Annotated in this window: 109 protein-coding genes (2 of these 109 cut by a window edge); 56 read left to right on the top strand and 53 right to left on the bottom strand. The window is 74.0% G+C overall.

Going from position 1 to position 112,681, the window contains the following annotated elements; all coding sequences use genetic code 11:
• Positions 1–355: the 5' portion of a YybH family protein gene (locus tag ABD644_RS04545; protein WP_344687385.1), read on the bottom strand. The gene continues 23 nt to the left of window position 1, outside the view; the window shows 355 of its 378 coding nt (coding positions 1–355); the start codon lies at positions 353–355; its stop codon lies off the left edge, out of view.
• 133 nt (positions 356–488) lie between these two features.
• Entirely contained in the window at positions 489–1,235 is a 747-nt protein-coding gene (locus tag ABD644_RS04540) for an enoyl-CoA hydratase/isomerase family protein (protein ID WP_344687384.1), read from the bottom strand.
• A gap of 260 nt (positions 1,236–1,495) precedes the next feature.
• Between ABD644_RS04540 and ABD644_RS04535 the strand changes: the two genes are divergently transcribed.
• The 3 genes from ABD644_RS04535 (at position 1,496) to ABD644_RS04525 (ending at position 4,049) form a co-directional block, all read left to right on the top strand.
• On the top strand, positions 1,496–2,329 hold the full coding sequence (locus ABD644_RS04535) for a hypothetical protein (protein WP_344687383.1): 834 nt from the start codon (positions 1,496–1,498) through the stop codon (positions 2,327–2,329).
• Positions 2,330–2,392: 63 nt separating this feature from the next.
• Complete coding sequence (locus ABD644_RS04530; protein ID WP_344687382.1) at positions 2,393–3,592, top strand: SMP-30/gluconolactonase/LRE family protein; 1,200 nt, start codon at positions 2,393–2,395, stop codon at positions 3,590–3,592.
• A 52-nt stretch (positions 3,593–3,644) separates the two neighbouring features.
• A complete protein-coding gene (locus tag ABD644_RS04525; protein ID WP_344687381.1) occupies positions 3,645–4,049 on the top strand; it encodes a hypothetical protein in 405 nt (134 codons plus the stop codon).
• 13 nt (positions 4,050–4,062) lie between these two features.
• Here the strand turns inward: ABD644_RS04525 and ABD644_RS04520 are convergent, their stop codons facing one another.
• Positions 4,063–4,305: a hypothetical protein gene (locus ABD644_RS04520; RefSeq protein ID WP_344687379.1), complete on the bottom strand. Its 243-nt coding sequence runs from the start codon at positions 4,303–4,305 to the stop codon at positions 4,063–4,065.
• 90 nt (positions 4,306–4,395) lie between these two features.
• On the opposite strand from ABD644_RS04520, the gene ABD644_RS04515 reads away from it, so the two are divergent.
• Positions 4,396–5,112, top strand: a complete 717-nt coding sequence (locus tag ABD644_RS04515; RefSeq protein WP_344687377.1) for a DUF6308 family protein — start codon at positions 4,396–4,398, stop codon at positions 5,110–5,112.
• Positions 5,113–5,116: 4 nt separating this feature from the next.
• Here ABD644_RS04515 and ABD644_RS04510 read toward each other — a convergent pair whose 3' ends face one another.
• Positions 5,117–5,695 (bottom strand): TIGR03086 family metal-binding protein, encoded by a 579-nt coding sequence (locus tag ABD644_RS04510; RefSeq protein ID WP_344687376.1) that lies wholly within the window; start codon positions 5,693–5,695, stop codon positions 5,117–5,119.
• A 95-nt stretch (positions 5,696–5,790) separates the two neighbouring features.
• On the opposite strand from ABD644_RS04510, the gene ABD644_RS04505 reads away from it, so the two are divergent.
• Both ABD644_RS04505 and ABD644_RS04500 read left to right on the top strand, forming a co-directional pair.
• Entirely contained in the window at positions 5,791–6,036 is a 246-nt protein-coding gene (locus tag ABD644_RS04505; protein ID WP_344687374.1) for a ribbon-helix-helix domain-containing protein, read from the top strand.
• Complete coding sequence (locus tag ABD644_RS04500; protein ID WP_344687372.1) at positions 6,036–6,353, top strand: type II toxin-antitoxin system PemK/MazF family toxin; 318 nt, start codon at positions 6,036–6,038, stop codon at positions 6,351–6,353. The genes ABD644_RS04505 and ABD644_RS04500 overlap by 1 nt, the downstream gene beginning before the upstream one ends.
• A gap of 42 nt (positions 6,354–6,395) precedes the next feature.
• Here the strand turns inward: ABD644_RS04500 and ABD644_RS04495 are convergent, their stop codons facing one another.
• A complete protein-coding gene (locus tag ABD644_RS04495; protein ID WP_344687370.1) occupies positions 6,396–7,379 on the bottom strand; it encodes a helix-turn-helix transcriptional regulator in 984 nt (327 codons plus the stop codon).
• Between the two features lie 128 nt (positions 7,380–7,507).
• Between ABD644_RS04495 and ABD644_RS04490 the strand changes: the two genes are divergently transcribed.
• Positions 7,508–8,938, top strand: a complete 1,431-nt coding sequence (locus tag ABD644_RS04490; protein ID WP_344687369.1) for an amidase — start codon at positions 7,508–7,510, stop codon at positions 8,936–8,938.
• A 1-nt stretch (position 8,939) separates the two neighbouring features.
• Here the strand turns inward: ABD644_RS04490 and solA are convergent, their stop codons facing one another.
• On the bottom strand, positions 8,940–10,061 hold the full coding sequence (gene solA / locus ABD644_RS04485; protein WP_344687368.1) for an N-methyl-L-tryptophan oxidase: 1,122 nt from the start codon (positions 10,059–10,061) through the stop codon (positions 8,940–8,942).
• A gap of 205 nt (positions 10,062–10,266) precedes the next feature.
• On the opposite strand from solA, the gene ABD644_RS04480 reads away from it, so the two are divergent.
• Positions 10,267–10,686 carry a DUF1810 domain-containing protein gene (locus ABD644_RS04480; protein ID WP_344687367.1) on the top strand — a complete coding sequence of 140 codons (420 nt, stop codon included), beginning with the start codon at positions 10,267–10,269 and terminating at the stop codon, positions 10,684–10,686.
• Here the strand turns inward: ABD644_RS04480 and ABD644_RS04475 are convergent.
• Complete coding sequence (locus tag ABD644_RS04475; protein WP_344687366.1) at positions 10,683–12,074, bottom strand: DUF4407 domain-containing protein; 1,392 nt, start codon at positions 12,072–12,074, stop codon at positions 10,683–10,685. The genes ABD644_RS04480 and ABD644_RS04475 overlap by 4 nt on opposite strands.
• Positions 12,075–12,217: 143 nt before the next feature.
• Between ABD644_RS04475 and ABD644_RS04470 the strand changes: the two genes are divergently transcribed.
• Together ABD644_RS04470 and ABD644_RS04465 are read left to right on the top strand one after the other, a co-directional pair.
• On the top strand, positions 12,218–13,414 hold the full coding sequence (locus ABD644_RS04470; RefSeq protein ID WP_344687365.1) for a YncE family protein: 1,197 nt from the start codon (positions 12,218–12,220) through the stop codon (positions 13,412–13,414).
• 137 nt (positions 13,415–13,551) lie between these two features.
• Positions 13,552–14,316: a hemerythrin domain-containing protein gene (locus ABD644_RS04465; protein ID WP_344687364.1), complete on the top strand. Its 765-nt coding sequence runs from the start codon at positions 13,552–13,554 to the stop codon at positions 14,314–14,316.
• Between the two features lie 49 nt (positions 14,317–14,365).
• On the opposite strand, the gene ABD644_RS04460 is transcribed toward ABD644_RS04465, so the two are convergent.
• Entirely contained in the window at positions 14,366–15,040 is a 675-nt protein-coding gene (locus ABD644_RS04460; RefSeq protein ID WP_344687362.1) for an EcsC family protein, read from the bottom strand.
• A 126-nt stretch (positions 15,041–15,166) separates the two neighbouring features.
• Here ABD644_RS04460 and ABD644_RS04455 point away from each other — a divergent pair, with 126 nt between their 5' ends.
• Both ABD644_RS04455 and ABD644_RS04450 read left to right on the top strand, forming a co-directional pair.
• On the top strand, positions 15,167–15,388 hold the full coding sequence (locus tag ABD644_RS04455; protein ID WP_344687361.1) for a hypothetical protein: 222 nt from the start codon (positions 15,167–15,169) through the stop codon (positions 15,386–15,388).
• A complete protein-coding gene (locus ABD644_RS04450) occupies positions 15,385–15,768 on the top strand; it encodes a type II toxin-antitoxin system VapC family toxin (protein WP_344687360.1) in 384 nt (127 codons plus the stop codon). The genes ABD644_RS04455 and ABD644_RS04450 overlap by 4 nt, the downstream gene beginning before the upstream one ends.
• Before the next feature lie 5 nt (positions 15,769–15,773).
• Here the strand turns inward: ABD644_RS04450 and ABD644_RS04445 are convergent, their stop codons facing one another.
• Positions 15,774–19,079: a TM0106 family RecB-like putative nuclease gene (locus ABD644_RS04445; RefSeq protein WP_344687359.1), complete on the bottom strand. Its 3,306-nt coding sequence runs from the start codon at positions 19,077–19,079 to the stop codon at positions 15,774–15,776.
• A 229-nt stretch (positions 19,080–19,308) separates the two neighbouring features.
• On the opposite strand from ABD644_RS04445, the gene ABD644_RS04440 reads away from it, so the two are divergent.
• The 6 genes from ABD644_RS04440 to ABD644_RS04415 all read left to right on the top strand — a co-directional run bounded on the left by ABD644_RS04440 (position 19,309) and on the right by ABD644_RS04415 (position 23,979).
• A complete protein-coding gene (locus ABD644_RS04440; RefSeq protein ID WP_344687358.1) occupies positions 19,309–19,767 on the top strand; it encodes a hypothetical protein in 459 nt (152 codons plus the stop codon).
• A gap of 12 nt (positions 19,768–19,779) precedes the next feature.
• The gene (locus ABD644_RS04435; protein ID WP_344687357.1) at positions 19,780–20,559 is read left to right on the top strand and encodes a hypothetical protein; all 780 of its coding nucleotides are present in this window, start codon (positions 19,780–19,782) and stop codon (positions 20,557–20,559) included.
• Between the two features lie 7 nt (positions 20,560–20,566).
• Complete coding sequence (locus ABD644_RS04430; protein WP_344687356.1) at positions 20,567–21,682, top strand: hypothetical protein; 1,116 nt, start codon at positions 20,567–20,569, stop codon at positions 21,680–21,682.
• A gap of 30 nt (positions 21,683–21,712) precedes the next feature.
• Entirely contained in the window at positions 21,713–22,747 is a 1,035-nt protein-coding gene (locus ABD644_RS04425) for a glutathione S-transferase family protein (RefSeq protein WP_344687355.1), read from the top strand.
• Between the two features lie 95 nt (positions 22,748–22,842).
• Positions 22,843–23,262 (top strand): hypothetical protein, encoded by a 420-nt coding sequence (locus ABD644_RS04420; protein ID WP_344687353.1) that lies wholly within the window; start codon positions 22,843–22,845, stop codon positions 23,260–23,262.
• Between the two features lie 96 nt (positions 23,263–23,358).
• On the top strand, positions 23,359–23,979 hold the full coding sequence (locus tag ABD644_RS04415; RefSeq protein WP_344687352.1) for a hypothetical protein: 621 nt from the start codon (positions 23,359–23,361) through the stop codon (positions 23,977–23,979).
• Positions 23,980–24,024: 45 nt separating this feature from the next.
• On the opposite strand, the gene ABD644_RS04410 is transcribed toward ABD644_RS04415, so the two are convergent.
• Positions 24,025–24,765, bottom strand: a complete 741-nt coding sequence (locus ABD644_RS04410) for an alanyl-tRNA editing protein (protein WP_425547385.1) — start codon at positions 24,763–24,765, stop codon at positions 24,025–24,027.
• A gap of 170 nt (positions 24,766–24,935) precedes the next feature.
• Between ABD644_RS04410 and ABD644_RS04405 the strand changes: the two genes are divergently transcribed.
• From ABD644_RS04405 to ABD644_RS04395, 3 genes are all read left to right on the top strand, one after another.
• A complete protein-coding gene (locus ABD644_RS04405; RefSeq protein ID WP_344687350.1) occupies positions 24,936–25,556 on the top strand; it encodes a hypothetical protein in 621 nt (206 codons plus the stop codon).
• Positions 25,557–25,683: 127 nt separating this feature from the next.
• Positions 25,684–26,304 (top strand): hypothetical protein, encoded by a 621-nt coding sequence (locus ABD644_RS04400; protein WP_344687349.1) that lies wholly within the window; start codon positions 25,684–25,686, stop codon positions 26,302–26,304.
• Between the two features lie 162 nt (positions 26,305–26,466).
• The gene (locus ABD644_RS04395; RefSeq protein ID WP_344687348.1) at positions 26,467–27,666 is read left to right on the top strand and encodes a hypothetical protein; all 1,200 of its coding nucleotides are present in this window, start codon (positions 26,467–26,469) and stop codon (positions 27,664–27,666) included.
• A gap of 3 nt (positions 27,667–27,669) precedes the next feature.
• Here the strand turns inward: ABD644_RS04395 and ABD644_RS04390 are convergent, their stop codons facing one another.
• Positions 27,670–28,740 carry an acyl-CoA dehydrogenase family protein gene (locus ABD644_RS04390; protein ID WP_344687347.1) on the bottom strand — a complete coding sequence of 357 codons (1,071 nt, stop codon included), beginning with the start codon at positions 28,738–28,740 and terminating at the stop codon, positions 27,670–27,672.
• On the bottom strand, positions 28,737–29,903 hold the full coding sequence (locus tag ABD644_RS04385) for an acyl-CoA dehydrogenase family protein (RefSeq protein ID WP_344687346.1): 1,167 nt from the start codon (positions 29,901–29,903) through the stop codon (positions 28,737–28,739). The genes ABD644_RS04390 and ABD644_RS04385 overlap by 4 nt, the downstream gene beginning before the upstream one ends.
• 320 nt (positions 29,904–30,223) lie before the next feature.
• Between ABD644_RS04385 and ABD644_RS04380 the strand changes: the two genes are divergently transcribed.
• Positions 30,224–31,111 carry a TRADD-N-associated membrane domain-containing protein gene (locus tag ABD644_RS04380; RefSeq protein WP_344687345.1) on the top strand — a complete coding sequence of 296 codons (888 nt, stop codon included), beginning with the start codon at positions 30,224–30,226 and terminating at the stop codon, positions 31,109–31,111.
• A 3-nt stretch (positions 31,112–31,114) separates the two neighbouring features.
• On the opposite strand, the gene ABD644_RS04375 is transcribed toward ABD644_RS04380, so the two are convergent.
• The 3 genes from ABD644_RS04375 to ABD644_RS04365 form a co-directional block, all read right to left on the bottom strand.
• Positions 31,115–31,426: a hypothetical protein gene (locus ABD644_RS04375; protein WP_344687344.1), complete on the bottom strand. Its 312-nt coding sequence runs from the start codon at positions 31,424–31,426 to the stop codon at positions 31,115–31,117.
• Between the two features lie 85 nt (positions 31,427–31,511).
• Positions 31,512–33,791: a SpoIIE family protein phosphatase gene (locus ABD644_RS04370; RefSeq protein ID WP_344687343.1), complete on the bottom strand. Its 2,280-nt coding sequence runs from the start codon at positions 33,789–33,791 to the stop codon at positions 31,512–31,514.
• The gene (locus ABD644_RS04365; RefSeq protein ID WP_344687342.1) at positions 33,788–34,588 is read right to left on the bottom strand and encodes an alpha/beta fold hydrolase; all 801 of its coding nucleotides are present in this window, start codon (positions 34,586–34,588) and stop codon (positions 33,788–33,790) included. Before ABD644_RS04365 ends, ABD644_RS04370 begins: the two co-directional genes overlap by 4 nt.
• 219 nt (positions 34,589–34,807) lie before the next feature.
• On the opposite strand from ABD644_RS04365, the gene ABD644_RS04360 reads away from it, so the two are divergent.
• On the top strand, positions 34,808–35,566 hold the full coding sequence (locus ABD644_RS04360; protein WP_344687341.1) for a hemerythrin domain-containing protein: 759 nt from the start codon (positions 34,808–34,810) through the stop codon (positions 35,564–35,566).
• 176 nt (positions 35,567–35,742) lie between these two features.
• On the opposite strand, the gene ABD644_RS04355 is transcribed toward ABD644_RS04360, so the two are convergent.
• Entirely contained in the window at positions 35,743–36,030 is a 288-nt protein-coding gene (locus tag ABD644_RS04355; RefSeq protein WP_344687340.1) for a DUF6191 domain-containing protein, read from the bottom strand.
• Between the two features lie 110 nt (positions 36,031–36,140).
• On the opposite strand from ABD644_RS04355, the gene ABD644_RS04350 reads away from it, so the two are divergent.
• Entirely contained in the window at positions 36,141–38,456 is a 2,316-nt protein-coding gene (locus tag ABD644_RS04350) for a HelD family protein (protein ID WP_344687339.1), read from the top strand.
• 77 nt (positions 38,457–38,533) lie between these two features.
• On the opposite strand, the gene ABD644_RS04345 is transcribed toward ABD644_RS04350, so the two are convergent.
• Positions 38,534–39,184 (bottom strand): hypothetical protein, encoded by a 651-nt coding sequence (locus ABD644_RS04345; protein WP_344687338.1) that lies wholly within the window; start codon positions 39,182–39,184, stop codon positions 38,534–38,536.
• 104 nt (positions 39,185–39,288) lie between these two features.
• On the opposite strand from ABD644_RS04345, the gene ABD644_RS04340 reads away from it, so the two are divergent.
• From ABD644_RS04340 to ABD644_RS04330, 3 genes are all read left to right on the top strand, one after another.
• Entirely contained in the window at positions 39,289–40,119 is an 831-nt protein-coding gene (locus ABD644_RS04340; RefSeq protein ID WP_344687337.1) for a DUF1206 domain-containing protein, read from the top strand.
• Positions 40,120–40,213: 94 nt separating this feature from the next.
• Positions 40,214–41,086: a DUF1206 domain-containing protein gene (locus ABD644_RS04335; protein ID WP_344687336.1), complete on the top strand. Its 873-nt coding sequence runs from the start codon at positions 40,214–40,216 to the stop codon at positions 41,084–41,086.
• A complete protein-coding gene (locus tag ABD644_RS04330; RefSeq protein WP_344687335.1) occupies positions 41,083–42,408 on the top strand; it encodes a DUF2254 domain-containing protein in 1,326 nt (441 codons plus the stop codon). Before ABD644_RS04335 ends, ABD644_RS04330 begins: the two co-directional genes overlap by 4 nt.
• Here ABD644_RS04330 and fabG read toward each other — a convergent pair.
• The 9 genes from fabG to ABD644_RS04285 all read right to left on the bottom strand — a co-directional run bounded on the left by fabG (position 42,405) and on the right by ABD644_RS04285 (position 52,199).
• A complete protein-coding gene (gene fabG, locus ABD644_RS04325; RefSeq protein ID WP_344687334.1) occupies positions 42,405–43,154 on the bottom strand; it encodes a 3-oxoacyl-ACP reductase FabG in 750 nt (249 codons plus the stop codon). The two genes, ABD644_RS04330 and fabG, sit on opposite strands and share 4 nt — an antisense overlap.
• Positions 43,151–44,368 (bottom strand): acetyl-CoA C-acetyltransferase, encoded by a 1,218-nt coding sequence (locus ABD644_RS04320; RefSeq protein WP_344687333.1) that lies wholly within the window; start codon positions 44,366–44,368, stop codon positions 43,151–43,153. Before ABD644_RS04320 ends, fabG begins: the two co-directional genes overlap by 4 nt.
• A gap of 130 nt (positions 44,369–44,498) precedes the next feature.
• Positions 44,499–45,824 carry an ABC transporter substrate-binding protein gene (locus ABD644_RS04315; protein WP_344687331.1) on the bottom strand — a complete coding sequence of 442 codons (1,326 nt, stop codon included), beginning with the start codon at positions 45,822–45,824 and terminating at the stop codon, positions 44,499–44,501.
• 115 nt (positions 45,825–45,939) lie between these two features.
• Positions 45,940–47,115 (bottom strand): branched-chain amino acid ABC transporter permease, encoded by a 1,176-nt coding sequence (locus tag ABD644_RS04310; protein ID WP_344687330.1) that lies wholly within the window; start codon positions 47,113–47,115, stop codon positions 45,940–45,942.
• Positions 47,112–47,999: a branched-chain amino acid ABC transporter permease gene (locus ABD644_RS04305; RefSeq protein WP_344687329.1), complete on the bottom strand. Its 888-nt coding sequence runs from the start codon at positions 47,997–47,999 to the stop codon at positions 47,112–47,114. Before ABD644_RS04305 ends, ABD644_RS04310 begins: the two co-directional genes overlap by 4 nt.
• Positions 47,999–49,873, bottom strand: coding sequence for an AMP-dependent synthetase/ligase (locus ABD644_RS04300; protein ID WP_344687328.1), 1,875 nt, complete (start codon positions 49,871–49,873; stop codon positions 47,999–48,001). The genes ABD644_RS04305 and ABD644_RS04300 overlap by 1 nt, the downstream gene beginning before the upstream one ends.
• Positions 49,870–50,742: an ABC transporter ATP-binding protein gene (locus ABD644_RS04295; protein ID WP_344687327.1), complete on the bottom strand. Its 873-nt coding sequence runs from the start codon at positions 50,740–50,742 to the stop codon at positions 49,870–49,872. Before ABD644_RS04295 ends, ABD644_RS04300 begins: the two co-directional genes overlap by 4 nt.
• Complete coding sequence (locus ABD644_RS04290) at positions 50,739–51,524, bottom strand: ABC transporter ATP-binding protein (RefSeq protein ID WP_344687326.1); 786 nt, start codon at positions 51,522–51,524, stop codon at positions 50,739–50,741. The genes ABD644_RS04295 and ABD644_RS04290 overlap by 4 nt, the downstream gene beginning before the upstream one ends.
• Positions 51,525–51,818: 294 nt before the next feature.
• Positions 51,819–52,199 (bottom strand): STAS domain-containing protein, encoded by a 381-nt coding sequence (locus ABD644_RS04285; protein WP_344687325.1) that lies wholly within the window; start codon positions 52,197–52,199, stop codon positions 51,819–51,821.
• Positions 52,200–52,385: 186 nt separating this feature from the next.
• On the opposite strand from ABD644_RS04285, the gene ABD644_RS04280 reads away from it, so the two are divergent.
• Together ABD644_RS04280 and ABD644_RS04275 are read left to right on the top strand one after the other, a co-directional pair.
• A complete protein-coding gene (locus tag ABD644_RS04280) occupies positions 52,386–52,703 on the top strand; it encodes a hypothetical protein (RefSeq protein WP_344687324.1) in 318 nt (105 codons plus the stop codon).
• 210 nt (positions 52,704–52,913) lie between these two features.
• Entirely contained in the window at positions 52,914–53,273 is a 360-nt protein-coding gene (locus tag ABD644_RS04275; protein WP_344687323.1) for a hypothetical protein, read from the top strand.
• Between the two features lie 4 nt (positions 53,274–53,277).
• Here the strand turns inward: ABD644_RS04275 and ABD644_RS04270 are convergent, their stop codons facing one another.
• Positions 53,278–56,253, bottom strand: a complete 2,976-nt coding sequence (locus ABD644_RS04270; RefSeq protein ID WP_344687322.1) for a sacsin N-terminal ATP-binding-like domain-containing protein — start codon at positions 56,251–56,253, stop codon at positions 53,278–53,280.
• Positions 56,254–56,461: 208 nt separating this feature from the next.
• On the opposite strand from ABD644_RS04270, the gene ABD644_RS04265 reads away from it, so the two are divergent.
• The 4 genes from ABD644_RS04265 (at position 56,462) to ABD644_RS04250 (ending at position 60,525) form a co-directional block, all read left to right on the top strand.
• On the top strand, positions 56,462–56,821 hold the full coding sequence (locus ABD644_RS04265; protein ID WP_344687320.1) for an ATP-binding protein: 360 nt from the start codon (positions 56,462–56,464) through the stop codon (positions 56,819–56,821).
• 48 nt (positions 56,822–56,869) lie between these two features.
• A complete protein-coding gene (locus ABD644_RS04260) occupies positions 56,870–58,423 on the top strand; it encodes an aldehyde dehydrogenase family protein (RefSeq protein WP_344687319.1) in 1,554 nt (517 codons plus the stop codon).
• Entirely contained in the window at positions 58,420–60,036 is a 1,617-nt protein-coding gene (locus ABD644_RS04255; protein WP_344687318.1) for a GMC family oxidoreductase, read from the top strand. Before ABD644_RS04260 ends, ABD644_RS04255 begins: the two co-directional genes overlap by 4 nt.
• 144 nt (positions 60,037–60,180) lie before the next feature.
• Complete coding sequence (locus tag ABD644_RS04250; protein WP_344687317.1) at positions 60,181–60,525, top strand: nuclear transport factor 2 family protein; 345 nt, start codon at positions 60,181–60,183, stop codon at positions 60,523–60,525.
• 57 nt (positions 60,526–60,582) lie between these two features.
• Here the strand turns inward: ABD644_RS04250 and ABD644_RS04245 are convergent, their stop codons facing one another.
• From ABD644_RS04245 to ABD644_RS04230, 4 genes are all read right to left on the bottom strand, one after another.
• Positions 60,583–62,685: an alpha/beta fold hydrolase gene (locus ABD644_RS04245; RefSeq protein ID WP_344687316.1), complete on the bottom strand. Its 2,103-nt coding sequence runs from the start codon at positions 62,683–62,685 to the stop codon at positions 60,583–60,585.
• A gap of 13 nt (positions 62,686–62,698) precedes the next feature.
• On the bottom strand, positions 62,699–63,757 hold the full coding sequence (locus ABD644_RS04240; RefSeq protein ID WP_344687315.1) for a class I SAM-dependent methyltransferase: 1,059 nt from the start codon (positions 63,755–63,757) through the stop codon (positions 62,699–62,701).
• A gap of 71 nt (positions 63,758–63,828) precedes the next feature.
• Entirely contained in the window at positions 63,829–66,927 is a 3,099-nt protein-coding gene (locus ABD644_RS04235; protein WP_344687313.1) for an ATP-binding protein, read from the bottom strand.
• A 93-nt stretch (positions 66,928–67,020) separates the two neighbouring features.
• Positions 67,021–68,343 (bottom strand): MFS transporter, encoded by a 1,323-nt coding sequence (locus tag ABD644_RS04230; protein WP_344687311.1) that lies wholly within the window; start codon positions 68,341–68,343, stop codon positions 67,021–67,023.
• A gap of 314 nt (positions 68,344–68,657) precedes the next feature.
• On the opposite strand from ABD644_RS04230, the gene ABD644_RS04225 reads away from it, so the two are divergent.
• Positions 68,658–70,292, top strand: a complete 1,635-nt coding sequence (locus tag ABD644_RS04225) for a DEAD/DEAH box helicase (RefSeq protein WP_344687310.1) — start codon at positions 68,658–68,660, stop codon at positions 70,290–70,292.
• Between the two features lie 130 nt (positions 70,293–70,422).
• Here ABD644_RS04225 and ABD644_RS04220 read toward each other — a convergent pair whose 3' ends face one another.
• The gene (locus tag ABD644_RS04220) at positions 70,423–70,953 is read right to left on the bottom strand and encodes a helix-turn-helix domain-containing protein (RefSeq protein ID WP_344687309.1); all 531 of its coding nucleotides are present in this window, start codon (positions 70,951–70,953) and stop codon (positions 70,423–70,425) included.
• 47 nt (positions 70,954–71,000) lie between these two features.
• Between ABD644_RS04220 and ABD644_RS04215 the strand changes: the two genes are divergently transcribed.
• From ABD644_RS04215 to ABD644_RS04200, 4 genes are read left to right on the top strand one after another with little or no spacing between them, the layout of a single operon-like run.
• Complete coding sequence (locus ABD644_RS04215) at positions 71,001–71,348, top strand: hypothetical protein (RefSeq protein WP_344687308.1); 348 nt, start codon at positions 71,001–71,003, stop codon at positions 71,346–71,348.
• 1 nt (position 71,349) lies between these two features.
• Positions 71,350–72,264, top strand: a complete 915-nt coding sequence (locus ABD644_RS04210; protein ID WP_344687307.1) for an alpha/beta hydrolase family protein — start codon at positions 71,350–71,352, stop codon at positions 72,262–72,264.
• 32 nt (positions 72,265–72,296) lie between these two features.
• Complete coding sequence (locus tag ABD644_RS04205; protein ID WP_344687306.1) at positions 72,297–72,782, top strand: cupredoxin domain-containing protein; 486 nt, start codon at positions 72,297–72,299, stop codon at positions 72,780–72,782.
• Complete coding sequence (locus ABD644_RS04200) at positions 72,779–73,189, top strand: hypothetical protein (protein ID WP_344687304.1); 411 nt, start codon at positions 72,779–72,781, stop codon at positions 73,187–73,189. Before ABD644_RS04205 ends, ABD644_RS04200 begins: the two co-directional genes overlap by 4 nt.
• A gap of 40 nt (positions 73,190–73,229) precedes the next feature.
• Here the strand turns inward: ABD644_RS04200 and xylA are convergent, their stop codons facing one another.
• Together xylA and ABD644_RS04190 are read right to left on the bottom strand one after the other, a co-directional pair.
• On the bottom strand, positions 73,230–74,375 hold the full coding sequence (gene xylA / locus ABD644_RS04195) for a xylose isomerase (protein WP_344687303.1): 1,146 nt from the start codon (positions 74,373–74,375) through the stop codon (positions 73,230–73,232).
• Positions 74,372–75,664, bottom strand: coding sequence for an ROK family transcriptional regulator (locus ABD644_RS04190; protein WP_344687302.1), 1,293 nt, complete (start codon positions 75,662–75,664; stop codon positions 74,372–74,374). Before ABD644_RS04190 ends, xylA begins: the two co-directional genes overlap by 4 nt.
• Before the next feature lie 125 nt (positions 75,665–75,789).
• Between ABD644_RS04190 and ABD644_RS04185 the strand changes: the two genes are divergently transcribed.
• A complete protein-coding gene (locus ABD644_RS04185) occupies positions 75,790–77,208 on the top strand; it encodes a xylulokinase (RefSeq protein WP_344687301.1) in 1,419 nt (472 codons plus the stop codon).
• 222 nt (positions 77,209–77,430) lie between these two features.
• Complete coding sequence (locus tag ABD644_RS04180) at positions 77,431–78,855, top strand: NAD(P)/FAD-dependent oxidoreductase (RefSeq protein WP_344687299.1); 1,425 nt, start codon at positions 77,431–77,433, stop codon at positions 78,853–78,855.
• Between the two features lie 6 nt (positions 78,856–78,861).
• Here the strand turns inward: ABD644_RS04180 and ABD644_RS04175 are convergent, their stop codons facing one another.
• Entirely contained in the window at positions 78,862–80,028 is a 1,167-nt protein-coding gene (locus ABD644_RS04175) for a carboxylate-amine ligase (RefSeq protein ID WP_344687298.1), read from the bottom strand.
• A 376-nt stretch (positions 80,029–80,404) separates the two neighbouring features.
• On the opposite strand from ABD644_RS04175, the gene ABD644_RS04170 reads away from it, so the two are divergent.
• Together ABD644_RS04170 and ABD644_RS04165 are read left to right on the top strand one after the other, a co-directional pair.
• Positions 80,405–81,334: a GGDEF domain-containing protein gene (locus ABD644_RS04170; protein ID WP_344687297.1), complete on the top strand. Its 930-nt coding sequence runs from the start codon at positions 80,405–80,407 to the stop codon at positions 81,332–81,334.
• A gap of 74 nt (positions 81,335–81,408) precedes the next feature.
• Positions 81,409–81,891, top strand: a complete 483-nt coding sequence (locus ABD644_RS04165) for a nitroreductase/quinone reductase family protein (RefSeq protein ID WP_344687295.1) — start codon at positions 81,409–81,411, stop codon at positions 81,889–81,891.
• On the opposite strand, the gene ABD644_RS04160 is transcribed toward ABD644_RS04165, so the two are convergent.
• A complete protein-coding gene (locus ABD644_RS04160) occupies positions 81,869–82,828 on the bottom strand; it encodes a helix-turn-helix transcriptional regulator (protein WP_344687294.1) in 960 nt (319 codons plus the stop codon). The genes ABD644_RS04165 and ABD644_RS04160 overlap by 23 nt on opposite strands.
• A gap of 94 nt (positions 82,829–82,922) precedes the next feature.
• Here ABD644_RS04160 and ABD644_RS04155 point away from each other — a divergent pair, with 94 nt between their 5' ends.
• Positions 82,923–83,441 (top strand): DinB family protein, encoded by a 519-nt coding sequence (locus ABD644_RS04155; RefSeq protein WP_344687293.1) that lies wholly within the window; start codon positions 82,923–82,925, stop codon positions 83,439–83,441.
• Positions 83,442–83,475: 34 nt separating this feature from the next.
• Here ABD644_RS04155 and ABD644_RS04150 read toward each other — a convergent pair whose 3' ends face one another.
• Entirely contained in the window at positions 83,476–83,751 is a 276-nt protein-coding gene (locus ABD644_RS04150; RefSeq protein WP_344687292.1) for a hypothetical protein, read from the bottom strand.
• A gap of 1,207 nt (positions 83,752–84,958) precedes the next feature.
• On the opposite strand from ABD644_RS04150, the gene ABD644_RS04145 reads away from it, so the two are divergent.
• Both ABD644_RS04145 and ABD644_RS04140 read left to right on the top strand, forming a co-directional pair.
• Positions 84,959–85,648 carry a hypothetical protein gene (locus ABD644_RS04145; protein WP_344687291.1) on the top strand — a complete coding sequence of 230 codons (690 nt, stop codon included), beginning with the start codon at positions 84,959–84,961 and terminating at the stop codon, positions 85,646–85,648.
• 319 nt (positions 85,649–85,967) lie between these two features.
• On the top strand, positions 85,968–86,999 hold the full coding sequence (locus ABD644_RS04140) for a leucine-rich repeat domain-containing protein (protein ID WP_344687290.1): 1,032 nt from the start codon (positions 85,968–85,970) through the stop codon (positions 86,997–86,999).
• 169 nt (positions 87,000–87,168) lie between these two features.
• Here the strand turns inward: ABD644_RS04140 and ABD644_RS04135 are convergent, their stop codons facing one another.
• Entirely contained in the window at positions 87,169–89,112 is a 1,944-nt protein-coding gene (locus ABD644_RS04135; protein ID WP_344687289.1) for an alpha-amylase family protein, read from the bottom strand.
• A 153-nt stretch (positions 89,113–89,265) separates the two neighbouring features.
• On the opposite strand from ABD644_RS04135, the gene ABD644_RS04130 reads away from it, so the two are divergent.
• The 3 genes from ABD644_RS04130 to add all read left to right on the top strand — a co-directional run bounded on the left by ABD644_RS04130 (position 89,266) and on the right by add (position 91,825).
• Positions 89,266–90,213 (top strand): S1C family serine protease, encoded by a 948-nt coding sequence (locus ABD644_RS04130; protein WP_344687288.1) that lies wholly within the window; start codon positions 89,266–89,268, stop codon positions 90,211–90,213.
• A 108-nt stretch (positions 90,214–90,321) separates the two neighbouring features.
• A complete protein-coding gene (locus ABD644_RS04125; protein WP_344687287.1) occupies positions 90,322–90,735 on the top strand; it encodes a hypothetical protein in 414 nt (137 codons plus the stop codon).
• A 112-nt stretch (positions 90,736–90,847) separates the two neighbouring features.
• Positions 90,848–91,825 carry an adenosine deaminase gene (gene add, locus ABD644_RS04120; protein ID WP_344687286.1) on the top strand — a complete coding sequence of 326 codons (978 nt, stop codon included), beginning with the start codon at positions 90,848–90,850 and terminating at the stop codon, positions 91,823–91,825.
• Between the two features lies 1 nt (position 91,826).
• Here the strand turns inward: add and ABD644_RS04115 are convergent, their stop codons facing one another.
• The 7 genes from ABD644_RS04115 to ABD644_RS04085 form a co-directional block, all read right to left on the bottom strand.
• Complete coding sequence (locus ABD644_RS04115) at positions 91,827–92,009, bottom strand: hypothetical protein (RefSeq protein WP_344687285.1); 183 nt, start codon at positions 92,007–92,009, stop codon at positions 91,827–91,829.
• Positions 92,010–92,119: 110 nt separating this feature from the next.
• The gene (locus ABD644_RS04110) at positions 92,120–93,319 is read right to left on the bottom strand and encodes a vWA domain-containing protein (protein WP_344687284.1); all 1,200 of its coding nucleotides are present in this window, start codon (positions 93,317–93,319) and stop codon (positions 92,120–92,122) included.
• A complete protein-coding gene (locus ABD644_RS04105; protein WP_344687283.1) occupies positions 93,312–94,235 on the bottom strand; it encodes an AAA family ATPase in 924 nt (307 codons plus the stop codon). The genes ABD644_RS04110 and ABD644_RS04105 overlap by 8 nt, the downstream gene beginning before the upstream one ends.
• A gap of 69 nt (positions 94,236–94,304) precedes the next feature.
• Positions 94,305–95,201 carry an XdhC family protein gene (locus ABD644_RS04100; RefSeq protein ID WP_344687282.1) on the bottom strand — a complete coding sequence of 299 codons (897 nt, stop codon included), beginning with the start codon at positions 95,199–95,201 and terminating at the stop codon, positions 94,305–94,307.
• 89 nt (positions 95,202–95,290) lie between these two features.
• A complete protein-coding gene (locus tag ABD644_RS04095) occupies positions 95,291–97,684 on the bottom strand; it encodes an aerobic carbon-monoxide dehydrogenase large subunit (protein WP_344687280.1) in 2,394 nt (797 codons plus the stop codon).
• Positions 97,681–98,178 carry a (2Fe-2S)-binding protein gene (locus ABD644_RS04090; RefSeq protein WP_344687278.1) on the bottom strand — a complete coding sequence of 166 codons (498 nt, stop codon included), beginning with the start codon at positions 98,176–98,178 and terminating at the stop codon, positions 97,681–97,683. Before ABD644_RS04090 ends, ABD644_RS04095 begins: the two co-directional genes overlap by 4 nt.
• A 2-nt stretch (positions 98,179–98,180) precedes the next feature.
• Positions 98,181–99,068, bottom strand: coding sequence for an FAD binding domain-containing protein (locus ABD644_RS04085; protein ID WP_344687277.1), 888 nt, complete (start codon positions 99,066–99,068; stop codon positions 98,181–98,183).
• Between the two features lie 113 nt (positions 99,069–99,181).
• Here ABD644_RS04085 and ABD644_RS04080 point away from each other — a divergent pair, with 113 nt between their 5' ends.
• Entirely contained in the window at positions 99,182–100,135 is a 954-nt protein-coding gene (locus ABD644_RS04080; protein WP_344687276.1) for a LysR family transcriptional regulator, read from the top strand.
• A 7-nt stretch (positions 100,136–100,142) separates the two neighbouring features.
• On the opposite strand, the gene ABD644_RS04075 is transcribed toward ABD644_RS04080, so the two are convergent.
• The 3 genes from ABD644_RS04075 to ABD644_RS04065 form a co-directional block, all read right to left on the bottom strand.
• Complete coding sequence (locus tag ABD644_RS04075) at positions 100,143–100,484, bottom strand: hypothetical protein (protein WP_344687275.1); 342 nt, start codon at positions 100,482–100,484, stop codon at positions 100,143–100,145.
• A 75-nt stretch (positions 100,485–100,559) separates the two neighbouring features.
• Positions 100,560–101,513 (bottom strand): hypothetical protein, encoded by a 954-nt coding sequence (locus tag ABD644_RS04070; protein ID WP_344687273.1) that lies wholly within the window; start codon positions 101,511–101,513, stop codon positions 100,560–100,562.
• A 101-nt stretch (positions 101,514–101,614) separates the two neighbouring features.
• Entirely contained in the window at positions 101,615–102,091 is a 477-nt protein-coding gene (locus ABD644_RS04065) for an ArsI/CadI family heavy metal resistance metalloenzyme (RefSeq protein WP_344687272.1), read from the bottom strand.
• 175 nt (positions 102,092–102,266) lie between these two features.
• Between ABD644_RS04065 and ABD644_RS04060 the strand changes: the two genes are divergently transcribed.
• From ABD644_RS04060 to ABD644_RS04040, 5 genes are read left to right on the top strand one after another with little or no spacing between them, the layout of a single operon-like run.
• A complete protein-coding gene (locus tag ABD644_RS04060) occupies positions 102,267–102,563 on the top strand; it encodes an ArsR/SmtB family transcription factor (protein ID WP_344687271.1) in 297 nt (98 codons plus the stop codon).
• Positions 102,554–103,306: an aquaporin gene (locus ABD644_RS04055; RefSeq protein ID WP_344687270.1), complete on the top strand. Its 753-nt coding sequence runs from the start codon at positions 102,554–102,556 to the stop codon at positions 103,304–103,306. Before ABD644_RS04060 ends, ABD644_RS04055 begins: the two co-directional genes overlap by 10 nt.
• Complete coding sequence (locus ABD644_RS04050) at positions 103,303–103,959, top strand: arsenate reductase/protein-tyrosine-phosphatase family protein (RefSeq protein ID WP_344687269.1); 657 nt, start codon at positions 103,303–103,305, stop codon at positions 103,957–103,959. Before ABD644_RS04055 ends, ABD644_RS04050 begins: the two co-directional genes overlap by 4 nt.
• Before the next feature lie 17 nt (positions 103,960–103,976).
• Entirely contained in the window at positions 103,977–104,381 is a 405-nt protein-coding gene (locus ABD644_RS04045; protein ID WP_344687268.1) for an arsenate reductase ArsC, read from the top strand.
• A 55-nt stretch (positions 104,382–104,436) separates the two neighbouring features.
• Positions 104,437–104,676 carry a hypothetical protein gene (locus tag ABD644_RS04040; protein ID WP_344687267.1) on the top strand — a complete coding sequence of 80 codons (240 nt, stop codon included), beginning with the start codon at positions 104,437–104,439 and terminating at the stop codon, positions 104,674–104,676.
• Between the two features lie 64 nt (positions 104,677–104,740).
• Here the strand turns inward: ABD644_RS04040 and ABD644_RS04035 are convergent, their stop codons facing one another.
• Positions 104,741–106,387, bottom strand: a complete 1,647-nt coding sequence (locus tag ABD644_RS04035) for a hypothetical protein (RefSeq protein WP_344687266.1) — start codon at positions 106,385–106,387, stop codon at positions 104,741–104,743.
• Between the two features lie 303 nt (positions 106,388–106,690).
• On the opposite strand from ABD644_RS04035, the gene ABD644_RS04030 reads away from it, so the two are divergent.
• A complete protein-coding gene (locus tag ABD644_RS04030; RefSeq protein ID WP_344687265.1) occupies positions 106,691–108,001 on the top strand; it encodes an MFS transporter in 1,311 nt (436 codons plus the stop codon).
• Here ABD644_RS04030 and ABD644_RS04025 read toward each other — a convergent pair.
• Positions 107,988–109,688, bottom strand: coding sequence for a PucR family transcriptional regulator (locus ABD644_RS04025; protein ID WP_344687264.1), 1,701 nt, complete (start codon positions 109,686–109,688; stop codon positions 107,988–107,990). The two genes, ABD644_RS04030 and ABD644_RS04025, sit on opposite strands and share 14 nt — an antisense overlap.
• A gap of 165 nt (positions 109,689–109,853) precedes the next feature.
• Here ABD644_RS04025 and ABD644_RS04020 point away from each other — a divergent pair, with 165 nt between their 5' ends.
• Positions 109,854–110,306, top strand: coding sequence for a GlcG/HbpS family heme-binding protein (locus tag ABD644_RS04020; protein ID WP_344687263.1), 453 nt, complete (start codon positions 109,854–109,856; stop codon positions 110,304–110,306).
• Between the two features lie 72 nt (positions 110,307–110,378).
• Here the strand turns inward: ABD644_RS04020 and ABD644_RS04015 are convergent, their stop codons facing one another.
• The 3 genes in view from ABD644_RS04015 to ABD644_RS04005 are tightly spaced (each overlapping or abutting the next) and all read right to left on the bottom strand, a layout consistent with a single transcriptional unit that may run on beyond the window.
• Positions 110,379–110,816, bottom strand: a complete 438-nt coding sequence (locus ABD644_RS04015; protein ID WP_344687262.1) for a RidA family protein — start codon at positions 110,814–110,816, stop codon at positions 110,379–110,381.
• Positions 110,809–112,434, bottom strand: a complete 1,626-nt coding sequence (locus tag ABD644_RS04010) for a gamma-glutamyltransferase family protein (protein ID WP_344687261.1) — start codon at positions 112,432–112,434, stop codon at positions 110,809–110,811. The genes ABD644_RS04015 and ABD644_RS04010 overlap by 8 nt, the downstream gene beginning before the upstream one ends.
• Positions 112,431–112,681, bottom strand: partial view of a Rieske (2Fe-2S) protein gene (locus ABD644_RS04005; protein WP_344687260.1) — the 3' portion only. The gene runs 166 nt beyond the window's last position; only the last 251 of its 417 coding nucleotides appear in the window; the start codon falls outside the window, past its right edge; its stop codon occupies positions 112,431–112,433. The genes ABD644_RS04010 and ABD644_RS04005 overlap by 4 nt, the downstream gene beginning before the upstream one ends.

Genomic DNA, 112,681 nt, shown 5'->3' with positions numbered 1-112,681 from the left:
CGGAGTTCCAGATGTCGAGCGCGAACCTCCAGCTGCCGTCGCCCATCCGACGGTGGACCACGACGTAGGAGCCGTCGTCCACCACGTCGGAGCCGACGTGGATCTCGAAGTGCCCCTCCTCGACCGCGAGATCGTCGCGCTCTTCGAGCGCGGTCGTCTTGAGCACGGCACCGGTGACGCCGGAATCCATCACGCCCTGCCAGAACGCCTGGATTCCCGGCCCCGTCTGTACCGGGGCACCGGGTGGCATGACGCGCGCGTCGGGTGCGTAGACCGACGCGACCATCGCGGCGTCGCCGGTCTCGAGGCCCTTCATGAAGGTGGCGTTCAGGGCGTCGATCTCGCTGCGGCTCACGGCTACCTCCTCGAAAATCGAAGCAGCCAGGCTCGCGCCGCCCGTCCCGGCGAGTCAACGCCGAGGGGTACGACGACGCGCCGACAGCGCGGCAGTCAGACGCTCCGCACGCCCTCGCTCACGGGAGCGACGATCACCCCGCCGAGCGGCGCATCGACCACATCTGCGCGGGGCGTTCGGACTGCATGGCGACGTCCCAGCCGACGGCGCCGTTGACGACCTCCTTGCGGAAGTTGCCGACCGCGATCCGAGCCAGCTCAGGGTCCGCAGCGACCCGAGCAGCCAGCTCCAGCGCCCGGTCCTCGACCGCCGCGTCGTCCACCGACTCCCAGGCCAGCCCGAGCTCGACGGCCTTGTCGCCGTTGATCTCCTCGCCGAACAGCGCCATCGCCGCCGCGGCCTCGCGGCCGATCAGCCGCGACAAGATCACGAAGTGCCCGCCGCCCGGGTGCATCCCGCGCCTGAGGAACCCGCACAGCAGCCGGGCGTCCCGAGCCACGATCCGCAGGTCGGCCGCCAGCAGCATGTTCATGCCGGCCCCCACCGCCGAACCGCGCACCGCCGCGACCGTGGGCACGCGCACCTGACCCAGCCGGTAGAAGGAGTCGTAGATCTGCCCCATGCCCTCGAAGGCGTCGGGCGCGGCGGGGTCGCGACCGGCCGAGGTCAGCGTCGCGATGTCCCCGCCGGCGCAGAACGACTTTCCGACCGCGCGGATGACCAGCGCCCCGACGTCGGCCCGCGCGTCCACCTCGTCGAACGTCGCGATGAGCTCGGTGGCCATCCCCGGCGTCAGCGCGTTGCGCCGGTCCGGCGCGTTCAGCGTCACCACCGCGACGCCGCCGTCGACCTCGAGCAGCACCTCACCGGAACCGGCCACGAGCCCACCTTCCTGCCGAGCGGCCGGCTCCGATGCCGGCCGCGGAGAACCTGACAGGCATCAGACCACGAGCAGCCACCCGCCGCGCAGAGCAGCTACCGAGCCTCGGCTCCCACTCACCGTGGGAGACTGGGACCCGACGAGCGACGCGATCGGGGAACAGCCCGACGTCGTCCCGGCCCCGTAGGGCGTCGACGTCACCGCAGCCAGCCCGCGCACCCCGCCGTCCGAGCGCCGTGCACCAACCGAACGGAAGCTCCATGGCACTGATCGCCTGCCCGAAGTGCAACAGCGAGAACATCGACGGCATCCCGCAGCCCGACAGCCGCCTGCTCATCCACTGCAGCGACTGCGGCCACGAGTGGCTGCGCGGCGAGGCCCGCCGCGACCCGGGCCGGCCCGCCGTCCAGACCATCGACTCGCTGCACGCCGCCTTCCCGACGGCGGCCGACGTGCGGCCCGACGTCCGCGAGCGCGTGGCCCTGCTCGAGTCCGAGTTCCTGCTGAACCGCCCGGAGCCCGACCCCGAGGTCGCCGAGTACCGCGCCCGCTACCAGGAGCTGTTCAGCCGCGAGGGCCTGCCGAGCGCGCCGCCCGAGGCGCTCGAGGAGTTCGCCAACACGGCCACCATCGCCGCCCCCGGCCACATGTCCGGCTTCAACCGTGCGTGGAAGACCCAGGGCCCGGAGAGGGCCGCCGAGCAGGTGCGCGAGAGCATCGAGTTCCTGCTCTACGGCCCCGACAGCCTGCGCCTCGAGGACCGCTTCACCCAGCTCGTCGACGGCAAGAAGGACCTCGGCTTCCCGGCGTTCAAGGAGTCGCTGCTCACCAAGGTGCTCTGCGTCGTCGAGCCCGACCGGTTCCTGCCGATCCTCAAGTACTCGGCCGCGACCGACGGCAAGAAGGAGATCGCCAAGCTGGTCTTCGACCTCGACCTGCCCCCGGCCACCAAGGTCTCCTGGACGATCGGGCGCCTCGCCGTCTGGAGCAACGACCTGCTGCGCTCCCTGGTCGGCAACGACATCCCCGACCTCCAGCAGGCCGGCCAGTTCCTCACCTGGGCCAAGAACCAGCCGGCGATGTCCCGCACCTGACCGTCCGGCGTGGCGCGCGGATCCCTTGTTCCGCGTGTCCGCGCCCCAGCAGACTGCCCCGCCGTGCCGTCTTCCCGCCGCCTCGCCGCCGTCCTGCTCGCCCTCGCCCTCGCCGGCTGCACCGCCGAGGCTCGGCCCACGGACGACGTCGTCCCCACCGGCACTCCCGGCGACGGCGGGGCGCTGGACGCGGTCGCCGACCACGAGCAGCTGCCCCCGCTCGAGTCGGGCCACTCCGTCCGCGGCGTCGTCCTCGACCCCGACGGCGACCCGGTCGTGCTCGCCAACCAGATCGCGGGCGACGCGCCGCTCCACCTGCTCCGGCGGGACGACGACGGCGGCTGGACCGACACGCCCCTGACCGACCAGGACTCCCTCGGCTTCTCCGCCGAACTCGGGGTGACCGACGACGGCACCGCCGTCGTCACCGGGTACGCCGACCGCCGCTTCTCGATCACCCGGGTGACTCCCGACGGGCAGGTGAGCACCGTCCCGGTCGACGCCGACCTCGACCCCGACCGCATCGGCACGCTCAACGCCACGGTCGCGCCGGCCGGGGACGTCGTCTACATCGGCTACACCGACCCGCCGGCCGGCGCGAGCGGGCTGCTGGCGGTCGACGCGGCCACCGGGGCGGTGCGCGCGCAGACGTCGGTCCTGGCCGAGACCGCCGGCCCGCCGTACCCGGCGCGGCTCGCGGTCACCCCGGACGGCACAGGCCTGCTGGTCGCGTTCAACCACGACCTCGACGACATCACCGGGTCCGACACCACCAGCCTCACCCGGTACGACGCCGCCCTGCAGCCGCTCGGCGAGGTGTCGCTGGTCGAGACCGATTCCGCGGCCGCCACCTGGGCGCTCGACCTCACCGCCGACGGCACCGCGCTGATCGCCGTGCGGATCGGGGATGACGACGATGCGGCGGGCGGTTCCGACAGCGGGATGCGCCTGCTCTCCCTCGCCCCTGGCGCGAGCACGGTCACCGAGGTGGCGTCCTTCCCCGAGCGGTACCTGCTCGACGACCTCGCCGTCGACCCCGCCGGCGAGTGGCTCTACCTGGCCGGGCTGCAGCACACGCCACTGCCCGACGACGACCGGACGATCACCGTGGTCGACCTGCGCACCGGCGCCGTCGCCGACCCGCTCCTGCTCTGCCCGGGCTACCAGCTCGGTGACCTGCTCGTCGACGTCGACGACGCACGCGCCGTCGCGGCCACCCGCTGCGAGGGTGACGGCGCCGCCTCGCTGTGGACCCTCGGCTGACGGCGCAGTCCGTTGTCGCCCGAAACGGTGCCGCCACCCCTACGGTGACCCCGTGCGCGAGCCGCTGAACGCCGACGAGACGCCCGACGCCCGCTGCCACCGCCACCAGGCCCTGCTCGAGGCCGGGGACGTCGACGGCGCGCGCGCCCTCGCAGACGAGCTCCGCCGGGAACGGCCTGCCGACGGTGACGTGTACGTGTTCATCGGGGAGAACTACGAGCTCGCGGGCGACCTGCGCGAGGCGCACCGCTGGATGACCATGGGCCTGATGCGCATGGAGAGCCAGATCGCGGCGCGCGGCGACGGGGCGGCGACCTCCGCGAGCATCCTGGTCCAGTCGCGGTACCGGGTGCGCCGGGCGCTGGAGCTCCCGCTGGACGACGGCGACGAGCTCGTCGAGATCGCCCGTTCCGGAGAACGAACCGGAGAACGAACCGGCGGGTCAACCGGCGACTGAGACCGGCGCGCCCTCAGCGGCTGAGCGGCGGAACCCAGCCGGCGGCCAGGCGGGCGTAGACCGCCTGCAGCGCGGCCAGCGGCGAGAGGTGCTCGTCGTGCTGGAGCCGCTGCACCTCGGCGAGCACCGCGTCCCACCGGCCCGACGGCGCTGCTTCACGCAGCTTCGCCCGCGCGTCGGCCAGCTCGGCCGTCACGCCGAGGGGCTGCACCGGGCGCCGCGGCGCCGGGATGCTGCCGACCGGCTCGACGTCCATGGCGCGCACGCTAGCGAGTGGAGCGACTCCACCGACAGATGTAGGGCGCACCTGTCCACTCGAACGGGGCGGCGGAGGATGCTGGGGCAGATGAGTCGAGGACGCGCCGCCGACCTGGTCCTCCCGAGCGCCGGCCCCGACCCGATCCCCCTCGACACGGCCGTCGCCGCCGTCCTCGGGTACGCCCGGGCCCGGCGCCCGCTGCGCTTCCGCTCGATCAGCTTCCCCGACGGCTCGTGGGCCCAGGTGCCGGCGTTCGGCCACGAGCGGTTCGACGCCCACCCGGCCACCGACCTCCCGCTCGGCGAGGTCGACATCCTCACCGCCGAGGGCCTGCACGGCCGGCTGCGCCCGCCGGAGTGGCACGCGCTGCGCGACACCCTGCAGGAGGTCCGCCCCGTGGCCGACGCCCTCCTCGACCGGGCCGCCGGCCGCGCGTTCCACGACCTCCCCGACGAGGAGTTCTCCGTCCTCGCCGAGCCCGGCACCGTCGGTGCCCTCCTGCGCGAGCTGCAGGAGCACGCCGAGCCGCACTACGTCCTCGCCGCCCTGCACCACCGGCACCGCGACCTCGTCCCGCTGCTCAGCGACACCACCTGGCGGCAGCTCGGCCCGCACCGGCAAGAAGGCGACAGCGGCGTGGAGGCGGTCATCCATCGCGAGCTCCGCGCCAACGCCGACGCCTTCGACCAGCTGGAGAAGGCGACCGCCGAGCTCTCCCTCACCCGACTGCGGCTGCACGACGTCCTGGTCTGGCTCACCGGCAGCCTCCGGCTCGCCCACGCCGTCGCCGCCGGCCGCACCTGACGGGTCAGGCGGGCGCCCACCCGGGGTCGCGGCCGGTGCGGCCGAGCAGCCGGTCGAACAGCGGCGCCTCGTCCGGCACGTGCACGACGGGTCCGAACAGGCCCGGGTTCGCGTCGGCCGGCTCGTCGCTGCGGTCGCCCACGAAGTCGAAGCACGCCGCCACCGCGGCGGCGTCCGGCCGGTACTCCTGCCCGGTGGCGACGGCGAGGTCCCAGCCGTGGATCAGCACCTCGTCGAGCGCGACCAGCCCCATCGCCAACGCCGGCAGCTGCACTCCCCCGGCCTCGGTCATGCCCTCCCAGGCGCCTGGGTTCCGCCACGCCGCGACGAGCTCGTCGAGTTGGGCCGGGAGCCGCGAGCGCCAGTCCTCGACCAGATCCGATGCCACTGCCGACGGCCCGCCCGGCGGCGGTGCCTTCTCCGCGGCCATCCGGAACGCCGTGGTCAGCCCGACCAGGTGATCGAGCATGCCGGCCACCGACGTCTCGGTACACGGCGTCGGGTCGCCTAGCTGGTCGGCGCGGACGCCCGCGACGATGCGTGCGGGCTCGGCGGCGGTAGGAGCGAGATCGACGGTCTGCATGCCAGGTAGGACGTCGCGACGGGCATGAAGTCATCGCGGTGAGCGCCCCACAGCTAGTGGTATCGAATTGAATCCCATTCTGGTACCGTCGCGACGTGAGCACTCAGATCGCCGTGCGGCTTCCCGAGGATCTCGTTGAGTACATCGACCGCCTGGTGGACGAAGGCCGCGCTTCGTCTCGGGCTGCCGTCGTCAGCCGCGCACTGCACCGTGAACTGCGTCGCGACATCGCGGCGCGCGACGCCGCGATCCTCGCGGCGGCGGCCGCTGCGCCCGACGAGGACGATCTGGACGCGCTCGCGCGCCACGCAGCGAGCGTCCCGATGGACGATCTCGACTGATGCGGCCGATCCATCTGGCCGTGCTGGACAAGACCCGCCCGGTTCTGGTGCTGACCCGAGAACTTGTGCGTCCTCACCTCGCCCGCGTCACCGTCGCCCCCATCACCAGCACCGTGCGCGGACTCTCCACAGAGGTCCCGGTCGGTCGCGGCAACGGGATCGACCGCCCCAGCGTCGTGAGCTGCGACAACGTGGTCACCATCCCCACGGCGGCGCTCGGTCGGCAGATCGGCCGGCTGCTGCCCGACCAGGAGCCGGCCCTCACCGCCGCGCTGCACGCCGCATTCGACCTCGAGGATCTACCGGCGCCACGCTGACGAGTGCGACCGCGCACCGCATCAGCTGGAAGGGCTGCGATGTCAGACGATCGGTGCCTGCATGCGCACCAGTCCGGCCGTCACCGCGAACGCCACCGCCCCGGCCCGGTTGCCGGCGTCGAGCTTGGTCAGCAGATGCTCCACGTGGGTGGCCACCGTCCGCTCCCCGACCCCGAGCGACCGCGCCACCATCCGGTTGGTCGCGCCGGTGGCCAGCAGGGCCAGCACCTCGAGCTCCCGCAGCGACAGTCCCGCCAGGGCCGCGGCCGGCCGGTGCTCCACGACCACCCACCGCCCCGCCGGCCGCGCCTCCACGGCCAGCAGCTCCCCGCCCTGCACCACGAGCAGGTGCCGGCCCAGCCGCGACGGCCAGCGCGCCGGAGCCAGCAGATCGGCCAGCGGACCCGACACCAGCGACGGCCGGGCCGACGGCGTCAGCGCGAGCGCGCGGCCGTCCGACGGCGACCACGCGAACGCGCCCGCATCCGGGGACGCGACCGGCACCGGCATCCCGTCGAGCGGGTCCACCAGCGACGTCAGGTCGGCGCTGAGCAGCCGCAGCACCGCCGTCGACTCGTCGTCCACACCGCCCGACGACGTCGACGCGTGCACCGACCCCACGTACCGCCCGCCGGCGGTGAGGCACAGGCTCACCCCGTCGGTGAACCGCGCGGGCAGGATCACCTGCTCGAACATCGGCCCGCGCCGCTCGGCCGGGTCGATGTCGCGCACCCGCAGCGGCCGCCCGCCGAGGCGCACCACCGGGAACCGCGGGTCCTCGTGGAAGAGCGCCTCCATCACGCCGAGCGCCTCGTCGCGGTAGCCGGCGCTGGCCACGGTCTCGTGCCGGCCGCGCACCGGGTCCCAGCGCTCGACGGCGGCCGCGCACGGGGAGACGACGGAGAACAGCGCGGTGAGGACGGCGTCGGCGCGGTCGGCCGGCCCCTCGCCGCGGGCCACGGCGTCGGCGGCGTCGCGCACCGCGAGCGCGGCGGCGAGGCGACCCGCACCCAGGCCAGACCCCATGGGCCACCCTCGCACGGTCCCGGCCCGCGCCGGAAGGCCGCAGAGCTCCGTAGTTCGACCGATGCGCGGCCCCGCCGCACGGGCCCAGGATCGCCGCCAGGCACACCGACACGCGAAGGAGCGAGCCCGTGGACGTCCGCGAGTACATCGAGCACGACGCCACCGGGCTGGCCGAGCTGGTCCGCGCCGGCAAGGTCAGCGCCGAGGAGGTCCAGCAGGCCGCCCGCACCGCGATCGAGTCGGTCAACGGCGAGCTCAACGCCCTCGTCGGCGACCTCTTCGACAAGGCTCTCGACGCCAGCGAGACCGGCCCCTTCGCCGGCGTCCCGTTCGCGATCAAGGACCTCGTCTTGCACGCCGAGGGCATCCCCCAGCGCGACGGCTGCCGGCTGCTCGGCCCCGGCATCCCCTTCCCCTACGACACCGCGCTGATGCGCCGGTTCCGGGAGGCCGGCCTGGCCGCCATGGGCGTCACCGCCACCCCCGAGTTCGGCTTCAACGCCGCCACCGAGTCGGTCGCCAACGGGCCCACCCGCAACCCCTGGGACACCACCCGCTCCCCCGGCGGCTCCAGCGGCGGCTCGGCCGCGCTGGTCGCCGCCCGGGCCCTGCCGGTCGCGCACGCCAACGACGGCGGCGGCTCGATCCGCATCCCGGCCGCCGCCTCGGGCCTGGTCGGGCTCAAGCCGTCGCGCGGCCGAGTCAGCGTGGCCCCCGACTTCGCCGACCCGCTCATGGGCCTGGGCATCGAGTTCGCCGTCACCCGTACCGTCCGCGACGCGGCCGGGCTGCTCGACGCCGTCCACGGCTCCGAGCCCGGCGACAAGTACCTGCTCCCCGGCCCGGCCACCAGCTACCTCGACGCCGCCCGCCCGCCGTCGGGGAAGCTGCGCATCGCCGTCACCACCACCGCGCCCAACGGCGTGCCGGTCGACCCGGCCTGCGTGGCCGCGGTGCGGGCCACCGCCGCGGCCCTCGAGGCCGCCGGGCACACCGTCGAGGAGGCCGCCCCGGAGTTCGACGTCGAGGCCTTCGATCACGCCAACCTCACCGCCTGGTGCAGCTTCCTCGCCGACGGCGCGTACGGGGCTGCGGCCGCGCTGGGCGTGGAGCTGTCCACCGACGTCCTCGAGCACACCACGCTGGCCTGCGCCGAGTACGGCAAGACCCTCACCGCGCTCGACATGTACGCCGCCGAGCGGGTCTTCAACGCCACCACCCGCGCCGTCGCCGCGTTCTTCACCGGCTACGACCTGCTGCTGACCCCGACCATGGCCGCGCCCAACACGGCCATCGGCCACCTGGACGCGAACGACCCGAGCCTCGACGCCCGCGGCTGGTACGACCGGATCTTCGCGTTCGCGCCGTTCACCGCGCTGTCCAACGTCACCGGCGCGCCCGCGATCAGCGTGCCGGGCACGCCGTCGGCGGAGGGCTGGCCGGTCGGCGTCCAGCTCGTCGGCCGGTACGCCGCCGAGGAGACGCTGCTGTCGGTCGCCGCCTACCTCGAGGAGGCGACGCCCTGGGCCGACCGCCGCCCGGGGGTCCTCGCGCGCTGACTCACCTCAGCGCCGGACGGCGGGGATCGAACAGGCCGATCGGGTGCTTCGTCGTCCCCTCCACCGCCAGGTCGGCCAGGATCTCGCCCACCACCGGCGCGAACTTGAAGCCGTGCCCGGAGAACCCGCAGGCCACGGTCACGGCGGTGTGCTCCGGGTGGGGCGCGATGACGAAGTGGTGGTCGGGCGTCACCGTGTACATGCACGGCACGGCGCGCAGGAAGCGGCCCGGCAGCGTGGGCAGCAGCCGGCCGGCGTGGGCGGCCATGTCCTCGACCTCGGCGGCCGACACCGACCGGTCCAGCGCGTCCGGGTCGGCCACCGCCCCGCGGCGGAAGAACGCCGTCTTCACCCCGCCGTCGGGGCCGTCCATCGCCGGGAAGCCGTAGACCTGCGCGCCGTCGCCGTCCTCCCGGATGAAGATCGGGTGCCGCTCGTACGGCCCGACGCCCCCGACCGGCTGGAACCAGTACTGCACCTGCCGCTCGACGGTGAGCGGCAGCCCGAGCTCGGCCAGCAGCCGCGGCGCCCAGGCGCCGGGGCAGAGCACCAGGTGCCCGGCCTCGTAGGTGCCGAGCGCCGTGGTGACGACGACGCCGCTCCCCGACGCCGTCCACGAGAGAGCGGGCTCCTCGAACCGGAGCTCGGCGCCGGCACGGGCGGCCCGCTCCAGGTGCGCGGCCACCGCACGCTCCGGCCGCACGAAACCAGCGGCCTCCTCGAACACGCCCACCTCGTCGTCGTCGGGTGCCAGCGTCGGGAACCGGCGCCGGATCTCGGCCGCGTCGAACACCTCGTGCGGCAGCGACCACTGCTGCGACGCCCGCAGGCTGCCGGCCACGGTCGGGGTGTCGGGCCGGCCCAGGTAGAGCCCGCCGGTGCGGACGATCTGGTCGGCGCCGAGCTCGTCCCACAGCTCGTAGGCGCGCAGCAGCAGCGGCACGTAGGCCGGGTCCTCGAAGTACGACTGCCGGATGATCCGCGAGCCGCCGTGGCTCGAGCCGCGGTCGTGCGCCGGGCCGAACCGCTCCAGCCCGAGCACCCGCTGCCCGCGCGCGGCCAGGTGCGCCGCGGCGGCGCTGCCCATGCCGCCGAGGCCGACCACCACGACGTCGTATGTCATGGCCGCATCAGACCACGGGTGTGGGGCGCGGCCGGTGCCGCCCGCGGGAGGTCGCGGCGCTCGCGGCGCGCCAGGGGTGGTTCGCGGAACCTAGTGCTCTGCCCACCATGCTGGGCAGAGCACAAGCGTCCGGGAGGGACACCTCCCGAGCCCACCGGCCGGTCGTCGGGTTGTCCCGGTCAGGGGCAGCGACGAGCCTGCGGGGGTGAGCGATCCCTTCGACCTGCGGCGCTTCGTCGACGCGCAGGCGCACACCTACGACCAGGCGCTGGCCGAGATCCGGGCCGGCGCCAAGCGCACCCACTGGATGTGGTTCGTCTTCCCGCAGATCGCGGGGCTCGGGCGCAGCGGGATGGCCCAGCGGTACGCACTCAGCAGCCTCGACGAGGCCCGCGCGTACGTGGCGCACCCGGCGCTCGGGCCTCGGCTGGTCGAGTGCGCGCGGGCACTCACCGCCCTCGACACCGAGGACGCCGCGGAGGTGTTCGGTCCGGTCGACGCGATGAAGCTGCACTCGTCGATGACCCTGTTCGCCCGGGCCGCGCCGGAGCAGTCGGTGTTCCGCGAGGTGCTCGACCACTACTTCGGCGGCGCCGAGGACGAGGCGACGACGAGCCGTCTCTAGACCGGCATCCGGTTGTTAGGGCGGCGCCGCACCGAGCGCACCGTCCGTCCCGCGGCGCTGCGGGCCAGCCGCAGCGGGCCGGTGTCCCACAGCTGGCGGCCGGTGTCGGCGGTGTTGGTCGCCGGTGCTTCGGCCGGCTGGGGTTGCATCGACGCCCGCACCTTCGCGGCCAGCCGCGCCTCCCGCCGGGCCGCGACGACTTCCTTCTGCCGGTCGACCCGCTCGGTCTCGGCCAGCACCAACAGCTCGGCCTCCGCGCGCTCGACCGCCCGGCGGGCCTCCAGCTTCAGCGCCTCGACGTCGATGTCGGTGCCGTCGCGCAGCGCGGCGAGCCGGTCGTAGGCGCTCGGCGGGCTGAAATTGAGCAGCAGCTTCATGAGCACCGGCAGGATCTCCACGCACATGAACAGCAGCGACAGCATCACCTGCGCCGCCCAGAGCGTGGCGTTGGTGTCGGAGAGCCGGTCGAGCGCCTCCAGCCGCAGCAGGATGCCGCCGCTGCCGGTGTTGGTCGCGTCGAAGGCCGTCTGCAGCCGGGTCTGCGCCGCGGTCAGCCGGGTGAGCTCGGCCTGGTCGGTCTCGAGGTCGGCCGAGGCCTGCTGCGCGCTGCGCGACTCGGCGGCCGACGCCGCCGCGAGCGCCGCGTCGAGCTCGGACCGCGTGGTCGCGACGACGGCGGCCTGCGCGTCGGCCGCCGCCCGGGCCTGCTGGTACGCCGTCCCCGTCCCTGCTTCGCCGGTGCCGCAGGTGCCGTCGAGCTCGCACTGCGCCCGGGCCTCGAGGTCGCGCGAGGTCTGCACCGCGGTGTCGTGGGCGGCCTGCGCCGCGGCCACCTCGCCGTGCACGACGGCGAGCCCCGGGTCGGACCGGCCGCCGGTGGCCACGATCTCCTGCTGCGCGGCCACCTGCTCGCGCAACTCGGGGAGGCCGGCGAAGCGCGAGTCGGCGTCGAGGCTCTGCTGGTAGGCGTCGGACTTCTCCGCCTGCAGCGCGACGACCTGGGTGTCGATCTCCCGGTGGAACACCTGCAGCGTCAGCGGCGTCGCGATGACCACGCCGAGCACCAGCGCCAGCCCCACCCGGGGGACGGCGAGCACGAGGTTGCGCTTGAGCGAGGCGTCGTGCGCCATGCCGACGAGCAGCATCCGGTCGAGGTTGACGACGACGGCGCCCCAGCCCAGGCCGACGAGCAGGGCGAAGGGCCACCAGACGCCGAGCGCCATGTGGACGGCGAACGTCATCGACAGGACGGCGAGGGCCCCGGTGCTCAGCAGCACCCCGCCCAGCGCGACGAACTTGGACCGCGCCCCGGGAGCCACGGCGAGGATGTCGGTGCGGGCTCCGGCCAGACCTGCCAGGCCGTCGCCGATCCGTCGTCGTCGCGCCATCGGTCCGCACCCTCCCGGGCGACGCGGTCGTCGGTCAGCCGTCACCCACCGGGAGTTATCGGCGGACCGAGGCCCGACGCGGACCGTGGCGCGCGACACGGGAACGCCTTGTCCGGCCGGCCGCGCCGTCGGGAGACTGCCCCGTGCTTCCGAGTCCGAGGCTCGCCGCGCTCGTCCTGGCCGCCGGGCTGGTCGCTGCGTGCACGGCCGAGGAGGGCCCCAGGGCGACCCCCTCCCCGACGACGAGCGCCGGCCCCTCCCCCGGCGACGGCGGCCCGCTCGACGCCGTCGCCGGGGAGGAGCCGCTGGACGAGGAGGGCGCGTACGGCCAGATCAGCGAGATGACGCTCGACGCGGACGGCGAGCCGATCGTGCTCTACGCGTCGCTGGAGGACGAGCCGCTGCTGGTCTCCCGGCGCACAGGCGACACCTGGACCACCCGGCGGCTGACCGACCCGCCCGTCCAGGAATTCGACGCGAGCGCCGACGCGGCCGACGACGGCACGCTCGTGGTCTCCGGCTTCGTCGACGGCCGCTTCTCCTTCACCCGGATCGCTCCCGACGGCACGGTCACCACCGTTCCGCTGGCCGCCGACCTGGGAGCGGGCGACATCGGCTTCGCGGTTCCCGACCTGGCCCCGGACGGCGGCACGATGTACCTCGGCGTGATCGACCGGGAGACGCAGTCGGGGGTGCTGGCCGTCGACCCCGCCACCGGTGTGGTCCGCGCCGAGTACCGGTTCCCCACGGAAGCCGCCGGGCTCGTCGCGCCCACCGTCGTCCGGGTCGCCGGTGACCGGGTCCTCGTCACCGTCGACCGCGGCGTCGACACCAGCGAAGCCTCGTCGCCCGCTGCCCGGACACCGTGGCTCGCCCGGTTCGACCTCGCGCTGCAGCCGCTGGGCGAGGTGCAGCTGTCCGAGAGCCGCGCGCACTCGGGGTACCGGGAGCTCGACGTCGACGCCGGGGGCACGGCCTACATCGCGCTGGCCGCTGGCCTCGACACCCCGGACGAGATGATCCGGGTGGTCGCCGTCGCACCGGACGCGACCGCCGCGACGACGGTGGCGAGCTTCCCCGGAGAGCGCCTCGTCAACGCGATGGCCGTGGACGACGGCGGCACCTGGGCCTATCTCGCCGGACTGGACAACGGCCCCGACCCCCTCCAGATCACGATCACGCCGATCGACCTCGTGGGCGGGGAGGTCTCCGAGCCGGTGCTGATCTGCGAGGGCTCGTCGGCGGAGGGCATGGGCATCACCCCCGACGGCCGCTCGCTGCTCCTCACCGCCTCGTGCCGGGACCGCGACGTGCACCCGACCCTGATCACGCTCCGCTGACCCCGCCCGGCGACCGCCCGCGCCGGTCGCCCATGGACGGAGAGCGGCAGCCAGGCCGCGACCGGGACACCGATTCCCGACCGAATTGGGACATCGATCCCTGTCGACCGGGACACCCCCGCTGAGAACGTCTCCCCATGACCGCAGTCCTGCCCCGCCCGGACCCGGCGACCAGCATCCCGTCGCCGCGCGCGCCGATGGCACCGAGCGTCCCGGCCGAGCCCAGCACGCCGCACACCTCCGCCGTCGCCTACCAGCGGGTGCTGCACCGGGCGGTGCGCCGCGAGTTCCGGCTGCTCGCCGAGCTGGCGGCCTGGGCCACTCCGGACGACGCCGTCCGTGCCGGCGAGCTCACCCGGCACGCCGACCTGATTGCCCGGGTGCTGCTCCAGCACCACGCCACCGAGCGCACCCTGCTCTGGCCGGCGCTGTTCCGGCACCTCCCGGCGGACGAGCAGGACGCCGCCCGCGAGGAGGTCGCCGAGGGGACCAGCCGCACCGTGCTGCTCGACCACACGCTGCGCGACCTGTCGACGCACGCGCGCCAGTGGGCGGTCGCCGGCACCCCGCCGGCACGTGACGCATTCGTGCGGGCCCTGCGCCGGGTGTCCGTCGCGGTCGACGCCTCCACAGGCGCCGAGGAGTGCGCGCTGCTGCCGCTGCTCGGCCGGTACCTGCCCGAGGGCGAGTGGACCGCCGTGACCCGCGGAGCCCGCTGCCCGCTGAGCGGCCGCGAGCAGATGCTCGTGCTGGGCCTGGCGCTGGAGGATGCCTCGGCAGCAGAGCGCGGACGGCTCATGGCCGGCCTCTCCCCCGCCGCCCGCACGGCCTGGCGGCTGGTCGGTCGGCGAGCCTTCCGCGCCGCCGTCGTCCGGCTGCGGGGCGCCCCGCCGGCTGGGTGACGCGCGCGTCGACCGGCCCGCGAAGCTCCTGGTCGCGGGGTCGGACGCCTCAGGCCTTGGGGAAGTTCCGCTTGGAGTACTTGCCCGCAGACCGCATGGCTGCGGCGTTGATCCCGGCTCCGACACCGCCACCGACCAGCGGGACCATCTTGCCCAGGTTCACCACGCCCTTCGTGCCGAACTTGGTGAACAGGCGGAAGCCGACCTTCTTGTTGATCTCGATCAGCACCCGGCCGGGCACCCGCTGGAGGGCGGCGAGCGCCGCCTTCGAGCCCAGTTGGACGCCTGCTTCGGCGGCGACAGCCGCACCGCCCGCGCCGAGGAGTGTCAGCAGGACGACGCTGCGCACCTCGTCGGATTCGATGTCGTAGCCACGCAGGTGGGCCACCGCCGCGACGCAGCGCGCCGACAACGTGTACAGGACTGCGGCGTCGGTCGGGATCGTCACCGGCAGGGCGAACACCCCACCCAGCCCTGTCGCGAACCCGGTCGCCGCGACCAGCCGCGTGTGCGTGGCGATGAGGCGATCGATCGCGACCTCGACATCGGCGTGCTGGAGGCGGTGCTGCTCGGCGATGTTCCGAGCGCTCTCCAACGGCCCCACACCATCGATGCCCGCCTCGACGATCTTGTCGACGAACTTCGCGACGGTGCGCTTCTCGTCCTCGCCCAGGGATGCCTGCGCGCCGTCCTCCAGGACCGTTTCGATCTCCGCCGTGCCCATACGTCCGTCTCCCCGTTCGCCGATGACGTGCGAACAGATACTCGGCAGTCCGGTCGGCCGGAGTGACGGAACGGCAGCTCGCCGTCAGGCATGCAGATCGCCAGCATTCTGCTAGCATTGTGCGACATGCGGACCTTGTACCTCAGGAACGTCCCGGACGAGGTCGTCGAGCGTCTCGAACGCCTGGCTGCCCGGGAGGCCACGTCGGTGAGTGCCCTGGCCGTCCGTGAACTGGCCCAGGTCTCCCGGCGCGCCGACAACCCCGCGCTGCTCGAGGGCCTGCCCGACCTGGAGGTCGACCCGTTCTGGATCGTCCGAGAACTGGACGTCGAACGCTCTTCTCGGTGATCGTCCTGGACGCCTCGGCGGCTCTGTCGGCGCTGCTGAACGCAGGTCCGGCCCGGTCGTTCGTGGCCGCGGAACAGGTGCACGCCCCGCACCTCATCGACACCGAGATCGCCAGCGGTCTGCGTCGCCAGGTTCGCGCAAAGGTGCTCACCGCCGATCAGGCCTGGGCAGCCCTCGACACCTGGCGACGGCTGGGCCTCACCAGACACCCGGTCCCCGGGCTGCTGAGCCGGATCTGGGAGCTACGGGACAACGTCTCCGCCTACGACGCCTCCTACGTCGCGCTCGCGGAGGTCCTCGGGTGCAGCCTGCTGACTGCTGATGCAAGGCTCGGTCGGGTCGCAGGCGTTCGCTGCCCCGTCACCGTCATCCCCCGGTAGCCGGATCAGACGGCGGTGGCCGACTCGACCAGGCGGCACAGCGCGTTCACACGACGCAGCTGGTCGGGCGTGCGCACCGGGGCGTCGAGCAGCAGCGGGCTGAGGACGACGACGGCCAGCGCCTGCGCCCGGGACACCGCCACGTTCAGCCGGTTGAGGTCGTAGAGGAACGAGACGCCGCGGGGCGCGTCGGCCGCGCTGGTGCTGGTCATCGAGTAGAGGACGACCGGCGCCTCCTGGCCCTGGAACTTGTCGACGGTGCCGACCCGGGCACCCGCTGGCAGCGCCGCCCGGATCAGCGCGACCTGGGCGTTGTACGGCGCGACGACCAGGACGTCGTCCGGTCCGACCGGGCGTTCCCGGCCCTCGTGGTCCCGCCAGGTCGCGCCCTGGACCGAGTGCCACAGCCCGGCGACCACGGCGGCCTCCTGCGGGCTCTTGTCGGCGGCCGTCTGCTGGTGCTCGACCAGATGGACCCGGAGGCCGCTCCCGGACAGCGCCCCGTCGCCCAGCACCGCCACCCGCTCGCGACCCTCCGCTGCCTCGAGCCGCCCCTCGTAGGCCAGGTCCGACACGAACGAGGTCAACGCCGGGTGCATCCGGTACGACCGGTCGAGGAACACACCCCGGTCGGGCGGGATCGTGGCCGCACCGTCGAGCAGGTGCTCCAGCGCCGACCGGCCCGACTCGCCCGGATGCACGGCCTGGCTGGGCTGGGCGAGCTGCTGCGGGTCGCCGAGCAGCACCATCGACCGCGCGCCGCGCGCGACGGCGACCGCGTTGGCCAGCGAGAACTGGCCGGCCTCGTCGACGACCAGCACGTCGACGGCCTCGGCGAGGTCCGGCCGCGTCCAGAACCACGCCGTGCCGCCGACCAGCGACACGTCACCACCCAGCAGCGCACCGGCCACGACGGCGTTGTCGCTCGACCACGCGACGTCGTCGGACCCGCAGTGCTGGCTCTCGTCGCACTTCTGCATCGCCGGGCGACCGACCGCCCTCAGCAGGTTGCCGATCACGGCGTGCGAAGTGGCGGTGACCCCGACCTTCTTGCCGGCGTCGAGCAGCGCCCGGATCAACTGCGCCGCCGCCGTCGTCTTCCCGCTCCCCGGCGGGCCCTGCACCGCGAGCACCTCGCCGTCGAGCGCCAGCCCGAGCCGCACCACGGCATCGGCCGGCGTCTCGCGTTCCAGCAGGGCCGTTCCCGCGGGGACGCGGCCGAGCACCAGCGCCGACCCGAGGCAGTCGCGGCCGGCCAGCACGTCTTCGCCCGTCGCCTGGATCGCCGCGCGCAGGGTCTTGGTGTTCAGCGGCCCGACCGGCCCGAAGCCGCGCGGGCGAGGCGGCTCGGTCGCGGTCGTCTTCAGCACGAGCCGCCCGGCCGTGACGTCGGGCCCGGCGTCGAGCCCGGCGTCGAACTCGAACACCTCGCCGACCTTCTTCCCGGTGTCCACGTCGAGGGCGTCGTCGCCGGTGGAGAACTTCGTGTCCTGCACGGGGAACGAGTACTCGTAGAGGTGGCTGCGCTTCTCCGGCCGCAGGTACCGCGGCTCGGACAGCCCGCCCAGCGCGGTGCCGTCGCGCTCGAGCTCCTCCGCGTCGAGGTCCTTCAGGCGGAAGACCTCCCACCAGGCCGGCTTGTCCTCGCGGCGGTGCCAGCCCACCAGGTCGCCCAGCAGCTGGTGGCCGGCGCCGTGCAGCCGTTCGGTCAGGGCCAGCTCAGCGGCCTCGACGTCGCCGGGCGCCCCGGAGGGCCGCTCCTCCGACAACTGCGGTCGCGGCTGGGGCCCGTGCACCGCTTCCAGCTCGGCCCGCTGCTGCTCCAGCCACCGGTGCAGGTCGCGCGTGGAGTCGACGTCGTCCTTGTTGTAGGACTCGATCGCGTCGAGCTTCGCCTGGTCGCCGTCGGCCAGCCACTCCTCGTACACGAGCACGCTGCCCATCGCGCTGGCGACCTCGCCGGCGTGCGAGCGGCCGTAGAACGCTTCGACCTTCTTGATCGAGTACGACTCCTTGCTGATCCGCATCGACTGCCGGACGACGGGATAGAGATCGACGAACCGCTCCTCGCGCAGCAGCTCGTCGAGCTGGGCCTCGCGCACGCCGTAGGTGGCGGTGAGCCGCTTGAGAGCGGTCACCTCGTAGGGCGCGTAGTGGTAGACGTGCATGTGCGGGTCGGCCTGCGCGGCCGCGATCAGCCGGTCGACCAGATCGGTGACCAGCTGCATCTCGGCCGGGCGGTCGTGCGCCCAGAGTGCCGTGAACGTGCCCGCGGTGTCGCCGACGCCGGCGAGGTACTCGATGCCCGCGCCGTCGTCGAACCAGGGATCGCCCTCGAAGTCGAGGTACAGATCGCCCGGGCTCGGCGGGGGCAGCCGGAGCAGGCCCAGGCCCTCGACCGGTGCGAGCAGCGTGCGCGACGGCGCCCCGGTGACCCGCTCGCGGAGCTGCTCGGCGGCCTGCTGCTGCAGCCGGGTGCGGGCGTCGACGCCGATGCGCGAGGCCGCGAGCTGCTGCGGCGACGCAGCCGCCAGCGCGGCCAGCGTGGTGATGCCGACCGCGTGCAGCGCGTCGCGGTGGTCGCCGCGCATGAACGCGACCAGGCCGAGGTCGTCGGCCTGCCGGAGCTCGGTGGTGCACTTCTCGGCCCAGCGGCACTGCTCGCAGTAGCCGATCGGCGCGGGGGCGGTGGACGGCGGCGCGGCGACGAACACCTCCAGCCGCGCCCGGGCGCGGCGGGCGTAGGCGGCGACGTCGACCAGCCGCCACGGCCGCGACTCGCCGTCGCCGGTGACGACGTGGATCCGCTCCGGCGCCACCCCCTGCAGCACCGCGAGCCGCTCGGCGTACGTGGCCATCTGCAGCAGGGCGGCGACCTTGACCTTGCGGGCGAGCTTGGTGTCGGCGATCTCGTAGGACCAGGCGCCGAGCGCCGAGGGCCGGTCGACCTTCAGCAGGAAGTCGGCCTGCCCGCCCCAGGCGCCGTCGAAGAACGTGCCCTGGTAGACGACGTCGACGCCGCGGCGCATCGCCGCCACCGTCTCGGCCTCGGCGCGACGGCGGCCGGCCGCGTCGAAGACGGTCTCGATCGTCTCGACGGTCTTCCCGGAGGCCTCCAGCGCCGCGAGGTACTTCTCCTCGTGCGCGATGCCGCGGTCGAAGATCAGCTGGAGCTCCGCCGATGTCTCGGTGACGGGCCCCGCCCATTCCCCCAGCGCTGCGCCGCGGTCGAGGAACGACAGGTGCCGGCACTCCTGGTGCTGGGTCAGGTCGGTCGGGCTCAGCACCAGCTGCCCGTCGAGTCGCTGCATCGCCCCGTGCCTCCGATTCCCCTCGCCGGCAAGCCTGCCGCACGAGCTCGACGCCAGGGATAGCGGACCGGTCTGACAGGAACCGGCCCGCACGCACCCGATCGGGTGACCACCGAGCGGGGAACGGTCGAAACGAGACGTCCCGGACCCTGTTCGCGCCCTGCCCGCAGGGACATACTCCGCCGCCAACGGCCCGCGTCGTCGGGCCCCGACCTGGACGGGGACTGTGATGGGCGAGAAGGGCAATCTCACCGGCGGCTTCACCGGCGGTGCGGAGCAGGGCAAGCTGCCCGGCGTCCCCCGCTTCGGGCAGACCGGCGCCCCCGAGGGTGACTGGGCCAAGGGCTCCGGCGGCGACTGGCCCAAGGGGCCGGGCGGTCAGCCGGTCGAGGCGAGCTGGGACAAGGGGTCGGGCGAGGGCTGGGCGAAGGGCCCCGACGGCTCGACGAACGTCGGACCCTCGGTGCCGCCACCGCCGCCGCAGGGCGGGTACGCGCCTCCCCCGCCGCCCCCGGGCGGGTACGGCGCGCCGCCGCCGATGCCGCCGCCGCAGGGTCCTCCCCCGGGCGTCCCGCCGATCGGCGGCTTCGTGGCCGGCGGCCGGGACCGCGACGACGACCAGCAGGGACCGCCGCCACCGCCGCCCGGCGGGTACCCGCCGCCGCAGCCCCCGGCACCCGGGCGCTGAGGACCGACGGCGGTGTCGAAGCCCGGATGGGACCCGCCCGACGCGGGGAAGCCCCAGCTCTACGACAAGGCGCCGCCGGCCTGGACCGGCGTGCCCGTCGAACGCGACCCGGTCAGCGGCCGGCTGCTGTCGGGCGACCCGCTCGGCCGCGGCGACAAGGGACGCAGCGCCCGCACGCCCGGGAAGACGGCGCTGATCACGGGAGGCGCCGTGGCCGTGGTCGCGGCGGTCGTGGTCGCCGTCGTGCTCTTCACCGGCGGCAACGACCCGGACCCCGAGCCCGCCGCGGCCGCGGTGACGTCGGAGCAGACCACCACCTCGGCGGCGCCGACGACCACGACTCCCCCGGTCGAGACCGGCCCGCGGGACATCCCCATCACGATGACCCTGACGGCCGTCACGCCCCCTCCAGGGTTCGGACCGGACCCGGCCTTCGGCACGGTCGGCGACGTGCTGGAGCGCACCTGGACGCTCACCGGCCCGTGCGACGGGTCGGGCGGCTGCACCGTCGTGCACTGCCGGGCTCCCGGCGACTGCACCCCGGCGCTGCAGGCCGAGTCGCAGGGTGGCGGCAGCTACGTCAGCCGGACGACCAACCCGGTGCAGTGGCAGGCACCGGAGTGCACCGGCGGCACGATCGACACGACGATCACCTTCGTCGTCTCCGGGGTCGGGGAGGCGCTGACGCTCAGCGGCACGTGGGTGGAGACCGCCCCCCAGGTCCTCTACACCGGTTCGGACGGCCGGGACTGCGGCGTCTACCTCACCGAGCTGTCGTTCAGCTCCTCGTGAGCGGCTGGTGACCCGGACGGTCCCGACGACCGACGCCCTCGCCGAGCTGTGGTCGCTGCTGGAGCGTGACGACCGGCCGGTCTGCGGCGTCGAGCACGAGTACGAGGTGCGCGACGCCGCGGGCGCCGTCGTCGACTTCCGCACGGTCGCCGACACGCTCGACCTGGGACGGCGACTCGACCCCGGCGACCGGCACGCCCACCGGGGGCCGTGGGGCGGGGTCATCACCGCCGACGGCCGCGAGGCGGAAGTGGTCAGCCCGCCGGTCCCGGTCGGCCCGGACGCAGCGGCCGCCGTGCACGCCTACGCCGCCGCGGGCCGGGCGCACCTCGCCGGGCGCCTGCCCGCCGGGTGGTCGCTGACCGGGTACTCGACGCACATCAGCACCGCCGTGGACGACGACGTCGTCCGGCGGGCGGCGGTGCTCGTCGTCCGGCACCTGTCCCCCGCGCTCATGCTGCTGTTCGACCGGCGCACCTCCCCCGGCCTGCTGGTCCGCCCACGCCCGGGTCGCCTCGAGGTGTGCGGGGAGTTCGCCCAGGGCCGCGCGCTGCGGCACGCCGTCGCCGTCGTCGTCGCGGCCGGCCAGCTGTGCTCGGAGGCCGCGCGGACCCGCCGTCCCGATCTGCCACCCCGGCTGCGACTGCGCACCGAGCGGGCGAAGGAACGCTTCGGCAGCTACGTCGACCGGGCCGCCTTCGGGGGCGACCTCTACGCCGCCGGCCGGACGGCCCTCCTGCGGCGTCGCGGCGGCACCGTGCGAGCCGGGGAGCTCCTGGCGGAGGTCGTGGACGCACTCGACGACCGACTGCGGGCGCTGCTCACCACCGGCGACCTGGCCGCGCTGCACGCCGTCGTCGCCGGCGACGAGCCGCTGCCCTGCGAGCAGGAGGCGCTCGCACCCGACGACGGGCCGCTGCTCGCCGTCGCCCCGCTGGACCTGCGCGACCGCCGGGCGGGCGAGGTCGCCGTGGAGGTGGTCAACGCGACCTGGTGGACCTACGTGCTGCGGCTGGAGGGCGCGCGGGTGCGGTGGCTCACGGTCCCGCGCACCTGGATGGGCAGCTTCCTCGACCGGCTGGACGACGGCTCGCTCGACGACGTCCTGACCCGGCTGGTGTGAGTTCCGGACGGCGGGGGCACCTCAGCACGGGTGAGTGACACCAGGAGCGGGTCGGGATACGTCGAGGGCGAGTTCGAGCGGGACACCGACTACATCGAGGACCGGATCACCGCCGACGGGTCGAGCCCGTGGCCGGTGGAGCCCGGCCGGTACCGGCTGATCGCCGCGCGCGCCTGCCCGTGGGCGAACCGGTCGATCATCGTGCGCCGGCTGCTGGGGCTGGAGTCGGCGATCTCGATGGGCCTGGCCGGCCCGACCCACGACGAGCGCAGCTGGACCTTCGACCTCGACCCCGACGGCCGCGACCCGGTGCTCGGCTACGAGCGGCTGCAGGAGGCGTTCCTCGCCCGCGACCCCGAGTACTCGCGCGGCATCACCGTGCCGGCGATGGTCGACGTGCCGAGCGGTCAGGTCGTCACCAACGACTTCCCGCAGATCACCCTCGACTTCTCCACCCAGTGGACCGCCCACCACCGCGCCGGCGCGCCCGACCTGTACCCCGAGCCGCTGCGCGACGAGATGGACGAGGTGATGCAGCGGATCTACACCGAGATCAACAACGGGGTGTACCGCTGCGGCTTCTCCAACGACCAGAAGGCCTACGACAAGGCCTACGACCGGCTGTTCACCGCGCTGGACTGGGTGTCGGACCGGCTCGCCGACCGGCGCTATCTGATGGGCGACACGATCACCGAGGCCGACGTGCGACTGTTCACGACCCTCGCCCGCTTCGACGCCGTCTACCACGGCCACTTCAAGTGCAACCGGCAGAAGCTCACCGAGCTGCCGGTGCTGTGGGCCTACGCGCGCGACCTGTTCCAGACCCCGGGCTTCGGCGACACGATCGACTTCCCGCAGATCAAGGAGCACTACTACGTGGTGCACGCCGACATCAACCCGACGCAGATCATCCCGCAGGGCCCCGACACGTCGGTCTGGCTGACGCCGCACGGGCGCGAGGAGCTCGGCGGCTCGCCCTTCGGCGACGGCACGCCGCCCGGCCCGGTCGCGGCCGACGAGGAGGTCCCCGACGACCACGGTCCCGGCGGCATCGGGCACCGGTAGCACAGTTCGGGTCCCTGGAGCGGTGGCCCCTGTGGACGGTGAAATCCCTTGTGGACGACGGGTTCTCGGGGGTGTGCGGCTGCCACGGTGGCCGCATGACGACGCCACCGCTCGCCGATGTCCCGATCCGCTCCGCCGCCGACCTGACCGCGCGCTGGGAGAGGCTGCTCGCCCCGCCCGTCTTCGGGGCCCGCAGCCTCTGGCTGTGCTGGCTCGACGACGGGCTGATGGTGCCCCTCGTCGTGCCGGTCGACGAGATCCCGGCCCGGCCCGGCCGCACGATGCTGGCCAACCTGCCGTCGCTGTGCCAGACGGTCGTGGAGGAGCACGTCTTCGGCGGAGCCCACGTGGCCATGGCCCTGTGCCGGCCGGGGCTGCCGACGGTCACCCGCGACGACGAGGCGTGGGCGGCGGGGCTCCGCGAGGCGTTCGCCGATGAGGACTGCACCTGGAGTCTGCACCTGGCCGCGGGTGGTTCCGTGGTGCCGATGGTCGAGGAGCACTGGTCGCGCTGAGCCGGCACCCAGGGGCGTTCCGCATCGACCTCGGGGCGAGCACGATCGACCCGGCGGCGCCGCAGCGGTGCCGCGGGCGGCGAGAGGGGACGTGGCATGTACGCACGCTCGACCACCGTGCTGGGGGATCCGTCGAGGATCGAGGCGGGGATCGGTTACGCCCGGGACGAGGTGATGCCGGCGATGCAGCAGATGGACGGGTTCGTCGGCCTCTCGATGCTGGCCGACCGCGCCTCGGGGCGGTGCATCGTCACCGCCGCCTGGCGCGACCTGGAGTCGATGGTGACCAGCCGCGAGACGGCCCGCCCCCTGCGCGACCGCGCCCGCGAGGTCTTCGGCGGCAGCATCGAGGTGCACGAGTGGGAGATCGACGTGCTGCACCGCGTGCGGCCCACCGACCCGGGTTCCTGGTGCCGCGTGGTGTGGACCGCGGCCGACCCGGCCCGGATGGCCCCGCTGCTCGACCTCTTCCGCACCGTCGTCGTCCCCGGCGTGGAGCAGCAGGAGGGCTTCTGCAGTCTGAGCCTGCTGCGCGACCCGCGAGCCGGCAGCAGCGTGACCGCGACGACCTACGACAGCCGCGCGTCGCTGGACGCGTCCCGGGAGGCGTCGCTGGTCCTCAGCGCCGGGATCGGCGGGCAGATCCCGTTCGAGGTCACCGACACCGCCGAGTTCGAGGTGGTCATGGCGCACCTCCGCGTCCCCGAGACCGTCTGACGGCAGCCGAGCTTCCGGCCCGGTCCGGACCAGCCACGCCGCCGGTCAGACGATGCGGATGCGCAGCCTGCGGAAGCCGCGACCCTTGCTCTCCATCTTGGTGACCTCGACCCGGCCGACCATCGAGGTCGACGCGACGTGCGTGCCGCCGTCGGCCTGCGTGTCGAGGCCGACGATGTCGACGATGCGCACCACCTCGATGTCGGGCGGCAGCAGGTTGGTGGCGGTGCGGATGATGTCGGGGATCGCGAACGCCTCCTCCCGCGGCAGCGTCTTCACCTCGATCGGCCGGTTCGCGGCGATCTCGGCGTTGACGGCCTCGGCGACCCGCTCCTTGAAGTCCGGCGGCACCTCTGCCAGGTCGAAGTCCATGCGGGCCGACAGCGGCTCCATGTTGCCGCCGGTCACCAGGGCACCGAAGTCCCGGAACACCACGCCCGTCAGCACGTGCAGCCCGGAGTGGGTGCGCATCAGCTGGGTGCGCCGCTCGTCGTCGAGCGCGCCGCGCACCGCCGTCCCGACCGGCGGCACCGGGTCGCCCTCGACCGGGATCAGGTACAGCTCGTCGCCCTTGCGGGTGCCGGCGATCCGGGTGCGCACGCCGCCCCACAGCAGCACGCCCTCGTCCGGCGGCTGCCCCCCGCCCCCGGGGTAGAAGGCCGAGCGGTCCAGCACGATGCCCTGCTCCGGGTCGGCGGCGAGCACCGTCGCGTCCCACTCGCGGACGGTCGCGTCCTCGAGGTCGATGCGGTGGGTGTGCCCGTGTCGGTCGCTCTGGCTGGTCACGCCCTGCATGCTGCCCCGTCGCGCACCTCGGGAGCGACCGGCCATGCGCCGCGGGAGGAACTGACCCGGCTGATCCGCCACGGACCCGTTGCCTTCCGCGGGCCGGGCGAGGACGGTGGGTTCCGCGGCGGGGCCGCAGGGGCGTCGCCGGCGTCGGAGGGAGCGGTGGCATGTACGCCCGATCCACCACGGTCCATGGCAGTCCGGAGCACCTGGACGACGGGATCGCCTACGCCCGCGACGACGTCATGCCGGCAGTGCGGCACATGACCGGCTGCATCGGCCTGTCGATGCTCTGCAACCGCGAATCCGGTCAGTCCATCGTGACGACGGCGTGGGCCGACGAGGCCGCCATGCACGACTCGGAGAGCGGTGTCTGGGATCTGCGCCGGCGGATGGCCGAGGTGCTCGGCGGCCGCCCCGAGGTGCAGGAGTGGGAGATCGCCCTGATGCACCGCATGCACGAGGCGCACCACGGCGCCTGCACGCGGGTCATCTGGGGCAGCGAGGCGCCGGAGCGGCTAGACGACCACCTCGACGCCGTCCGGATGACCCTGCTGGCGAAGATGGAGGACCTGCCCGGCTTCTGCAGCGTCAGCGTGATGATCGACCGCGAGAGCGGCCGGAGCGCCACCTCGGTCACCTACGACAGCCGGCAGGACATGGTCGCCGCGACCGAGGCCGCGACGGCCCTGCGCACCGATTTCGCCCGGTCGATCGGCATGGAGATCACCGCCATGACCGAGTTCGACCTGGCGCTCAGCCACCTGCGCGTGCCCGAGATGGTCTGACCGCACCCCGCCACGGACCCCGCCCTCCGCGTTGCCTTCTCCCCGGAGGGCGAGGACCGTGAGCCGCGCGGCGATGCCGCAGGGGCGTCGCCGGCTCACTCCGGAACTCCTCGAGAGGAGTGGTGGCATGTACGCCCGATCCACCACCGTGCACGCCGACCCGCGGTCGGTCGACGACGGGATCGCCTACGTCCGCGACGAGGTCATGCCCGCCGTGCACAAGATGACCGGCTGCATCGGGCTGTCGATGCTCTGCGACCGCGACGACGGCCGCTGCATCGTCACCACGGCCTGGGTCGACGAGCAGTCCATGCAGCTGAGCACCGAGGGCGTGCGCCCCATGCGCGACCGCGCCGCAGAGGTCTTCGGTAGCCCGCCCGACGTGCAGGAGTGGGAGATCGCCGCCCTGCACCGGCGGTACGAGACCCGCGAGGGCACCTGGGCGCGCGTCATCTGGAGCCGGTCGGACCCGGACCTGGCCGACCGCACCATCGACGCCTACCGGATGAGCCTGATCCCCGAACTCGAGCAGATGCCCGGCTTCTGCAGCGTGAGCCTGCTGGTCAGCCGGAGCGAGGGCCGGGCCGTCTCCGCCACCACGTACGAGAGCCGCGCGGCCATCGAGCAGACCCGCGAGCTGTCGGTGGCCATGCGCGACGACTTCGCCACGTCGATGGGCGTCGCGATCACCGAGGTCGCCGAGATGGAACTGGTCCTGGCCCACCTGGGCGTCCCCGAGACCGTCTGACCAGGAGGGCGCGGCACCCGGGAAACCGCCCCTTCCCCGGGTGCCGCGCCACTCCGAGCCCGCGGAGCCGGCCGGGCGTGCTGCGCACCGATTGATTGGGGACGCCCCGCCCGGGGCATCCCGGACCGTGGACGGGGGGACGACCAGCACAGGACGGACGACGTGACCAAGGCCGACCCGAATCCGACGACCCCGAAGCGCGGCCGGCACGCCCGCTCCGACGAGGACGACGAGCCGGTCGTCGAGAGCCCGGCCGAGGAGACCCGGGAACCTCAGACCGAGGAGGCCGAGAAGCCCGACGAACCTCGAGCCGAGGAAGCCGAGGCCGAGAAGCCGGACGGCGACGAGAAGCCGGCCGACACGACCGCCGAGCCGGAACCCGAGCCGGCCCGCGCGACGGGCGCCTCCCGGTACGAGGTGCCCGAGGACGACGCCCCGCCCCGGCGGGTCCCCCACGCGATCGGCCGCCACCCGGCCGCCACCCCGCTGCTCACGGCCGCCGGCCTGGTGACCGGGGTCGGCCTGGCCCCGCTGCTGCTCGACCGGCTGCGGTTCGGGGTCGCCCTCGACGCCGCCGCGAACGCGCGCAGCGCCGCGGCGCCCTGGCCCGCCGACGCGGCCCCGTGGTTCGCACCGTCGTGGGTCGCGATGCTGGCGTTCGCGGTGGCCGCGGTCGTCCTGCTGCTGGCGCTGGTCGGTCTCCGGGTGCCCGACGTCGTCGTCCTCGGGCTCGGCGGCGTGCTGACGCTGACCACGGCCCGCGCGGCCTGGGCGACCGTCGACGTCGTCGACGCCGGCCTGTGGGAGCTCGTGCCGCTGTGCATCCTCTGCGTCCTCGCGTTCGGCCTGTCCGCGACGGCGACCGCCCGATGGCGGTCGGCGCCCGGGTCCGACGGCACCGGTGGCGAGGGCGTCGGCGGGGTCGCCGCGGCCGCGCTGGCCGCGTGGCTGGTCGTCGTCCTCGTGCTGCTCGCGGGCGCCGCGATCGCGGCCAGTGCCCGCACCCACGCCTTCGGGGACGCCGACTCGCCGCCGCAGGGCCTGGCCGGGCTGCTCAGCGTCCGCGCGTCCGACGGACCGGCGATCGACGGCTACCGCGGCACCTGGATGGCGCAGCTGGCGACCGCCCAGGTGGCCGACGACGTCGCCGCTTCCGCGTTCGCCGTCGTCCACCACGACCGCTCGGCAGGGCTGCCGACCCTGCTCGTCCGCGGCGACGACACCGGCGCCCCCGACCTGGACGACACGTGGTGGGTCACGGTGGCCGCCCAGTCGTTCGGATCGAAGGCCGAGGTGGAGAACTGGTGCGCGGAGAACGGCCGGGTGCCGCCCGACTGCGTGCCGCGGCTGATCACCGACTGACGCTCACACCACCCGGGTCAGCGCGGGCCAGAGCCCGTCCGGGCCGTCGGCCAGCAGCCCGGCCGCGAGCACCCGCGACCACGCGAGCTCGCTGCCGGCCTCGTCCCGCCACGCCCACAGCCGCCGGGTGAGGTGGTGCAGCCGGTGCTCCTGGGTGAACCCGATCGCGCCGTGCACCTGGTGCGCCAGCCGGGCGACCACCTCCACCGCGGCACCGGCCCGCACCTTCGCCGCCGCCGCCGCGAGGACGGCGTCGCCGCCCCGGTCCAGAGCCTGGACGGCGGCGTCGGTCAGCGCCGTCACGGCGGTCACCTCGCCGGCCATCTCGGCGAGCTCCATCTGGATCGCCTGGAACTTCCCGAGCGGCCGGCCGAACTGCTCCCGCTCCCCCGCGTACTGCACCGTCCAGGCGAGCACCTGCTCCAGCGCCGCGGCCAGCTGCACCGCCCGCGCCAGGGCGAACCGGGCCCGCAGCGCCAAGGCCTGAGCGTCGTGCAGCACGGTGGCCCCCACCGCGGGGACGGCGTCGAGCACCAGCGACCCGCGCGGCTCCCCGGCCAGGTTGACCGCGTCGGTCGCGGGCAGGTCGGAGGCGTCGACCAGCGCGAGCAGCCCGCCGTCCAGACCCGCGGGAGGCGCGGCCAGCAGGACGACGGAGGACCCGACGCCGGCCCAGGCCACGTCGGTGGCCGTGCCGGTCAGCAGGAACCGGCCCGGCCCGTCGCCGTCGTCGACGGCCTCGGTGGTGACGGCGTCGGCGACCGCGAAGGTCAGCGGCTGCTCCACCGGCGGCAGGTGGATGTCGGCGGCGAGCAGCGCCGGTGCGGCGACGAGCAGGTGCTCGGCCAGCGGCACCGCCCCCGCGCCGGCGGCCACCGTGCGCACGACCGCGACGGCGTCGGCCAGCTCGCCGCCGGAGCCACCGGCCTCCTCGGGCAGCCCGACCCCGGTCAGCCCCGCCTCGGCGAGGGCGGCCCACAGCCCGGCGTCCCAGCGTCGCTCGGCGGTCAGCGCGAACGGCTCGAACCCGCGCAGGATGTCGCGGACGGTCTCGACCACCAGGTCCTGACTCAACGGAGCCCCAATCCGCGCGCCACGATCCCCCGCAGGATCTCGTTGGTGCCGCCGCGCAGCGTGTAGCCCGGCGCGTGCAGCTGCGCCTCGGCCAGCGCCCGCCCCAGCGGATCGGGCGAGTCCAGCGACGGCGTCACGTCCACGACCTTCCGGATCTCCTCGATGACGTCGCCCTCGAACGTCGTCCCCACGTCCTTGACCAGCGCGGCCGGGATGTCGGGCAGCTCTCCCCGGTCCAGCGCCGCCGCGATCCGCAGCGACAGCTGCCGCAGCGCGAGCAGCCGGGCCGAGAGCCGGCCGAGGGTCGCCAGCGCCGCCGGGTCGCCCGGGTCGGCAACTCGACGAGCGAACTCGGCGACAAGTGGATAGGTCGACAGGAACCGCTCGGGGCCCGACCTCTCGAAGGCCAACTCCGCGGTCACCTGGTGCCAGCCGTTGCCCTCCTCGCCGAGCAGCATGTCGCCGGGGACGACGACCTCGTCGAACACCACCTCGTTGAAGTGGTGACCGCCGTCGAGGATGCGGATCGGGTTGATCGTGATGCCCGGCAGCGACAGGTCGACCAGCAGCTGCGAGAGCCCCTGGTGCCGCCCGCGCGGGCCGTCGCCGGGGGGCGAGGTGCGCACCAGGACGATGCCGTAGTGCGAGGCGTGCGCGTTCGACGTCCAGACCTTCGCCCCGTTCACCACCCAGTCGCCGTCGCCGTTGCGCGTCGCCTTCGTGCGGATCGAGGCCAGGTCGGAGCCGGAGTCGGGCTCGCTCATCCCGATCACGAAGTAGCACTCCCCCGCGGCGATGCGAGGCAGGATCTCCCGGCGCTGCGCCTCGGTGCCGTACCGCAGCAGATTCGGGCCGGACTGGCGGTCGGCGATCCAGTGCGCGGCGACCGGCGCGCCCGCGGCCAGCAGTTCCTCGGTGACGGCGTAGCGCTCCATCGCCGAGCGCTCGTGCCCGCCGTACTCCTTCGGCCAGGTCATGCCCAGCCAGCCGCGCTCACCGAGCTTCTTCGAGAACGACGGGTCGACCCCCGACAGCCACGTGTCGACGTGCGTGGTGAAGGTGCCGGCCTCGAGCTCGGCGGCGAGGAACGCGCGCACCTCCCCCCGCACCTGCTCGGCGGCCTCCGACCGCGGCGCGGGCGCCAGCGTCAACGAGTTGCTCATCCGACGTCCCAGGGATCGTTGTGCATTCCTCGGGTTCTACAGGGAGTTGATCGGAAACGCCCAGCGGCCCCGATCGGTCGCGAGGCGAAAAGGGTTGTCAGCAGCGGAGTCGACCGAGACGATGAATTCCCGTTTCGTCCGGTGAGGGGCACGTCGTGACGGACACGAAGCAGCATCCAGGACGAGGCGAGACCCGCTCGGCAGGGCAGTCCGGCGGCGAGCCAGAGGAGACGCCGGGGTCTCGCGTGTCCACCGGCCGATCTCGCGGGGCGAGATTCTGGGCCCTCTTCCGGGATCCCTCGGACATCACTTACGAGGAGATGACTCCTGAGAAGCAGTCCGAGCCTCGCATCGACCTCTGGGTGAACAGTCCCGAACGCGAGTGGTACATCCAGCGTCTCGGACTGGCGCACAGGTTGCTGTACTTCGTCGGCTTCATCGGGCTCCTGGCCTGGGTACTCGCGAGCCCGACCGTCCGCACCCCGGACAGCCTCTGGTGGGCAGCGATACTGGGTGCGGTTGCGGTAGTCACCACGTGTTTCTGCGCGATCCCGTACTTGGCCGGGCGCGGTGCGTATCGCGACCGCCGGCGGCAGACAGCGGCGTTCCGTGCAGACGAGGCGCTGTTCCGCCTGGAGCCCGGCAGGAGGAATCCCGCGAGCCCGGATCCGCACAAGACCAGTCCCAATTCAGCCGAGGACCTGCCCTTGGCCGCGCTGTTCACGCTCAACCGCCGCCAGCTCGATGCCTACCAGGAGCTCACCCAACGTCAACAGCGCAGCGCGTTCCGGCTGACCCAGGTAACCAGCATCGTGGGCCTGCTCGTACTCATCACCGGTGTCGTGCTTGCGTTCCTCGACGTGCCGGCGGTGAACAAGTACGTCGCAGGCGGCCTCGCTGGGCTCGGCGCTCTGCTCAGCGCGTTTCTGAGCAACACCTTCTACCAGGCCCACCGTGCCGCCGACCGTCAGCTCAACTGGTACTACCGGGAGCCGCACTCCTTGGGAAAGCTACTCATCGCCGAACGGATCTCCGCGGCGATGGGATGTGATGAGGCAACCCGGTCCTCGCACGCCACCGCGATGATCACCGAGCTCCTGAGGTGGACGCTGCCCGACGACGCCGCGGATGCACGATCCGACGGGGCCGCCCCGCCGACCACCCCCGGCGGCGCATCGCCGACTGCTCCCGGCGGCGCCCCCGGGTGAGGCTCAGCGTTCGTCGTCCGGGGTGCCGCGGGTCAGCTGACGGAGCTCGCTGACGACGTCGTTGACCACCTCGCTGGCCACCGTCCCGAGGGAGGTGAGCGCGCCGGACACCAGCCGGCGCACGCTGCTCACGTCCAGGCCCAGGCCGGTGCCGCCCGCGAGATCGGCGACCCGCAGGTCGCCGGCGGCGGGGCCTTGCTCGGCCAGCTCGGGTGACCAGCGCATCGCGTCCCCCGACATCGACCAGTCGCCGATCGCGCCGTCGATGGACTGCGCGACGGGGTTCACCGAGTCGGGCTTCACCGGAGAGTTCATGCCGCCTCCTGCGACGCCGGGTCCCGCACCCCGGGGCCCGCTCCCCATGGTGCCCCCGCAGGCGCCGGTGTGGGAGGGGTCTGCGCTACGGAAGGCGGGTCAGCGCCAGCAGCGCGATGTCGTCGGCGCGGTGCCGGCCGGTCAGCTCGGCGAGCAGCCGGTCGCAGAGCTCGTCGGGGTCCGACGTCCCGCTCGCCGAGGCCGCCGCCAGGAGTGCCACCAGTCCCTCGTCGAGGTCGGCCGACCGGCTCTCCACCAGGCCGTCGGTGAACAGCACCAGCGTCGACCCGGGCGGCACCACCCCGGCCCACTCCAGCGCCGGGGCGGGCGCCGGCGGGGCGCCGAGCATCCGGCTCGGCTGCACCGGCAGCAGCTCCGCATGCCCGTCGGTGAGCAGCAGCGGCGGCAGGTGCCCGGCCGAGGCGACCCGCAGCTGGCCGGTCGCCGGGTCCAGTGACGCGAACAGCGCCGTCGCCATCCGCTGCAGCCCCAGCAGCGACCACGACGCCTGCAGCCGGTCGATCAGCGCGCTCGGCGAGGGCCGGTCCACCAGCAGCGCCCGGTAGACCGACGTCAGCTGACCCATCGTCGCCGCGGCCGTGAGGTCGTGGCCGACGACGTCACCCACGGCCAGGGCCACGTGCCCGTTGGGCAGGACGACGACGTCGTAGAAGTCCCCGCCGACCTCCACGCCCTGCGTCGCGGCCAGGTAGCGCACCGCCGTCGACAGGCCGGCCACCGCCGGCGGGGCCGGCGGCAGCAGGTTGGCCTGCAGGGTGTGCGACGTCCGCACGTCCAGCTCGTAGCGCTGCGCCTTGGCGACGACGAGCGACACCTGCAGCCCCAGCTGCTCGGCCATCTCGACGTCGGCAGCGGTGAACGGGCGCCGTCGCCGGTCCACCCCCAGCGTGACGACGCCCAGCCGCCGGCCCTCGGCCAGCAGCGGCACCGCGACCAGGCTCGACAGCTCCAGCCGGCGCGCGATCGACAGGTGCTCCTCGTCGACGGTGATCGCCCGGAGGAAGTCGTCGTCGATCGAGCGCACCCACCGGGTGCGCCCCTCCCGCATGGCCTCGACGCTGGGGTGCGGCACGTCCCGCTGCGGCAGGTGCCGGGCGCGCAGCGCCTCGGCCAGGTGCTGCCGGTCCGGGTCGCCGTGGCGCACGGCCGGCCGGGTCGTCCCGTGCTCCTCGGCGAGGTCGATCACGCACACGTCGGCCAGCCGCTGCACCGCCAGCGACGCCAGCCGCTCCGCGGTCTCCGGCACGTCCGCGGCCCCGGCGAGCAGCCGCGCCGCCTCGAGCAGGAACGCCGCCCGCTCGGCCTGCCGCGCGGTCTCCTCGTGCAGCCGGGCGCGCTCCAGGGCCTGGCCGGCCTGCCGGCCCAGGGTCCACAGCAGCTCGACCACCGCCGGGTCCTCCGTCGGCACCACCTCGGGCGCGTCGAGGCTGATTAGCTCGCCCTCCTGCCGGCCGCCCAGGCCCAGCAGGAGCAGACCGAGCCGGCGGCTGTCGGCGGTCACCGGCACGAACGTCAGCGCCGAGAGGCCCGCCGCGTCCATCGCCGCGGCCACCGCCGGGCGCACCGACCGCAGCCGACCGTCCAGCGGGACGGTGCGCACGCCCTCGGCCAGTTCGAGCACGAGCCGGGCCCCCGCGGCCTCCTGCAGCGCCCGCACCAGCGCGGCGGGCACCCCGTCGCTGCGGATGAGCCGCAGCTCCGGCAGCGCCTGCGGGTCGAGCGTCGCGGGGTCGTCCAGCACCGCCAGGGCGGCACTGCGGGCCTGCATCGCCGCCCGTCCCCGCGCGACGATCACCGAGGCGACCTCCTCCACCGACGTCGCCGCGGCCAGGTCGGAGACCACCTGCTGCACCGTCCGGGACCGCGCCTCGGATTCCTGGGCCACCCGCTGCGCGGCGAGCAGTTCGCGCTCGTAGCGGCGCCGGGCGGTCGCCTCGAACAGGGTCGCGCGGACCAGCACCGGCGCCCCGGCGTCGTCGCGCACCTCGACGGCGTTGAGCAGGCACGGCAGGGCCGAGCCGTCGCGGCGCAGGACGTCGAGCGCGATCTCCCGCACCGCCCCCTGCATGCGCAGCAGCGGGGCGAGATGCGTCTCGTGGTAGACCCGGCCGCCGACGGTCAGCAGGTCCTGGAAGCGGGTGCCGATCACCTCGTCGGCGCCGCGCCCGGTCCAGGCGCAGAAGGTCCGGTTCACCTTCACGATCGCGCCGTCGGGCAGCGTCGAGAGGTAGCCCATCGGCGCGTTCTCGTACAGGTCGGCCGGGTCCTCCTCGAGCAGCCGCCCGAGTTCGGCCCGCGGCTCCTGACCGGGGCCGCCCGCCCCCTCGCCCGTCGTGTCGCTCACCCCGAGAGGAAGGCCCTGATCGCGGCGGTCGTCTCCTCCGGCGCGCTCAGGTGCGGCACGTGCCCGGTGGCGGCCAGCCGGGTGAGCACGCTGCCGGGGATCTGCCGGTGCACGTACTCCCCGACCACGTCGGGCGCGATGACGTCCTGGCTGCACTGCAGAACCAGGGTGGGGACGGCGACGCCCGGCAGATCGGCCCGGTTGTCGGAGAGGAACGTGACCCGCGCGAACTGGCGGGCGATGTCGGGATCGGTCCGGCAGAAGCTGTTGGTCAGCTCCTCGGTCAGCTCCGGCCGGTCGGGGTTGCCCATGATCACCGGCGCCATCTGCGCCGACCAGCCCAGGTGGTTGCTGTCGAGCGCGTCGAGCAGGCCGGCGATGTCGTCGCGGCCGAACCCGCCGACGTAGTCGCCGTCGTCGACGTAGCGGGGGTTCGGGCCGATCATCACCAGCGCCCCGAACAGCTCGGGGGCCTGCTGCAGCGCGAGCACGCCGATCATCGCGCTCACCGAGTGCCCGACGAACACGACGTCGGTGAGGCCGAGCTCGCGGCAGATCTCCACGACGTCGGCCGCATACCCCCGCAGGGCCCCGTACTTCGCCGGGTCGTAGGCGGCCAGGTCGGAGCTGCCGGAGCCGACGTGGTCGAACAGGACGACGCGATGGTCGACGGCGAAGTCCGGCGCCACGAACCGCCACATCGCCTGGTCGCAGCCGAACCCGTGCGCGAACAGCACGGGGCGCCCGGAGGGGACTCCCCCGACGGTCACGCAGTTGCGCTCGGCGACGCTGCCCACTCGACGACCCTAGGTGAAAAGCGATGACGTGGCCCCGGTCGTTCCCCGGGGCGGGAACACGGCAGCCGAGGGCGGCGACGTCGGGAGGATTTCCGGTGCGAACCGGCTGTATCCGCAAACCCCTGTCGCGTCTCCTCCTGTTGCCCCTACCCTCCCCGCAGCGCCGCGGCCAGCACCGCCGTACCCGCCCGGCCAGAGACCCCGAACGAGGTGTGCCCCATGACCGCTGCAGCGGTCCGGAACACGAGCGCCCGGATCCCGACGCCGCGCGCCGCCGGTGACGACTGCCCGGCGCCGCAGGCGGCGTCGATCCCGCCCGCCGTGGCCTACCAGCGCGTGCTGCACCAGCTGGTCCGCCGCGAGCTGCGGCTGGTCGCGGACCTCGCGACCTGGGCGCCGGCCGACGACGCCGAGCGCATCGCCGCGCTGACCGCGCACTCGGGTCTGATCACCCACGTGCTCCTGCACCACCACGCGACCGAGCGCGAGGCGATCTGGCCGGCACTGCTGCGCAACCTCCCGCCGGACCGTCAGGCCGAGGCGCGCGCCGCCGTCGACGCCTGGACCGCCGGCTGCGCCCGCACCGACCACAGGCTCCGCGACGTCTCCACCGCCGCCCGCCAGTGGGCCGTCGCCCTCACACCGTCGGCCCGGGACGCCTTCGCGATGGCCTGCCTCGACGTCGCCGACGTCGTCGACGCCCGGACCGCCGACGAGGAGCGGACCTTCCTCCCGCTGCTCGGCGCCCACCTCGGCGCGGACGACTGGGCGGCGATCGCCCGCTCGTCGCGCTGCACCCTCCCGGCCCGCGACCAGCTGATGGTCCTCGGCCTGGCCCTGGAGGACGCCTGCGCGGGCGACCGGGCCCGCGTGCTCGAGGGTCTGCCCCGCTCGGCCCGCTGGGCCTGGCGGTTCGGCGGCGAGCGGCACTACCGGGCCACCGTCGTCCGGCTGCGCGGGGAGCCGCCGGCCCGGTGACCCGGCCGGTTCAGTAGCGGGACGTGCCGCACTCCGCGCAGCGCTTGCGGGCCGCCCGGGTCTCCCGGTGGCACGGTCCGGCTCCGGACTTGCGCGGTTTCGCGCGCTGTTGCGGCGGTGCAACGGCGCAAGAGCGGGGGAAACCGCGCAAGAGCAGCACCCCCGGGGCGCAGGTCTCAGAGGTAAGCGACGCCGCTGTCGAGATCGATGCGGCGGTAGGGCGGGGCGCCGTCCTCGGCGTCGTCCCGGCGGACCTCGCGGGAGCGCTGCACCTCGAGGTCGACGGCCCTCCCCGGGGCGAGCGCGGCCGAGAACACGTCGAGCCCGCCGGCCGAGAGGGCGTGCCGCTCCCGCCGGTGCAGCGGGCTGCGGCGGCCGACCCGGGACCACAGCTGCTCCAGCGCGGCGAGGACGACGAGGAGCACGGCGAGGCCTGGCAGCGTCAGCGCCAGGACCAGCCCCATGCCGACGACGGTAGTCCCGCCGGGGCCCGCGCGGCGGGCGACCGTCCTGCGCGGGGACGCGTGCACAATGGACGGCTCGCCTTGGCAGGGATCTGGGAAAGTGGTTGGCATTGTCGACGGTTCGGTCCACCGACTCGCACGACGCCGCGATCGCGGCGGAACAGCAGTACGTCACGGCACTCCATCAGCGGCTCGACACGCTGCGCGCCCGCACCGTCCACCGGCTCGACGAGGCGCTGTCCACGGTGCCGCACAACCCCCAGGCCATCGGTGAGCGCGAGGCCCAGGTCGAGCTGTACACCCAGCGACTGGTCGCCCTCGACGCCGCGGAGAGCGGGCTCTGCTTCGGCCGGCTCGACCGCCGCGACGCCGACGTCCCCCGGTACGTCGGGCGCATCGGACTGTCCACCGAGGAGGGCCGCGAGGAGCCGCTGCTCATCGACTGGCGGGCGCCGGCCGCGCAGCCGTTCTACACCGCGACCGCGCTGCACGACCTCGGGATCCGCCGGCGCCGGCACATCCGCACGCGGGGCCGCACCGTCGTGGGCATCGCCGACGAAACCCTCGACCTCACCGACGCCGCCGACGTCACCGAGCGCTCCGGACTGGTCGGCGAGTCGGTGCTGCTGGCCGCGCTCAACGCCAGCCGCACCGGGCGGATGACCGACATCGTCCGCACCATCCAGGCCGAGCAGGACCGGATCATCCGCGCCGACCACCGCGGCGTCCTCGTCGTGCAGGGCGGGCCGGGCACCGGCAAGACGGCGGTCGCCCTGCACCGGGCCGCGTACCTGCTCTACACGCACCGGGAGCGGCTGGCCCGCAGCGGGCTGCTGATCGTCGGCCCCTCCCCCACGTTCCTGCGCTACATCGCCGACGTGCTGCCCTCCCTCGGCGAGACCGGGGTCGTGCTCGCCGACCTGGGCGGGCTGCGCCCGGGCCTGCGGGCCGCGGCGCCCGAGCGCGCGGAGGTCGCCGAGCTCAAGGGCCGGCTGGCCATGGTCGACGTGGTGGCCGCCGCGCTGAAGGGCCGGCAGGCGGTGCTCGACGGCCCGGCGCAGATCACCCTCGACGGCACGCCGCTGCGGTTTACCAAGGCCGACGCCGCGCGGGCCCGCTCGCGCGCCCGCCACACCTCCCGACTGCACAACGAGGCGCGGCCGGCGTTCGGCGCCGCGGTGATCGGGATCCTGGCCCAGAAGTACGCCGACACGCTCGGCGCGGACGTCCTCGGCGGGGCCGGTCTGCTCGACCGGCAGGACGTCGCCGCGCTGCGTCAGGAGGTCGCGGCCGAGCCCGCGGTGCACGCCCTGATCGACCGGCTGTGGCCGCGGCTGACCGCCGAGCGGCTGGTCGGCGAGCTGTTCGCCTCCCCCGCACGGATCGCGGCGGCCACCCCCGGGTGGACCGACGCCGAGCGGCGCCTGCTGCACCGGCCGGCGTCCGCCCCGTGGACGCCCGCAGACGTGCCCCTGCTGGAGGAGGCCGACGAGCTGCTCGGCGTCGACGACTCCGCGCAGCGCGCGACCGCACGGCGGGACCGACAGCGGCGGCTGCGGCACGCGCAGGAGACCCTCGACCTGCTGCACGGCTCCCGGTCGGTCGACAACGAGACCGAGGACGAGTCCGAGGAGCTCTCGGCCGGCGACCTGCTCGACGCCGAGGGCCTGGCCGGGCGCCACGACGAGGTCGACACGCGGACGACGGCGGAGCGCGCGTCGGCGGACCGGTCGTGGACCTACGGGCACGTCATCGTCGACGAGGCGCAGGAGCTCTCCCCGATGGCGTGGCGGCTCCTGCTGCGGCGGTGCCCGACGCGCTCGATGACCGTGGTCGGCGACGTCGCCCAGACCGGGTCGGCGGCCGGGGCCTCGAGCTGGGCCGACGCCCTCGACCCCCAGCTCGGCAGCGGCTGGCGGATCGAGGAGCTGACCGTCAACTACCGCACCCCGGCGGAGATCATGGCCGTCGCCGACCAGGTGCGGTCCGGGAACGGCGCGACGACCACGGCCGTGCGGTCGACCGGCGTGCACCCGTGGGCCCTGGGGGTCGCCGAGGCGGACCTGGCCGACGCGGTCGCCGAGGCCGCGGCCGCGTTCGACAAGGAGGACGGGACGCTCGGGATCGTGGTGCCGCGCGAGCGCCTCGACGCCGTCACGAGCGCCGTCCGCGACCGGCTGCCGGCCGTGGCGACGGGGGTGGCGACCGACGCCGACCTCCCCGACGGCCCCGTCGTCCTGGCCCCGGAGGCGGTCAAGGGCCTGGAGTTCGACTCCGTCCTCGTCGTCGACCCGGCCGGGATCGTGGGCGAGGGCGCGCGCGGGGCCAACGACCTCTACGTGGCGCTGACCCGCGCCACCCAGCGGCTCGGGGTCGTGCACGCCGGCGCGCTCCCGCCGGCGCTGGCCGGCCTCGCACCGCGCTGAACCCTGACTGGTGGGCCTTGCTCAGAGGCGGCCGTGGCGCCGGCCCGCGACGCCGGGCTCGGCCCCTCCCCGACGGGCTAGACCCCGCAGCCCCCGCCGGAGCAGGCGCAACCGGCGCAGCCGAGGGGCCGGCCCTCCTCCGCATCCGGCCGAGCGCCGACGGCGCGCAGGTTCGCCGCACCGACCAGCACCGGCACCGCAAGCACGGCCACCGCGACCGCCGAGACCACGGTGGCGACGGCGGATGCGCGGTCCCAGCCCTGCGCCAGGCCGGTGGCCACGAGCAGCCCGGCGACCAGCACCGACCAGACCAGCAGTGCCTGCCCGCCGCGGCGGGCCAGCCCACCGCGGGCGAGCAGCCCGGCGGCGGCGCCGAGCAGCAGCAGCGGGACGGCGACCAGGAGCACCCGCGCGGCCAGATCCGCCGACGCGACGGCGACCGCCAGACCGGCCAGCCCGGCCAGCGCCGAGACCACGCCCAGCCCGCGGGCGCGGCCGGACAGCTCGGCGGAGAGCTCGCCCGCGCGGCCCAGCAGCACCCCGCCGCGGACGGCGAGGAAGGCCCCCAGCGCGCCGAGCAGCAGCCGCGCACCGGCGGCGTCCCAGAGCAGTGAGGTGACGGCGACGGCGAGCATCCCGAGGCCGAGCGCGAGCCACTGCGGCCACGCGCGCCGGGCGACCGCCGGGGTCGCGTCTGCCGTCAGGATCCCGGTCGCACTCGTTGCCACGGGAGCCAGTGTCCCTCACGCGCGCCCGACGTTCCGCACGCGCCGTTCCTGGGCACATGCGAGTCTGAAGCGCTCGCCGCCCCGCGGCCCGTCGAAGGAGCTCCATGACCGTGACCGACACAGCCCGGCAGGCCGGGAACAGCGACACCCTGGAGCACCTCGCACGGGTCGGCCTGATCGCCTACGGGGTCGTGCACCTGCTGGTCGCCTGGCTGGCCGTCCAGCTGGCCTGGTTCGGCGGTGGCGGGGAGTCCGCCGACCAGTCCGGCGCGATGTCGACCCTCGCGGAGTCGCCGATCGGCAAGCCGCTGCTCTGGGTCGTCGCGCTCGGGCTGATCGCGCTGGCCGCGTGGCAGGCCGCCGAGGTGATCCGCTGGAAGTCCGGCTGGTCGGCCTCGGGCAAGCAGCGCACGAAGGCCCTGCGCAAGTCCGGCAACGCCCTGGTCAAGGCGGTCATCTACGGGGCGCTCGCGGTGCTGGCCATCCGGTTCGCGACGGGGAGCGGACAGTCCAGCTCCAGCTCGCAGCAGGAGACGACCGCGGGCGTCTTCGGCTGGCCGTTCGGCCAGTGGCTGGTGGGTGCCGCCGGGCTGGTGCTCATCGGTGTCGGCGCGTGGCACGTGCGCAAGGGCCTCAACCAGCACTTCATGAAGCAGATCGACACCTCGAAGGCATCGTCGTCCGCCGTCCGGCTGGTCACCCGGCTCGGGCAGGTCGGCTTCCCCGGCAAGGGCATCGCCCTCGCCGGCGTCGGTGCGCTGCTCATCTGGGCGGCGGTCACCTTCGACCCGTCGAAGGCGCGGGGTCTCGACGGCGCGCTGCGCACGATCCTCGACCTGCCGTTCGGGCAGATCCTGCTCACCCTGGTCGCGCTGGGGATCGCGGCGTTCGGCGCGTTCTGCCTCGTCCGGGCCCGGTACCCCGAGCGCACCTGACCGCCGCGGTGGCACGGCAGGGAAGAGGGTTCCTGGATGCTCGTGATCTGCCCACCAGGGTGGGCAGAGCACGAGCATCCGCAGGACACCTCCGGTGACCGCCTCGGGACGGCGAGTCCTGCTCGACCGGGTGCACGGCGCGGTCGACCGGGCGCGGGAGGTCACCGACCATCCGGTGCTGACGCACGTCGCGCGCGTCGGGCTGATCGCCTACGGCGCCATGCACCTGCTCATCGGGTACCTGGCGCTGCGCATGGCCTGGGGCATCGGCGACGACGACGCCGACCAGACCGGGGCGCTGCAGACCGTCGCCGACGGCCCCGCCGGCCGCGCCCTGCTCTGGACGATCGGTCTGGGCATGCTCGCATTGGCCCTCTGGCAGGCCGGCGAGGTGCTGCTGTGGTGGCGCGGCCTGCTCGACCGGGACCACCGCGCGCGCACCGCCCTCGTCATCGCCAAGTGCCTGGCCAAGGCGGTGGTCTACGCCGTCCTCGGCGTCACCGCGCTGCTGTTCGCCGTCGGCCTGGAGTACGAGGCCGACGACCGGCTGCAGGACCTCACCGACGAGACGCTCGAGATCCCCGGCGGGTCGGTCATGGTCGCGGTCGTCGCGGTCGGGGTCGTCGCCGTCGGGCTCTACACGCTCGTCCGCGGGATCACCGGCGGCTTCATGCGCGACATCGACCTGCCCGCGGCCCCCGACCGGTGGGAGCCGCTGATCGAGCACGTCGGCCGCGTCGGCTACGTGGCGAAGGGAGTCGCGTTCGGCCTGGTCGGCGTCCTGCTGTGGCGCGCGGCGCTGTCCGAGGACGTCACCTCGGCCACCGGCCTGGACGGCGCCATGACCGCGATCGCCGGGGTGAGCGCGGGCCCGTGGCTGCTCACCGCGGTCGCGGCGGGATTCCTCGCCTTCGGCGGGTACGCCCTGGCGCGGGCCCGCTATCCCGACCGCGACCCGTCGTCGTGAGTCGACTCCGAGCGGCGATCACCGGCGCCCTGTGGCCACTGCCCGCCCTCGCCGTGCTGGTCGCGATCGGCCTGGGCATCGGCCTGCCCGAGGTGGACGCGCTGCTGCAGGCCGGCGTCGAGGAACCGCTGGCCTTCGTGTTCTCCGGGGGGCCGTCGGCCGCGCGGACCATCCTCTCGGCCATCGCGTCGTCGCTCATCTCGGTCACCACGCTGCTGTTCTCGCTGACGATCGTCACCCTGCAGCTGGCCAGCAGCCAGTATTCCCCGCGACTGCTGCAGACATTCGTGCGCGACCGGGTGGTGCAGAGCTGCCTGGCCATCCTGCTCGGCACCTTCCTCTACGCGCTCACGGTGCTCCGCAGCGTGCGCTCGGCCGACGAGTCGGGCTCGGGCGCCTTCGTCCCGCGTCTGTCGGTGACACTCGCCTTCCTGCTGACCCTCGTCTCGGTCGGCGCGCTCGTCGCCTTCCTGAGCCACCAGACCAGGCAGCTCCGGGTGGAGACCATGCTGCGCGACGTCCACGTCGAGGCCGGTGCCACGCTCCGCCGCCTGGCCCGCGTGGCCGACGACGCGGCTCCGACGGCCGCCTGGCCGGCCATGCCCGAGGGCGCCCGCCCGGTGCCCGCCCGGGGCAGCGGGTTCCTCGTCGCGCTGGCCGAGGCCCAGCTCGTCGAGGCGGTGGCCGCGGCCGGCGCCGTCGTCCGGCTCGTCCCCCGGCCCGGGGACCCGGTCATCACCGGGACGCCGCTGGCCTGGGCGTGGCCCGACGGTGCCGGGACAGCCCTGGACGAGGAGGCCCTCGGTGCGGCCCTGCAGGCCCACGCGACGCTCAACTACGAGCGGGAGGACCACGGCGACCCCAGCTACGGCCTGCGCAAGCTGGTCGACATCACGACGCGGGCCCTCTCCCCCGGGATCAACGACCCGACGACCGCGGTGCACGCCCTCTCGCACGTCTCGGACCTGCTCGGCGTCGCCGCGCAGCAGACCACGTGGGACCGGCGGCTGGTCGACGCCGAGGGACAGGTCCGGCTGCTCGTCCCGTCGTGGGACTTCCCGGCCCTGCTCGACCTGGCGCTGACCCAGCCCCGCCACTACGGCGGCGAGGACCCGACGGTGGTCGACCGGCTGTTCGCGCTGCTCGCCGAGGTGGGCTGGCGGGTCACCAGGCCGGACCAACGGGCGGCGCTCCGGGAGCAGCGGGACCTGCTCGTGGCGCAGTGCGTGGACCGCCCGCCCACGGGCTGGGACGCCGACGAGGTGCGGCGCCGGGGCTCCGCCGTCGATGACGCCCTGGCCCGGCGGCGGCCGACGTCCTAGTTGCGGGGGCCGCCGGCCACGTAGATGACCTGCCCGGACACGAACCCGGCGCCCTCGCTCACCAGGAACGAGACCGTGTGCGCGATGTCCTCGGGCTGGCCGGCGCGGGCGACCGGGATCGCCGCGGCCCGCGCGGCCACGTAGGGCTCCCACTCCTGCCCGATCCGCTCGGCGGTCGCCTTGGTCATGTCGGTGACGATGAACCCGGGCGCGATCGCGTTGGCGGTGACCCCGAACTTGCCCAGCTCGATGGCCAGGGTCTTGGTGAAACCCTGCAGGCCCGCCTTGGCGGTCGCGTAGTTCGCCTGCCCGCGGTTGCCCAGCGCGGAGGTCGACGACAGGTTGACGATCCGCCCCCACGTCGCCTCGGTCATGTGCTTCTGCACCGCACGGGTCATCAGGAACGACCCGCGCAGGTGCACGTGCATGACCACGTCCCAGTCGGCGTCGCTCATCTTGAACAGCATGTTGTCGCGGGTCACGCCCGCGTTGTTGACCAGCACCACCGGGGGGCCGAGCTCCGTGGCGATCCGGTCGACGGCGGCCTGCACCTGCTCGGCGTCGCCGACGTCGGCGCCCACGGCCAGGGCCCGCCCGCCCGCGGCCTCGATCGACTCGACCGTCCCGCGGGCGTCGTCCTCCGTCAGGTCGATCACCGCCACGGCGAAGCCGTCGGCGGCCAGCCGCAGCGCGGTGGCCGCACCGATCCCGCGGGCCGCTCCGGTGACGATCGCGACGCGGCTCACGAGGCCACCCGCTCGAACAGCGCGGCCAGGCCCTGACCCCCGCCGATGCACATCGTCTCCAGCCCGTAGCGGGCCTCGCGGCGGTCCATCTCGCGCAGCAGCGTGGCCAGGATCCGCCCGCCGGTCGCGCCGACCGGGTGCCCGAGCGAGATGCCCGAGCCGTTGACGTTGGTGCGCTCGAAGTCGGCGTCGGTGAAGCCCCACTCGCGGGTCACCGCCAGCACCTGGCTGGCGAACGCCTCGTTGAGCTCGATCAGGTCGACGACGGAGAGCTTCACGCCGGCGCGGTCCAGGGCCTTCGCCGTCGCCGGCACCGGGCCGATGCCCATCGTCTTCGGCGGCACCCCGGCGACGGCCCAGGAGACCAGCCGGGCCAGCGGCCGCAGGCCGAGCTCGGCGGCCTTCTCCGGCGTGGTGACGATCGCGATCGCCGCGCCGTCGTTCTGCCCGCTGGCGTTGCCCGCGGTGACCGTGGCCGCCGCGTCGTCCCGGCCCATGATCGGCCGCAGCTTGGCCAACGTCTCGACGTTCGCGTCGGGGCGGATGTGCTCGTCGCGGTCGACGACGGTGTCACCCTTCCGGCCCGGCACCGTGACCGGCACGATCTCGTCGGCGAACCGACCCGCCTCGGCCGCGGCGGCGGCGCGCTGGTGGCTGCGGACGGCGTACTCGTCCTGCTCCTCGCGCGAGATCTCGTACTCCGCCCGCAGGTTCTCCGCGGTCTCGATCATGCCGCCGGGCACCGGGTGGTTCTTCCCGCCGGCGGTCACCCGGCCGCGGGCCAGGCCGTCCTGCAGGAGGACTCCCGGCCCGGCCTTCACACCCCAGCGCATCGCCGTCGAGTAGAACGGCGCGTTGCTCATCGACTCCGCCCCGCCGGCCAGCAGCAGGTCGGCCGCCCCGGTCTGCACCTGCATCGCCGCGTACAGCACGGCCTGCAGGCCCGAGCCGCAGCGGCGGTCGAGCTGGATGCCCGAGGCGGTGACCGGCAGCCCGGCGTCCAGGGCGGCCACCCGGCCGATGGCCGGGGCGTCCATCGTCGGGTAGCAGTGCCCGAGCACGACGTCCTCGACCGCCTCGGGCGGGAGGCCGGTGCGCTCCATCAGCGCGCGGATGACCGTGGACGCGAGGTCCTGGGCGGGGACGTCGCGGAGCGATCCGCCGAATCCCCCGACCGGTGTGCGCATCGGTTCACAGATGACGGCGTCTCGCACGGGTCCTCCTCGGTCGCTCCCGACAGCGCCCCGAGTCTGCCCCCTTCCCCCCGAATGACCATCGGCGGGTGGCTGCCCGGCACGCCGACCGGGACAACCACCCGCCGATGATCAACGGGGTTCGGCTGGATCAGCCGAGGTCGACCTCCTCGTAGCACGGACCGGTGAAGTCGTACTCCTCGGCCGTCGGACCGGTGTAGGCCTCAGCGACCGTCGCCAGGCCGGTGCTCGCGGCCGGGTCGATGTTGCTGATGAACGTCGCCCGCGAGGCCGCGTCGTTCGCACCACCGGCGTAGTTGCCGGAGCCCTCAGGCAGGACGCCCTCGAAGTCGACCGACTCCAGGCCCTCGGCCGCCTCGCGGAGGCCGGCGCGGGTCAGGTCGCCGTTCTCGGCCGCCGCCTCGAGCGCGGCCTTGAGCGGGTAGGACCAGACCCAGCCGGACGTGTAGAACTCGTTCGGCGTCACGTCGGGGAGCGCCTCACGCATGGCGGCGTGCCCGTCGGTCTCGGAGTCCCAGGAGCCCCACGGACCGAGGTGCTGGAACAGCGCCTGGAACGCCGGCGCGGCCGGCGACTGCAGGATCGCCGGGTTCCACGTCGGCGAGGAACCCATGAACCGGCCCTGGAACCCACCGGCGGCGGCCTGGCCGACGATGGTGGCGGTGTCAGTCGGACCGGCCGAGATGATCACCAGGTCGGGGGACTGCTCGCGGATCGCGGCCACCGCGGCGGCCTGGTTGTCCGGGCCGGCCGTGGTCTCGACGTTGGTGAAGGTGATGCCGTTGGCGTCGGCCGCCACCTTCGCACCGGCGGCGGCGTCGGCGCCGAAGTCACCGGCGTAGTGGATCGCCATGACCGACTCCACACCGTCGTTCTCGACCGCGTAGTCGACGCCGTTCATGGCCTCGGCGCAGTAGGTCGCGCCGCTCTCCACGATGACGTCCTGGAACAGGTACAGCGAGGTCCAGCCGGCCGGCGCCGCGACGATGTCCTCGGCGTCGAGGTCGTCGACGATCGCCGCGGTGGGCGGCGAGCCCAGCGTCTGCGCCAGGGCCAGGATGTCGGGCTTGATCTCCTGGTAGACCTGGTTGGTGACCTGCGGGTTGTACTGGTTGTCGCGGACGTACTCGGTGACGTTGATGTCGTAGCCGCCGATGCCGCCGTCCTCGTTGACCCGCTGCCAGAAGGCCTCCTGGCCGTCGATGATCAGCGGGCCGGCCGCCGCGAACGGCCCGACGGTCAGGTCGGAGAGCGTGCCCAGGTAGATGCAGCCGTTGTCCTCGTTGACCGCATCGGGGCACGGCTCGCTGGTGACGCCGACGTCGGTGGCGATGTCGCCGCCGTCACCGCCGCCGCCGTCCCCGCCGCCGCTGTCGCCGCCGCGACAACCGGCCGCCAGCACGGCGAGGCCGGCCAGTGAGGCTGCTGCGAGCCTCCGGCGCGGAGTGTTCCTCATGGGGTGCTCCCTTCTCGCCGGCACCGGCGCCGGTCGGAGGTTGCCCCGGCGGCGTGGCTGCCGACGGGGAGTCTGTGGTGGGGTGCCTGCGGGCCGGGACGGCGGCCCAGCGGGCTCAGTAGCTGAATGGCCAGGCCTTCCAGTAGTTCCGCAACCGGATCCACACGCCGAAGAGACCGCGGGGTTCGAAGATCAGGAACACGATGATCAGCGCGCCGTAGAGGAGCGTCTCGACCTGGAAGACGTTGGGGGTCTCGGTCGCCGAGCTGGACAGGAACGGCAGGTAGGCCGGCAGTTCGCGGGTCAGCCGCGGCAGCAGTGCGATGAAGAAGGCGCCCATGATCGAGCCCGAGATCGTGGACACCCCGCCGATGAGCACCATCGCGATGAACTGCACCGACAGCAGCAGCCCGAACGACGACGGGTCGATGTAACCGAGGATGGAGTACAGCAGTGCCCCGGCGCAGCCTGCGTAGAAGCTCGACACCACGAACGCCCGCCGCTTGACCCGCCGGACGTCGACGCCGGTGATCTCCGCGGCGATGTCCCGGTCCCGCACGGCGGCGAAGCTGCGGCCCATCGCCGATCGGGCGATGTTGCGCCCGATCACCGCGAAGATGACCAGCATGGCGAGCATCAGCCAGTACATCTGCTGGTCGCCGGAGAACGCCTCGGTCCGGCGGGACAGGTCGGCGCCGAACAGCACCGGGTCGGGGCCCTGGCGGCCCACGCCGAAGCCGCCGGTGAGCGAGTCCCACTCCCGGAACAGGTGCTCGCCGATGAAGACCAGGCCGAGGGTGACGATCGCCAGGTAGAGGCCGCGCAACCGGCTGGCCAGCGGCGAGACGATCAGCCCGAGCACGGCCGCGACGATGCCCGCCGCGAGCAACCAGACGGGCAGGAACGTGATGCCGAGGCCCCACACGTCCTCGTCGGTGGGGTCGCCCGAGACGACGGAGGCGGTGTAGGCGCCGACGCCGATGAAGAACGCGTGCCCGAGGGACACCTGACCGGCGTAGCCGGTGACCAGGTTGAGGCCGATGGCGCCGATCGCGAGCACGCAGCCGGTGGCCAGCAGCCGCAGCATGTCGTCCTGGAACAGGAACGGCGCCAGCGCGGCGAGCACCAGCAGGGCGCCGATGCTCACCTTCTTCGCGCGGGTGTTCAGCAGCGACATGTCCTGCGCGTACGTCGTGTACATCGCCGGGCGCCCGCGCGGCCGCCCGCCCCGGCTGCGGACCGGCTTCGGGGCCTCCGACCCGGTTCCGACGCGTGGCTCGGTCGTCGTCATACCCGTTCCACTTCCCTCGTGCCGAAGAGTCCGTAGGGCTTGACCAGCAGCACGATCAGCAGCAGCACGTAGGGCGAGACCAGCGCGAAGTTGTTGCCGAGCCAGGGCGCGAAGTCGTCCTGGTAGGACGCGACGAACGACTCGACGACGCCGACGGCGAGCCCGCCGACCACGGCGCCCTCGATGGAGTCCAGGCCGCCGATGATGATCGCCGGGAGCGCCTTGAGGGCGATGATCCAGGTGGCCTGGTCGACACCGCTGCCGGTGCCGACGAACGCGCCGGCGACCGCCGCGAGCCCGCCGGCCATCGCCCAGGACAGCGCCATGACGCCACCGACGGAGACGCCCTGCACCAGCGAGGTCTCCTGGTCCAGCGACGCCGCCCGCATGGCCAGCCCCCAGCGGCTGTAGCGGAAGAAGGCGAACAGCGCGGCGACGACGGCGATCAGGACGACGATCATCGCGATGTAGCGCTGCTGCACGGTGATCCCGAGCACGTCGACCGTCGACAGCCCCCACGGGTCGCCGACCTGGCGCACGTCGCGGCCGATGAAAATGTTCGTGATCACGCGGATCACGACGTCCAGGCCGAGGGTGATGATGGCCACGACGAAGACCGGTCGGCCGATCATCGGCCGGATCGTCGTCCGCTCGACGACCAGGCCGACACCGGCCATGGCGACGGCGGCCATCGGGACGGCCAGGTAGAAGCCCACCGGGCCGACCAAGTAGGTCACCAGCGTCGCCCCGGCCAGCATCAGCGCCGGCTGCGCGAAGCTGATGACCTTCGACGACTTGTAGATGATCACGAAGCTCACGGCGAGCATCGCGTACAGCGACCCGAAGCCCAGGCCGCGCACGAGCGTGCCGAGGATCTCCTGCATCAGCCGCGGCCCCCGCCCCGGTACATCGACTCGACCAGCCCGGAGAACCGCTCGATCATGGCCGAGCGGCGCACCTTCTGGGTGGCCGTGAGCTCGCCGTCCTCGTGGTCGAGCAGTTTGGGCAACAGCCGGAAGGCCTTGACCTGCTCGACGGTGGCCAGCCGGCTGTTGACGTCGTCGACGACTTTCTGCACCAGGGCCACGACCTCCTTCTTCTCGGTCAGGTCGCGGTAGGTGGTGAAGGCGATCCGTTGCTGCTGCGCCCAGTCCGAGACGGTGTCGGGCTCGATGCCGATCAGCGCGGTCGGGTAGGGACGACGGTCGCCGATCAGCACCGCCTCCTTGATGTACGGGCTGACCTTGAGGGCGTTCTCGATCTCCGACGGCGCGATGTTCTTGCCGCCCGCGGTGATCATGATGTCCTTCATGCGGTCGGTGATCCGCAGGAAGCCGTCGTCGTCGATGACGCCGACGTCGCCGGTGTGCAGCCAGCCGTCGGAGTCGATCGTCTCGGCGGTCGCGTCGGGACGGTTCCAGTAACCGAGGAACGTCGCCCGTCCCCGCGTGAGCACCTCGCCGGTCGCCTCGTCGATGCGCAGCTCCACGGTCGGGTGGGCCACGCCGACCGTCCCCAGCTTCCACCGGCCGGGCTTGTTCGCCGTCGCCGAGGCGGTGTTCTCGGTCATGCCGTACAGCTCGTAGATCGGGACCCCGAGACCGAGGAAGAACGTGAGCACGTCGACGGCCACCGGAGCGGCGCCGCAGCCCGCCCAGCGCACCCGGCGCAGGCCCAGCCGCTCGCGCAGCGCGCGGACCACCAGCACCCAGGCCACGGCGTACTTCATCCGCGAGCCGGCGGTGTGCTTCCCGCCGGTCTTCGCGAGGGTCTCCCCCACGTCGTGCGCCAGCTTGAGCCCGAGACGGCCGACGGCGCCCTTGACCGCGCTCGCCGCGGCCTGCTTCACCTGCACGGTGGCCAGCAGCTTCTCCCAGATGCGCGGAACCGCGAAGAAGAACGTCGGCTGGATCTCGCGCAGGTTCGCCGGCACGGTCTCGATCGACTCGGCGAAGTTGATCTGGATGCCGGTGGCCGCGTTGTTCCAGGTGGTGAAGATGCGCTCGGCCACGTGGCTGAGCGGCAGGTAGGACAGCGCGAGGTCCTTGGGGCCGGCGGGCGGCTCGACCAGGCCGGGGCCGGTCAGTGCCTCGATCGTGGCCTCGACGTTGGCCACGCTGAGCATCGCGCCCTTGGGCAGCCCGGTCGTCCCCGAGGTGTAGATGAGGGTCATCAGGTCCTCGGGTCGGGTGCGCGACATGGCCTCCTCGACCGCACCCGGGTGGGCGGCCCGGTGCTCGCGACCGCGGGTCAGGAAGTCCTCCCAGAACAGCAGCCGGCCGTCGTCGTACCGCCCGCGGACGCCGCGCGGCTCGACGTACACGATCGTCTGGAGGTCCGGCGTCGACGACGTGACCTCCAGCGCCTTGTCGACCTGCTCCTGGTCCTCGCTGAGCAGCACCTTGGCCGCGGAGTCCGACAGCAGGTGCACCACCTCGGCGGCCGGGTTGGTCGGGTAGATGCCGACGGTGACCGCGCCGATGGCGACCGCGCCGAGGTCGACGGTCAGCCACTCCTTGCGGTTCTCCGACTGGATGGCCACCCGGTCGCCCCGGGTCACGCCGAGCGCGAGCAGGGCGTGCGCGACGTCCTGGATCTCGTCCCAGTACTCCGCCCAGCTGGTCTCCTGCCACAGCCCGAAGTCCTTGCTCCGCAGCGCGACGTCGGTCGGCGTCGCGGCGGCGCGGTCCCGGATGCGGGTGACCACCGTGGTGGTGGCCGTGGGGAGCGCCTCGGCCCGGGTCTGCGTGGCGGTCACGATTCCCCTCCTGTGGTGGACGCGGCGGTGCTGCCGGCGGCGTCGCCGTTCGCGGTGTTCTTCGACCGGCGCCCGCCCGTGGCGTGGTCCTCGCCGAGATAGGCCTTGATGACGTCGGGGTTGCGCTGCACCTCGGCCGGGACGCCGGTGGTGATCGGGACGCCGAAGTCGACGACCATGATCCGGTCGGCGAGGTCCATGACCAGGCCCATGTCGTGCTCGACCATGATCATCGGGATCTTCAGCTCGTCGCGGATGTCGAGGATGAACCGGGCCATGTCCTCGGTCTCCTCGAGGTTCATGCCGGCCACCGGCTCGTCGAGCAGCAGCAGCCGCGGCCCCATGGCCAGCGCGCGCCCGAGCTCGACCCGCTTCTGGACGCCGTAGGGCAGCAGACCCACCGGGAAGTTGCGGTACTGGGCCAGCTCCAGGAAGTCGACGATGTCCTCGACCGCGGCCCGGTCGGCCAGCTCGCTGCTGCGGGCGGGACCCAGCCAGAACGCGGAGGCGAACATGCCGTACCGCACCCGGTGTGCCCGGCCGAGCATCAGGTTGTCGATCACCGTGAGGTTCTCGAACAGCTCGATGTTCTGGAACGTGCGCGCCATCCCCCGGGCGGCGATCGTGTGCGGCCGCCGGCCGAGGACGTCTTCGCCCAGGAACTGGACCCGGCCCTCCTGGGGCCGGTACACCCCGGAGAGCACGTTGAAGATCGACGTCTTGCCGGCGCCGTTCGGGCCGATGATCGCGAAGAGCTCCTGCGGCCCGACGGTGAAGGTCGCGCCGTTGATCGCGGTCACGCCCTTGAACCGCAGGGTCACGTTCTCGACCTCGACGACGGGGCTCTCCCCGGCCGTCCCCCCGGTCATGACAACCACCTCTTCCGACGCCGGTAGTGCTTCACGTCCCGGAAGGACTTTGCGCTGCCCTCCGCACCGAGGCCCAGGTAGAACTCCTTGATGTCGTCGTCGTCGAGCAGGGCGGCCGCAGGCTTGTCCATGACCACCCGGCCGGTCTCCAGCACGTAGCCGTGGTCGGAGATCGACAGCGCCATCGAGGCGTTCTGCTCGACCAGCAGCACCGTGGTGCCCTGCTCGTTGATGGCGGTGATCAGGTCGCGGATCGAGCCGACCAGCTGCGGCGCCAGGCCCAGGCTCGGCTCGTCGAGGAGCAGGTAGCGCGGGTTGCTCATGAGCGCCCGGCCCATGGCCAGCATCTGCTGCTCGCCGCCGGAGAGGTACCCGGCGGTCTGCGTGCGCCGCTCCAGGAGCCGGGGGAAGAGCTCGAACACCCGCTCGAGGTTCTTCGCGCGGTCGTTGGGCTTGGTGTGCGCCCCGACCCGCAGGTTCTCCTCGACGGTGAACTCCGCGAAGACCCGCCGACCCTCGAGCACCTGGCTGATGCCGCGCGCGACGATCTGCTGCGGGTCGAGGTGGTCGATGCGGTCGCCGTCGAGCGTGATCCGCCCCCGCGTGACCTTGCCGTGGTGGATGTCGAGGAGGCCCGACAGCGCCCGCAGCAGCGTGGTCTTGCCGGCGCCGTTGGCGCCGAGCAGACCCACGATCTGACCGTCGGGAACCTCGAGACTCACCCCGCGGAGCACCAGGATGACGTCCTCGTAGACGACTTCCAGGTTGCTTACCGAGAGCACCGATCACCTCCGTCGCCGAACCCGTTGCATCGGCCAACTACTGTGACCGCAGTCACATGATCGGCATGAGCGGCGACACTAAGTGCCTCGCGCGGGGACCGGAAGGAAGGCGGGAGCGTTCGCTCCCGATTCGTTACCTGGTCGTTATCGACAGTCGGCCGACATATCTGCATGAAGCTTGGAGCACAAGTCGCGGCCTGGCCTTGGCCGGGCCAGCCGGGTTCGCGCGCGGTCGGCGCGAGGGGCGCCGACGGCGCCGCGAGGGCGCTCAGCCGGTGTGATCGAGCGGTGTGGTCAGGCGGCGCTGTCGGCACCCGGGGCGCCGGCGCCGACCTTCTCCACCTGCAGCAGGTTCCACAGGCCGGTGATCTGGAGCGGGCGGATGACCGCGCGGGAGGCGGCGAGGACACGCAGGCGGACGTCCTGGCCGCTGGCGCGACGGTAGGCGGCGGCGAGCACGCACAGGCCCGCCGAGTCGAGGAAGGTGACGGCCGCCAGGTCGATGGTGATCTCCTGCGCGCCGCCGTCGAGCAGCGCGTCGAGACGCTCCCGGAGAGCCGGGGCGGAGGTGGAGTCGACCTCTCCGGCGGCCGTGACGGTCACGCCGGCGCCGAGGTCGGCGACGTCGATGGAGATCAGATCTGAGGCGGGTCTGTCGATCGGGGATGCGGTCACGGGTTGTGCCTCTCAGGCTTGAACCGGACCAGTGGAGGAACGGCGGCGCAGGTTCTACGTCAGGACCGGCACTGGGAAAACACGGCTGACTGTTGAACCGCTGCCACTGACCGTAGGTACCCGATCCCAGGACCGCAAGGGGGCCCACCCCCCACGCCGCCGTCCCCGGCGCGGATACTCGACGGTGTGAGCGCGCCCCCCGGACGACGTCGCCGCTCGGCCGCGCCGGTCGTCGCGACGCTGATCTGGCTGGCCGGATCGGCCGCCGCGTTCGTCCTCCTCGACCCGGTGCTGGCCGCCTTCCTGGCCATCGTCGGCGTCACCGGCGTCGTGGTCGTCGCCGTCCTCTCCGACTGGGTGCGCGCCTCGACGTTCGAGGAGCGGGAGATGGCGCGGGCCCGCCGGCGCCAGGCCAAGTGGGACGCCGGGGAGCAGGCCCGGGCCCGCGACCGCGCCCGCTGGGAGGCGCACCAGGCGCGCAAGGCCGCCGAGGGCGACCGGTAAATCGTTCGACGCCTCCGGTCGGCGTCCCTACCGTCTCCGGCATGCGGTACTCCCAGCGCACTCGCTGAGCCTCTCCCCGAGCTGCCGCGGAGCGGCCCCGCCCTCCGCCGACGCACCCGTTTCCCGGGGCGCCGCAGCGCCCCTCCCCTCCCCGGCCATGGCTCCGCGCTGCCCGCGGGAGGTCTCCCCCGTCATGCCCGGAGGTACCCCATGTCACGACCCCTGCCCGATGCCGCGTCGGCCGCCCGAGCCGAGCTCTCCGAGACCGCGGCCACGTCGTTCGACCGGCTGGCCGGCGCGCTGCTCGCCTCGCCGTCGGCACCGCTCGGCCCCCTCCTGCGCGCCCAGCTGCCCGGCACCGCCGGGGTGCGCTGGCTCCGCACGGAGAACCTGCCGCCGACGACGAAGCCGACCGCGCTGCGCGCCGCGCAGTGGCTCTCGCTGTTCCAGTGCTGGCTCTCCCACCAGCGCACGCCCGGGCCGCAGGCCCCCGGCCCCCGGAGATCGGGACGGCCCGCCACCCACGGCCACGCCCCCGGCGCGATGGCCGTGCCCCGCTGGGGCCAGTGAGGGCCTACTCCCCGACCGCGTCCTCGGCCGCCAGGTCCTGGGCGCGGTCGGGGAGGGCGAACGCCTCCGCCAGTGCCTGGCGCTGCGACCAGACGCCCTCGCGCCAGGCCAGCGCCCGCCCGAGCGCGGCCGGCGTGCCGTCGACGTGGTCGACCGCCTCCCCCGGCCACCAGGCGACGGGCCGCCCGTCGGCGGTCAGCGGGTCGTGCACGGCCACCTCGCCGCTCAGCCCGTCGCGACCGAGCCGGGCAGCGGCCAGGGCGGCGCCGGGTAGCTGCGACCACGCGACGGTCCGGACCGGTCGGCTGGTCACCGACGCCCGCACCAGCTCGCCGGCCAGCGGCAGGTCGAGCAGGTCGGCGACCGGGCCCGGCGCGCCCCCCGCGGGCACGACCGGCAGATCGACCAGCGGCAGCAGGTAGGGGGCGTCGAGGACGACGGCGTCGCGGGCGATCCGCTCCGGGGTCACCCGGACCCGCTCCGGCGGGTCGACGTCGACCCCGTCCAGCGCCGTGGCCAGGCGCGCGTACACGGTGCGCAGCACGTCGGGGCGCACCGTGCGGCGCAGGTCGCCGAGCCGGCCCAGCAGGTCGAGGGCGCCGTCGACGTCGGCGAGGACGTCGTCGACGGTCGCGGGCGGGCGCAGCAGCGCCAGCAGGTCCGGGGCCGCCTCCGCCGGCTCGTACAGCCCCTCCAGTTCCGCGCCGGCCGGGTCGCGCAGCCGGTCGGGCCGCTCGCCGCCGAGCACCGGGTGCGTCGAGAGCCACCAGCGCAGGTAGCCCGGCACCGGGACGCCGTCGAGCACGACGTCGGCCCACGCGTCGGTCCCGGCCCCGGCGAGCAGCCGCAGCGCAGCGGGCCAGTCCGTGACCAGCTCCAGGTCGCGCACGGCGGTCAGCGGCGGCCACTCCGGGGGCGGCGCGTCGGGCGGCAGCCGGTCGAGCACCGCGTCGGCCCACGCGGCGGCGCCGTCGACGTCGAGCTCGTCGGGGTCGGTCCCGCGGACGAGGGAGAAGGTGTCGAGCGCGCCGACCGCCCGCAGCGCGTCGGGGTCGCTCACCGAAGCGAACCCGGGGTCCAGCGTGCCGAGGGCGCCCTCGGCGAGCGCGGCGGCCAGCGGCGAGCCGGGCAGCACCAGCTCCCCCGCGGGCGCCCAGCCCCCCTCGGCGTCGGGCAGCGCCAGCTCGGCGAGCCACGGGAGCTCGCCGACCGCGGGTCGCGCCGCGGCGACGAGGGCGAGCACGGCCTCGGCCAGTGCCTGCGGATCGGCGTCGTCGAACCGGTCCTCGACGGCGTCCATCGACGCGTCGACGACGGCGCGGACGGTCGGGTCGCCCAGGACGGCCGCGGCCGTCGCCGGCTGCGCCCCGAGCCGCTCCAGCACCCGGCGCGCGGCGGGTGCCGCCACCGCCTCCGGATCGGCCAGCCGCAACCCGAGCGGGGCCAGCCGGTCGACCGGCAGCCCCGGGTCGGGCAGCAGCACGCCGGCCGGGCCGTGCGCGACCCGCCCGTCGGCCAGCGGGACGGGCAGGGCGGCGATCTCCTCGCGGTCGGCACCGTCGAGCGCCGCGTACAGGGCAGCCCACCAGGACGCCGGACGGTCGACCCCGCGCACGGCCTCGACGACCTCGGCCAGACCCACCCGGCGCACGCCCAGCGCGGCCAGCGCGGGGCCGTCGGAGCGGCGGGACCACGCCGCCGGCAGCAGGCCGGGGACGACACCGGTCAGCGCGGCCACCCGCTCGTCGGTGGCGTCGTCGAGGACGGCGGCCCGCGCGGGCGAGGTGCGCTCCTCCTCGCCCGCGACCGGCAGCCAGTCGGTGGACCGGAGGACGTCGAGCACGGCCGAGCAGAGCCGGGCGTCGAGCTCCGCCCCGGCCAGGCCGACCCGCGGGACGAGTGCCAGGAGCACCGGATCGGCCGGCAGCGCGGCGACGAGGTCGGCGAACGCGACGGCGGCCTCGGCCACCAGGGCGTCGGTCGCCGGGCCCGGCGCCACGTGCCGGCGGTCGGGGCCGAGCGGGAACGGGGCCAGCAGCCGGACCGGCAACGACAGGGGCTCGTCGCTCGGGGTCGGCGCGTGCACCACCTGGCGCCCGGGCAGCGGGCGGGGCCGGCCGTCGGCGTCCAGCGGGAGGGCCCAGGCCAGCGTCCAGGCGCGCCGCTCGCGCTCCTCCACCGGCCGGTCGGCGAGCAGGTCGGGGGCGAGCTCCCCCGAGCGCCGGACGACCTGCCAGGTGGTGGTGTCCGCCCCGTCGACGAGGCGCACGCGCGCGCCGTCGTCGTCCGTGTGCAAGCGCCGGGGCTCGCCGCCGGCCCGGATCTCGACCTCGGTCAGGCCGGGCAGGGCGAGCAGCAGGTCGGCCCCGAACGCGGCGAGCGCGGCGGCCACCGCGTCGCGCGTGCCGGGGCGCAGCGGGAGGACGACCTCGGTGTCGAAACCCTCCGGCGGCACGCCGTCGGCCGGCCACGGCAGCCGCAGCACCGGGACGACGCCGCCACGGCGGGCCACCTCCTCGGTGAGCACCGGCAGCGCGGCGACCTCGGCGCGCGTGGCGTCGGCGCTGAACCGGACGCCGCCGGTGCGGGAGAGGACCGTCGGCTCGTCGCTCACCGCGAGGACGGCGGCGAAGCCCACGCCGAAGCGCCCGACGGTGCCCGGCTCGTCCCGCTTCGCCGACGCGCGCAGCGAGGCCAGGCCCTGCACCCCGGCGGCGTCCAGCGGGGCGCCGGTGTTGGCCGCCCGGAGCGTGTCGGCGCCGAGGTCCAGCCGGAGGCGGCCCGGGACGCCGGCCCGGCGGGCGGCGTCGGCGGCGTTCTGGGCCAGCTCCACGACCAGCCGGTCGCGGTACCCGCCGCGGACCAGGTCCTCCTCCGCGTTGGCGTCCTCGCGGAAGCGGGCCGGCGAAGCGGCCCACCCGGTCAGGACGGCCGCGCGGAGCGCCGATGTACCGAAGGGATCGGGGTCGCCGTCGGTCACGGCGGGGACCCTAACCGCCCCTTCGGGGAACTCGATCGGGTCGATGCGGTTCGCTCCGGCCGGAACGGGCACCAAGAGGAGGACGACGCGGGCATCGCGTCGCGCAGAGGTCCAGCAGCGGGCCGGAACGGTGGTGGCGGTGGCGGCGTGGCAGCCGGCCCGCGTGCCCCGCGGGTTCTCGGAACTCTGGTGCGAAGAACTGAGTTCCGTGGCAGGGCTCGCCGGGCTGCGCCGACGGCTGCGGTCGGCGACGACCGGCAGCCCCACCGTCGCGCGCCCCGAGCAGGAGCACTGGGCCGAGCGGCTGGTCCTGGTGGCCGACGAGCTCACCTCGAACGCCCTGCGACACGGGGGCGCGCCGGTGTCCACCGCGCTCAGCCGCGTCGGGAACCAGTGGATGGTCTCGGTCAGCGACTACTCCCCCGACGTCCCTCCCGCTCCTGCCCAGGGGCGCGACCCGGGGCTCGGGGGCCTCGGGCTGTACCTGATCGCCGACCTCGCCGTCCGGCACGGCTGGTTCGCCCACCGCGGCATGAAGACGGTCTGGGCCGTGGTCGCGGCAGAGTGACCCGGCTCATAGCTACGCGCCGGTAACAACGCAGGTAACCTCCGCTCCATGTCGCTCGCCGAGCAGTTGGACACGGTCACCGACGAGGCCGCGGGCACCGTCGACCGGCACGCCACGACGCAGACCTTCGAGTCCACCGACCCCGCGACCGGTGCGGTCGTCGGGGTCTTCCCGGTGCACGACGCCGCCGCGGTCGGGGAGACCGTCGAGCGCGCGCGGACCGCGTCCCGGGCCTGGTCGGACCTGGGCTACGACGGGCGCCGGCAGCGCCTGTCGGCCTACCGCGGTTACCTCGCCCGGCGCATGCACGAGCTCGCCGACCTGGTGCACCGCGAGAACGGCAAGCCGCACGCCGACGCGATCCTCGAGATCACCCTCGCCATCGACCACCTGGCCTGGGCGGGCGCCCACGCGCGCCGGACGCTGGGCCCGCGCAAGGTCAGCGCCGGGCTGCTCGCGGCCAACCACGCCGCCTACCTCGAGTACCAGCCGCTGGGCGTCATCGGCGTGATCGGCCCGTGGAACTACCCGGTGTTCACGCCGATGGGCTCGATCGCCTACGCCCTGGCCGCCGGCAACACCGTCGTCGTCAAGCCCTCGGAGTTCACCCCCGCGATCGGCGCGTGGCTGGCCGCGGCCTGGCGCGCCGCCGTCCCCGACGCCCCCGACGCCCTCCAGGTGGTCACCGGGTTCGGCGACACGGGAGCGGCCCTGTGCCGCGCCGGCGTGGACAAGGTCGCCTTCACCGGCTCGGCCCCCACCGGCAAGAAGGTCATGGCCGCCTGCGCGGAGAACCTGGTGCCGGTGCTCATGGAGCTCGGCGGCAAGGACGCGATGATCGTCGACGACGACGCCGACGTGGCGGCCGCGGCCGACGCCGCCGTCTGGGGTGCGATGAGCAACGCCGGCCAGACCTGCATCGGGATCGAGCGGGTCTACGCCACCAGCGCCGTCTACGACCGGTTCGTCGCCGAGGTGACCGCCCAGGTGCGCGCGCTGCGCCCGGGGTCCGACGACGAGGCGACCTACGGCCCGATGACGATGCCGTCGCAGATCGACGTCGTCCGGCGGCACGTCTCCGAGGCGACCGCGGCCGGCGCCCGGGCCGTCACCGGCGGCACCGACGACGACGCCTTCCCGGCCGAGGGCTACGTGCGGCCGACCGTGCTGCTCGACGTGCCCGACGACGCCGCGGCGATCCGCGAGGAGACGTTCGGCCCGACGCTGACCATCACCGAGGTGCGCGACGCCGAGGAGGCCCTCGAGCGCACCAACGCGACCAGCTACGGGCTGGCCGGCGCGGTGTACACGAAGTCGAAGGCGCGCGGCCTGGACCTGGCCCGCCGGATGCGCAGCGGCATGACGTCGGTGAACTCGGTGCTGACCTTCGCCTCGGTGCCGGCGCTGCCCTTCGGCGGGGTCGGCGACAGCGGTTTCGGCCGCATCCACGGGGAGGACGGGCTGAAGGAGTTCACCCGCGCGAAGGCGATCACCCGCCAGCGCGTGCCCCTGCCGGTCAACCTGATGAGCTTCGGCCGGCCGGCGAAGGCCGCCGACGCGCTCGCCCGGGTCATGGGTCTCGTGCACGGGCGCCACCGATGAGCCCTGCGTCGGACGAGTACGACGTCGTCGTCGTCGGGGCCGGGTCGGCCGGCTGCGCGGTGGCCGGGCGCCTGTCGGAGGACCCGTCGCTGCGGGTGCTGCTGCTCGAGGCGGGCGGTTCGGACGACGTGCTCGAGGTGCACGTGCCGGCCGGGCTGTACAAGGTGTGGCGCACCCGGCGCGACTGGAACTACACGACCGAGCCCCAGCCGGGCCTCGGCGGCCGGAAGCTGTTCTGGCCGCGCGGCAAGCTGCTCGGCGGCTCGTCGTCGATCAACGCGATGATCTACATGCGCGGCGCGGCGGCCGACTACGACGAGTGGGCGGAGCTCACCGGCGACCCGTCCTGGTCCTACGAGTCGGTGCTCCCGGTCTTCCGCCGCATGGAGGACAACGCCCGCGGCGCCGACCGCTACCACGGCGTCGGCGGCCCGCTGCGCGTCGAGGATCTCCGCTCGCCGCACCCGTGGACCCGCGCGGTCGTCCAGTCGGCGGTCGCCGCCGGCCACCCGCGCAACGAGGACTTCAACGGAGCGACCACCGAGGGCGTCGGGCAGTACCAGGTGACGCAGCGGCGCGGCCGGCGCTGGTCGGCCGCCGACGCCTACCTGCACCCGGCCATGAGCCGGCCGAACCTGACCGTGCGCACCGGCGCCCTGACCACGCGGGTGCTCGTCGAGGGCGGCCGGGCCACCGGGGTCGAGTACCGCTGCGGCGGGCAGTTGCACACCGCGCGCGCCACCCGCGAGGTCGTGCTGTCTGGCGGCGCGGTCAACACCCCGCAGCTGCTGATGCTCTCGGGCATCGGGCCGGCCGACCACCTGCGCGAGGTCGGCGTCGACGTCGTCCACGACCTTCCCGGCGTCGGTAGCGGGCTGCAGGACCACCCCCTGGTCCCGGTCGTCTGGCACGTCCGGTCCGGCAAGTCGCTGTTCCGCGCCGAGTCGCCGTCGGGCTACGCGCGGTGGTTCGGCGCCCGGCGCGGTCCGCTGACGTCGAACCTGGCCGAGGCGGGGCTGTTCACCCGCTCGAACCCGGACGTCGTCGTGCCGGACCTGCAGATGCACTTCCTGCCCGTGAAGTTCTGGAAGCAGGCCGAGGTCGACCCCGACGTCGACGCGTTCACCGCCGCCGTGGTGCTGGTGCACGTGCACTCCCGCGGCTCGGTGCGGCTGCGCTCGGCCGACCCGACGTGGGCGCCGGCCATCGACGCCGGCTACCTCACCGACGAGCGCGACCTCGACGCCCTGGTGTCGGGCGTGGAGCAGGCCCGCGAGATCGCGTCGGGGGGTCCGCTGGCGGCGGTCCTCGCCGACGAGTGGTCGCCGGGCGGCACGGTCGGCGGGCGGGAGGCGCTGCGCCAGTCGGTGCGCGACACCCTCGAGTCGCTGTACCACCCGGTGTCGTCCTGCCGGATGGGCACCGACGACCAGGCCGTCGTCGACTCCCGGCTGCGGGTGCGCGGCATCGACGGGCTGCGGATCGCCGACGCCTCGGTCATGCCGACGCTGGTGCGCGGGAACACGAACGCGCCGTCGATCATGATCGGCGAGCGGGCGGCCGACCTCATCCTGGGCCGCACCGTGGACCCGGAGCTCGCCGCCGCCGGCTGACCCGGACTTCCTGTACCGAAAGTCCCAGCGTGGCCTCCGGACTTTCTGTACCGGAAGTCCGGAGGAGGCCGGGCGAGCGAGGGACTGTCCGTCGTCCGGCCCGCGCGGCATGCTCGCCCCACGCCGCCGGCATCAGGAGGAGACATGGCCCGCACACCGCAGGAGATCTTCGGGCACCACGCGACCGCCCTCATCGCGGGGGACATCGACGGGATCGTCGCCGACTACGCCGACGACGCCCTGTTCATCACGCCCCGGGGCGTGCTGCGCGGCAAGGACGGCGTGCGCGAGGGGTTCACCACGCTGCTCGGTGACCTGCCGAACGCCACGTGGGACGTGCCGACCCAGATCTTCGAGGACGACGTCCTCTTCATCGAGTGGTCGGCGGTGTCCGAGAAGACCCAGGCGCGGGACGGCGTCGACACGTTCGTCTTCCGCGGCGACAGCATCCAGGTGCAGACGGTGCGCTACACGGTGGAGCCCGTCTGAACCCAGCTTTCTGTACCGGAAGCTGAACCGCCCGCGTGAGCTTTCGGTACCGAAAGCTCACAACAGGTCGGCGAGGAGGGCCGCGGCGCGGGCGGCCCCGCCGGGGTCGACCGGGGCGACCTGCGGCGCGGTGCCGACGAGGGCGGCCAGCTCGTCGGCCAGCCGCCGCGGGCTCGCCTCCTCCCAGGGCACGCACCGGCCCGCGCCGTACCGGGCGAGCCGGTGCCGCACGTGGATGTTCTGCTCGAAGTGGTTCCGCAGCGGCACGTAGACGAACGGCCGGCCGGCGGCCGTGAGCTCCATCGTCGTCGTCAGGCCGCCCTGGACCAGCGCGACGTCGGCGGCGGCGAGCAGCCGGTGCAGATCGGGCAGCCAGCCGCGCACCTCGACCCCGGCCGGCACGCAGAGGGACGCCGGGTCGATCCGCGGCCCGGTGACCAGCACCATCCGGATGCCCGGCCGGCGCTCCCGCAGCAGCGGGTAGGCCTCGGCCGCCCGCCGCAGCAGGTGCCCGCCGACGCCGCTCCCGCCGACGGCGACGACGCACACCGGCTCGTCGCCGAACCCGACCGACTCGCGCAGCGCGGTGCGGTCGGCGACGTCGGCGGGGTCGAAGCCGGTCACGTAGCCGGCGAAGTCGTAGTGCGCCGTCGTCCAGTCGCGGATGTCGGGCAGGCCGGGACCGAACGACGTGGCGACGACGTCCTGCGGGTCGCCCACGAAGATCGCCCGGTCGCGGATGCGGGGCAGCCGGGCCACGTGGTCGAGCATCTCGGCGTTGTAGTCGGCGGTGAGCTCGGCCTCCCGAGAGCCCTCGGTCATCGGCAGCCAGCCGACGAAGTCGGTCATCCACGCGTAGGCCGTCGTCTTCAGCTCGGGGTTCTCGTGCAGGAAGTGGTCGAGCTCCCACGCCTCGTCGCCGACCCAGAGGTCGAAGTGCTCGGCCTCGGCGATCTCGCTGAACACCATGAAGTTGGCGACCAGGATCTCGTCCATCTGCCGGATCGCCTCGAACGCGTGCAGGTCGTGCTCGCCGCCGAGCTCGTCGATGTGCGCCGCCTCGCTGGCGAGGAACGCCGACGCCGGGTGCACCGTCTCGCCCTGCCGGCGCAGCCACTGGGTCAGCGGCGGCTGGGCCAGCCAGTCGACCCGGACGCCGGGGTGCGCCCGCCGCAGCTCCGCGGCGATCGCCAGGTCGCGGCGGCCGTGCCCGAGCCCGATCGGCGAGGACAGGTACAGCACCCGCTTCTCCCGCCGGACGGGCACGGTCCACCGGCGCGGCGGGGCCGTCGTCCCCAGCCGGTCGAGGAACGTCCCGATCGCGCGGTTGACGGCGACCGGCTGGCGGGCCATCGGCAGGTGGCCGGCGCCGACCAGCGTGACCAGCTCGCCGCCGGTCGCCTCGGCGAGCAACTCGGCCCGGGCCGGCGGTTGGCAGCGGTCCTCGTCGCCGTGCACGACGAGCACGGGGCACCGGATCCGGTCCAGCACCGCCGTCGTCTGGGCACGGTCCTCGACACCCGGCGAACCGGCATCGGCCGTGATGAGTCCGTCGGGGGTGTTCTGCAGCGCCCAGCCGACGCAGTCCTCGATCACCTTCGACGAGTGCGGCTCGTGCGCGCACTCGCCGAAGAAGAACTCCATCGCCCCGCGGAAGTCCTTCCGCAGGTACCAGTTGGTGACCCTGGCCCAGCCCTCGTCGGTGTCGGGCTCCTCGTCGTCGGCGTACTGGACGCGCCACGGGTGCGGCGGGGTCAGGTAGGGCACCCACGGTGCGACGGCGACCAGCCCGTCGACCCGCTCCGGGGCGTCGGCGGCCACCAGCAGCGCCGTCCACGCGGAGCTGCAGAGCCCGACCAGGACGGCGGAACCGATGCCGAGCTCGTCCATCACCGCGAGCGTGTCGGCGGCCGCGTGCGGATTGCCGTACGCGGCCGGGTCGGCCGGCCGGTCGGACCGTCCGTTTCCGCGCGGGTCGATGGTCACCACCCGCGCCCGGCGGGAGAGCCACGGCACCTGGGCCTTCCAGGCGCGCGAGTCGACGATCGGGTCGATGGGGGTGAACAGGACGGTCTGCTCACCCCCACCGAACACCTCGTAGGCGATGCGGACGCCGTCGCGCTCGACGGTTCCCGTCCGGTCCGGGTGCACTGCCCGCATGCCGGTCACTCTCCTACGGCCGGGCCTCGTAGACGAGGTTGAACGGCGTCTCGGCCACGCGGGCGAACCGGGTGAACCCGGCGTCGGTGACCACCCGCCGGATCGCCGCCTCACCGGCCTGCGCACCGAGGGTGTAGCCGCCGGGCTGGGACATGGCGTTGGGCAGGCACAGGAAGGTCGAGAAGTTGTAGTACACGCGACCGACCGGGTTCTGGTTGCCGCTCGGGTCGTCCTGGGCGAACGGCTCGACGATCATCCAGGTGCCGTCGGGGGCCAGCGACTGCCGGATGTGGCGGGCCGCGGTCAGCGGGTCGCCCATGTCATGCAGGCAGTCGAACGTCGTCACCAGGTCGTAGTCGCGGCCGGCGAACGTCTGCGCGCCGGCCGTCTCGAAGGTGACCCGGTCGGTGACGCCGGCCTCGGCGGCCCGCTTGCGGGCGAGCTCGATGGAGCCCCCGTGGTAGTCCGAGCCGCTGATCTGCGAGGCCGGCCACTTCTGCGCCATGAGGACGCTGGAGGCGCCCAGCCCGCACCCGACGTCGGCCACGCGGATGCCCGAGCGCAGCTTCTCCTCGACGCCGTCCAGCGAGCCGATCCAGGCGTCGAGGTTGCCCAGGTACCCGGGGCGGAAGAACTGCTCGCAGCCGACGAACACGTCGGCGTCGTGCTCGTGCCAGCCGACGCCGCCGCCGGTGCGCACGGCCTCGGTGATGCGCGGCTCGGCCTTGAGCGTGCCGAGCGCGAACAGGAAGGCGCCGGGCGCGTACACCGGGTTGTCGGGGCTGGTCAGGCAGAGGGCCTGCTCCTCGCTGAGGGAGTAGGTCTCCTCGCCGCCGTCGACGGTGCGCTCGACGTAGCCGCCGGCCGCCTGGCCGCGCAACCACTCGGCGACGTACCGCGGGTCGGTGCCGGTGCGATGGGCCAGCTGGGTCGCGGTCGCGGGCTGCTCCCCCAGGGCGCGGTACAGGCCCAGGCGGTGCCCGACCACGATGTTGCCCGCGGCCATGGTGGCGCCCAGGTCGGTGACGAACCGGCCCAGGAACTCGTTCAGCTTGTCGGTGTCGATCGCCATCGTGTTCTCCTCGGGTCGTGGGTGGCTGATCGAGGGCGACGATGGCGAGCGTCGTTGCAGCAACCTTGCAGTCAGCCCAGCCCGACCCACCCGGCGGCGGCCGCGGCCGCCCGGAAGCCGGTGACGATCTCCTCGGCCCGGTCGGGGCGACCGGCCCCCCGCCAGGCCCGGGCGATGCCGAGGTAGGCATCGGCGCCGGCCAGCCACGCGCCGCCGTCGGGCACCCGCACGGTCCGCAGCAGGGCATCGGCCCGCGTCAGGACGGCGGGGTCCCCGGTGGCCTCGGCGAGGGGCGCGAGGCAGCGGAGCAGGTAGGCCTCGGCGCCGGGCACGTCGGCCACCCGTGCGGCGGGGCGCAGCACGGCGGCCGCCGCGCCGGGGTCGCCGGCGGCCAGCAGGGTCCCGGCGTGCAGGGCTGCCGCGGTCGTCGACCACCAGGCGTGCCGGTGCCGGTCGGCGAGCTCCGCCGCCAGACGCCCCTCGCGGAGGGCGTCGTCCATGCGGCCGGCCAGCCGGTGCACCCAGCCGGCGTGCGCGATGAAGAACGGCTCGTAGGCGGTGTAGCCGCTGCGGCGGCAGACCTCCAGGGCCGCCTCGATGCGGGCCATCGCGCCGCCGTGGTCCCCGGCGGCCAGCGGCACGAACGCGCCCTCGAAGAGGGTCCACTGCAGCGTCCAGAGATCCCCGAGCCGGCGCAGCAGCGGTTCGAGCTCGTCGAGCACGGGCGCGAGCTCCCGCACCCGGCCGGTGTAGGCCAGCGAGGTCTTGACCGCGTCCAGGCCGCACGCCCGGGCGTGGTCGTCGTCGGCGGCGCGCCCCGCCGCCAGCGCGCGGGCGGCCAGGGCCGCGGCGTCGGTGAAGTCCAGCTGGGAGCAGCGCAGCACGGTCAGCCGCCCCAGGACGTCGGCCTCTCGCCCCCGGTCGCCCAGTGCCGTCGCCAGCGCGAGGCATTCGTGCAGGATCGGCTCGCAGTCGGCCGGGGGCATGCCGAGCGCGACCGGCACGTCGCCGGCCAGCTCGCGCAGGACGGTCATCGACAGCCGCCGGTCCCCGGCCCTCCTGGCGGCCTCCCGCGCCGCGGTGAGATCGTCGAACGCGGCCGAGAAGTGGGTGGCCGCGTCGTGCGCCCGGCCGCGGACGACGAGGGCCCGCCCGTGGAGCTCGTCGTCGCCCAGCTCGACGGCGGCCGCGACGGCGCGCGTTGCCAGCACGATCGCGTCGGTGGCGACGAACCGCGCGAGCGCCCGCTCGGCGGCCAGCAGCCACGCCCGTCCGGCGCGGGAGCGCTCGCCGAGCGCCTCGGCGTGGGTCGCGACCGCCTCCGGGTCGCCGGAGAGCAGGTCGGCGGCGCGCGCGTGCCAGGCCAGCCGGGTCGGCGACGGCGTGGTGGACAGCAGCGTCTCCCGGACGACGTCGTGCGCGAACTCGTACTCCCGGCCCGCCGCCACCAGCAACCGGGCCTCCAGGGCCGCCTCGAAGCCGCGCAGGGCGGCGGCGGGCGGCGCTCCGGCGACCGCCGCGGCGACCTCGGGGTCGAACGAGGACCCGAGCACGGCCGCGGCCCGCAGCAGCCGCTCGGTCTCCTCCCCCGTGCGCGCGACGCGGTCCACCACCGCCGTCTGCAGCGACGCCGGCACGCCGGCGTCCCCGCGGGTGAGGGCTCGGAGCACCTCGACGACGAACAGCGGATGGCCCGCCGTGCGCCGCATGACCTCGGCGGCGCGGCCCTCGTGCCCCGCCCGGCCGGCGAGGGCGGTGACGGCGTCGGCGGGCAGCGGCCCCAGCGGGAGGGTCGTCGCGACGTCGTCCAGCAGGCCCATGACGTCGGCGCCCTCGCCGCTGCGCACGCCCGCGGCGAGCAGCACCGGCTCGCCTTCCAGGCGCCGGGCCAGGGCGTGCAGCAGCTCGAGCGTCGACCGGCCCGCGCGCTGCAGGTCGTCGACGACGAGCAGCAGCGGTCCCTCGCGCGCGAGGCCGCGCAGGAACGCGGCGACGTCGGCGAACATCCGGGACCGCTCCACCGCGCCGGGGACGGCCGCGGTGACGCCGGTGAAGCCGGCGAGGTCGGGGACCAGGCGCCCGAGGGCGGCCAGACCCGTGGCCGCCCGGCCGATCCGCTGCACCGGGACGGTGCGGGCAGCCGCGGCGAGGGCGTCGACCACCGGCTGGGCGAACAGCGAGCGCTCCCCCTCGAACGCGCGCCCGGTCAGCACCGTGCCGCCGCTGCGCCGCGCCAGGTCGGCGAGCTCGTCGAGGAGCCGGCTCTTGCCGATGCCGGGCTCCCCCGCGATCAGCACGAAGCCGCCCCCGCGTCGGCAGGTCCGCGCCCAGGTGTCCCGGAGGACGGCCACCTCCCGGTCGCGGCCGGCGAGCCCGAGTCGGTCGGCGGGGGGCGCGACCTCCGGCGCCGGGGCGGCGGCCTCCCCGCGGAGTGCCGCCGCGTGCAGGTCCTGCGTCGCGGGCGCCGGGTCGGTGCCCAGCTCGTCGGCGAGCGCCCGGCGCAACCGCTCGTAGACCCGCAACGCCTCGGCGGGCAGCCCACGGGCGAGCAGCGCGCGCATCAGCAGGCGGACGGCGGTCTCGTCCAGCGGGTCCTCCCCCACCGCGCGGCGGGCCGCGGCCTCGGCGGTGGCGGCCTCCTCGCCCGTGGGCAGGTCCCGCGCGAGCGCCGCCGTCGCCAGGAGGTGCCGGGCCCGGCGCCGGAGGGCCGTGACCTCGTCCCGCAGCGGCGCGGTCCACTCCGCGTCGGGCTCCTCCGGGACCGCGTCGCCGTCCTCGAGGAGGCGGACCGCCGCGGCGGCGCCCACGACCGCGAGCGCCGAGGGTGCGGCCTCGGCGTCGTCGACGAGCCTCCGGGCCCGGTCGACGTCGGTCTCCACCGCGCCGATCCGGTAGCCCTCCCGGCCGCCGCCGATCGCCGCGGCGCCCAGCACCCGCCGCAGCCGGCTGGCCAGCGAGGCCACGACGGCGTCGGGGTCGCTCGGCGGGCCCTCCGGCCAGAGCACGCCGGCGATCTCCGTCGCGGTCAGCACCTCGCCGCGGCGGGCGCAGAGCAACCGCAGCAGCGTGCGCCCCTTGCGGCTGGCGACCTCCGCCGGCGCGAGCTCACGGCCCTCGAGCTCGACGCGCAGGGGCCCCACCAGGTGCACGAGCACGGGGGCCGGGACCACGGCGTCATGGTGCGCGCCACGGTCCGGCCACTCCAGGGGTTCATCTCGCGCTCCCGGAGTTCTGCCGAACCCCGGGAGCGGGAGATCGACCCCTCAGCCGTGGGCCTGCGCCGCCGCGGCCTCCTCCGGGTTCGTCGGCAGCGCCGTCTCGACGACGGCCGGTGGGTTGCGGCGGATCGAGATCGACATGACCGCGGCCAGCATGCAGAGCCCGGCGGCGAGGAACCAGGCCAGGTCGTAGGAGCCGGTGACGTCGCGGATCACCCCGCCGCCGAACGCCGCCACGGCCGAGCCGAGCTGGTGCGAGGCGAAGACCCAGCCGAACACGACCGGGGCGCGCGCGCCGAAGTGCTCGCGGCACAGCGCCAGGGTCGGCGGCACGGTGGCCACCCAGTCCAGGCCGTAGAAGACGATGAACGCGATCATGCTGACCTGCAGGTCGGGCCCGAACAGGGGCGGCAGCAGGAACAGCGAGAATCCGCGCAGGCCGTAGTAGGCCAGCAGCAGCACCCGCGGGTCGACGCGGTCGGTGAGCCAGCCGGAGAAGACGGTGCCGACGATGTCGAAGATGCCGACGACGGCGAGCAGGCCCGCGGCGGTCGTCACCGGCATGCCGTGGTCGTGGGCGGCCGGGATGAAGTGCGGCTGCACGAGCCCGTTGGTCGACATGCCGCAGATGAAGAAGCCGCCGGCCAGCAGCCAGAACGGCCGCTTCTTCGCGCCCTCGGCCAGCCCGCGGAGGGCGTTGCGGGCGGCGCCGGTGCGCACCGGGTCGACGTCGTCGGCCGCCGTGCCGCCGTAGGGGACGACGCCGAGGTCGCGGGGGCGGTCGCGCAGCAGCCACGCCACCAGCGGGATGACGGCCAGGGCCGCGGCCGTGGTGCCCAGGGATGCCGCCCGCCAGCCCCACACCGAGTCGATCCACGCCACCAGCGGCAGGAAGACCAGCTGCCCGGCCGCCCCGCCGGCGGTGAGGATGCCCGACACCAGACCCCGCTTGGCGACGAACCAGCGGCCGGTCACCGTGGCCACCAGCGACAGCGCCATCGACCCGGTGCCGAGGCCGACCAGCAGGCCCCACAGCAGGATCAGCTGCCAGCTCGCCGTCATGAAGACCGTCAGCCCGCTGCCCAGCGCGACGACGACGAGGGCGCTCATCACCACCCGGCGGATGCCGAAGCGCTCCATCAGTGCCGCCGCGAACGGCGCGGTCAGCCCGTAGAGCGCCATGTTCAGCGCCACGGCGGCGGAGATCGTCGACACCGACCAGCCGAACTCGGCCCGCAGGGGGTCGATGAGCACACCGGGGACGGCGCGGAACGCCGCGGCGCCGACGAGGGCCAGGAAGGTCACCGCGGCCACCCACCACGCGGGGTGGATGCGGTGGGCTCGCGGCGGGGCCGGCGTGGGCGTCACGCCGGTCAGCATGGCTCACCGCCGCGTGCGCCCGCTGAGGTTCCACCCCCGGGGCCCGTCACCCGATGTGACGTGTCCCTCGCGCTGCGAGGGCACACGCGGCCGTGATCTCTGGTTGAGTGGGGTGTACCGGCGCCGCCCTCGCTCATCCGGAGCGGCAGGAATCGACGTCGGGCTGAGGCTGCGCCACCGAGGTGCGCCCGGCTGTCCGACGTCTCGCCGACGATGCGAGCCCCGCCCAGCACTCTCGTGCAGGTGCGCCGGCGCTCGCGCTCGCCGAGGTCGACGACGGCACCCAGAGCGTTGAGGAACCGATGACGTCACCCAGCAACTCCCCCACGTCCGCCACCGGGACCGGGGACAACCGTCCCCGTCGCTCCCGCGGCGGCCGCGGTCGCGGCGGCCGCCCCACCGGCGACCAGCAGCACAACCACCAGCCCCGCCCGCAGGCCGCCGTCCCGGCGCCGGTCGTGGTCCCCGTGGGCGCGGACGCCACTGTCCTGCCCACCGACACCACGTTCGCCGCCCTCGGCGTCCCCGCGCCGCTGGTCGAGGTGCTCACCGCCAGCGGCATCACGTCGCCGTTCCCGATCCAGGTCGCCACGCTGCCCGACAGCCTGGCCGGCCGGGACGTGCTCGGCCGCGGCCGCACCGGCTCCGGCAAGACGCTGGCCTTCAGCCTGCCGCTGGTCGCCCGGCTGGCGGCCTCGGACAGCAAACGGCAGCCCAAGCGCCCCCGCTCGCTGATCCTCGTGCCCACCCGCGAGCTGGCCAACCAGGTCGCGGCCGTCGTCGACCCGCTGGCCCGCGCCCTCGGCATGAAGACGACGACGATCTTCGGCGGCGTCGGCCAGAACCCGCAGGTGCAGGCCCTCGCCGGCGGCCTCGACGTCGTCATCGCCTGCCCCGGCCGGCTCGAGGACCTCATCCAGCAGGGCCACTGCGACCTCGGCGCGATCGAGGTGACGATCCTCGACGAGGCCGACCACATGGCCGACCTGGGCTTCCTGCCCGGCGTCAAGCGGATCATGGACCGCACGCCCAAGGTCGGCCAGCGGATGCTGTTCTCGGCCACGCTGGACAACGGCGTCGACGTCCTGGTCAAGCGCTACCTGAGCAACCCGACCACGCACTCGGTCGACCCGGCCGTCGCGCCGGTCAGCTCGATGACCCACCACGTCTTCCGCGTCGACGCCGCCGACAAGGCGACGATCGTCAAGGAGCTGGCGTCGGGCCACGGCCGCAGCGTGCTGTTCACCCGCACCAAGCACCAGGCCAAGAAGCTGGCCAAGCAGCTCACCGCCGCGGGTGTGCCGGCCGTCGACCTGCACGGCAACCTCAGCCAGAACGCCCGCGAGCGCAACCTCGAGGCGTTCACCTGCGGGACCACCCGCGTGCTCTGCGCTACCGACATCGCCGCCCGCGGCATCCACGTCGACGACGTCGCGATCGTCGTCCACGTCGACCCGCCGGCCGAGCACAAGGCCTACCTGCACCGCTCGGGCCGCACCGCACGCGCCGGTGCCGAGGGTGCCGTCGTCACCATCGCCACGCCCGACCAGGCCGGCGAGGTGCGCACGCTGGCCCGCCAGGCCGGGATCACGCCCGAGGTGACGGCGATCAAGCCCGGCGCCCGGGAGATCACCGCGCTGGTCGGGCCGGCCGCCCCGTACGTCGAGCCGGCCCCCGTGGTCGAGCAGCCCCAGGGCAACGGCGGCGGTCGCCGTCGTCGCGGCTCCGGGTCCGGCGCGTCCGGCGGTTCGGCCTCCTCCGGCGGTGCCCGCGGCGGTTCGGCCTCCGGTGGCGCCCGGGGCGGTTCGGCCTCCGGTGGCGCCCGCGGCGGCTCCGGCCGTTCCTCGGGCCCGGCACGCACCCGCGCCGAGCTCGCCGCTCGCGCCGGCACCTCGTCGGCGGCCTCCTTCAGCGCCCGCTCGCGCCGGGGTCGCTGATCCGTCCGGCGACGGCGCGCCACCTCGATCACCACGCACCGAGGGCTGTTCCACCACCCGGTGGGGCAGCCCTCGGTGCGTTCTCGCGTCCGGCGGCGTCGCTGAGCAGCCGCGGAGCGGCCACGGAGGTTCAGTCGGCCGGCAGGTGCACCGTGCTCACCAGGCGGCGGCGCCGTCCCCCGCCGGGCCGGTGCTCCATGCGCGGGCGCAGCACCTCGACGAGGTCCGCCGCGAGCGCGTCGAACTCCTCGTCGGTCACCCACACAGCGGCCTGGCGGTAGCCGATCCGGTCGCGTGCCGGGTCGGGCCAGCCGCCGGAGCGCTCCAGGTAGCGGTCGAAGTCGGCGAGCAGCATCGCCACGAAGGTGCGGAAGGCCCGCCGGTGATCCTCGACAGTCATCGACGCCATGTCCTCGGCGCCGACGGACGCCGCCGCGAGGTCGAGCCGATAGGTGCGCTCGGCGGCGCCCCGCACCCGGCGCTCCCCCACCACCGCGAGCACGCCGGCCTCGGCCAGCAACCCGACGTGCCGGTACAGCGACGCGGCCGGGACGTCGGGGACTTCGGCCCCCAGCTGGGCGGTGGTGAGCGCCCGGTCGCCGAGGAACGCCTGGACGATGCGCAACCGGACCGGGTGCAGCAACAGATCGGCAGTGGCCACGGGACCCCCTCGTTGACACCATTCTCAGATTTGAGAATAATGACCTCATGGCCACGCTGCAACTCACCGACTCGACACTTACCGTCTCCCTCACCCGCGCCGAGAAGATCGCCGGTCTGCTCCGCGACGTCGAGGTGCCCCGCTCCGCCGTCTGCGAGGTGGAGGTCGTGACCGACCCACTCGGCGCGATCCGCGGCGTGCGCGCACCCGGCCTCGCGCTGCCCGGCGTCCGGAAGATCGGCACCTGGCGCCGGGCCGGCGAGCGCACGTTCGTGTGCATCCGGCGCGCCCAGCCCGCCGTCCGCATCCGGCTCACCGGGCAGCGCTACGACAGCCTGCTCGTGGGGGCCGACGACGCCGCGGCGATCGCTGCCTCCCTCGGCCCGGTGTCCTGACGTGCGCGAGCTGCCGCTGACCATTCCCGGGGAACCCCCGCTGGCGGGCACCCTGACGCTGCCCGACGGAGACCTGCCCGTGCCCGCCGTCGTGATCGCGTCGGGCTCCGGGCCGCTGGACCGCGACTCGAACCACCGCCGCGCCCGGTTCGAGGTCGCCCGGCAGCTCTCCGTCGCCCTCGCCGAGTGCGGGCTCGCCTCCTACCGCTACGACAAGCGCGGCGTCGGGGAGAGCCCGGGCGACTGGCGCACCGCCGGGCTGCACGACAACGTCGACGACCTGGGCCGCGCGCTCGAGGCCGTGCGCGCCCGCCCGGAGGTCGACCCCGACCGGATCATCCTGGCCGGGCACAGCGAGGGAGCGATCCTCGCGGCCGCGCTCGCCGCCCGCGTCGGCAGCCGCGTCGCCGGCGCGGTGCTGCTGTCGACGAGCGCCACCCCGGGCGAGGAGCTGCTGCGGTGGCAGGCCCGGCAGATCGCCCCGTCGCTCCCGGCGCCGGTGCGGCTGCTGCTCCGCCTGCTGCGCACCGACCTGGAGAAGAAGGTCGCCGCCAACCACCGGCGGATCAAGGCCACCACCACCGACGTCGCCCGTATCGGCGGTGCCAGGATCAACGCGCGGTGGACCCGGGAGTTCATGGCCCACGACCCGCGCGCCGACCTCGCGCGCATCGCCGTCCCCGTGCTGGCGATCACCGGGGAGAAGGACCTGCAGGTGCCCGCCGCTGATCTCGACACGGTCGCGGCACTCGTGCCCGGCGGCGCGACCGTCCAGCGCGTGCCCGACCTCACCCACACGCTGCGACTCCAGCCGGGCCCGCCGTCGCTGCGCGCCTACCGCAAGGAACTGCGCGAGCCGGTGAACCGGGCGCTGCTGGCGGACGTATGCAGGTGGTGTCGGGACGTCGCGGGCTGACCGTGCGTCCTCCCCCGTTCCGAGGAGGCCCCGTGTCCCACCGTCCCACCCCCACCCTGCGGCGTCCGGCCCGCGGCGCCGCGGTCGGGGTGCTCGCCGTCGCCGCGGCACTCCTGACCGCCTGCGGCGGGAGCTCCTCCGACGGCGACGACGCCGCGGCGACCACCACCAGCGCGAGCTCGGAGACCACGAGCTCGTCGCCGGCCGGTGAGAGCTCCGCGAGCAGCCCCTCTGCCGTCGGGACCATCACCGCGACCGAGGCCGACTTCAGCATCACCCTCGACGAGGACAGCCTCGTGGCCGGCGAGTACGAGATCGAGGTCGTCAACGAGGGCAACGCCACCCACGACCTCGTGGTGGAGCGCGACGGCGAGGACGTCGCCGCCTCCGACACCATCGGCCCCGGCGAGTCGACCACGCTGACGGTCACGCTCGACGAGGGCGAGTACGTCTTCTACTGCTCCATCGGCAACCACCGCTCGATGGGGATGGAGGTCACCGTGCAGGTCGGATCATGACCGCCCCCGCCCGCACCTCGGCGCCGACCGCGCTGTGGGTGCTGCGCATCCTGGGGGCCGCGCTGCTGGCGGCGATGGGCTGGATCCACCTGGACCTGTGGCTCGACGGCTACAAGAGCATCGACGTCATCGGTCCGGCGTTCCTGCTGAACACCGTCGGCGGGTTCGGCCTGGCCGCGCTGCTGCTCGTCACGCCCCGACGGTTCCTGCCGTGGGTCGCCGCGCTGGGCGCGCTGTTCTGCGCCGGGACCCTCGGCGCGCTGATCATCTCCACGACGGTCGGCCTGTTCGGCTTCGTGGAGACCACCGCGGCGGCCCTGTGGTGGGAGTCGTTCTGGGTCGAGCTGGCCGGCGTCGTCGTCCTCGGGGCACTGGCGGTCCTGGCCGCCCGCCGGCGCCCGTCCTAGGAGGGTGGGAGGGCGCGCCCGCCGCGCCCTCCCACCCTGCTCAGCGCACGCCGAGCAGGTGCTCCATCGCGAGCTGGTCCAGGCGCTCGAAGTGCAGGCCGCGGGCGGCCAGCGCCTCCGGGTCGTGGGTCTGCGCGCGCAGGTCGGCCAGCGTCTCGCCCTCGGCGAGGGTGGGGACGGCGAGCTCCCCCACGCGGGCCGCGTCGAGCGCCTCGGCGACCTCGGGGTCGGCGCGGAAGGCGCGCACCTTCTCGCGCAGGATCAGGTAGTTGCGCATGCAGGCGCGGGCGGTCTCCCACACGCCGTCGACGTCCTCGGTGCGCGGCGGCTTGTAGTCGAAGTGCAGGTAGCCGTCGTACCCGCCGCGCTCCAGCGCGTCCACGGTCCAGAAGGCGCCGCGCAGGTTGCCGGCGCCGAACCGCAGGTCCTGGTCGAACCGGGGGCCGTGCTGGCCGTTGAGGTCGACGTGGAACAGCTTGCCGTGCCACAGGGCTTGCGCGATGCCCTGCGCGAAGTTCAGCCCGGCCATCTCCTCGTGCCCGACCTCGGGGTTGAGGCCGACCCGCTCGGGCTCGTCGAGGGTGTCGATGAACGCCAGGGCGTGGCCGATGGTGGGCAGCAGGATGTCGCCGCGCGGCTCGTTGGGCTTGGGCTCGAGCGCGAACCGGAGGTCGTAGCCCCGCTCGCGCACGTACCCGCAGAGCAGGTCCATCGACTCCTTGTAGCGGTCCAGGGCGGCGTGCACGTCCTTGCTGCCGCCGGACTCGGCCCCCTCCCGGCCACCCCACAGCACGTAGGTCGTCGCGCCCAGCTCCGCGGCGAGATCGAGGTTGCGCAGCACCTTGGTCAGCGCGTACCGACGCACGGCGCGGTCGTTGGCGGTCAGCCCGCCGTCCTTGAACACCGCGTGGCTGAACAGGTTCGTCGTCGCCATCTCCACGCCCAGGCCGGTCTCGGCCAGCGCCTTGGTGAACCGGTCCAGCTCCGACTGCCGCGTCGCCTCGTCGGGCACCAGGTCGTCGTCGTGGAAGGTCACCGCCGCGGCGCCGAGCTCGGCGAGCCGGTGCACCGCCTCGACCGGGTCCAGCCGCGGCCGCACGGGGCCGCCGAAGACGTCGACGCCCTGCCAGCCCACCGTCCAGAGGCCGAAGCTGAACCGGTCGTCCTGCGTGGGGGTCAGGCTCACGAGGGGATCTCCGTCCGGGTGGGGCTGTCGGGGGTGGCGAGCGGGACGAGGGTCGGGTCGTCGAACACCGCCTCGAGGGCCAGGTGCGCGCCGCCGCGCACGGCGGCGGTGAAGCCCAGCGTGGAGAGGACGACGCGCGCGCCGGCCAGGCCGGGACCGAAGACCCGGGCGTTCAGCTCGGCCGTCAGCGGCTCCAGCAGGAACCGGCCGAGGACGGCGAAGTAGCCACCGAGCACGACCACGCGGGGGTTGAACAGGTTGATCAGGACGGCGGCGCCGCTGCCGAGCGCGGTGCCGACGGCCGACAGCGCGGCGAGGGTGCGCTCGTCCCCGGCCTCCGCCCGGCGGGCCACCTCGGCCAGGCGTGCCTCGAGGTCGCGCTCGGGGTCGTGCACCGGGTCGTCCGGGTCGGCCGCCGCGCGCAGCAGCGCCGCCAGGCCGACGACGGTCTCCCAGCACCCCCGCCGTCCGCAGCCGCAGACCTGCTCGGGGTCGCCGAGGGCGATGTGGCCGACCTCGCCGGACAGACCGTCGGCCCCGCGCAGCAGCCGCCCGGCGACGATCACGCCCCCGCCGACGCCGACCTCACCGGTCAGGTAGACCAGGTCGGGGGTGCGCGCCTCCGAGCCCATCGCCCACTCGGCCAGCGCCGAGAGGTTCGCGTCGTTCTCGACCCGCACCGGGCAGCCGACGTCGAGCCGCTGCTTCAGCCCGGCGAGCACCGGCTCGTCGTGCCACCCGATGTTGGGCGCGACCGAGACGATGCCGGCCCCGCTGTTCACGAGCCCGGGGACGGCGAGGGTGACGCCCGCAGGGCTCGCGCCCTGCGCTCCGACCGCCTCGATCGCCACGGCCACCAGCCGCGCCACCTCGTCGAGGGTGCGCTCGAAGCCGAGGACGGGGACGTCGAGCGGCTCGCGCTCCTCGTGGAGCACGGTGCCGGTCAGGTCGAGCACCAGCACGGCCGCGTAGTCGACGTTGAGCTCGACGCCGACCCCGCAGACGGTCGCGCCGTCGAGGTGCACGATGAGCCCCGGACGGCCGGCGGTGCCGCCCCGGTGCAGCTCGCCGGCGCTGACCAGGCCGCGGTCGGTCAGCTCCGCGACGAGGCTGGAGACGGTCGCCTTGTTGAGGCCCGTCTCCTGCGCGATGCGCGCCCGGGACCGCGGACCGTGGTCGCGCAGGTGCCGCAGGACCAGTCCGAGGTTGCTGCGGCGTACTGTCGCCTGGTCGGCGGGGGTCTGCCGCCGCCCCGGGGGCCGGTCGTCCCGGTCGACGTCGTCCGTCACGCCCGCTGCCTCCGCTTCCGCGACACCATTCGTCGGTCTTTCCAACAAATTAGGCCGCGGGGGTGTCCGGGTCAATACCGCGCCGATATCGTCCTGATCGTGCACCCCTCCGGACGGCCGACCCGATGACGCTCGTCGCAGGTGTGGACTCCTCCACGCAGGCGTGCAAGGTCGTCGTCCGCGACGCCGCGACCGGCGCCCTCGTCCGCTCCGGACGCGCGCCGCACCCACCCGGCACGGAGGTCTCCCCCGCCGCCTGGGAGCGGGCCTTCGCCGAGGCGTCGGCGATGGCCGGGGGCCTGGCCGACGTGGCCGCACTGTCGGTCGGCGGCCAGCAGCACGGCATGGTCTGCCTCGACGCTTCCGGCGCCGTCGTCCGGGACGCCCTGCTCTGGAACGACGTCCGTTCGGCGGCGGCCGCGGCCGAGCTGATCACCGACCTCGGCGACGGCGACGAGGCGGCCGGCCGCCGCGCGTGGGCCGACGCCGTGGGCGTGGTGCCGGTCGCGTCGTTCACCGCCGCCAAACTGCGCTGGCTGGCCGATGCCGAACCCGGGAACGCCGACCGGACCGCCGCGGTCTGCCTGCCCCACGACTGGCTGACCTGGCGGCTGTCGGCCGACCGCGACCTCGGCACCCTGGCCACCGACCGCAGCGACGCCAGCGGGACCGCCTACTGGTCGGCCCGCACCGGCGAGTACCGCCCCGACCTGCTGGAGCTCGCGCTGCGCGGCCGCCGTCCCGACGTCCCCCGCGTCGCCGCGCCCGCGGAGGTCGTGGGCGCGCTCGCCGGTACCACGGCGGTCCTCGGACCGGGCACCGGCGACAACGCCGCAGCGGCCCTGGCCCTGGCCGCGCGGCCCGGCGACGTCGTGGTCAGCATCGGCACCTCCGGCGTGGTCTCGGCGGTGACGGCCACCGCGGTCGCCGACGACACCGGCATCGTGGCCGGGTTCGCCGACGCGACCGGGCTCCACCTGCCGCTGGTCTGCACGCTCAACGCTGCCCGGGTGCTCGACGCGGCCGCCGCCCTGCTCGGCGTGGACCTCGCGACGCTCTCCGACCTCGCGCTCTCGGCACCCGCCGGCGCCGAGGGGCTGGTCCTGGTCCCGTACCTGGAGGGCGAGCGGACGCCGAACCTGCCCCGGGCCACCGGGGCGGCACACGGCCTCACGCTGCGCACCTCCACACCGGCGCACTGGGCACGGGCCGCCGTCGAGGGCCTGCTGTGCGGGCTCGCCGACGGCATCGACGCGATCGCCGCCCAGGGCGTCCCGGTGGACCGGGTGCTGCTCGTCGGCGGTGCGGCGTGGTCACCGGCGGTGCAGCAGCTCGCGCCCGCCGTCTTCGGGCGGCCGGTCCTGGTGCCCGCACCCGGCGAGTACGTCGCCGACGGCGCGGCCCGGCAGGCGGCCTGGGTGCTCTCCGGGGCGGCGGAACCGCCCTCGTGGGACCAGCCGGGGCTGCGCGCGTTCGAGGCGTCGCCGGCCCCCGCCGTCCGGGACCGCTACGCGGAGGTGCGCGGCCGCACCGACGGTCAGTAGCACCGGGCCTGGCCGCATGGGCCTGGCCGCACCGTGAGCGGCGGCACGGTTTCCACACCCCCCTGACGGGCAGGAATCGGGCCGGACGGCGGTTGTACCCGTCGAACGGGTTCACCGGTCGACCGCCTCGGGCCCGCGCACCGCGCCCGGGGCGGGCAGACTGGTCCCCGACCGCTCAGCGAGCCTCCGGCCACTCGGCCCGGATGGGAGGAACGGATCACCATGACCACGTCCCCGGCGCCTGGCACGACCCGGAGCAACCCCTCGAACGGCCGACCGCGCGTGGTGATCATCGGGTCCGGCTTCGGCGGGTTGTTCGCCGCCCAGGCGCTGCGCCGGGCCGACGTCGACATCACGCTGATCGGCAAGACCAGCCACCACCTGTTCCAGCCGCTGCTCTACCAGGTGGCGACCGGCATCCTCTCCGAGGGCGAGATCGCCCCGTCGACGCGCGAGATCGTGCGCCGGCACGAGAACACCCGGGTGGTGCTCGGTGAGGTCACCGACATCGACCTCGCCGCCCGCACGGTCACCTCGACCGTGCTCGGTCGAGTGGCGGTCTACGAGTACGACGAGCTGATCGTGGCCGCCGGCGCCGGGCAGTCCTACTTCGGCAACGACCGGTTCGCCGAGTTCGCCCCCGGCATGAAGAGCATCGACGACGCCCTCGAGCTGCGCGGCCGGATCTTCGGGGCCTTCGAGCTGGCGGAGCTGGCCACCGACCAGGCCGAGATCGACCGGCTGATGACCTTCGTGGTCGTCGGCGCCGGCCCGACCGGCGTGGAGATGGCCGGCCAGATCGCCGAGCTCGCTCACCGGACGCTGCGCCGCGACTTCCGCCGGATCGACCCCACCACCGCGCGGATCGTGCTCCTCGACGCCGCCCCCTACGTGCTGCCGTCCTTCGGCGACAAGCTCGGCGGCCGGGCCCGCCGGCAGCTCAACGAGATCGGTGTCGAGGTGCAGCTCGGCGCGATGGTCACCGACGTCGACGCCGACGGCCTCGAGGTCAAGGACGCCGACGGCCAGGTCCGCCGGATCCCGGCAGCCACCAAGATCTGGGCGGCCGGCGTGCAGGCCAGCCCCCTGGCCCGGATGCTCGGCGAGCAGTCCGGCGCCGAGGTCGACCGCGCCGGGCGGGTGGCCGTGCTGCCCGACCTCACACTGCCCGGGCACCCCGAGGTGCACGTGGTGGGCGACATGATGTCGCTGGACAAGCTGCCGGGTGTCGCGCAGGTCGCGATCCAGGGCGGCCGGTACGCCGCGACGGCGATCAAGCGGCGGCTGGCCGGCAAGGCGCCCCAGGGCCCCTTCAAGTATTTCGACAAGGGGTCGATGGCGACGATCTCGCGGTTCTCCGCGGTCGCCGACCTGGGCAAGCTCAAGTTCTCCGGCTTCATCGCCTGGCTGATGTGGCTGGTGGTCCACCTCTTCTACATCGTGGGCTTCAAGAGCCGGATCACGACCGTGCTGCACTGGGCGGTCAGCTTCCTCGGCCGCGGCCGTTCCCAGCGGGTGGCCACCCAGCAGCAGATCTTCGGCCGGCTCGCGCTGGAGCACCTCCCGCCGACGTTCGAGGCCTCCAAGACCGGCGGGCCCAAGGACATCCCGATCGGCGAGGACGCCACGGGCCGCCAGTCCGCCTGACAGGGATCAGCCCCGGGCGGGTGAGCCCTCGCGGATGATCGCCTCGGCGACCTGTCGCTGGTCCCCCGTGCGCCGCCAGGTCGCGCGCTGCCGCATCGCCGAGGTGCCCCGGCTGAACAGCCGGCCGACGAGGTCGTCGACCTCCGCCCACTCGTCGTGGTCCCGGAGGTCGGCCTCGAGCTCGGCCAGCAGCCGGCGCACGGCCAGGCGCGCATCGACCAGCGTGCCGAGCAGCGGGTCGAACAGCTGACCGGCGATCCCGTGCCGGGCGGCACGCCAGCGCGCCGCCCGGAGCATCTCGGGCCGCGGCTGGGGGGCGGGCACGCCGGCCTCGGCCCGGGCCACGAGCACCCGCACGAGCGACCGCACGATCCCGGCGTGCAGGACGGCGTCGTCGAGGTCGGTGCACACGTCGGCGAGGCGGAACTCCAGCGTCGGGAGGTGGTAGGAGGGGCGCACGTCCCAGTAGAGGTGCGAGCCGTCGGCGATGACGCCGGAGGCGACGAGGCCCTCGACGACCTCGGCGAACCGCGCAGCGCCGCCGAGCTGCTCCGGGGGGCCCGTGGTCGGCCACCGCGACCACCAGATCGTGCGGAAGCTGTCGTATCCCGTGTCGATCCCGTCGTGGAACGGGGAGCTGCCGGTCATGGCCTGCAGCACCGCGAGGTACGGACGCGCCCGGTCCATCACCGCCACGGCCGTCTCCAGGTCGGGCACGCCGACGTGCACGTGGCAGCCGCAGATGTCCTGCTGGGTGGCCAGCCCGGCCCACCGTTCGACCATCGCCTCGTACCGGGGGGCGGCCGTGATCACCTGCTGCCGCCAGCCGCCGAAGGGGTGGGTCGAGGCGGGCAGGACGGCGACCCCGGCACGGGCCGCCGCCGCGGTGGCGTCGGAGCGCGCGGCGACGAGTTCGGCGCGGAGGTCATCCAGCGACGAGCAGATCCCCGAAACCGCCTCGAGCTGCGTGGTGGCGATCTCCGCGTGGATGCGCGGCCCGAGCTCCTGGCGCAGGACCGACGTGATCAGCTCCGCGCTGGGCGTGAGCTCCAGTGTCACCGGATCGACGAGGTGGTACTCCTCCTCGATCCCGAAGGTCGCTCCGGCCTCGGCGGGACGCGGTGCGGGCAGGGGTTCGCCCAGGACCTGGCCGGCGCGCTCGAGGGACCCCATGGCCGGGTCAGTCCACGTCGCGACGAGGCCGCCGGGCCGGAGGTGCGACACCAACCGGGGGACGGTCCACGCGCGCTCCTGTGCAGGAGGGAGGGGCCGCGACGGCTCCCCCGGCCACCCCGGACGCCGGGTCGACTGACGATCAGCCGTCCGCTGACGGTAAGGCCTGCGGCCTGCCGACGCACCCCCGCCGGGCACGGACGCGGGCGGCCGCGCCGGCCCACCCGAGCGCGCCTCGGCGACGAAACCCGGGCTGGTGCGGGACATCTTCCGCCCCAATGGGGCATTCGCACCCCATGATGCGTCCCTCGACGACATGGACCGGCGATGCTTGTCGGAGCAGGCCACGGGGGCGGCGGCACCGGGCGGGAGGCACATGGTGAGGGAACGGCCGATGCGGGCGGCGCTGCTGGCCCTGCTCTACGGCGTGAGCGGCGCGTTCAGCCTCATCAACGCCGCCTGGCCGATCCGCGCCGACTCCCCCGTGGTCCTCGGCCTGTTCATCGGCGTCGTGGGCGTGGTCCTGGCCGGGGTGATCTGGTGGCGCAGTGCCCGGCTGAGCGACGCCGAGGTGCACGCCGCGCTGCTGCTCGCCGCGGTGCTGGTCGCCCTGCTGGCCTCGCAGTCGATGACCCGCGTGGGCGTGGTCGCGCTCGGGCCGATCGTCATCACCCTGTGCCTGTACGCGGGCTGGTTCCTGCCGCTGATCACGGCGAGGCTGCACGCGGCCGCGATCATCGCGCTGGCCAGCACCGGTGCCGCCCTCGCGCGCCCGGACCGGTTCCTCGTGTTCTGGCTCGTCGCCGTCGTGACCGCCGCGTTCCTCACCGAGATCCAGGGGCGGTTGGCCGAGCAGCTGCGCCGGGCGGCGACCACCGATCCGCTGACCGGGCTGGCCAACCGCCGCGCCTGGGAGGCCGAGGCGACCCGGGTCCTCGCCCACACCCGCCGCACCGGGGAGCCGGTGACCGTGGCCCTGCTCGACCTCGACCACTTCAAGGAGGTCAACGACCAGTCGGGCCACGAGGCCGGCGACGAGCTGCTCCGCGACCTGACCGCCCGCTGGTCGGGGGAACTGCGGCAGTCCGACCTGCTCGGCCGCTACGGCGGCGACGAATTCGTGCTGTGCCTGCCGGGCACCGACGCGGCCGGGACGGCGGAGATCCTGGCCCGGCTGGACGCCAGCCATCCGTTCCGGTGGTCGGTCGGGACGGCGACCGCGGTCGAGGGCGACACGCTGTCGACGATGCTCTCCCGGGCCGACGCGGCCCTCTACGAGCACAAGCGCCGCAGCCGCGCGGGCTGAGGCGGCCGTCGGGCCCTGCCGGGGCGGACCTCCTCCCCTGCCCGGGCACGCGGGCCGCCCCTAGCGTCGGCAGCGTGGGCGACAGGACGCCGGGGTCGCCGCGGGTGCGGCTGGCCACTCGGTTCGAGAACGCGGTGGACCGGCACTCGGTGCGGTTCGGCGCCTGGCTGCTGCGCCGCACGCACGGGCGCGCCGTCCGCTTCTGGCGTCGGCGGGCTCTGGTGCTGACCACGACCGGACGGAAGAGCGGCCGGCCGCGCACCGTCGTCGTCCAGTACTTCCCGGACGGGCGGGACATGGTCGTGGTCGCCGCGAACAGCGGCATGCCGACGCAGCCCGCGTGGTACCTCAACCTGACCGCGTATCCCGAGGCGCTGGTGGACGTCGAGGGCCGCCGGCTGCGGGTGCGCGCCGAGGAGATGTCCGCCGACGAGCGGGAGTCCTGGTGGCCTCGGGTCCTCGCCACCGCCCCGGACTACGCCCGCTACCGGGAACGGACCGACCGGGTCATCCCGCTGCTCCGCCTGGTCCCCGTCAGCGGTTCACCGCCGCGGTGAACCGGGCGCCCCACTCACCGAGCTGCTCGAGCAGTTCCGCCGGGGCGACCTCGTCGATCTCGGCGCCGGTGACCCCCAGCGCGAACACCGCCCAGTCGAGGTTCTCCGCGGCCATGGTCACCCGGCAGCTGTCCGTGCCGAGCTCCTCGACGGCGGCCCAGCGGCCGATCCGCTGGCGGACGTCGTCGGCTGGGGCGTGCACCCGCGCCTGCACCCGCACGGTCGGGACTGCGGCGACGATCCCGGCCCGGACGAACGCGGCGGCGTCCTCGGCCGGGAGGGTGCGGGGTGCGAAGCGGGCGCCCGTCCCGGTGGGCCGGCTCAACCGGTCGAGCCGGAAGCTGCGCCAGTCGCCCCGGTCGACGTCGTAGGCGACCAGGTACCAGCGGCGGCCGGCCGGGACCAGGCGGAACGGCTCGACCAGACGCTCGCTGTCCGCGCCGGAGGCATCGGTGTAGGCGAACCGCAGGCGCTCGGCGTCGCGGCAGGCCAGGGCCACGGAGGTCAGCACCGACGGGTCGACCGACGGCGCCGCGCTCCCCCACCCGGCCGGCACGGTGACCTCCCGCAGCGCGTCCACCCGTCGCCGCAGCCGCGCGGGCATCACCTGCACGACCTTGGCCAGCGCCTGCACCGACGATTCGGCCATGCCGGCGACCGGTGCCTGCGCGGCGGCCTGCAGGCCCACGGCCAGCGCGACGGCCTCGTCGTCGTCGAGCACGAGCGGCGGCAGTGCCGCGCCGGGCGCCAGCGAGTAGCCGCCGTCGACACCCGGCCGGGCCTCCACCGGGTAGCCGAGGTCGCGCAGCCGGTCGATGTCGCGGCGCAGGGTGCGCAGCGAGACGTCGAGCCGGCCGGCCAGGTCGCCGCCGGACCAGAACCGGCGGGCCTGCAGGAGGGAGAGCAGGCGGAGCGTGCGGTTGCTCGTGTCGGCCACGGATTCAGATTCTCGCTCATTGCGGTCAGGATCTGGCACCGATCGCTCCTAGCGTGGACATCGTCCGATCAGGAACTCCCCGAGGAGCCCTCCGATGACCAGCACGACCCTCACCGCCGAGCGCGCCGACCTGCTCGAGGCCCTGGCCACCCACCGCCACCTCCTGCGGTTCACCGTGCAGGGCCTGACCGACGAGCAGGCGCGGCAGCGGACGACGGCCAGCGAGCTGACCCTCGGCGGGCTGATCAAGCACGTGGCGCTGACCGAGCAGAACTGGGCCCGGTTCGTGGTGGAGGGCCCCGCGGCCGTGGCCCCGCCGGCCGACCCGTCCGGGTACGAGACGTGGGCCGACGCCTTCCGGCTGCTGCCCGACGAGACGCTCGACGGCGTGCTCGCCCGCTACGCCGAGGTGGCCGCGCGCACCGACGACCTGGTGCGCACCCTGCCCGACCTCGACGCGTCGCACCCGCTGCCCGAGGCCCCGTGGTTCCCGCCCGGCGCGCGCCGGTCCGCCCGCCGGGTGTTCCTGCACATCGTGGCCGAGACCGCCCAGCACGCCGGCCACGCCGACATCCTCCGGGAGTCCCTCGACGGCCAGAAGTCGATGGGCTGACCAGCTCACGCTGCACCGGACGCCGATGCGCTCGTCAGGGCTCGGCGAACCAGGCGAATCCGAGCCCGGGCAGCAGCAGCTTGTCGGCCCGGAACTCCGGTCGCCCATCGCCGGCCAGCACGGGCTCGAAGGTGCCGTACCCGGTCACGGTGTCGGCGTCGACGAGCTGGGCCGCGCCGCTGAAGTTGGCCAGCCCCACGAAGGTGCCGGTGCGCGGGTGCCGGCGCCGCCACGCGAGGACGTGCGGGTTGCCGACGTCGAGCACCCCCGTCTCCGCCCCGCCGTGCAGCGCCGGCAGCGATCGCCGCACCTCGCCCAGCCGCGCTATCCAATGCGGATGCGAGAAATGCGGACAATGTGGCGAAGACTTACCGCTTCGGCGTTCAGGAAGGGACGAAGTTTCTGAACAGGCCGCCTTCACCGGACCTCGGGACGCAATCGAGCTGCTGTCAGCGAGTTCACGACTACGGCATCTTAGGTTCGTTCCAGCAGACAGTCAAAGACGAGGAGGACTTTACGGCGGGCTGCGCAGACGTCTGGAGCGACTTCAACGGGTAGTGCTCCTGAGAGCTCGGGAAGCGCGATTTGCAGTAAATCGCGGCGGCCCTCAGTGGGCCACTCAGGCCACGAGATGATCTCCGCTACCTACCGTTGACCCTGTAGTCAGGGCCAAGCCGCTAGGTCCATGACATCTGCGTACGCGGTGCCCACGGTCGATGCCCGCACTTCTCGGGCATTGAGCTCGGCGCGCTCTGCCGACAGCCGCCCAGCGACCAACGTGTTCTGACGCTCGGTGTCTCCAGCCGCATTCCAGCCAAGGGCTGGCGCGGACATCTACGCTCCGCACCATGCCGAGGTGGCCCTGGAAGCGCGACACGCCTGAGACCGCGTCAGGTATCCGTCCCCCCAAGCATCCGCCACCGCGCAGCTCGAAGATCGAGATCTTGTTCCATTACCTCGACCATTTCGAGCAGGAGTTCGTCCGAGCGCGATTGATTGTCAAGTCTCGGGCAAGCAAGGTTGTTGTGGGTGTCGCCGCAGCCAACGGCGGCATCGCCGTCGCGGGGGCCGTCACAGCTGTGTCCGGGGAGGCAGGCCTAGGTGTGATCAGTACGGGCCTCGCCGCGAGATCGCCATCGCGACGGCGTGGGACGGGCATTTTTCGGCATCGAGAGTTGTGGGTCCAACGAACGCTTGTTGCTAGCGATCTCCAGACGCTTCGTCGTCAGGTAGAGATGCGCCGGGCTGGCGGAGAGGACGCGAACTCTCTCGCCGACGCAGGCATGGTAGGGCTGAACGCCATCCTGGAGGCGGATATGGCCGCCTGGTCCGAGGTTCGTCGGGCGCAGCAGATGACATCGGATACTAAGCAGAGCCAGCGTGACGGACCTGCGGGTGATGGACCTGTGACGTAGTGCGACTTCTGGCTCCATGCGAGGCGGCCAGTTCCCTCGGCTACGCGTTGGTGAGTTGCCCACAGCTACGCCATCGGGCGTAACGGAGATGCACGGAAAGGGATGACAGTGGCGACGGATGAGACTGCGGAGCCGGAGACGGCATCAGGTTCACAAGAGTGGGAAAACCCATTCTCTCTCGATGATCACTATAAGGGATACGCAAAGGATTATATAAAGGAACTGCTGACCAATATTCGAGAGACGGAGACGGCTCTTCGACGATCTCTCTTGATCGTCGTCACCTTGGGTTTCGTATTCGCCTTGTCCTTCTCGAATGTCACGGCCGGGCTGACATTTTTTTCTCTGCGTCTAGACGATGTAGGTCCGCTGCTAGCGGTGATCCCCCTCGTGACCGCGTATCAGTTTGGCAACATCGCAGGTATCGTTTACGTCCTCTATCTGACTGAAGGAAAGTTCGAGCTGGCGCTGAAAGCCGCCTACCCAAGGTTGGCTGAGAACGACTGGGCCAATGCCCTGTATCCGGCGAATATGGTGCTACACGGTCCTGCTGACAGACTTGATGCCGTCACGGGGGATGACGGAGTGAATGCGGAGGTCCTATTAATTGTCATGCGGTTCGTATTGTTGGTTCTTGGCCCCGCCGCGGTAACAGTTGCCGAAGTGCTTTTCTACGGCGCCACAGTGGGTTGGGGGACATGGTCCTTCATTGCAGTTGCGGTGATGGCTCTTGGACTGATGCTGCCGGGAGTGATCTGGCTCCGTCTGTGGGCGACGCGATCAAGGCTTTGAACCCACTCGTCTCGGTGTCGCGTGGCGAGCGACCCGGCCAGGGCTCAAGTCGACCGATTGTCTGACGCCCGGCGAGCCGATCGCCGATGAATCGTTCGAGCGGCATGCCCGCACACGAGGGCGTCACAGCCCCAGCTAGCGCCGTCGCAGTGTCCCTGAGTGGGCCGCTAAGGGGACATAGGGCGGCTCTGGGAAGCCCGCGCTTGGACGGAGCAGCAGAGGTCAGCGTGGTTGTACCGCTGTCTAACCTGCTGCCCGTGCGCACGACAACCCTCTCCAGTGAGCGGCGCGACGACTGGGTCCCCTCAGCGCCCGGGGCGTGGTCATGCCCGTGATCACGGTGGCAGAAGGGTCCAGCGCCTATCCGGCACGGATTGAGGTCAGTTCCCCCTTGCATCCGCGGGAGTTGCGTTCACTGCCGCATGGGCGCTGTGTCGTGCAGTTAGGCAGCCTGCTGTCGATGGGCGAGCACGAGCTTCTCGGGACCTGGTTCGCCGAGCATCCCGACGCGGAGCTGCGCGTGTATGCCGGGCTACCGGCGACTCTCGACTTCCTCCGGGCCTACCCGCGCCTCACCGCGCTGACTGTCGACAGTGAGGTCACCGACGCCTCCGGCCTGGCCTTTCTGCCGGACTCGCTGCGCTCTCTCATCATCGACTGCCGGCTGCCTCAGCCGAACGATCTCGACGCCCTCGCGCGCTTCCGCAGCCTTGACACCCTTGGTCTCAGCGGCATCCGACGACTTCCCGACTCGGTCCGCGGATTGCCCGTCACGAAGCTCCATCTCGGGAACGTCAAGATCCTCGACGGCCTCGGTCACCTGCCCCACCTTCGGACACTGCGCCTGCGGAACGCATCGGCCGACCTGACCCCGCTGATCGGGCTGTCCTACCTTGAAGACCTCACTCTCGCGGTCGGCGGTTGCGGCGACCTCGGACCCCTGGCGGAGCTGTCGTCGTTGCGCCGGTTCTCCGCTTGGCTCGTCCGCGGCCTGGACGACGTCAGTCCGCTCGCGCGGCTGCCGAAGCTCGAGGACGCGTACCTCTCAAAGCTGCGGGGAGTGGATCGACTCCCCCCGCTTGTGGACGCCCAATCGCTGGCGAAGGTGACTCTTGAACACATGCGTGGCCTGAGCGATCTTGGTCCGCTCCGCGACGCCCCGGCACTGCGGTTGCTCTCGCTGATCGAGATGGAGCACCTGCAACCGGAAGACGTCGCGGTACTCGTCGGCCACCCCACCCTCACTCAGGTGCATATCGGCCTCGGCAGTGACCGGAAGAACCTCGCAGTCCGCGATGCCCTGCGAATCAGCGGAAGCTACGGCGGGCACCCTTGGCCGCCGGCGAATTGATCGCATGGGTCCAATCGACGCTAAGAGTGTCGCTAAGTGGGCCGCTTGGAGACAGTCGACGCACACGCTTCCGCGGAAGCGCCGTCACGCCGTTTCCCTCGACGGCGCTTCTGCGGAAGCGTCTCCACGGCGCGTACCGGAACCGCCCCACCGACGTGCGGGGCGCCTGTCAGGGTTCGGCGAACCAGGCGAAGCCCAGCCCGGGCAGCAGCAGCTTGTCGGCCCGGAACTCCGGTCGCCCGTCGCCGGCCAGGACCGGCTCGAAGGTGCCGAACCCGGTCACCGTGTCGGCGTCGACGAGCTGGGCCGCGCCGCTGAAGTTGGCCAGCCCCACGAAGGTGCCGGTGCGCGGGTGCCGGCGCCGCCACGCGAGAACGTGCGGGTTGCCGACGTCGAGCACCCCGGTCTCCGCCCCGCCGTGCAGCGCCGGCAGCGACCGCCGCACCTCGCCCAGCCGGCGCAGCCAGCCGAACACCTGTCCCTCGAGGGCGGCCGGGTCGTGCCGGTGCTCGGCCGCGGCCCAGTCCATCGGCGGCCGGTGCATCCACCGGTTGTCCGGCGCGCGGGCGGGGTCGGTCAGGTAGCCGGTGTCGTTGCGCAGCCCGAGCTCGTCGCCCATGTAGAGCAGCGGGATCCCGCCGAACGCGTAGGCCACCGAGTGCAGCAGCACCAGGCGCCGCACGGCGCGGGCGAGCGCGTCGTCGTCCCCCCGCTGCAGGGCGTCCTCGATGCCGCACAGCGACGCGGCGGAGCCGGAGATGCGTGCGTCGCCGGTCGCCTCGTTCTCCTGGAACAGCGCCCCCCGCGCGAACGAGCCGGGGAAGCGCCCGCTGAAGAAGTCGTTGAGGAACCGGCGGTGGGCGAAGCCGTCGGCGCCGACCACGGCGGCGTCGGTGTCGCTGACCGCCCAGCCGATGTCGTCGTGCCCCCGCACGTAGGTGACCCACGAGGTCGACGGCGGGATCGGCTGCATGCGGCCCAGCGACTGCGCCGCCAGGCGCGCGTCGCCGGTGGCCAGGCTGCTCCAGAGCATGACCATGAGCTGGTTGTTGTAGGCCAGCTCGCACTCGGGCCGGTAGCGCTCGTGCGCCCCGAGGTAGGGCACCAGGTCCTCCGGCGAGACGATCGCCTCGGCCTTGAAGACGACGCCCGGCGCGGCCAGCCGGGTCAGCGCGTGCAGCAGCTGCAGCACGCTGTGCCCCTCGGGTTGGTTCTGGCAGGCGGTGCCCAGGCGCTTCCACATGAACGGGACGGCGTCCATGCGGAAGACGTCGACGCCCCGGTTGGCCAGCCAGGTGATCTCGCCGAGCATCGCCAGCGGGACGGCGGGGTTGGTGTAGTCGAGGTCCCACTGGTAGGGCCAGAACGTCGTCCAGACCCAGCCGCCGGCGCCGCCGCACGCCTCGGGCACCCAGCTGAACGAGCCCGGTGCGCGGTCGGGGAAGACCTCGGGGATGGTCGCGTCGTACGCGTCGGGCATCTGCCGGTCGGGGAAGGCCGTGTAGAAGTCCGCGAAGGCGGGGTCGCCGGCCAGCCAGGCCTGCGCCCACGGGTGCTCGCGGGCGGTGTGGTTGAGCACCAGGTCGATGCACAGGCTCATGCCACGCCCGTGCAGCGCGCCGGCGACGTCCTCCAGGTCGGTCATCGTGCCCAGGCGGGGGTCGACCGAGCGGTAGTCCATCACCGCGTACCCGCCGTCGTTCTCCCCCGGCCGGGGATGCAGCAGCGGCATGAGGTGCAGGTAGGTGGTGCCCAGCTCGGCGAGGTAGTCCAGCCGCTCCGGCAGCGCGTCGAGGGTGCCGCAGAACCGGTCGACGTAGCAGACGTACCCCTGCATCGACGGGCGCTGGAACCAGCCGGGGTCGATCTCGCGGCGCCGGTCGAGCCGCCGCAGCTCGTCCGGCCGCTCCGCGGCCGCGGCCAGCGCGATCCGGACGGCGCGCTCGAACAGCTCCGCCACCACCGCCTCGTCGCCGCCGCCGTAGAGCAGCGCCAGCGGGCCGTGGACGTCGTCGAGCGCGACCTCGACGCGTGCGAGGAAGGCATCGGCCTCCGCGTGCCCCAGCGCGGCGGTCGCGTCGGCCGCGAGGCGCGGGGCGAGGGCGGCCCACATCAGGTCCGCCGGGCCGGTCAGCGCCGTCCTCCCGTGATCATCGGCCCAGTATCGGGGTAGCGCCCGCTGTTCGCCCACGGCGTGATCGGCCCCGACGAGGGGCGCGGGGGCGTTCACTGGTGCGTGTAAGCGCGTAATCAGGAGGGCCGGGCGATGCCCCAGGAACCGGACACCGAGACGCCGCTCGACGCCTACTCCCGCATCGTCACCGCCGTTGCCGGCGACCTCACCCCGCACGTGGCCGCCCTGCAGGTCACCGGCCCCGGCGGGCGCGGGGGCGCCGGCTCGGCCGTCGTGTTCACCGGCGACGGGCTGCTGCTGACCAACGCGCACGTGGTGGCGCGGGCCCGCTCGGGGGTGGCGGTGTTCAGCGACGGCACCGAGTCGGCCGTGGACGTGGTGGGCGCCGATCCGCTGTCCGACCTGGCGGTGGTGCGGGCGCGCACGGCGACGCCCGAGCCGGCCGTGCTCGGCGACGCCACCACGCTGCGGGTCGGCCAGCTCGTCGTCGCCGTCGGCAACCCGCTGGGCCTGGCCGGCTCGGTGACCGCGGGCGTGGTCAGCGGGCTCGGCCGGTCGCTGCCCACCCGCGACGGCCGCACGGCCCGCGTCGTCGAGGACGTCATCCAGACCGACGCCGCGCTCAACCCGGGCAACTCCGGTGGCGCGCTGGCCGACTCGTCGTCGCGGGTGGTCGGGATCAACACCGCCGTCGCCGGGTGGGGCCTCGGGCTCGCCGTACCGATCAACGACACCAGCCGCCGCATCATCGGGTCGCTGGTCGCCGACGGCCGCGTGCGCCGGGCCTACCTCGGGCTGGTGAGCACGCCCGCTCCCCTGCCGGTGCCGCTGGTCGAGCGCACCGGACGCCGCCGCGGGCTGCGCATCGTCGACGTCGTCCCGGGTGCCCCGGCGGACCGCTCGGGACTCAAGGCCGGCGACCTGGTGCTCGAGGCGGGCCGCCGCCCGGTGGCCGACGCGCAGAGCCTGCAGCGGCTGCTGTTCGCCGAGGCCATCGGCCGGCCGCTGCCGCTGACCGTGCACCGGCGCGGCGCGATGGTCGACGTGATCGCGGTGCCGACGGAGCTCACCGGCGGCTGAGTCCGGGACGCCCTGAGGAGCTTCCCGCCATGCGGCGCCGCTGGCACCATGCGGGCGTCGCGCCAGTCGCGACTACGACTGCTGACAACGGGAGGGGGTTGGTCTGCCGTGGATCTGCCGATGCTGGCCGCGAGCGCGCTGTTCTCCGTGACCGCGGCGTACGGCGCGGTGGTGGGCGTGCGCGAAGACGTTCCCGGCGAACCACTCGGCTGGCGGCCACCGGGAAAGGTCTCCACGCACGAGATCGTCGGGCTGGGCTCGGGCACGATGGCACCCTGGCCCATGCCGGTGGCAGCGGTGATCGCCGCACTGAGATCGCATCCAGGCGCCACGCTGCCGGCGCAGGTCTGCCTGGGCATCGGATCCGTCTGCCTCGTCGGCACCGTGGTCGAGCCGGTCACCTGGGGCCGGCGCTCGGCGTCCGGGGCGACGACGGTCACCACGGCGCTGCATCTGCTCTCCGGGGCCGCACTCGTCCTGGCCGGACGCCGGGCCATCATCCAGTCCAGGCGGTTGTCGTAGTCCCCTCCGCCCCACTCCCCCGCCGCGATCAAGACGCCAGTCCCCCGCCGCGATCATGGCGCCGGAACAGCTGTTCCGGGCCGAACGGTGGTTCTCGCGCCATGATCACGGGGTGACCCTGCCGCTCGCCGAACTCCACCTGCACATCGAGGGCACGCTCGAGGCCGACCTGCTGGTGACGCTGGCCCGGCGCAACGGGGTGCCGCTGCCGAGCTACGACCCGACGGAGCTGACCGCCCGGTACGCCGACTTCGCCGACCTGCAGGCGTTCCTCGACGTCTACTACGCCAACCTGGCGGTGCTGAGGACGGAACAGGACTTCCACGACCTGGCCGCGGCGTACCTGGCGCGGGCCGCGGCCGCCGGGGTGCGGCGGGCGGAGATCTTCTGCGATCCGCAGACCCACCTGCGCAACGGGGTCCCGCTGGAGGTGATGTTCGGCGGCCTGTCCGCGGCGCTGGCCGAGGCGCCGGTGTCCGCGGACCTGATCGTGTGCTTCCTCCGCGACCTCGGCGGCGACGCGGCCGAGGACCTGCTGCGGCAGGCGCTGCCGTTCCGCGAGCACTTCATCGGCGTGGGCCTGGACTCGGCCGAGGTCGGCTACCCGCCCCGCCTGTTCCGGGCGGCGTACGAGATCGCGGCCGCGGAGGGCCTGCACCGGGTGGCACACGCCGGCGAGGAGGGCGGCCCGGAGTACGTGCGTGAGGCGCTGGACGAGCTCGGCGTCGAGCGGATCGACCACGGCAACCGGGCGCTGGAGGACCCGGATCTGGTCGCGAGGCTGCGCGACGAGCGCGTGCCGCTGACGGTGTGCCCGCTGTCGAACGTCGCCCTCAAGGGCGTCCCGCGCATCGAGGAGCACCCGCTGCCCCGGATGCTGGAGCTGGACCTCGTCGTCACCGTGAACAGCGACGACCCGGCGTACTTCGGCGGCGGCATCGACGCCAACGTCGCCGCCCTGCGGACGGCGCTGGGCATGACCGACGACGACCTCGCCGTGCTGGCGGCCAACTCCTTCGAGGCCGCCTTCATCGACGACGACGACCGCGCCAGCCGGCTGGCCGAGGTGGCGGCCTGGCGCGCGCGGTGACCTACCGCCGGGTGTCGAGGCGCGCGTCGAGCAGTTGGTTCACGGCCCGCTCGGCGTCGTCGACGGCGCCGGCGTTCTCCCCCGACGGGCACCGGGCGTAGGCGCTGCGGGCGACGCCGAGCGCCACGAACGCGAGGGAGATGTCGAGGTCGATCTGCTCGAGGCTGGTGACGGTCGGGCTCATGGCGACCTCCTGACGCGGTGCGTTCCTCCGGACAGCCCGCACGCTATTCACCGGGTATGACGTTTCGGGAACGCCGAAATGTCCGGCGTGAGCGTGTTCCGTCCCAACCGTCACCGGCGCCTGACGTCCTCCCGCACCGCCTCGACGACCTGCTCCAGCGCGGCGTAGCTGTGCCCGCTGACGAACGCGTCGCAGTACGGCAGGGCCGCGGCCATCCCGCCCACCAGCGGCGCGTAGCCCGGCGCGGCCTTGCGTGGGTTGACCCACACGATGCGGTGGGCCAGGCGGTGCAGCCGGCGCATGGCCTCGGCGACCTCCTCCGGATCGTCCTGCGCCCAGCCGTCGGAGAGCACGACGACGACGGCGCCCCGCGCCAGCCCCCGCCGTCCGTGGCCGCTCACGAACTGCCCGATGCCCTCGGCCAGCCGCGTGCCACCGGCCCAGTCCGGAGCCGCCTCCGCCGCGCGGGCCAGCGCCTGGTCGGTGTCGCGGAGCGCCAGCTGCCGGGTCAGCCGGGTCAGCCGGGTGGAGAAGACGAACGCCTCGGCGTGCGCACCGGCGACCGCCCCCTGCAGCAGGGTCAGGTAGACCCGGGTGTAGGGCTCCATCGAGCCGGAGACGTCGCAGAGCAGCACCAGCCGCCGGGGTTGCCAGCGCCGCTGGGCGTGCACCAGCCGGGCCGGATCACCCCCGGAGCGATGGGCCGCCCGGACCGTTCGCCGCAGGTCGAGCCGGTCACCCGACCGACGGGTCGGGCGGGTGCGCCGGCTGCGGCGCTCCGGCGTGCTCAGCACCAGCCGGCGGACCAGCTCGCGCACCTGCCCGAGCTCCTCGGGGGTCAGGTCGGCGAACGAGGTCGAGTGCAGCCGCTCCTCCGCCGACGCGGCGGCGAGCAGCACCTCGCGCTCACCCTCCTCGCCGCCGTCGTCCCCACCGGCCGTGCCCGGCGTCCCCTGGGACGCGCCGGGCGTGCTGGGGCGAGAGTCCGGCGGCACCGGGCGGGTGCGTGGCTCGCTGCCGATCGGCGGCGGCGCGGTCGGGTCGCCGCGGTTGTCGGCCGCGTCGAGCATCCCGTCGAACACCGCGGAGAAGACGGCGTCGAAGACGGGCAGCTGGGCACGGTCGGTGACCAGCGCGACCCGGCAGGTCCAGTACAGCGCCGCGCGGTCGACCGCCGGCACGAGCTGGAGCGCGCGGGCGAGCCCGGCGGCCCGTTCGGGCGTCGTGGGCAGACCGGCCCGGTGCAGCGCCGTGGTGAGGCCGACGGCGAGCGGCCCCGCGGCGACGGGAGGGATACGGGTGTCAGCCATGCCCGGCGTCGGCCAGCCACGCCGCGCCCCGGGTGCGGGCCAGCTCCTGGTCGTCGCGGTTCTTCAGCACCGACCCCCAGCTCGCCTCGACGGCGGCGGTGTCCAGGCGCTCGACGCCGAGGATCGACAGCGCGGCCACCCAGTCGATGACCTCGGCGATGCCCGGCGGCTTGGCCATGTCGAGGGAGCGCAGCCGGCCCACCGCCGCGGCGGCCGCCACCGCGAGCGGTTCGGCGCTGCCGGGCACGCGCCGCCGCACGATCTCGGCGACCCGCTCCGGTGCCGGGTAGTCGATCCAGTGGTAGAGGCAGCGCCGGGTCAGCGCGTCGTGCAGCTCCCGGGTCCGGTTCGAGGTGAGGACGACGACCGGCGGGTGGGCCGCCCGGATGGTGCCGAGCTCCGGCACGGTCACCGCCGCCTCGGCCAGCACCTCGAAGGTGAAGGCCTCGAACTCCGCGTCGGCGCGGTCGATCTCGTCGAGCAGCAGGACCGCCGGCCGGGGCCCCCGGTGCTCGATGGCCTGCAGCAGCGGCCGGCGGAGCAGGTAGTCGGGACCGAACAGGTCGTCCTCGTCCAGCGGCGCCCCGCGGGCCTCGGCCAGCCGGATGCCGAGCAGCTGCCGGGGGTGGTTCCACTCGTAGAGGGCCTCGGCGGCGTCGATCCCCTCGAAGCACTGCAGGCGGTAGAGCGGCGTGTCGAGCACGCGCGCGAGCGCCTTGGCCGCCTCCGTCTTGCCCACGCCGGGCTCGCCCTCGAGCAGCAGCGGCTGGGGCAGCCGGACGGCGAGGAACATCGCCGTCGCCAGGCCCGGGTCGGCCAGGTAGTCGACGGCGTCGAGGGCCTCGGCGAGCGCCGCGACGTCCGGGAGCCGCGCCCGGACCTCCTCCTCCGCGCCCGTCCGCGCCGCCGCCGTCACGACGCCGTCTCCCAGCTTTCTGTACCGAAAGCTGCGGTGCCACGCGCAGCTTTCGGTACAGAAAGCTGGTCAGGGAGCGGGGGCATACCGGGCCGGGTCGGCGAGGAAGGCGGTGCGGCAGCCGTCGCAGCAGAACCAGGTGGTGACGCCGTCGACCGTGGCCTGCGGCGAGCTGTCGACGGCCGCGACCGTCATGCCGCAGACGGGGTCGACGGCGCGCTCGGGTGCGGTCGGCGACGGTGCCGCGTGGCGCTCGGCCGACCGCCGCTCCTGGACGATCTCGGCGAGCACCGAGAGCGCGATCTCCGCCGCGGTGCGCCCGCCGATGTCCAGGCCGGCGGGGCTGTGCACCCTGGCCCGCTGGTCGTCGGGGACGTCGAGCGCGGAGAGCACCGCCGCCCCGCGGATCCGGCTGGCGATCAGCCCGACGTAGGGCACGCCCAGCCGCAGCGCCGCGGACAGCGCCGGCTCCTCCCCGCGCCCGTGCGAGGCCACGACCACCGCGGCGTCGTCGGCGTGCGGGGCGGCGTCCTGGCCGGAGACGAGCTCGACGTCGTAGCCGAGCGGCCGGCCCAGCCGCGCGAGGGCCTCGGCGATCGGGCTGTCGCCGACGACGAGCATCCGCGGGGCGGGCACCCGCGGCTCGAGGAAGATCTCGACCGAGCCGCCGGACAGGCACGGGTTGGCGACCGTGACCGCCCCCTCCTCGCTGGTCTGCGGGGTCGCCTCGCCGGGCACGATCCGTAGCAGCAGCGGCTCGTTGGTCGACAGCGTCATCAGCCCGTACTCGCGCACCGAGGCCTCGGCGCAGGTGCCGCCGACGAACCCGTCGATCCGGCCGTCGGCGCGCACCAGGGCCGTGTCGCCGGCGTGCGCGCTGGTCGGCTTCTGCGCCCGCACCACGGTGGCCTGGACGTAGGGCTCCCGGCTGCGGGCGAGTTCGGCGGCGGTGTCCGTGACCGTCAAGGGCAAACCTCGATTCCGATGGGCGGTTCGGCCCCGCTGCAGGGACCCGCCGCGAGCGTGCGAGTGGTGGGGGGCAGCGGGGTCCTTTCTCAGATGGGCGGGGTCGGGCGACCTTGCATGGCCTCCCACACCCGGGCCGGGGTGCAGGGCATGTCCATGTGGTGGATGCCGAACGGGGCGAGCGCGTCAACGACAGCGTTGACCACCGCCGGCGGCGAACCCACCGTCGCCGACTCCCCGATCCCCTTCGCGCCGATCGGGTGGTGCGGCGACGGGGTGACCGTGTGCCCGGTCTCCCAGTCGGGCACCTCCATGGCGGTCGGGATCAGGTAGTCCATGAACGACCCGCCGAGGCAGTTGCCCTGCTCGTCGAAGCCGATGAACTCCATGAGCGCCATGCCCACGCCGTCGGTCAGGCCACCGTGCACCTGGCCCTCGATGATCATCGGGTTGATCCGGGTGCCGCAGTCGTCCACCGCGATGAACCGGCGGACGTGCACCTTGCCGGTGCCCTTGTCGATGTCGACGACGCAGATGTAGGCACCGAAGGGGAACGTCAGGTTCGGCGGGTCGTAGCAGACCTCGGCGTCGAGGTTGCCGTCGATCCCCTCCGGCAGGGCGACCGTGCCGTGGGCGCCCAGCGCGATCTCCTGGATCGTCTTGCCCACGCTCGGGTCGCCCTTGACGTACCAGCGGCCCTTCTCCCACTCGAGGTCCTCGGGACGCGTCTCGAGCATCGCCGCCGCGATGGCCCGCGCCTTGTCCTTGATCTTGCGCGCGGTGAGCGCGACCGCCGCCCCGCTGACCGGCGTGGACCGGCTGCCGTAGGTGCCCAGCCCGAACGGCGTCTGGTCGGTGTCGCCGTGCACGACGTCGATGTCCTCGGGCGGGATGCCGAGCTCCTCGGCGACGATCTGGGCGAACGTCGTCTCGTGGCCCTGGCCCTGGCTCTGCACCGAGAGCCGGACGACGGCCTTGCCGGTGGGGTGCACCCGCACCTCGGCGCCGTCGGCCATGCCGAGGCCGACGATGTCCATGTGCTTGCGCGGCCCGGCGCCGACGGTCTCGGTGAAGAAGGCGACGCCGATGCCCATGAGCTCGCCGCGGGCCCGCTTCTCGGCCTGCTCGCGGCGCAGCTCGTCGTAGCCGGCCATCTGCATGGACAGCCGCATGGTGGGCTCGTAGTCGCCCGAGTCGTACTCCCAGCCGGTCTTGTTGGCGTAGGGGAACTGCTCGGGGCGGATGAAGTTCTTCAGCCGCAGCTCGGCCGGGTCCATCTCCAGCTTCGCGGCCAGGATGTCGACCATCCGCTCGACCAGGTACACCGCCTCGGTGACCCGGAAGGAGCAGGCGTAGGCCACGCCGCCGGGCGCCTTGTTCGTGTAGACGCCGGTGACCTTGCAGTGCGCGGCCTGCAGGTCGTAGCTGCCGGTGAAGATGTGGAAGAAGCCGGCCGGGTACTTGGTCGGCTGCGCGGTGGCGTTGAACGCCCCGTGGTCGGCCAGCACGTTCGTGCGGACGGCGAGGATCTTGCCTTCCTTCGTCGCCGCCACCTCGCCGGTCATGATGTAGTCGCGGGCGAACGAGGTGCTCATCAGGTTCTCGGAGCGGTCCTCGACCCACTTCACCGGCTTGCCGGTCACGATCGAGCCCACCACGGCCAGGATGTAGCCGGGGTAGATGCCGACCTTGTTGCCGAAGCCGCCGCCGATGTCGGGGCTGATGATCCGGATCTTGTGCTCCGGGATGCCGGCCACCATCGCGAACAGGGTGCGGTGCGCGTGCGGCGCCTGGGTGGTCTCGTAGAGGGTCAGCTTGCCGTCGATCGGCTCGTAGTCGGCGATCGCGCCGCAGGTCTCCATGGGCGCGGGGTGCACCCGTGGGTAGACCATCTCCTGCTTGACGACGACGTCGGCGGTGGCGAACACCGCGTCGGTCTCGGCGGCGTCGCCGGCCTCCCAGTCGAAGATGTGGTTGTCGGTCTGCCCCTCCTTGTCGTCGCGGATGACCGGGGCACCGGGGTCGAGGGCCCGGCGGGCGTCGACGACCGGCGGGAGGTCCTCGTACTCGACGTCGATCAGCTCGAGCGCGTCGCGTGCGGAGTACCGGTCGTCGGCGATGACGAAGGCGACCTCCTGGCCCTGGAAGCGCACCTTGTCGGTGGCCAGCACGGCCTGGACGTCGGCGGACAGCGTCGGCGCCCAGGCCAGGTTGAGGCCCTCGAGGTCCTTGCCCGTGATGACCGCGTGCACCTTCGGGTGGGCCAGCGCCTCGGTCGTGTCGATGGAGACCAGCCGGGCGTGCGCCATCGGCGAGCGCAGGATCGCGCCGTGCAGCATGCCGGGCAGCACGAAGTCGTCGAGGTAGTGGCCCTTCCCGCGGACGAACCGCGGGTCCTCCTTGCGCTGGATGCGGCCGAACCCGATCGGCCGGTCGGCTGCGGTCGCCGACGGGTTGGCGGGACGTTCCTCGACGGCGGTCATGCCGGCACCTCCTCGGAGGCTGCGTTGCTCTCGGTGGCCGGGTGGGCGGCGGCCCACTGGACCGAGCGGACGATGGTGGCGTAGCCCGTGCAGCGGCAGATCTGGCCGGAGATGGCCTCGCGGATCTCGGTCTCGTCGGGGTTCGGATTGCGGTCGAGCAGCGCGCGGGCGGTGAGCATCATCCCCGGGGTGCAGAAGCCGCACTGGAGGCCGTGCTCCTCCATGAAGCCCTGCTGCACGGGGTCGAGCGTGGCCCCGGTGGCCATGCCCTCGACGGTGCGCACCTCGTGGCCCGCGGTCATGGCCGCCAGGGCGGTGCACGACTTCACCGGCTCGCCGTCGACGAGGACGACGCAGGTGCCGCAGTTGCTGGTGTCGCAGCCCCAGTGGGTGCCGGTGAGCCCGAGCGTCTCGCGCAGGAAGTGCACGAGCAGGAGCCGGGGTTCGACGTCGCGGGTGACCTCGGTCCCGTTGACGGTCATCGTGACCTGCATCGTCAGCCTCCCTGGACGGCGGTGGGGTGGGCCGCGCGGTCGAGTGCACGACCGAGGACGCGGCGGGTGAGTTCGTCGGCGAGGTGCCGCTTGTAGTCGACCGGGCCGCGCTGGTCCTCGATCGGGGAGCTCGCCCGTGCGGCCAGCGCGGCGGCCTCGGCGAAGAGGTCCTCGCTCGGCCGCTGCCCGACCAGGACGGCGGCGGCCTCGGTGGCCAGCCCCTCGAGCCCGAGGGCGGTGAGGCCGATCGTGGCGTCGGCGACGGTGCCGTCCTCGGCCATCCAGAGGGCGGCGCCGGCGGCACCGACCGCCCAGTCGCCCACGCGGCGCTCGACCTTCTCGTACGCGCTGCCCATGCGCGGCCGGATCGGGAAGCGGACCTCGACGAGGAGTTCGTGCTGCTCGCAGGCGGTCTCGTACGGGCCGCGGTGGAAGTCGGCCATGTCGACGACCCGCTCACCACCCGGGCCGGCGATGACCACCTGGGCGCGGAGGACGTCGCACACGGTGGTCAGGTCCTCGGCGGGGTCGGCCTGGCCCAGCGAGCCGCCGATCGTGCCGCGGTTGCGCACCACCGGGTCGGCGATCACCCGCTCGGCGTCCTGCACGATCGGGAACAGCCGGCCGACGACGTCGGAGTCCAGCAGCGCGGCGTGCCGGGTCAGCGCGCCGACGCGCAACTGGTCGGGCTCCTCGGTGATGTGCCGCAGTTCGGCGACGTCGTTGATGTCGATCAGCCACTCGGGCCGGGCCAGCCGCAGCTTCATCATCGGCAGCAGGCTGTGCCCGCCGGCGATGACGCGGGACTCGGGACCGTGGCGTTCGAGCAGTTCGAGCGCGTTGCCCACACTGGTCGCCCGCACGTACTCGAACGGAGCCGGTACCTGCACGGGGCACCTCCTCACCGGTGGGCCCCGATTCTGGGGCCCAGGTGGCGCGACCCTTGCCCGTGACCCAGGTCACTGTCAACATCCTGATAACCAACTGGTTATGAGGCCATGCGATGACGTTCACCCAGCTCAGAACGTTTGCGCTCGTGGCCGAGCTGGGCTCGCTGCGCGCTGCCGCGGCCGCCCTCGGCGTCAGCGAGCCCGCGGTGTCGGCCGCCGTCGCGGCGCTGCGCACCGACCTCGGCGATCCCCTGTTCCGCAAGACGGGTTCGGGCATCGCCCTGACCCCCGGCGGCCGCGCGCTGGCCTCCCGCGCCCGCGAATTGGTGCGGCTGGCCGAGCGCACCCGGCGGGAGGTGGCGCACGCGACGTCGACCGGCCGGCTCCGGGTGCTCGCGACGGCGGCCTGTGCCGAGCACGTGGCCGGCGCGGTGGTCGAGGCGTTCACCCGCCGGGTGCCCCGCGCCGCGGTGGACCTGACCGTGGGTTCGGCCGACTGCGCGGCCGCCGCGCTCGCCGAGGACGAGGCCGACATCGTGCTCGGCCTGCGCCCCACCCCGTCGCCGGGTCACCTGCTGGAGGCGGTGCCGTTCCTCCGCTTCCGCCGGGTGCTCGTCGCCGCCCCGGGGCACCCGCTCGCCGCCCGGCCCTCCCTGTCCGCCGGCGACCTCGCCGGCCACCGGTGGCTGGCCGGGCCCGCCGGGATCGAGCCGGGCAGCGCGGAGGAGCGCTGGGCGTCGGCGCTCGACGGGCCGCCGGAGGTGGACGCGCGGGACAGCGAGGGCGAGGCGCTGACCGCCGCGCGCCGCGGGGAGGGCGTGCTGCTCGCCCTGGAGCACGCGGTGCGGGACGATGTCGCCCGCGGCGTCCTGGTCCGCCTGCCGGTCGAGGGCACCCCGGTGCCCGGGATGTGGTGGGCCACCGTGGCGGGCGGGGGTCGGGCACCGAGCGCCGCGCGCGCCTTGCAGCGCTTCCTCACCACGCCGGATGCCACCACGGCCCTGCTGTCACGCCCGCAGCGCCCGGCGCGGGCCCGCCCCACGGTGCGCGTGGAGCTGTGGAGCTGAGGCCGACCTAGTCCGAACCGGGTTCCGGCGTCGTCTCCCCGGCCGCGATCCGGTCCGACACCCGGGCACCCGGGGCCGACTGGGCTGCCCCCGAGCTGCCCGCCTCCGGGTCCAGTCCGGCGGACCGGTGACGCCCCGACTCCCCCTCGCCGAGCACGACCTGCCCTTCGGTCATCTCGGCATCACCTACGGCCTGCTCGACCGGCGCCTGCCCGGACTTCGCCTCGGCGCCCTGGTCGTGCACCTCCTCGACGGCGCTGCCGCGCTCGGCCACTCCGATGGCCTCGGCGACGTCGTCCCCGCTGCGGGAGTGGTCGGGTGAGGTGCCCTCGGTCCGTGGTGTGCTCACGGTCGTCCTCCGCATCGCCGGGAAGGTGTGTGGTCGGGAGTGTCGACCCGCCCGTCGCGTCGGGCAAGCGGGAGATCAGTCCTCCGCGTCGGCAAGTGCCTGCACGCGGGCGAGTGCACGGTCGAGGGCCTCGTCGGCGTCGGCGACCTCGCGGTCGGCCGCCGCGGTGCGCCGCTGCGCGCGCTTGAGGACGACGGCGGCCTCCGCCTCGGCCCGCTCGGCGTCGGCCAGCTGGTCGGCGAGCTCGTCCACCCGGGCCCGCAGCTCCGCGTGCCGCGCCTCCTGCTCCTCGGCGTCCCGGTGCTGTTCCTCCGCCGCGGCCTTCGCCTCCTCGACGGCGGCCCGGGCCTCCTCGGCGACCCGCTGGGCGTCGTCGAGCTCGCGACGGCGCTTCTCCTCCGCCGCCTTCCGCCGCTCCGCGCGTTCCCGCTCACGGCGCTCGGCGGCCGACTCCGTGGCCTCGGTGCGCCCGGCCGGCTTCCGGGGGGCGGCCGTCGGCTCCGGTCGCTTCTCGGGTTTGGGCGTCGGCACCAGCCGCAGGTCCGGCCGCGCCGTCGCCGTCCCGAGGCCGCTGTAGGACATCCCGGAGGTGAGCCGGCCGGAGAGCAGCGCCGCCCCCGCCTCCGGGTCGGCCAGCGCCGCGCGGAGCGTGTCCTCGACCTGGTCGGCGATCGAGGTGCTCACCCGGTGACCGTGATCCCGGGCGAGGCCGACGGCCTGCCGGGTGAGCGCGGAGATCAGCTTCGTCCGCTGCGCGTTGAGCGCGCGCATCTCCTCCCCGGAGAGCTTCTCCTGGGCCTCGCGGAGCAGCTGACCGAGCTCGATCAGGCCCTCGACCTCCGGCCGCTTCTCGCGCACGAGCAGGTTGCACACCCACGCGGCCGTCGACGGCTTCGGCAGTCCACCGATCGCCTTGACCAGCGCCCGGTCACCGGCCGCACGTGCGTCCTCCTGGCGGGCCGTGCGCAGGGCCATGAACTCGTCGGGCGGCACCGCGTACAGCTCGTCGGCCACCTCGTCCAGCTCCATGCGCCTCCCTCGACTGCGACGAACTCGTGGCGATCAGCAGCTGATCACCACGAGTTCGTAGCACTCGGGGCCGCGCGGGTCAGCAGTGGCGCGGCCCTTCGTCAGCAGCAGGTGCCGACCCGGGCGTCGGTCTCCGAGCCGTCGCGGCAGCAGGAGCCGTCGCCGTCGACGGCGGACAGCGCGAGCTCGGTCTTCCCCTCGAGGTCGGGGCGCGCGTCACCGGTCACGGTGTAGACCTCCCACGGCTCCCCACCGGGGCCGGTCACCCAGACCTTGTCCTGGACGGCGTAGCAACAGGTGGTGTTGTCCTCGACCCGGGTGGCCAGCCCCGCGTCGGCCAGCCGGGTGGTGGCGGCGGTGACCTCCTCGGTCGTCGGCACCTCGACGCCGAGGTGGTCCATCCGGGTGGTCTCGCCGGGCTCCCCCTCCAGCAGCACGAGCTTCAGCGGTGGCTCGGTGATCGCGAAGTTGGCGTAGCCGGGACGGCGCTTGGCGGGCACCGCGTCGAACAGGCGCGAGTAGAAGTCGATCGCGGCGTCGAGGTCGGCGACGCGGAGGGCGAGCTGCACGCGGGACACGGGAGGACCTCCTGAGCACGGGGATGCATCGACCGTTGTCGATGCACCAACGATGCAGCTGGCATCGACGCCTGTCAATACGTCTCGCCGAACCCGGCGTTCACCGGATGTTCGCTTGCGCCGGTCGCGGCCGGCGAGGTCTCATCAGCCTGTGCTGACAGATCAGGCGACGCTGATGGATCGGGCCGTGGTCCGCGCGCTCGCCGACCCCCTCCGGCTCCGGATCCTCGAGCTGCTGGCCGGCGAGCAGCTGTGCACCTGCCACCTCGTCGACGAGCTGGGCGCCACGCAGACCAACGTGTCGAACCACCTGCGCGTGCTGCGGGAGGCGGGGCTGGTCGTCAGCGAGCAGGCCGGCCGGTACACCTACCACCGGGCGGTCCCGGAACCGCTCGAGCGGCTGTCCGCCGGGTTGGCCGGGCTCGCGTCGCGGGCACGCCTGGCGGTGGCGGTGAAGCGTCCGTGCGGCTGAGCCTGCTCGCCCGCCAGGGCCTGGCGGAGTTCCTGGGGTCCGCCGGGCTGGTCACCGTCGTCATCGGCTCAGGCATCGCCGCGCAGCGGCTCTCACCGGACGACGTCGGCCTGCAGTTGCTGGAGAACGCGCTGGTCACGGGCGCGGGTCTGGTGGCGCTGATCCTCGCCTTCGGGCCGGTGTCCGGCGGGCACTTCAACCCGGTGGTCACGCTGGCCGATCGGTTCTTCGGCGGCGTGACCAACCGGCAGGTCGCTGTCTACCTGCCCGCACAGGTGGTCGGCGGAGCGGTCGGCGCGATCGTGGCCAACCTGATGTTCGACCTGCCGGCCGTCTCGGTCTCGACGACGGAGCGGTCGGCCGGCGGCCTGTGGCTCTCCGAAGCGGTGGCGACCTTCGGCCTGGTCGTGCTGATCTTCGGGCTGGTCAGGGCCGGACGCGCCACACTCGCCCCGTTCGCCGTCGGGGCCTACATCACGGCGGCGTACTGGTGGTCGTCGTCGACGAGCTTCGCCAACCCGATGATCGACCTCGCCCGGACCCTCTCGGACACCTTCGCCGGCATCGCGCCGTCGTCGGTGCCGATGTTCCTGCTCATGCAGTTCGTGGGCGGCGCGGCCGCGGTCGCGGTCACCGCGCTGCTCTACCCCCACGTCACCGCCGTCGCCGATGCCGTCGTCGTCCCCCACGACGGAACCGACGGTCGGGCACACGGTGCGCACCTCCCCGAGGAGTCCCGATGACCGATCACCCGCCGCTGCCCGGCCTGCTCGTCCCCGAGGCCTCGCTGCACCGCCTCGCCGACGACCTCGCGGCCAGGTTCACCGGCGTGTTCACCCGGGAGACGGTCGACCGGTACGTCTTCGAGTCCTACACGGCGCTGGCGCGGACGGCGCAGGTGAGCGCCCACCTGCCGGCGCTGACGGGGAGGTTCGCGACCGAGCGGCTGACCGCCCTGGCCCAGGCCAAGGGCGCGCTCGCGCACGAGGTGCCCGAGGTGCTGTTCGTGTGCGTGCAGAACGCCGGCCGCTCGCAGATGGCCGCCGGCCTGGTGACCCTGCGCGGCAGGGGCCGCGTGCACGTCCGCTCGGCCGGCTCGCAGCCCGCCGCGGCGATCGGCGACGCCGTGGTCGAGGCCATGGCCGAGATCGGCGTCGACCTCGCGGCGGAGTTCCCGAAGCCGCTCACCGACGACGTCGTCCGGGCCGCGGACGTCGTCGTCACGATGGGGTGCGGCGACGCGTGCCCGGTGTACCCCGGCAAGCGCTACCTCGACTGGGCGGTGCGTGACCCCGCCGGGCTGACGCTCGGCGAGGTCCGCGCGATCCGCGACGACCTCGACGCCCGCGTGCGCAGCCTGCTGGCCGAGCTGCAGCCCGCCGACAGCACCCCCTGACTCCCCGAGAGGCTCCCATGTCCCCCACGCCCAGCGTCCTGTTCGTCTGCGTGCACAACGCCGGCCGCTCCCAGATGGCGGCCGGCTGGCTGCGGGAGCTGGCCGGCGACGCCGTCGAGGTCCGGTCCGCCGGCTCGCTGCCCGGCGACCAGGTCAACCCGGCCGCGGTCGAGGCGATGGCAGAGGTCGGCATCGACATCTCCGACCAGCGCCCGAAGGTGCTCACCACCGACGCGGTCGAGGCCTCCGACGTCGTCATCACCATGGGCTGCGGGGACGCCTGCCCGGTCTTCCCCGGCAAGCGCTACCTCGACTGGGCGCTGGAGGATCCGGCCGGGAAGGGCGTCGACGCCGTGCGCCCCATCCGCGACGAGATCGAGACGCGCGTGCGCGCGCTCGTGACCGAGCTCACCGGCCGCTGAACATCACAGAACCGCAGGTGGCGGGCGCAACCGGGCCGCGATGACACTGGGTGCCGTGAACGGCACGACCCTCTCTCTCGCGTCCCCGCCGGCCGAACCCGACTCCCTCCACCGGCACCTGCTGCGCACGGCGTTGATCGTCGGCGTCCTCGGCGTCCTCCCGTTCGTCCTCGACGCCTCCGCCACCTGGCAGGTGCTCGGCACCCTCGTCTCCCTGGCGATGGTCACCCGGAGCGTGCAGCTGGTGTGGCGCACGGCCTTCAGCACCGATCCGCGCCACCTCGGCCGTTCCTGACCGACCCCGGAACGCGCAGCAGCCCCGGACCGCTCGCGCGGTCCGGGGCTGCTGGTGTCGGTGGCTAGCCGAAGATGACGACTCCGAGCACCGTCGCCACTGCCAGGCCGGCGATGACCGGGACGAAGCAGCGCCGTGCCAGCTCGACGGCGGGAACCCGGACGAAGCCGGCGACGGCGAGCAGCGAGGACCACGCGACCAGCGTCCCGCCACCGGACCAGATGTTGCCCATCTGGCCGATCGCGGCCAGCGTCGGGCTGCTGACCCCGGCACCCTCCGAGAGCGAGCCCGCCAGCGAGCCGGTGAGCGGCAGGCCGGAGAAGCCCGAGCCGTCGAGACCGGCGACGACGCCGACGATCATGATGCCGAACGCGGTGATCATGGCGTTGGCCGGCAGCTGCTCCTGAGCGGCGACCACGAGGTCGAACAGCAGGTTCGGCGCCTCCTCGCCCTCCGGGATCGACAGCACCGAGGTCGCGAACTCGCCGTTGCCGATGAAGAAGAACCCGGCGATCGGGAGCACGACGCCCATCGCCTTGAAGGCGAAGACCAGGCCGTCGACGATGTGGTCGGCCGCCGTCTCGAGGAACTTCGGACCGCTGCGGGTGAACGCGGCGCCGAACATGACCAGCACGGCGATCCCACCGACCAGTGCGGCGGCGTCACCACCCTGGAGGTCGGGCACGGACTCCGAGACGCTGGCGACGACCAGGTAGACGATCAGCGCCAGGTAGGCCAGCGGCACGAGCAGCGCGAACGCCTTGGAGGCGAACGGCTTCTCCACCGGGGTGATCGTGTGCTGCTCCGGCGGCACGGGGCCACCGGCCGGCGTGCCGATCAGGGCGCGCCCCTTGCTCAGCCGCGCGGCGATGACCTGGGCCTCGTCGCGGGGCTGCGCGCCACCGCCGACACCCACGAGTTCCCGCTGGCCCTCGTCGGACGGGCCGCCGCCGCCGGTGCCGTCGACCGGCAGGCCGCCGTCGAGGTCGTGCGCGTCCTGGCGGGCTTCCGCGTCGGCGCTGCCGCTGCGGCGGTCGGCCGCGTTCTCCCACTCGGCGAGCAGCTCGTCGGCAGGCCGCCGCATCTTGCGGAACTCCATGGCGTAGCCGATGGCGAGCGCCACACCGCCGACGATCAGCGAGAGCACCAGGCCTCGGTCGGCCACGACCGAGATGTCGGCGCCGGCCGTGGTGGCCGACAGCTGCGGGGCCACACCGATGATGTAGTCGGAGGACAGCGCCATGCCCTGGCCGGCGATGGCGATGGTGAACCCGACCGCGAGCGGGCGCAGCCCGGCGCGGATGGCCACCGGGACGAGCACGGCGCCCACGAGCGGAACGGCGGGCGTCGGCCAGAAGAACAGCGAGATGAAGTACGTGACGATGACCAGGGTCCAGAAGGACAGATGCCCGTTGCGCATCACCTTCCGGAACGGGGCCACCATCCGCTTGTCCGAGCCGAGTCCCTCCAGCGACCGGAGCATCGCCGTGACCATGGCGATGATCAGGAAGATGTTGAACAGGCTGGTCGCGGCCACGAGGCTGGCGTTGAACACCGAGGAGAGGCCGGTGGCCAAGCTGCCGGACCACACCAGAGCGGTGAGGAAGGTGGCGACCACGGCCGGCACCACGATGTTCTTGCGCATGACCATCGTGGCGAGGATGACGACCACCCCGGCCAAGAAGACCCAGTGCGCTGCTGTCAGTTGCATGGTTGCCCCTATACGGGAGAGCCCGATGTGATTGGGACGAAGGTGCTGGATCCGGCAGCACCCGTCCATGAGCGATGTGCACAGTGGCGTCGCTCACGAATGTGCAGGCTGCCGTAGGCCGGCCCGACACCCCGTGTAACGCTTTCATCCGTCAGGAGTAACGAGAGGACCACTGTGCCGGAGACGTCCACCGGGTCTGCACCCGCCACCCGGGCGACGTCCGCGGAACCTCTCGCGAGCGGGGCGACGTCCCCGCCTCCCGCCGGACGCGGCTGGCTGCTCGCCGCGCTCCTCGGTGCCACGGTGCTGGGCACCATCAGCAACAACATCGTCAATGTGCCGCTGCGTCAGATCATCGCCGACTTCGACGCACCCGTCACCCAGGGCGTCCTGGTCGCCGCGGCGTCGGTGCTCGTGCTCGCCGTCGCGATGCCCCTCACCGGGTGGATCAGCGACCGGCTGGGCCGCCGTCGGACGCTCGTGATCGCGCTCTGCGTGCTCCTCGTGGGCACGATCGGTGCCGCGACGGCGCCGAACCTGGCCCTCATGGTGGTCAGCCGGGGTCTCCAGGGCCTCGGCTGCGCGGCCGTCCCCGTCGCGGTGATGGGCACGCTGGCCCGCAGCTTCGCCCCGCAGCACCGCAACCGGGTCATGGGCGCGTGGGGCGCGGCCAACGGCATCGGGCAGGCCATCGGCCCGCCGGTGGGCGGCCTGGTCGCCGACGCGTTCGGCTGGCGCGCGATCTTCGGGGCCCTGATCCCGGTCACCCTGGGCGTGCTGATCCTGACGCTGCGGGTGGTGCCCCGCGACGCCGGGCACAGCACGCGCATCGACGGGGTCGGCGCCGGCTCGCTCACCGTCGGCGTCGCGTTGCTGATGACCGCGGCCACGGCGGCGCCGCAACCCGGCGTCCCCGGCTGGCTGCCGCTCGCCGGCGTCGTGCTGGGCCTGGCGAGCCTCGTCGTCTTCGTGATCGCCGGGCTGCGGCGCCGGGCGCCGTTCATCGACCCACGGCTCCTCCTGGAGACCCGCTGGCTGCGCAGCGCCACCGGCGTCTTCGTCCAGCAGTCCAGCCTCGCCGCGGTGCTGGTGGCCGTGCCGCTGTACCTCACCGGCGTCGCGGGGCTGTCGGTGTCGGTCACCGGTCTGCTGGTCTTCTCCCTGCCGCTGGTGTGGGCCGTCGCAGCGCCGCTCGTCGGCCTGCTCGCCGACCGGGTGGGGCCGCGCCCCGTGCTCCGCACCGGGCTCGCCCTGCTGGCCGCCGTCGACGTCGGCCTCGCGATCGTCCTGGGCGCCGGCATCACCCGGTTGGCCCCGGTGATCGTGCTGATGCTCGCCGCCGGCACCGCGATCGCCCTCGTGCAGACGCCGGCGCTCACCGGCGCCACCCGCTCCCCCGCCGGCCAGCGCGGCGCCGGCCTCGGGCTGTTCAACATGATGCGGTTCGTCGGCGCGGCCACCGGCACGGCCGGGGTGGCCGCCGCGTGGCCCGACGGCCTGCTGTGGTTGTTCGGTGCGTGCGCCGCGGTGGCCGTCGGCGGCCTCGTGCTGAGCTTCCTCGGCCGCGAGATCCCCGATGCTCCCGAGCCGGTGACGGTCGTCAGACCGGGCTGACCACCCGGTCCACCTCGGCCGTGGTGTTGGCCAGCAGGTCGAGGGTGTGCGCCAGCCACACGGCGAACTGGTTGTCCGCCTGCCGCAGGTCCATGCCCAGCAGCCGCGAGGCCCGGTCCAGCTTGTAGAGCATCGTGTTGCGGTGGATGTGCAGGTCGCGGGAGGCGGCGTTGACGTTGCCGCCGCTGGCGACGTAGGCCAGCACCGCCGACTCCAGGTCGCCGACGTTGGGATCCCGCAGCGGCGCCAGGATGTCGGCGGCGAAGGACCGCCCGGTGCGGCTGCCCGCGACGTCCTCCAGCACGGCATGCACCCGCATCTCCTGGTAGCCGCAGACCGGCGGCAGCCCCAGCCGCTGCTGCAGCCCGTGCGCCATGCGGGCCTCGCGGTAGCTGTCGGGGATCGCCAGCGCGCCCACGACCGGCCGCCCGTACGTGACGCGGATCGGGCGGCCGCCCTGGTCCTTGCGCTTGGCGAGGTGGGCGTGCAGCGCCGTGGCGTAGTCGCCGATGGTCGCGACGGCGGCCTCCGGGGTGCCCATCGTCCCGCGGCGGGCCGCCTCGCGGACGACGACGAGGACGTCGCCGACCATCGCCGCCTGGGTGTGCCGCTCCTGCTCGGGCAGCAGCCGGGCGGCCTGCACCGCCAGCTGCTGCAGGCGCGCCGGGGAGTCGGCGTCGCCGGGCACGGTCATGCCGGAGGCGATCAGCACGCCGAACCACGACCGCACCGGGAACTGGTAGTGCGCCGCCCGGGCGCTGATGTCCTCCAGCGTGGCGAACCGGCCGTGCAGCAGGCCGTGCACGAAGTCGCCCCGCGCCTGCTCCTTGGCCCGCTGCACGCTGCGCAGCCGCAGCATCTCGGTGCCGACGATCGGCGCGGCCTGCTCGACCAGCACCCGGTGCTCGGCGAGGTCGTGCGGATGCGGATCGTCGCTCTCCTCGAGCAGCAGGATCCACCCGTCGTGCCGCCCGCCGAGCACGATGGGGGTGACGACGCACGCCAGGTCCTGCTCGCCCAGCCGGATCTCGGCGATCCGCGGGTGCAGCTCCTCCGGAGCCTCGCCGGTGCCCAGCGCGTCGGCCTGCTCGACGAAGGCGCGGGCCAGGTCGGCCGGCTCGACCGTCCGCTGCTGCTGCTCGAGGGCGGCGAGCTGGCCCTGGCTGTCGAAGACGGCGACCGGGCGCTGCGACATGCGGGTCATCTGGCTGCACAGGGCCCCGAGCTCGGCGCCGCGGTAGAGCAGTTCCGCCAGCGCCCGGTGGACGGTCAGCCCGTACCGCAGGACGTGCGTCTCACGGGCGAGCGTGAGGTCGGCGACCAGCCGGTTGAGGACGGCGAAGGGCACCGCGTCGGTCATCGTGACGAGCGGGAGCTGGACGGCCGCGACCGCGTCGGCCGCCACCGGCTGGTGACCGTCGACGAGCAGCGCCGCCGCGCCGCGGGCGGCCAGCCGCTCCGCCGCCCGGGTGACGGTCACCTGCTCGGCGGCCAGCTCGTCGGCGTGGGCGTGGACGAGCACGCCGGACAGCGGATCCTCCTGCCGCGCGGCGACCGACCAGGGCACCACCCACTCGACCCGGGTGACCGCGCCCGTGCGCCCGGCGTGGATCCGCGCGCGGCGCAGCGCCGGCTCCTGGAGCAGGCGCGCCAGCGTCAGGGCGTCATCGGAGTACGCGTGCGGCAACGAAGCGCTCCTCGGTCACAGTGCACAACCATCGGCGGAGCCGACACTGCAGTCTCACCATTGCCCGGGCCGCCGTCCAGCCCCCAGGGTGAGAGAGCGCCGGCTCCCGCTCCGAGGAGTCCGGCTGTCGTCCGTCCCGGCCGTGCGCCGGAGGAGGAGTACCCCGTGCACCAGGTCTTCCGGATCACCCTCGACGACGCCCTGCCGGTCCTGCAGGCGGCCCGCGCCAAGGCCGAGGAGCTCGGCGTCAAGCAGACGATCTGCGTCTGCGACGACGGCGGCAACGTCATCGCCCTGCACCGCCTGCCCGGTGCCCGCCTCACGGGTGTGGAGATCTCGATCGCCAAGGCGTTCACCGCGGCCGGCCACGAGCGGGCCACGCACCTGTTCAACGAGCCCCCGAACGGCCCGGCCCTGCCGGGCAACGAGGCGTTCGGCATCTCCCACATGCTGCCGGGCAAGTTCGCCATCTTCGTCGGCGGCTTCCCGATCGTGCACGAGGGTCAGATCGTCGGCGCCGTCGGCGTCAGCGGCGGCAACGGCGAGCAGGACAAGGCCGTGGGCGCCGCGGCGCTGCAGGCCTTCGCCGACCACGTGGCGGCCAACCCGGTCGCCTGACCGCGCGCACCAGATCTGCACACTGGCCCCCTCCAGCGCGCTGAAGGGGGCCAGTGTGCAGATCTCGCCGGCTCAGGCGGGCTGTGTCACCGCGGCGACCAGTTCCACCTCGACCGGGGCGCCCGACGGCAGGGTGCGCACGCCGACCGCGCTGCGGGCGACCGCGCCCCGCTCCCCCAGCCGTTCGCGCAGCACCGCGGACGCGGCATCCGCGACCGCCGAGTGGGCGGTGAAGCCGTCGACGGCGGCGATGAACACGGTCATCTTGACCGCCCGCTCGATGCCGACCAGACCCACCGCCTCGACGAGCGCCGTGACGGCGTTGTCGGCCGCCAGGGCGGCCGCCTCCCGGGCGGCCGCGAGATCGAGCTCCCGGCCCACGACACCGTGCACGACGAGTTCGCCGTGCCGGCGGGGGGTCATCCCGGCGGTCCAGGCCAGGCCGCCGTGCACCACGGCGGGCACGTAGGCGCCCTGCGGGGGGACGGCGGTCGTGGAGACGTCAGACACCGAGCGCCACCCCGTCCATGCGCGGGTCGGCCGCACCGGCCAGCACCCCGCGCTCGTGGTCGACCGACACGACCAGGGCACTGCCCCCGCCGCCCCAGTCCCCGACGTCGCGGACGTCGTGCCCCTGAGCCATCAGCCCGGCGAGCACGTCGGCGCCCAGCCGGCTCTCGCACTGCAGCGTCTCCGGGGTGCCGAGCGCGTCGGCGTCGCTGCCGGGGTGCACGGTCGTGCGCGGCGCCGAGACCGCCTCCTGGGGGTCGAGGCCGCCGTCGACGAGGTGCGAGAGCACCTGCATGTTCCACTGCACCTGCCCGTCGCCACCGGGCGTGTTGCCCACGTGCCGCAGCCGTCCGGTGCCGTCGGTGGCGATCCAGGCGTTGAGCGTGTGCAGCGGCTTGCGGCGCGGCGCCAGCGCGTTGGGATGCCCCGGCAGCAGGTAGGCACCGCGGGCGAGCCGGTTGTTCAGCGCGATGGCGGTGTCCGGGATCGAGATGCGCGCCCCGAAGGTGAAGGCCAGGGAGGAGATCGCGCTGATCGCTCGGCCGTCGGCGTCGACGGCGACGCAGCTGGTGGTGTCGCCGGCGATGCCGGTCGGGGATCCGACGGACAGCGGCTCGCCCAGCAGCTCCGCGCGGCCCTGGGCCAGCTCCTCGGCGCCCAGCAGGGCACGCCACGCGTCGTTGTCGGAGGCACAGCGCTCGTACCGGTCCCGGAACGCCCGGCGGGCGGCCAGGGACAGCAGGTGCACCGACTCCGCACCCGACGTCGGCAGCCCGGTCAGGAGTCCGTCGAGCAGGCCGGCCTGCTGCAGCATCATCCAGCCCGGCGACGGCGGCGGCGTCTGGTGCACGGTGACGTCGCCGTACGGCGCGCTGATGGCGTCCTCGGCCGGCACGTCGCCGGCCAGGACCCACTCGTCCCCGGAGAACGGCGCCCCGCCCGCGCGCAGCAGGTCGACGGCGCGCTGGGCCACCTCGCCCTCGTAGAGCGCCCGGGGGTCGCGGGCCAGCAGCTCGATGCTGTCGGCGAGGGCGGCCGAGGCCAGCCGGTCGCCGACGGACGGGACCCGGCCGGCCGGCATCAGCCAGCGGGACAGGTCGGCGTCGGCGACCAGCGAGTCGGCGTGCTCGGTGATGTCGCGGCGGTTCTTGGCCGTGCACGGCATCCCGTCGCGGGCCGCCGCGGCAGCCGGCGCCCAGAGCTCCGCGAGGTCGCGGGTGCCGCCCAGGCCGTGCAGCGTCGCGAGGGCGCTGATGGCTCCGGGCGCGGCCACCGCCTGCGGCCCGGTCAGCGGGACCGCCGTCAGCCCGCGGTCCAGGTAGCCCTCGGCGGAGGCCCCGTCCGGCCCGAACCCGCTGCCGTTGACCGTCCAGACCCGGCCGTCGGGCTCGCGCACCACGGCGAAGAAGTCCCCGCCGATGCCGCACTGACCGGGCAGCGCCAGCCACGACATCGCGGTCATGGCCAGCGCCGCGTCGACCGCCGTCCCGCCCTCGGCGAGCACGCGCGCGCCGAGCTGGCTCACGGCGGGCGAGCTGCTGCTCACCATCCCGCCGGTGGCCAGGGCCGAGGTCCGCACCGGACCCCAGGCCGCCGGCCACTCCCCCAGGGCGCTCACACCGACGGCGGCTTGCGCCGCCGCGGGCCACCCTCCAGCACGTCGCGCTGGGAGAGCCCGACCAGCACCTGGCCGTCCTCCTCGCGCACCGGGTACGTGCGGATCGCCTCGGTGGCCGGCGGCTGGATCGGCTCGCCGGTCTCGAGGTCGAACACGCTGTTGTGGCACGAGCAACGGATGCCGTCGTCCTGCAGCTTGCCGGAGCTGAGCAGGCAGTCGAGGTGGGTGCAGTAGTTGCTCGTGGCGT

This window comes from Blastococcus jejuensis (assembly GCF_039534705.1).
GTDB lineage: Bacteria > Actinomycetota > Actinomycetes > Mycobacteriales > Geodermatophilaceae > Blastococcus_B > Blastococcus_B jejuensis.
The sequence above is the reverse complement of the archived record's forward strand: the minus strand, read 5'-3'. Positions and strand labels throughout refer to the sequence as shown.

Bases quoted from the DNA above. Each gene is read 5' to 3' on its own strand.
- ABD644_RS04535 (WP_344687383.1), top strand. From the start codon at position 1,496: ATGGCACTGATCGCCTGCCCGAAGTGCAACAGCGAGAACATCGACGGC.
- ABD644_RS04520 (WP_344687379.1), bottom strand. From the start codon at position 4,305: ATGGACGTCGAGCCGGTCGGCAGCATCCCGGCGCCGCGGCGCCCGGTG.
- ABD644_RS04515 (WP_344687377.1), top strand. From the start codon at position 4,396: ATGAGTCGAGGACGCGCCGCCGACCTGGTCCTCCCGAGCGCCGGCCCC.
- ABD644_RS04510 (WP_344687376.1), bottom strand. From the start codon at position 5,695: ATGCAGACCGTCGATCTCGCTCCTACCGCCGCCGAGCCCGCACGCATC.
- ABD644_RS04500 (WP_344687372.1), top strand. From the start codon at position 6,036: ATGCGGCCGATCCATCTGGCCGTGCTGGACAAGACCCGCCCGGTTCTG.
- ABD644_RS04495 (WP_344687370.1), bottom strand. From the start codon at position 7,379: ATGGGGTCTGGCCTGGGTGCGGGTCGCCTCGCCGCCGCGCTCGCGGTG.
- solA (WP_344687368.1), bottom strand. From the start codon at position 10,061: ATGACATACGACGTCGTGGTGGTCGGCCTCGGCGGCATGGGCAGCGCC.
- ABD644_RS04475 (WP_344687366.1), bottom strand. From the start codon at position 12,074: ATGGCGCGACGACGACGGATCGGCGACGGCCTGGCAGGTCTGGCCGGA.
- ABD644_RS04465 (WP_344687364.1), top strand. From the start codon at position 13,552: ATGACCGCAGTCCTGCCCCGCCCGGACCCGGCGACCAGCATCCCGTCG.
- ABD644_RS04460 (WP_344687362.1), bottom strand. From the start codon at position 15,040: ATGGGCACGGCGGAGATCGAAACGGTCCTGGAGGACGGCGCGCAGGCA.
- ABD644_RS04455 (WP_344687361.1), top strand. From the start codon at position 15,167: ATGCGGACCTTGTACCTCAGGAACGTCCCGGACGAGGTCGTCGAGCGT.
- ABD644_RS04445 (WP_344687359.1), bottom strand. From the start codon at position 19,079: ATGCAGCGACTCGACGGGCAGCTGGTGCTGAGCCCGACCGACCTGACC.
- ABD644_RS04440 (WP_344687358.1), top strand. From the start codon at position 19,309: ATGGGCGAGAAGGGCAATCTCACCGGCGGCTTCACCGGCGGTGCGGAG.
- ABD644_RS04420 (WP_344687353.1), top strand. From the start codon at position 22,843: ATGACGACGCCACCGCTCGCCGATGTCCCGATCCGCTCCGCCGCCGAC.
- ABD644_RS04415 (WP_344687352.1), top strand. From the start codon at position 23,359: ATGTACGCACGCTCGACCACCGTGCTGGGGGATCCGTCGAGGATCGAG.
- ABD644_RS04405 (WP_344687350.1), top strand. From the start codon at position 24,936: ATGTACGCCCGATCCACCACGGTCCATGGCAGTCCGGAGCACCTGGAC.
- ABD644_RS04400 (WP_344687349.1), top strand. From the start codon at position 25,684: ATGTACGCCCGATCCACCACCGTGCACGCCGACCCGCGGTCGGTCGAC.
- ABD644_RS04385 (WP_344687346.1), bottom strand. From the start codon at position 29,903: ATGAGCAACTCGTTGACGCTGGCGCCCGCGCCGCGGTCGGAGGCCGCC.
- ABD644_RS04380 (WP_344687345.1), top strand. From the start codon at position 30,224: ATGACTCCTGAGAAGCAGTCCGAGCCTCGCATCGACCTCTGGGTGAAC.
- ABD644_RS04375 (WP_344687344.1), bottom strand. From the start codon at position 31,426: ATGAACTCTCCGGTGAAGCCCGACTCGGTGAACCCCGTCGCGCAGTCC.
- ABD644_RS04360 (WP_344687341.1), top strand. From the start codon at position 34,808: ATGACCGCTGCAGCGGTCCGGAACACGAGCGCCCGGATCCCGACGCCG.
- ABD644_RS04355 (WP_344687340.1), bottom strand. From the start codon at position 36,030: ATGGGGCTGGTCCTGGCGCTGACGCTGCCAGGCCTCGCCGTGCTCCTC.
- ABD644_RS04340 (WP_344687337.1), top strand. From the start codon at position 39,289: ATGACCGTGACCGACACAGCCCGGCAGGCCGGGAACAGCGACACCCTG.
- ABD644_RS04315 (WP_344687331.1), bottom strand. From the start codon at position 45,824: ATGAGGAACACTCCGCGCCGGAGGCTCGCAGCAGCCTCACTGGCCGGC.
- ABD644_RS04310 (WP_344687330.1), bottom strand. From the start codon at position 47,115: ATGACGACGACCGAGCCACGCGTCGGAACCGGGTCGGAGGCCCCGAAG.
- ABD644_RS04305 (WP_344687329.1), bottom strand. From the start codon at position 47,999: ATGCAGGAGATCCTCGGCACGCTCGTGCGCGGCCTGGGCTTCGGGTCG.
- ABD644_RS04295 (WP_344687327.1), bottom strand. From the start codon at position 50,742: ATGACCGGGGGGACGGCCGGGGAGAGCCCCGTCGTCGAGGTCGAGAAC.
- ABD644_RS04275 (WP_344687323.1), top strand. From the start codon at position 52,914: ATGTCACGACCCCTGCCCGATGCCGCGTCGGCCGCCCGAGCCGAGCTC.
- ABD644_RS04260 (WP_344687319.1), top strand. From the start codon at position 56,870: ATGTCGCTCGCCGAGCAGTTGGACACGGTCACCGACGAGGCCGCGGGC.
- ABD644_RS04255 (WP_344687318.1), top strand. From the start codon at position 58,420: ATGAGCCCTGCGTCGGACGAGTACGACGTCGTCGTCGTCGGGGCCGGG.
- ABD644_RS04250 (WP_344687317.1), top strand. From the start codon at position 60,181: ATGGCCCGCACACCGCAGGAGATCTTCGGGCACCACGCGACCGCCCTC.
- ABD644_RS04245 (WP_344687316.1), bottom strand. From the start codon at position 62,685: ATGCGGGCAGTGCACCCGGACCGGACGGGAACCGTCGAGCGCGACGGC.
- ABD644_RS04240 (WP_344687315.1), bottom strand. From the start codon at position 63,757: ATGGCGATCGACACCGACAAGCTGAACGAGTTCCTGGGCCGGTTCGTC.
- ABD644_RS04225 (WP_344687310.1), top strand. From the start codon at position 68,658: ATGACGTCACCCAGCAACTCCCCCACGTCCGCCACCGGGACCGGGGAC.
- ABD644_RS04215 (WP_344687308.1), top strand. From the start codon at position 71,001: ATGGCCACGCTGCAACTCACCGACTCGACACTTACCGTCTCCCTCACC.
- ABD644_RS04200 (WP_344687304.1), top strand. From the start codon at position 72,779: ATGACCGCCCCCGCCCGCACCTCGGCGCCGACCGCGCTGTGGGTGCTG.
- ABD644_RS04185 (WP_344687301.1), top strand. From the start codon at position 75,790: ATGACGCTCGTCGCAGGTGTGGACTCCTCCACGCAGGCGTGCAAGGTC.
- ABD644_RS04180 (WP_344687299.1), top strand. From the start codon at position 77,431: ATGACCACGTCCCCGGCGCCTGGCACGACCCGGAGCAACCCCTCGAAC.
- ABD644_RS04175 (WP_344687298.1), bottom strand. From the start codon at position 80,028: ATGGGGTCCCTCGAGCGCGCCGGCCAGGTCCTGGGCGAACCCCTGCCC.
- ABD644_RS04170 (WP_344687297.1), top strand. From the start codon at position 80,405: ATGGTGAGGGAACGGCCGATGCGGGCGGCGCTGCTGGCCCTGCTCTAC.
- ABD644_RS04155 (WP_344687293.1), top strand. From the start codon at position 82,923: ATGACCAGCACGACCCTCACCGCCGAGCGCGCCGACCTGCTCGAGGCC.
- ABD644_RS04145 (WP_344687291.1), top strand. From the start codon at position 84,959: ATGACAGTGGCGACGGATGAGACTGCGGAGCCGGAGACGGCATCAGGT.
- ABD644_RS04135 (WP_344687289.1), bottom strand. From the start codon at position 89,112: ATGTGGGCCGCCCTCGCCCCGCGCCTCGCGGCCGACGCGACCGCCGCG.
- ABD644_RS04130 (WP_344687288.1), top strand. From the start codon at position 89,266: ATGCCCCAGGAACCGGACACCGAGACGCCGCTCGACGCCTACTCCCGC.
- ABD644_RS04115 (WP_344687285.1), bottom strand. From the start codon at position 92,009: ATGAGCCCGACCGTCACCAGCCTCGAGCAGATCGACCTCGACATCTCC.
- ABD644_RS04110 (WP_344687284.1), bottom strand. From the start codon at position 93,319: ATGGCTGACACCCGTATCCCTCCCGTCGCCGCGGGGCCGCTCGCCGTC.
- ABD644_RS04095 (WP_344687280.1), bottom strand. From the start codon at position 97,684: ATGACCGCCGTCGAGGAACGTCCCGCCAACCCGTCGGCGACCGCAGCC.
- ABD644_RS04090 (WP_344687278.1), bottom strand. From the start codon at position 98,178: ATGCAGGTCACGATGACCGTCAACGGGACCGAGGTCACCCGCGACGTC.
- ABD644_RS04080 (WP_344687276.1), top strand. From the start codon at position 99,182: ATGACGTTCACCCAGCTCAGAACGTTTGCGCTCGTGGCCGAGCTGGGC.
- ABD644_RS04070 (WP_344687273.1), bottom strand. From the start codon at position 101,513: ATGGAGCTGGACGAGGTGGCCGACGAGCTGTACGCGGTGCCGCCCGAC.
- ABD644_RS04060 (WP_344687271.1), top strand. From the start codon at position 102,267: ATGGATCGGGCCGTGGTCCGCGCGCTCGCCGACCCCCTCCGGCTCCGG.
- ABD644_RS04050 (WP_344687269.1), top strand. From the start codon at position 103,303: ATGACCGATCACCCGCCGCTGCCCGGCCTGCTCGTCCCCGAGGCCTCG.
- ABD644_RS04045 (WP_344687268.1), top strand. From the start codon at position 103,977: ATGTCCCCCACGCCCAGCGTCCTGTTCGTCTGCGTGCACAACGCCGGC.
- ABD644_RS04035 (WP_344687266.1), bottom strand. From the start codon at position 106,387: ATGCAACTGACAGCAGCGCACTGGGTCTTCTTGGCCGGGGTGGTCGTC.